This is a genomic window from Pyxidicoccus sp. M6, from assembly GCF_055568925.1.
Map to the genome: position 1 here is coordinate 8,851,029 of NZ_CM145714.1, position 115,343 is coordinate 8,966,371.

At 69.8% G+C, this 115,343-nt stretch carries 89 protein-coding genes, 1 tRNA gene and 1 pseudogene (1 of these 91 only partly in view); 49 read left to right on the top strand and 42 right to left on the bottom strand.

Annotated features, from left to right (window positions below; all coding sequences use genetic code 11):
* Positions 1-315 precede the first annotated feature (315 nt).
* Both ACVTJA_RS34790 and ACVTJA_RS34795 read left to right on the top strand, forming a co-directional pair.
* On the top strand, positions 316-612 hold the full coding sequence (locus ACVTJA_RS34790; RefSeq protein WP_465826109.1) for a hypothetical protein: 297 nt from the start codon (positions 316-318) through the stop codon (positions 610-612).
* 553 nt (positions 613-1,165) lie between these two features.
* Positions 1,166-1,675: a hypothetical protein gene (locus ACVTJA_RS34795; protein ID WP_465826112.1), complete on the top strand. Its 510-nt coding sequence runs from the start codon at positions 1,166-1,168 to the stop codon at positions 1,673-1,675.
* Here ACVTJA_RS34795 and ACVTJA_RS34800 read toward each other — a convergent pair whose 3' ends face one another.
* Positions 1,676-1,897, bottom strand: coding sequence for a hypothetical protein (locus ACVTJA_RS34800; protein WP_465826114.1), 222 nt, complete (start codon positions 1,895-1,897; stop codon positions 1,676-1,678).
* Positions 1,898-2,685: 788 nt separating this feature from the next.
* On the opposite strand from ACVTJA_RS34800, the gene ACVTJA_RS34805 reads away from it, so the two are divergent.
* Positions 2,686-2,949 (top strand): helix-turn-helix domain-containing protein, encoded by a 264-nt coding sequence (locus ACVTJA_RS34805; protein ID WP_465826117.1) that lies wholly within the window; start codon positions 2,686-2,688, stop codon positions 2,947-2,949.
* Between the two features lie 112 nt (positions 2,950-3,061).
* A complete protein-coding gene (locus ACVTJA_RS34810) occupies positions 3,062-3,367 on the top strand; it encodes a helix-turn-helix transcriptional regulator (RefSeq protein ID WP_465826121.1) in 306 nt (101 codons plus the stop codon).
* A 165-nt stretch (positions 3,368-3,532) separates the two neighbouring features.
* Here the strand turns inward: ACVTJA_RS34810 and ACVTJA_RS34815 are convergent, their stop codons facing one another.
* On the bottom strand, positions 3,533-4,087 hold the full coding sequence (locus tag ACVTJA_RS34815) for a hypothetical protein (protein WP_465826124.1): 555 nt from the start codon (positions 4,085-4,087) through the stop codon (positions 3,533-3,535).
* A 197-nt stretch (positions 4,088-4,284) separates the two neighbouring features.
* Between ACVTJA_RS34815 and ACVTJA_RS34820 the strand changes: the two genes are divergently transcribed.
* From ACVTJA_RS34820 to ACVTJA_RS34855, 8 genes and pseudogenes are all read left to right on the top strand, one after another.
* Complete coding sequence (locus tag ACVTJA_RS34820; RefSeq protein ID WP_465826126.1) at positions 4,285-4,563, top strand: hypothetical protein; 279 nt, start codon at positions 4,285-4,287, stop codon at positions 4,561-4,563.
* A 62-nt stretch (positions 4,564-4,625) separates the two neighbouring features.
* Positions 4,626-4,784, top strand: coding sequence for a hypothetical protein (locus ACVTJA_RS34825; RefSeq protein WP_465826128.1), 159 nt, complete (start codon positions 4,626-4,628; stop codon positions 4,782-4,784).
* Positions 4,785-5,087: 303 nt separating this feature from the next.
* Complete coding sequence (locus ACVTJA_RS34830; RefSeq protein ID WP_465826129.1) at positions 5,088-5,630, top strand: hypothetical protein; 543 nt, start codon at positions 5,088-5,090, stop codon at positions 5,628-5,630.
* Positions 5,631-5,784: 154 nt separating this feature from the next.
* Complete coding sequence (locus ACVTJA_RS34835) at positions 5,785-6,015, top strand: helix-turn-helix domain-containing protein (protein ID WP_465840591.1); 231 nt, start codon at positions 5,785-5,787, stop codon at positions 6,013-6,015.
* 404 nt (positions 6,016-6,419) lie between these two features.
* On the top strand, positions 6,420-7,079 hold the full coding sequence (locus ACVTJA_RS34840; RefSeq protein WP_465826131.1) for a toprim domain-containing protein: 660 nt from the start codon (positions 6,420-6,422) through the stop codon (positions 7,077-7,079).
* A complete protein-coding gene (locus ACVTJA_RS34845; protein ID WP_465826133.1) occupies positions 7,076-8,170 on the top strand; it encodes an AAA family ATPase in 1,095 nt (364 codons plus the stop codon). Before ACVTJA_RS34840 ends, ACVTJA_RS34845 begins: the two co-directional genes overlap by 4 nt.
* A 2-nt stretch (positions 8,171-8,172) precedes the next feature.
* On the top strand, positions 8,173-8,400 hold the full coding sequence (locus tag ACVTJA_RS34850; protein ID WP_465826135.1) for a helix-turn-helix domain-containing protein: 228 nt from the start codon (positions 8,173-8,175) through the stop codon (positions 8,398-8,400).
* 231 nt (positions 8,401-8,631) lie between these two features.
* Positions 8,632-9,690, top strand: a pseudogene (locus ACVTJA_RS34855) (tyrosine-type recombinase/integrase); the annotation flags it as partial.
* Between the two features lie 262 nt (positions 9,691-9,952).
* Here ACVTJA_RS34855 and ACVTJA_RS34860 read toward each other — a convergent pair.
* The 3 genes from ACVTJA_RS34860 to ACVTJA_RS34870 all read right to left on the bottom strand — a co-directional run bounded on the left by ACVTJA_RS34860 (position 9,953) and on the right by ACVTJA_RS34870 (position 18,234).
* Positions 9,953-10,026 (bottom strand) — tRNA-Arg (locus tag ACVTJA_RS34860).
* A gap of 120 nt (positions 10,027-10,146) precedes the next feature.
* The gene (gene agmC, locus ACVTJA_RS34865) at positions 10,147-16,380 is read right to left on the bottom strand and encodes an adventurous gliding motility protein AgmC (RefSeq protein WP_465826137.1); all 6,234 of its coding nucleotides are present in this window, start codon (positions 16,378-16,380) and stop codon (positions 10,147-10,149) included.
* Positions 16,381-16,413: 33 nt separating this feature from the next.
* Complete coding sequence (locus ACVTJA_RS34870) at positions 16,414-18,234, bottom strand: OmpA family protein (RefSeq protein WP_465826139.1); 1,821 nt, start codon at positions 18,232-18,234, stop codon at positions 16,414-16,416.
* A 245-nt stretch (positions 18,235-18,479) separates the two neighbouring features.
* On the opposite strand from ACVTJA_RS34870, the gene ACVTJA_RS34875 reads away from it, so the two are divergent.
* The 17 genes from ACVTJA_RS34875 (at position 18,480) to ACVTJA_RS34955 (ending at position 41,156) form a co-directional block, all read left to right on the top strand.
* Positions 18,480-20,744: a type VI secretion system Vgr family protein gene (locus tag ACVTJA_RS34875; RefSeq protein ID WP_465826141.1), complete on the top strand. Its 2,265-nt coding sequence runs from the start codon at positions 18,480-18,482 to the stop codon at positions 20,742-20,744.
* Between the two features lie 180 nt (positions 20,745-20,924).
* The gene (gene tssJ / locus ACVTJA_RS34880; RefSeq protein ID WP_465826144.1) at positions 20,925-21,527 is read left to right on the top strand and encodes a type VI secretion system lipoprotein TssJ; all 603 of its coding nucleotides are present in this window, start codon (positions 20,925-20,927) and stop codon (positions 21,525-21,527) included.
* Positions 21,524-22,891, top strand: a complete 1,368-nt coding sequence (gene tssK / locus ACVTJA_RS34885) for a type VI secretion system baseplate subunit TssK (protein WP_465826145.1) — start codon at positions 21,524-21,526, stop codon at positions 22,889-22,891. The genes tssJ and tssK overlap by 4 nt, the downstream gene beginning before the upstream one ends.
* Before the next feature lie 15 nt (positions 22,892-22,906).
* On the top strand, positions 22,907-23,620 hold the full coding sequence (locus tag ACVTJA_RS34890; protein WP_465826147.1) for a DotU family type IV/VI secretion system protein: 714 nt from the start codon (positions 22,907-22,909) through the stop codon (positions 23,618-23,620).
* Positions 23,617-27,327, top strand: coding sequence for a type VI secretion system membrane subunit TssM (gene tssM, locus ACVTJA_RS34895; RefSeq protein ID WP_465826149.1), 3,711 nt, complete (start codon positions 23,617-23,619; stop codon positions 27,325-27,327). Before ACVTJA_RS34890 ends, tssM begins: the two co-directional genes overlap by 4 nt.
* Position 27,328: 1 nt before the next feature.
* Positions 27,329-28,261, top strand: coding sequence for a type VI secretion system-associated protein TagF (gene tagF / locus ACVTJA_RS34900; RefSeq protein ID WP_465826150.1), 933 nt, complete (start codon positions 27,329-27,331; stop codon positions 28,259-28,261).
* 14 nt (positions 28,262-28,275) lie between these two features.
* Positions 28,276-30,222, top strand: a complete 1,947-nt coding sequence (gene tssA / locus ACVTJA_RS34905) for a type VI secretion system protein TssA (protein WP_465826152.1) — start codon at positions 28,276-28,278, stop codon at positions 30,220-30,222.
* Positions 30,223-30,304: 82 nt separating this feature from the next.
* Positions 30,305-30,799: a type VI secretion system contractile sheath small subunit gene (gene tssB, locus ACVTJA_RS34910; RefSeq protein ID WP_465826154.1), complete on the top strand. Its 495-nt coding sequence runs from the start codon at positions 30,305-30,307 to the stop codon at positions 30,797-30,799.
* Between the two features lie 27 nt (positions 30,800-30,826).
* Positions 30,827-32,311: a type VI secretion system contractile sheath large subunit gene (gene tssC / locus ACVTJA_RS34915; protein ID WP_465826156.1), complete on the top strand. Its 1,485-nt coding sequence runs from the start codon at positions 30,827-30,829 to the stop codon at positions 32,309-32,311.
* 115 nt (positions 32,312-32,426) lie between these two features.
* The gene (tssD, locus tag ACVTJA_RS34920; protein WP_206726382.1) at positions 32,427-32,918 is read left to right on the top strand and encodes a type VI secretion system tube protein TssD; all 492 of its coding nucleotides are present in this window, start codon (positions 32,427-32,429) and stop codon (positions 32,916-32,918) included.
* Positions 32,919-33,005: 87 nt separating this feature from the next.
* Positions 33,006-33,401, top strand: coding sequence for a type VI secretion system baseplate subunit TssE (gene tssE / locus ACVTJA_RS34925; protein WP_465826160.1), 396 nt, complete (start codon positions 33,006-33,008; stop codon positions 33,399-33,401).
* Positions 33,402-33,429: 28 nt separating this feature from the next.
* Positions 33,430-35,184, top strand: coding sequence for a type VI secretion system baseplate subunit TssF (tssF, locus tag ACVTJA_RS34930; protein ID WP_465826162.1), 1,755 nt, complete (start codon positions 33,430-33,432; stop codon positions 35,182-35,184).
* Positions 35,148-36,191 (top strand): type VI secretion system baseplate subunit TssG, encoded by a 1,044-nt coding sequence (gene tssG / locus ACVTJA_RS34935; protein ID WP_465826165.1) that lies wholly within the window; start codon positions 35,148-35,150, stop codon positions 36,189-36,191. The genes tssF and tssG overlap by 37 nt, the downstream gene beginning before the upstream one ends.
* Before the next feature lie 82 nt (positions 36,192-36,273).
* Positions 36,274-38,928 (top strand): type VI secretion system ATPase TssH, encoded by a 2,655-nt coding sequence (tssH, locus tag ACVTJA_RS34940; protein WP_465840592.1) that lies wholly within the window; start codon positions 36,274-36,276, stop codon positions 38,926-38,928.
* Positions 38,929-38,936: 8 nt separating this feature from the next.
* Entirely contained in the window at positions 38,937-40,043 is a 1,107-nt protein-coding gene (locus tag ACVTJA_RS34945; protein WP_465826167.1) for a hypothetical protein, read from the top strand.
* Positions 40,044-40,187: 144 nt separating this feature from the next.
* On the top strand, positions 40,188-40,550 hold the full coding sequence (locus ACVTJA_RS34950) for an HPF/RaiA family ribosome-associated protein (protein ID WP_465826169.1): 363 nt from the start codon (positions 40,188-40,190) through the stop codon (positions 40,548-40,550).
* Between the two features lie 63 nt (positions 40,551-40,613).
* Entirely contained in the window at positions 40,614-41,156 is a 543-nt protein-coding gene (locus tag ACVTJA_RS34955; RefSeq protein ID WP_465826171.1) for a peroxiredoxin family protein, read from the top strand.
* Here the strand turns inward: ACVTJA_RS34955 and ACVTJA_RS34960 are convergent.
* The 7 genes from ACVTJA_RS34960 to ACVTJA_RS34990 form a co-directional block, all read right to left on the bottom strand.
* Positions 41,151-41,942 (bottom strand): DUF2306 domain-containing protein, encoded by a 792-nt coding sequence (locus ACVTJA_RS34960; protein WP_465826173.1) that lies wholly within the window; start codon positions 41,940-41,942, stop codon positions 41,151-41,153. The two genes, ACVTJA_RS34955 and ACVTJA_RS34960, sit on opposite strands and share 6 nt — an antisense overlap.
* 13 nt (positions 41,943-41,955) lie before the next feature.
* Positions 41,956-43,323, bottom strand: a complete 1,368-nt coding sequence (locus tag ACVTJA_RS34965; protein WP_465826175.1) for a glycoside hydrolase family 16 protein — start codon at positions 43,321-43,323, stop codon at positions 41,956-41,958.
* Between the two features lie 124 nt (positions 43,324-43,447).
* Entirely contained in the window at positions 43,448-44,512 is a 1,065-nt protein-coding gene (locus tag ACVTJA_RS34970; RefSeq protein ID WP_465826176.1) for a sulfate/molybdate ABC transporter ATP-binding protein, read from the bottom strand.
* Positions 44,509-45,357 (bottom strand): sulfate ABC transporter permease subunit CysW, encoded by an 849-nt coding sequence (gene cysW, locus ACVTJA_RS34975; RefSeq protein ID WP_465826179.1) that lies wholly within the window; start codon positions 45,355-45,357, stop codon positions 44,509-44,511. The genes ACVTJA_RS34970 and cysW overlap by 4 nt, the downstream gene beginning before the upstream one ends.
* A 6-nt stretch (positions 45,358-45,363) precedes the next feature.
* The gene (cysT, locus tag ACVTJA_RS34980) at positions 45,364-46,203 is read right to left on the bottom strand and encodes a sulfate ABC transporter permease subunit CysT (RefSeq protein WP_465826182.1); all 840 of its coding nucleotides are present in this window, start codon (positions 46,201-46,203) and stop codon (positions 45,364-45,366) included.
* A gap of 17 nt (positions 46,204-46,220) precedes the next feature.
* Positions 46,221-47,282 carry a sulfate ABC transporter substrate-binding protein gene (locus ACVTJA_RS34985; protein ID WP_465826185.1) on the bottom strand — a complete coding sequence of 354 codons (1,062 nt, stop codon included), beginning with the start codon at positions 47,280-47,282 and terminating at the stop codon, positions 46,221-46,223.
* 14 nt (positions 47,283-47,296) lie between these two features.
* Positions 47,297-48,694 carry an OprO/OprP family phosphate-selective porin gene (locus tag ACVTJA_RS34990; protein WP_465826187.1) on the bottom strand — a complete coding sequence of 466 codons (1,398 nt, stop codon included), beginning with the start codon at positions 48,692-48,694 and terminating at the stop codon, positions 47,297-47,299.
* 306 nt (positions 48,695-49,000) lie between these two features.
* Between ACVTJA_RS34990 and ACVTJA_RS34995 the strand changes: the two genes are divergently transcribed.
* A complete protein-coding gene (locus ACVTJA_RS34995; protein WP_465826189.1) occupies positions 49,001-51,580 on the top strand; it encodes a LamG domain-containing protein in 2,580 nt (859 codons plus the stop codon).
* Positions 51,581-51,624: 44 nt separating this feature from the next.
* Here ACVTJA_RS34995 and ACVTJA_RS35000 read toward each other — a convergent pair whose 3' ends face one another.
* Positions 51,625-51,843 (bottom strand): hypothetical protein, encoded by a 219-nt coding sequence (locus ACVTJA_RS35000; RefSeq protein ID WP_465826191.1) that lies wholly within the window; start codon positions 51,841-51,843, stop codon positions 51,625-51,627.
* Positions 51,844-52,058: 215 nt separating this feature from the next.
* Here ACVTJA_RS35000 and ACVTJA_RS35005 point away from each other — a divergent pair, with 215 nt between their 5' ends.
* Complete coding sequence (locus ACVTJA_RS35005; RefSeq protein ID WP_465826193.1) at positions 52,059-52,538, top strand: PaaI family thioesterase; 480 nt, start codon at positions 52,059-52,061, stop codon at positions 52,536-52,538.
* Between the two features lie 45 nt (positions 52,539-52,583).
* Here ACVTJA_RS35005 and ACVTJA_RS35010 read toward each other — a convergent pair whose 3' ends face one another.
* The 6 genes from ACVTJA_RS35010 to ACVTJA_RS35035 all read right to left on the bottom strand — a co-directional run bounded on the left by ACVTJA_RS35010 (position 52,584) and on the right by ACVTJA_RS35035 (position 58,268).
* Positions 52,584-52,934, bottom strand: coding sequence for a DUF2019 domain-containing protein (locus ACVTJA_RS35010; RefSeq protein WP_465840593.1), 351 nt, complete (start codon positions 52,932-52,934; stop codon positions 52,584-52,586).
* 53 nt (positions 52,935-52,987) lie between these two features.
* Positions 52,988-53,716 carry a hypothetical protein gene (locus ACVTJA_RS35015; protein ID WP_465826195.1) on the bottom strand — a complete coding sequence of 243 codons (729 nt, stop codon included), beginning with the start codon at positions 53,714-53,716 and terminating at the stop codon, positions 52,988-52,990.
* A complete protein-coding gene (locus tag ACVTJA_RS35020; protein WP_465826197.1) occupies positions 53,713-55,572 on the bottom strand; it encodes a serine/threonine-protein kinase in 1,860 nt (619 codons plus the stop codon). Before ACVTJA_RS35020 ends, ACVTJA_RS35015 begins: the two co-directional genes overlap by 4 nt.
* Positions 55,573-55,620: 48 nt before the next feature.
* Positions 55,621-56,523 carry a hypothetical protein gene (locus ACVTJA_RS35025; RefSeq protein WP_465826200.1) on the bottom strand — a complete coding sequence of 301 codons (903 nt, stop codon included), beginning with the start codon at positions 56,521-56,523 and terminating at the stop codon, positions 55,621-55,623.
* 105 nt (positions 56,524-56,628) lie between these two features.
* Positions 56,629-57,375, bottom strand: coding sequence for a Dickkopf N-terminal cysteine-rich domain-containing protein (locus tag ACVTJA_RS35030; RefSeq protein WP_465826202.1), 747 nt, complete (start codon positions 57,373-57,375; stop codon positions 56,629-56,631).
* Positions 57,376-57,644: 269 nt separating this feature from the next.
* Entirely contained in the window at positions 57,645-58,268 is a 624-nt protein-coding gene (locus ACVTJA_RS35035) for a LysE family translocator (RefSeq protein ID WP_465826204.1), read from the bottom strand.
* Between the two features lie 108 nt (positions 58,269-58,376).
* Between ACVTJA_RS35035 and ACVTJA_RS35040 the strand changes: the two genes are divergently transcribed.
* Entirely contained in the window at positions 58,377-58,829 is a 453-nt protein-coding gene (locus ACVTJA_RS35040) for an Lrp/AsnC family transcriptional regulator (protein WP_465826205.1), read from the top strand.
* Between the two features lie 26 nt (positions 58,830-58,855).
* Here ACVTJA_RS35040 and ACVTJA_RS35045 read toward each other — a convergent pair whose 3' ends face one another.
* Together ACVTJA_RS35045 and ACVTJA_RS35050 are read right to left on the bottom strand one after the other, a co-directional pair.
* Entirely contained in the window at positions 58,856-60,376 is a 1,521-nt protein-coding gene (locus ACVTJA_RS35045; RefSeq protein ID WP_465826207.1) for a nuclease domain-containing protein, read from the bottom strand.
* Positions 60,377-60,427: 51 nt separating this feature from the next.
* Complete coding sequence (locus tag ACVTJA_RS35050; RefSeq protein WP_465826210.1) at positions 60,428-62,698, bottom strand: McrB family protein; 2,271 nt, start codon at positions 62,696-62,698, stop codon at positions 60,428-60,430.
* A 222-nt stretch (positions 62,699-62,920) separates the two neighbouring features.
* On the opposite strand from ACVTJA_RS35050, the gene ACVTJA_RS35055 reads away from it, so the two are divergent.
* The 4 genes from ACVTJA_RS35055 (at position 62,921) to ACVTJA_RS35070 (ending at position 72,702) form a co-directional block, all read left to right on the top strand.
* The gene (locus tag ACVTJA_RS35055; protein WP_465826213.1) at positions 62,921-63,394 is read left to right on the top strand and encodes an ester cyclase; all 474 of its coding nucleotides are present in this window, start codon (positions 62,921-62,923) and stop codon (positions 63,392-63,394) included.
* Between the two features lie 222 nt (positions 63,395-63,616).
* Positions 63,617-67,009: an AAA family ATPase gene (locus ACVTJA_RS35060; protein WP_465826215.1), complete on the top strand. Its 3,393-nt coding sequence runs from the start codon at positions 63,617-63,619 to the stop codon at positions 67,007-67,009.
* A 4-nt stretch (positions 67,010-67,013) separates the two neighbouring features.
* Entirely contained in the window at positions 67,014-70,406 is a 3,393-nt protein-coding gene (locus ACVTJA_RS35065; protein ID WP_465826217.1) for an AAA family ATPase, read from the top strand.
* 1 nt (position 70,407) lies between these two features.
* Positions 70,408-72,702, top strand: coding sequence for an AAA family ATPase (locus tag ACVTJA_RS35070; RefSeq protein WP_465826219.1), 2,295 nt, complete (start codon positions 70,408-70,410; stop codon positions 72,700-72,702).
* Positions 72,703-72,743: 41 nt separating this feature from the next.
* Here ACVTJA_RS35070 and ACVTJA_RS35075 read toward each other — a convergent pair whose 3' ends face one another.
* Positions 72,744-73,865: a serine hydrolase gene (locus ACVTJA_RS35075; RefSeq protein WP_465826221.1), complete on the bottom strand. Its 1,122-nt coding sequence runs from the start codon at positions 73,863-73,865 to the stop codon at positions 72,744-72,746.
* A gap of 144 nt (positions 73,866-74,009) precedes the next feature.
* Positions 74,010-74,759, bottom strand: coding sequence for a hypothetical protein (locus ACVTJA_RS35080; protein ID WP_465826223.1), 750 nt, complete (start codon positions 74,757-74,759; stop codon positions 74,010-74,012).
* A gap of 30 nt (positions 74,760-74,789) precedes the next feature.
* On the opposite strand from ACVTJA_RS35080, the gene ACVTJA_RS35085 reads away from it, so the two are divergent.
* Positions 74,790-74,981 carry a hypothetical protein gene (locus ACVTJA_RS35085; protein WP_465826225.1) on the top strand — a complete coding sequence of 64 codons (192 nt, stop codon included), beginning with the start codon at positions 74,790-74,792 and terminating at the stop codon, positions 74,979-74,981.
* A 4-nt stretch (positions 74,982-74,985) separates the two neighbouring features.
* Here the strand turns inward: ACVTJA_RS35085 and ACVTJA_RS35090 are convergent, their stop codons facing one another.
* Complete coding sequence (locus tag ACVTJA_RS35090; protein ID WP_465826227.1) at positions 74,986-76,515, bottom strand: M28 family metallopeptidase; 1,530 nt, start codon at positions 76,513-76,515, stop codon at positions 74,986-74,988.
* A 202-nt stretch (positions 76,516-76,717) separates the two neighbouring features.
* Here ACVTJA_RS35090 and ACVTJA_RS35095 point away from each other — a divergent pair, with 202 nt between their 5' ends.
* On the top strand, positions 76,718-77,317 hold the full coding sequence (locus tag ACVTJA_RS35095) for a hypothetical protein (RefSeq protein ID WP_465826229.1): 600 nt from the start codon (positions 76,718-76,720) through the stop codon (positions 77,315-77,317).
* A 259-nt stretch (positions 77,318-77,576) separates the two neighbouring features.
* Positions 77,577-80,783 carry a PAS domain-containing protein gene (locus tag ACVTJA_RS35100; RefSeq protein ID WP_465826230.1) on the top strand — a complete coding sequence of 1,069 codons (3,207 nt, stop codon included), beginning with the start codon at positions 77,577-77,579 and terminating at the stop codon, positions 80,781-80,783.
* Between the two features lie 30 nt (positions 80,784-80,813).
* On the opposite strand, the gene ACVTJA_RS35105 is transcribed toward ACVTJA_RS35100, so the two are convergent.
* The 3 genes from ACVTJA_RS35105 to ACVTJA_RS35115 are packed head-to-tail and all read right to left on the bottom strand — an operon-like array spanning position 80,814 to position 84,233.
* The gene (locus ACVTJA_RS35105; protein ID WP_465826232.1) at positions 80,814-83,111 is read right to left on the bottom strand and encodes a xanthine dehydrogenase family protein molybdopterin-binding subunit; all 2,298 of its coding nucleotides are present in this window, start codon (positions 83,109-83,111) and stop codon (positions 80,814-80,816) included.
* Positions 83,112-83,118: 7 nt separating this feature from the next.
* Positions 83,119-83,583, bottom strand: a complete 465-nt coding sequence (locus ACVTJA_RS35110) for a (2Fe-2S)-binding protein (protein ID WP_465826234.1) — start codon at positions 83,581-83,583, stop codon at positions 83,119-83,121.
* Positions 83,580-84,233 carry an Isoquinoline 1-oxidoreductase subunit gene (locus ACVTJA_RS35115; protein WP_465826236.1) on the bottom strand — a complete coding sequence of 218 codons (654 nt, stop codon included), beginning with the start codon at positions 84,231-84,233 and terminating at the stop codon, positions 83,580-83,582. The genes ACVTJA_RS35110 and ACVTJA_RS35115 overlap by 4 nt, the downstream gene beginning before the upstream one ends.
* A gap of 172 nt (positions 84,234-84,405) precedes the next feature.
* Here ACVTJA_RS35115 and ACVTJA_RS35120 point away from each other — a divergent pair, with 172 nt between their 5' ends.
* Complete coding sequence (locus ACVTJA_RS35120; RefSeq protein ID WP_465826238.1) at positions 84,406-85,059, top strand: cobalamin B12-binding domain-containing protein; 654 nt, start codon at positions 84,406-84,408, stop codon at positions 85,057-85,059.
* Positions 85,060-85,069: 10 nt separating this feature from the next.
* Here ACVTJA_RS35120 and ACVTJA_RS35125 read toward each other — a convergent pair whose 3' ends face one another.
* Positions 85,070-86,881, bottom strand: coding sequence for a sensor histidine kinase (locus ACVTJA_RS35125; RefSeq protein ID WP_465826240.1), 1,812 nt, complete (start codon positions 86,879-86,881; stop codon positions 85,070-85,072).
* Positions 86,882-87,019: 138 nt separating this feature from the next.
* Here ACVTJA_RS35125 and ACVTJA_RS35130 point away from each other — a divergent pair, with 138 nt between their 5' ends.
* Together ACVTJA_RS35130 and ACVTJA_RS35135 are read left to right on the top strand one after the other, a co-directional pair.
* The gene (locus ACVTJA_RS35130; protein ID WP_465826241.1) at positions 87,020-87,670 is read left to right on the top strand and encodes a 2OG-Fe(II) oxygenase; all 651 of its coding nucleotides are present in this window, start codon (positions 87,020-87,022) and stop codon (positions 87,668-87,670) included.
* Positions 87,667-88,326 (top strand): SRPBCC family protein, encoded by a 660-nt coding sequence (locus ACVTJA_RS35135; protein WP_465826243.1) that lies wholly within the window; start codon positions 87,667-87,669, stop codon positions 88,324-88,326. Before ACVTJA_RS35130 ends, ACVTJA_RS35135 begins: the two co-directional genes overlap by 4 nt.
* Before the next feature lie 122 nt (positions 88,327-88,448).
* Here the strand turns inward: ACVTJA_RS35135 and ACVTJA_RS35140 are convergent, their stop codons facing one another.
* Complete coding sequence (locus tag ACVTJA_RS35140; RefSeq protein ID WP_465826245.1) at positions 88,449-90,119, bottom strand: amidase; 1,671 nt, start codon at positions 90,117-90,119, stop codon at positions 88,449-88,451.
* A 188-nt stretch (positions 90,120-90,307) separates the two neighbouring features.
* Between ACVTJA_RS35140 and ACVTJA_RS35145 the strand changes: the two genes are divergently transcribed.
* Both ACVTJA_RS35145 and ACVTJA_RS35150 read left to right on the top strand, forming a co-directional pair.
* Positions 90,308-91,432, top strand: coding sequence for an aldo/keto reductase (locus ACVTJA_RS35145; RefSeq protein WP_465826247.1), 1,125 nt, complete (start codon positions 90,308-90,310; stop codon positions 91,430-91,432).
* A gap of 210 nt (positions 91,433-91,642) precedes the next feature.
* Complete coding sequence (locus ACVTJA_RS35150) at positions 91,643-93,625, top strand: S8 family serine peptidase (RefSeq protein ID WP_465826249.1); 1,983 nt, start codon at positions 91,643-91,645, stop codon at positions 93,623-93,625.
* A gap of 357 nt (positions 93,626-93,982) precedes the next feature.
* On the opposite strand, the gene ACVTJA_RS35155 is transcribed toward ACVTJA_RS35150, so the two are convergent.
* Together ACVTJA_RS35155 and ACVTJA_RS35160 are read right to left on the bottom strand one after the other, a co-directional pair.
* Complete coding sequence (locus ACVTJA_RS35155) at positions 93,983-94,582, bottom strand: imm11 family protein (RefSeq protein ID WP_465826251.1); 600 nt, start codon at positions 94,580-94,582, stop codon at positions 93,983-93,985.
* Between the two features lie 3 nt (positions 94,583-94,585).
* Positions 94,586-95,716: a PAAR-like domain-containing protein gene (locus ACVTJA_RS35160; protein WP_465826254.1), complete on the bottom strand. Its 1,131-nt coding sequence runs from the start codon at positions 95,714-95,716 to the stop codon at positions 94,586-94,588.
* A gap of 349 nt (positions 95,717-96,065) precedes the next feature.
* Here ACVTJA_RS35160 and ACVTJA_RS35165 point away from each other — a divergent pair, with 349 nt between their 5' ends.
* On the top strand, positions 96,066-96,527 hold the full coding sequence (locus ACVTJA_RS35165; RefSeq protein WP_465826256.1) for an SMI1/KNR4 family protein: 462 nt from the start codon (positions 96,066-96,068) through the stop codon (positions 96,525-96,527).
* Positions 96,528-96,700: 173 nt separating this feature from the next.
* Here ACVTJA_RS35165 and ACVTJA_RS35170 read toward each other — a convergent pair whose 3' ends face one another.
* A complete protein-coding gene (locus ACVTJA_RS35170; protein WP_465826260.1) occupies positions 96,701-97,765 on the bottom strand; it encodes an endonuclease/exonuclease/phosphatase family protein in 1,065 nt (354 codons plus the stop codon).
* A 190-nt stretch (positions 97,766-97,955) separates the two neighbouring features.
* Between ACVTJA_RS35170 and ACVTJA_RS35175 the strand changes: the two genes are divergently transcribed.
* Positions 97,956-98,468 carry a short chain dehydrogenase gene (locus tag ACVTJA_RS35175; RefSeq protein ID WP_465826262.1) on the top strand — a complete coding sequence of 171 codons (513 nt, stop codon included), beginning with the start codon at positions 97,956-97,958 and terminating at the stop codon, positions 98,466-98,468.
* Here ACVTJA_RS35175 and ACVTJA_RS35180 read toward each other — a convergent pair.
* From ACVTJA_RS35180 to ACVTJA_RS35195, 4 genes are all read right to left on the bottom strand, one after another.
* Positions 98,458-99,996 (bottom strand): FAD-dependent oxidoreductase, encoded by a 1,539-nt coding sequence (locus ACVTJA_RS35180; RefSeq protein ID WP_465826263.1) that lies wholly within the window; start codon positions 99,994-99,996, stop codon positions 98,458-98,460. The genes ACVTJA_RS35175 and ACVTJA_RS35180 overlap by 11 nt on opposite strands.
* 6 nt (positions 99,997-100,002) lie before the next feature.
* A complete protein-coding gene (locus ACVTJA_RS35185) occupies positions 100,003-101,460 on the bottom strand; it encodes a geranylgeranyl reductase family protein (RefSeq protein ID WP_465826265.1) in 1,458 nt (485 codons plus the stop codon).
* Between the two features lie 5 nt (positions 101,461-101,465).
* A complete protein-coding gene (locus ACVTJA_RS35190) occupies positions 101,466-102,770 on the bottom strand; it encodes an ABC1 kinase family protein (RefSeq protein WP_465826267.1) in 1,305 nt (434 codons plus the stop codon).
* 163 nt (positions 102,771-102,933) lie between these two features.
* Positions 102,934-103,803: a hypothetical protein gene (locus ACVTJA_RS35195; RefSeq protein ID WP_465826269.1), complete on the bottom strand. Its 870-nt coding sequence runs from the start codon at positions 103,801-103,803 to the stop codon at positions 102,934-102,936.
* A gap of 391 nt (positions 103,804-104,194) precedes the next feature.
* On the opposite strand from ACVTJA_RS35195, the gene ACVTJA_RS35200 reads away from it, so the two are divergent.
* A complete protein-coding gene (locus ACVTJA_RS35200; RefSeq protein WP_465840594.1) occupies positions 104,195-106,054 on the top strand; it encodes a polysaccharide biosynthesis protein in 1,860 nt (619 codons plus the stop codon).
* On the opposite strand, the gene ACVTJA_RS35205 is transcribed toward ACVTJA_RS35200, so the two are convergent.
* The gene (locus ACVTJA_RS35205; RefSeq protein ID WP_465826270.1) at positions 106,033-106,983 is read right to left on the bottom strand and encodes a GNAT family N-acetyltransferase; all 951 of its coding nucleotides are present in this window, start codon (positions 106,981-106,983) and stop codon (positions 106,033-106,035) included. The two genes, ACVTJA_RS35200 and ACVTJA_RS35205, sit on opposite strands and share 22 nt — an antisense overlap.
* Before the next feature lie 335 nt (positions 106,984-107,318).
* Between ACVTJA_RS35205 and ACVTJA_RS35210 the strand changes: the two genes are divergently transcribed.
* Positions 107,319-108,533 carry a glycosyltransferase family 4 protein gene (locus ACVTJA_RS35210; RefSeq protein WP_465826272.1) on the top strand — a complete coding sequence of 405 codons (1,215 nt, stop codon included), beginning with the start codon at positions 107,319-107,321 and terminating at the stop codon, positions 108,531-108,533.
* A 125-nt stretch (positions 108,534-108,658) separates the two neighbouring features.
* Entirely contained in the window at positions 108,659-109,792 is a 1,134-nt protein-coding gene (locus ACVTJA_RS35215; RefSeq protein WP_465826273.1) for a DegT/DnrJ/EryC1/StrS family aminotransferase, read from the top strand.
* On the opposite strand, the gene ACVTJA_RS35220 is transcribed toward ACVTJA_RS35215, so the two are convergent.
* The 5 genes from ACVTJA_RS35220 to ACVTJA_RS35240 form a co-directional block, all read right to left on the bottom strand.
* Positions 109,780-110,424: a sugar transferase gene (locus ACVTJA_RS35220; protein ID WP_465826277.1), complete on the bottom strand. Its 645-nt coding sequence runs from the start codon at positions 110,422-110,424 to the stop codon at positions 109,780-109,782. The genes ACVTJA_RS35215 and ACVTJA_RS35220 overlap by 13 nt on opposite strands.
* 129 nt (positions 110,425-110,553) lie before the next feature.
* On the bottom strand, positions 110,554-111,879 hold the full coding sequence (locus ACVTJA_RS35225; protein ID WP_465826279.1) for a lipopolysaccharide biosynthesis protein: 1,326 nt from the start codon (positions 111,877-111,879) through the stop codon (positions 110,554-110,556).
* Positions 111,876-113,093 (bottom strand): glycosyltransferase family 4 protein, encoded by a 1,218-nt coding sequence (locus tag ACVTJA_RS35230; RefSeq protein ID WP_465826281.1) that lies wholly within the window; start codon positions 113,091-113,093, stop codon positions 111,876-111,878. The genes ACVTJA_RS35225 and ACVTJA_RS35230 overlap by 4 nt, the downstream gene beginning before the upstream one ends.
* 10 nt (positions 113,094-113,103) lie before the next feature.
* Entirely contained in the window at positions 113,104-114,348 is a 1,245-nt protein-coding gene (locus ACVTJA_RS35235) for an O-antigen ligase family protein (RefSeq protein WP_465826283.1), read from the bottom strand.
* An 18-nt stretch (positions 114,349-114,366) separates the two neighbouring features.
* On the bottom strand, positions 114,367-115,343 hold the 3' portion of the coding sequence (locus tag ACVTJA_RS35240; RefSeq protein ID WP_465826285.1) for a polysaccharide biosynthesis tyrosine autokinase. Its footprint extends 1,234 nt past the window's final position; only the last 977 of its 2,211 coding nucleotides appear in the window; the start codon falls outside the window, past its right edge — the gene reads right to left on this strand; it ends in the stop codon at positions 114,367-114,369.

Below are 115,343 nucleotides of genomic sequence, written 5' to 3' on the forward strand. Positions count from 1 at the left end.
CCCCCCCCCGAGCCCGAGAGCCAAGCCCGCCGCCCGCCTGCCACGTCGAACGCGGCGGGCGAGCAGGCCCACGATCCCCTTGTCACTTATAATCTGTTCGTTTGGCTTTTGGCTCTCGCCGCCTGTACCGGTAGCGGAGCGTTGCTGGCGGACGCCATCCGGAGCGAGCCTGCGCATAGGATGCCCCCGCTCTTGCTTGGCGGAGGGGCCTTGTGTGTGGGGGGCGTGCTCCGCCTCCTCGTCATCCACGATGAGCGCATTGCATGGCCCACACTCGGCCGCTTCGCGCGAGTGATGTGGGGATGCATCTGTTGGATGCTCGCGATGCTGGTGCCCCACGTGCTCTACCAGCCTTGGATTTCGCGCCCCGGGGCCTACACATGGGGGGAGGCGGCTATTGCCTGGGGCACAGGTGCGGCCACGTTCGTTCTGGCGCACTTGCTGGGCTGGGCGGTGCGCAACTTGGATGCCGCGCTGGGCCCAGCGGCATTTCTCGCCGTCGCGGGCCTTGTGGGATGGGGGCTGTGGGAACTGTACGCGGTGCTCACGGTGAAGATGCTCCTCTTCATCGTCGCTGGGCTGCTGATCGTTCACCTGCTGCGGCGCGGTTAGGAGGCGGAGCCACCTTCGGAGGCACGTAGGGCGCCCCGTCCTAGTAGCCGGGTTGTGGTGTTTCGGCCGGGGTACCTGGCTCTTGTGGCGCAGTCGATGGGTGTTGCTTGCTGCTGTCGGCGTGTACGCGCTCATCGGGCCGGTGGTTCCCGGTTCCCGGCCCTATAGGCGGAACCGGAACCGGTTGAGTCCTCCTCATCCCGGCAGACGTGGGCAGCGTTCAGCGGGCGCCACACCCTTGCGCCCCCCGTTGACCCGGCCCGGCGCGTGTTGGTTGTCGCGTCTCCAGGGCGCTACTGCACTGCCTGCTCGGAGGCGGCGTCGGCGGAGACTCGGCGCGTGGGTGCCGAGACAGGACTTCAGGCACTCTGCTGGTCACGTAGGGCGGGGGCAGGGCGATGCCTCAAGGACGCACTCGCGGGCCGCACGTTGACGGCCTCGCGCGGGTTGCGGGAGGCTGCCGGGCATGCGACCTAGCATTGCAGTGCTCGCACTTGGACTTGCCGCTGGCTGTGACATGCCCCACGCAGTCACGCCACCGCCTCCAGAGGCGATGCAGAATTCAATTGCTGCGTCCCTCTTGGAATCGCGCATCCAACTTCTGGAGAAAGACTCTGCCGAGCTTCGCGCTCGCATTGCAGTACTGGCACTGCGCCACCCGGAGCGCGCAACTTTCACGCCGAGCAGTGCCGGCTATCAGCCTATTTCCACCCAAGCTGGCACGTTCTTGGTCTCACTGGACAAAATCGCTCCCTACGCCAACGGGCAGCAACTGACGTTTCGCATTGGTAACCCACAGTCCGTCACCTATGGGCAACCCATGCTGAAGGTGAAGTGGGGGCGAGCAATGCCTGAGCCCGACCATGAAGCCATCGGCACGTTTCTCAAACAGCAGGAGGCGTGGGAGGCATCGCTCCAGTCCAAGGAGGAGCGCATCATGCGGGACATCCGTCCCGGCGCCTGGAACAAGGTCACCATTGTCGTGGCGCCCGCCAGCCCAGAAGAGGTTGCGTATGTCGAGCTTGGGCTGGAGGTCTCCACGGTTGAGATGGTGACTCGCTGATTATCGTCGCCGAATCGCTTCAGCGCGCGCCTTGGTCATCTCTGCCTCCCGGACATATGCCGGCCGCTGAGCTTCCGGTAGCAGCGCCCGCCCTTCCGCCTCAACCGGGTTGCGGTGCAGATACTGGGCGAGCGCCTCCTCTACCGACGTCAGCGAGCGCTGGGGCGCCGTCTCCCCCAAGAGGAAGCGCTGCACCCTTGGCAGGTTGGCGGCGTAGGACATGGGCGCCGCCACCCGCTGCGCGCTGCCGGCCGCGAGGAGCCGCGCGGCCGGTCGGGGGCATCTCGGGCGGCACGAAGCGCTCCATGGTGCCGCCAGCTATGCCCTCGTGGTCAGCGCGTTACCCGTGATGAGCCCCTCGTTCGCTGGCCGTAGGCGTGGACGGTTCCGGCTCCGTCGGGGGCTCACCTTGGGAGACCTCGGAGGGCTCGGGAGCCACTTCCCGCGACTTCCGGCCCGTCGCCTTGCGCCTCCGTCCCGCGCGCACCTTGGCTTCCTCTTGGGCCTCGACTCCTTGGGCCCCCCACATGACCAGGGGCAGCCGGTGGGAACCCCAGGAGAACAGGACGATATCCCCGGGGAACTCGCCGAGCGTCTCTGGGTCCTCCACCGCGTTGTGAGGAGCCCTCAGGTTGGCTGGGTTCTCCTCGTTGCGCACCACGCGCCGCAGTTGCCCGAGGCGCTCCGTAGCCAGGGCAAGCACGGACACAATGCAGGCAGGGGCGTTACGCTCCATCTCCGCATCCGGGAGATCGCGCCGCGCTTGGAGGTCGGCCAGCATCCGTGCGCCCTGAATCGCAGTGGCCAGAGTGCCTAGCTCTAGGTCCAGGCTCACCACTGGCCCCGGTGGGGGGCTGCTGGGGTCGTTCGCTTCTTCCATCTCGGCCGTCCTTTCGTGGCTCAATGCCGCCCCGAAGGTAAACTATAGTTTGTGGTAAATCAAAGTTTACCCGGGCGAGATTGGGAGCGTGTCCCCAACCGGCAAGTCACGCCCACAAGGCCCTTCCGGCATGCAGGTTCCGGCGAACCTCGCGCCGCTCATCAAGAGGGAACGCAAACGCCTCGGGCTGCGCCTTCGGGAACTGCGCGTAGAGCGGGGACTCACTCAGGAGCAAGCGGCCGAGATGATCGGGATTCATCCCAAGTACATGCCGCGCGTTGAGGCAGGCCGTGCGAACCTCACCGTGGACACCCTCATCGCTGCATCCGTGGCCTACGGCGTGGCACTCAGAGACCTGATTCCCGAAGCTCACGAAGAGGACGCGGCCGAGTGACGCGGCGGCTAGCGCTAGCCGAGGGCTCTCGCCCTCTGGAGCGATGAGTGCACCCTCGCAAGTAAACTATGGTGTGTGGTGCATCAAAGTTTACCCGGGCGAGATGGGGAGCATGTCCCCAACCAGGAAGCCACGCCCGCGCCCTTCTACTGGCATCCCGGTTCCGGAGAACCTCGCGCCCATTATCAAGAGGGAGCGCAAGCACCTAGGGAAGCGCCTTCGGGAACTGCGCGTAGAGCGGGGACTCACTCAGGAGCAAGCGGCCGAGATGATCGGGATCCATCCCAAGTACATGCCGCGCGTCGAGGCAGGCCGGGCGAACCTCACTGTTGATACCCTGATCGCCGCATCTGTGGCGTACGCGGTGGAACTCCGCGACCTGTTCCTCAGGTCCCGCAAGGAAGACGCGACCAAGTAACGCGGAGTGCTCCGCAGCAACGGGCCGCTACGGCAAAGAAGATCGGGTGTCTGACGCGGGCGAATGCTGTACCCAGGGTGCAGCGCAGCATCACGCGTGAGTGCCGCTGCGGTCCTGACACGCCCTCCACTGGCGCTGGGGCAGGGAATGAGGGGGCTCCTATGCCTAATCCTCAGCTACTCCGGGGAGTTCAGCCCGGCAGTCCATCGCTCGCGCGCTGGTCGCACCTTCCAAAGGCACGAACTCGACACTAATCACCTTCTTGAGAACTTCTGACTCCTTGGTGAAGCCGCCGCTGTAGCCGATCACCTTCGGCAGTCCGAGCAGGTTCTTGTTAGAGATCGTGAGGCGCTGAGTGATACGGCCACCTGGAATAGACTGCTCCAGCAACATGGCACCCTCCTTGGGCGTAACGTTGAGAGTCCCTTCGCTCGTAGCCCACCGCTCAACCTTGGGAACAAACACTGCACTCTTACCTTTGCCCATGCACTGGTTGAGCGTCACAACCAGCAACTCGCAGCCTGCTTTGGTACAGGTGAGTTGATTGACGTGGTAGCCCTGAGAGATCTTGCCGTTCTCCTTCTGCTGGATCGTCCAATCAACAGAGAGAACCCAATTGGCGTCCGTGGGTTCCTTCTCTTGCGCGAAGGCTGTCCCAGCAACGACGAGGGCAGCGAACCCACCGACCGCGACGAGTGACCGGGCAACGGAGACGAGCATCGTTCCAACATAGCCGCCCTGGTGCGTTCTCACAGACCGGAAGGACGCTCGAAAGTGTGCCGTGCACGCTCCTCCAGGCCGAGCGGAGCGGTGTCCCATACGGTCGCGAATGCCACGGTGGGGGGCCCAAATGCCCTATCCGGAGGGTAGAATCAGCCCTTCGGTGCAGGGCCTTACAGGAGTAAGTGGCCGTGATCATGCGTGAAAACCTGGAAGAGCCTCGCCCCCCCTCCCCCCGGCAGCGGCGGCGGCGGCTGGCGAGCCTCGGGAACGTGAGGACCGGGCTCGCCGACTGCATCCGCGCGTTGGAGGACGGGACCATGGAGGCCAGCAAGGCACGGGCGCTCATCTACGGGTACTCGGTACTTGCCGGCATCATCCAGGGCACCGAGTTGGAGGAGCGCCTCGCCAAGCTCGAAGCCGCAGCCAGGCACGAGGGCTCCCCCCGCGCGGGAGGGCTGGCGTGCGCGCGGTAAGCCTGCGCTCCCGAATCGAAGCCCTGGAGCGACGCGCAAGCCGGGATGCGCCCGCCCTAACCGTGGTGGACCTGTACGAGGACGACGACATGACGGCGGCGGAGCGTTGGCTCAGCGAGTTCGAGGCCAGCGCCCCCCATGGCGTCGCGGTGGTTATCAGGCTGGCGCTGCCTCGCCCGCCGGGTAAACCCCCGTTCTGGCGTTCAACCCTGGGCAGCTAGTGAAGGTAGGGCGGCGCCGCTGCGAACGGCCCGCCCTTGTGACCAGTCAGCGGATGGAGGCCGCTACCGGTGCCCAAGAAAGTACCAAGGCGTCACCCTGCCACCAAGAAGGCGCCGCGTCCCGTCAAGGGCACCCGAAGAAAACGAGCGCAGCGTGGCGGTGGAAGCGAGCCGAAAGCACGTCCGCTCCGCAGCGCAGCCGCAGCCCAAGGAGCGCGCGAGCTGCGGCCTGCGGTGCCGTCTGCTCTTCCGACAAATCCTTTCTCCCTCGGGGACGGTGGAGCATCGAGCGAAGCGATGCTCATGCAAATGGCCCTGGCTGCGGCGCTGCGTGAGCGGCCGGGTCCTGAGAGCGAGGAACAGCGAAGAGAGCGCGAGGCGCGCCAGCGGGAGCGGTTGGCAGAGTTGAATGCGGACGCGGCCCGTCAGGTCACGGAGTCGCTTGAGAGTATCTTTTCCCAACTCTCTCCAACGTCGCGGAACATGTTCGCGGAACTGTCGCGCCGGCTCTGTTCGGACGACATCCAGCGACTGCGAGTGGCCAGCGCCCTCCTTATCGCAGATGGACGTCCTCGTAATCCGAGCATCGAAGTGCTGGTGGCCCAACTCGCGGACAGCGAGGCGGAGCGTGCCGGTGCACTGCTGCGGCTCGTTGAGGGGTACAACAAGGGAAGGCAGAAAGACGAATTGCTATGGCAACGGGCCAAACGGGCATGGCTCGCTGCGCACAGGCGCAATAGACCGAAGCGAGCGGTTATCGAGGCCATGGAGGCCAGCGGCTTCAAGAAGAGTGTGGTGTATGCGCGCGCACGGGCTGAGAACTGGAATGCCGAGCTGAGCCGCTAGGCGGCTGCATGCATCTCGCCGCTCACGCCGGGGAAGGGCATCGCGGCCATGGTCGCGGGAGCGGCGAGCCAGCAGGCGCCCGAGCCGCGTAACCGATTTTTTCCACGACCGATCGCGGAGCGAGCTGCCGGAGTGCACCTTCGTGCGCATGCTCATGCACATCCGCAAACGCAGTGTCCCTGGACTTGGAGAGCGCCTCGCCGCGCTCCGCAGGCGTCGTGGCTTCTCTCAACAGGTGCTCGCAACGAAGGCGGGCATCTCCATTCCTCGGCTTCGCGATGCCGAGCGCTTTGGTGCGGCCACCACGGAAACGCTCAACCTCCTCGCCCAAGCGCTGGCGACGGACGTGGACACGCTCCTCGGCCGAAAGGAGGGGGCGCGATGAGCGCGCTTCCGGACTGGATGGAGCAGGTGAAGGCGCAGGGCGTTCGGCGCGTGGCCCATACCTTCGGGCTCAAGCCGCTCGGCCGCAATGGACTGTCGCCATGCCCAGCATGTTCAGCGGCCACGCGGCACCCGAGCCGACGCGACAAGCGAGGGGCAGTAGGGGTCAGGCCAGACGACTCCGGCTGGGAGTGCTTCGAGTGCGGCGCGCGGGGCGACGCCGTGACGCTTGCCGCATGGGCCATCGCGCGGACCCCCAGGCCGAGCGACTGGCAGCCAGTGCGCGCCGCGTTGGCAGGTGGCCTCACCGCTCCTCCGGCGCCTCAATCGCGTGTGCTGCCAGCGGCGCCAGCGCTCCCCGTGCGGCCCCCGAAGGCCGAACTTGAGGCGCTCTGGGGCGCGTGCATGCCGCTGGATGCAGTCCCCTCCGGCCTTGACCCATCTTGGACTGGAGAGGTCCGCGTCTACCTCTCGCGGCGCGGTTTCGACGTGGGATGGCTCACCACGCCAGAGACCCGAGGACTTGCCCGCATCCTTCCGCCACCCGAGCGCTTCCCGTACGCGACATGGTGGCCCTACCCGCCGGAGGTGTACCGGCTCGCCCTCCTTGCCTTCGAGTCTGATGGAGACGTGGCCTCGATTCAGGCACGCGCCATCCGGGCGGACCTTCCGGCGAAGGACAAGACGCGGAACCCGCGAGGGTTCTCCTACGCGGGAACGCTCTTTGCCGATGACCGGGGCCGGAAGTTCCTCCGGGCAGTGCGGGGCGCGGAGACGCTGGTTGCACTCGAAGCCGTGGTGGTGACCGAGGGGCTCACGGACACGCTCAAGCTCGCGCAAGTCGCCTGCCGTTACGGGCGGCGCTGGGCCGTGCTCGGCATGGTCGCCGGGAGCGCGAACGCCTTCCGTTCCCTCTCGGCTTGGCCCACGCGAGTTCCCTGTTGGGTCGCAACCGATGGAGACGAAGCAGGAGACCGCTACGCACTCCAGGTTCGCGAGGCCCTCCCGGCAAGAGTCACGGTCGAGCGGGTGGACTTCTCTTCCCGCCAGGAGGGCGCGCGATGAGCGGAGACGACGCCGCCGGCCGCTCGGATGCGGAAGTGCTCGCTGCCGTGACCAATCGCCGCAAGTCGGTTCCGGTTCCGCCTATAGGGGCGGGAACTGGGAACCGGTTCCCGGAACCACCGGGAACCGCCGGAACCGCTCCGCGCCTCTTCGAGTCCCTCGCAGGCTTTTTTGAGCGCACTAAGGACTTGCCGCCCCTCTCCTGGCTCATTGAGGAGGTGGTTCCAGACTCTGGCAACCTCCTCATCGTGGCCGCACCAGGGGTGGGCAAGACGTACCTCGCGCTCGTCATCGCCAAGAAGGCGTCGGAAGCTGGGCGGCACTCCTTTTTGGTGTTCGAGGAGGGCCGGCCGCGCAGCATCCGCGACCGCTTCACAGCCCTTGGCTTCCGCCCGGATGCCCTCGTGCGCATCGCCCACCGTAAGCAGGTGCGACTTGAGAACGCTGCGGTACGCGAGCACATCGCCGAGCATCTGCGCGCCCACGAGGCGCCTGTTCTGGTCCTCGACCCGTTCTCCTCGCTGTTCCTCGGGAATGAGAACGACACCGAAGCCGTGAACCAGGCGAAGGAGCACATCCAGGCCCTCGCCACCATCAACCCGCGTGCGCTCATCGTGCTGGTGCACCACACCTCGAAGGCGGGCGAGCGCGGCGAGGGGCCACCCATCTACGCGGCAAGGGGGAGCACCGTGCTGTCCGGGTGGGCGGATATGCAGGTGAACCTCACGCGAGAGGACACGCCACGTCACTCGGGGCTTCTCTCCTTCGTGGCGCAGGTGGCGAAGGGGCGGGATGGGGAAACGGCGCAGCGCCACCAGTTCACGATCTCCCTTGCCGATGGCACGGTGACAATCGAGGACGTGAGCGAGACAGCCGCGCAGGACAAGGAGCAACAGGTACGGCGGGTGCTCGCCTCCGCGACGCCCCCTCCCAACAAAGCGCAGTTGGCCAAGATGGTGGGTGGGAGACGGCAGGTTGTTCTCCAGGCCATCAACGCGATGGAAGAACGGGGCGAAATCAAGTGGGAAGGGCGCGGGTACATCCTCGCCCCGGGCACCGCCGCTGGGCACGCGCAAGAGGAGGAGGGCTAACGATGAACACCTCACTCCCCTTCGAGAGTCTGTGGGACGCGCAAGAAGTGGCGCGCTTCCTCAAGGTGAGCCGCTCGTGGGTGTACCAGAAGACCGAGGCGGGTACGTTGCCGTGCCTGCGTGTCGGTGGACTCGTGCGCTTCGAGCCGGAGGCGGTGCGCGCATGGGCACGGGGGGAGCGTTCGCCTCCTGCCCGCATCCTGCCGCTTCCCCGGAAACCCACCCCATAATGCTTGCTGCCACTTGTGTTACACTGACCCCATGAAGAGAGATTCGACCTTGAACCTTCGGCTGCCAGCGACGGTGAAAGAAGCCCTCGCACGGGCGGCGGAAGAAGACCTGCGCACCTCCTCCGGCATGGCGGTCCACATCCTGGCCGAGTGGCTGACTGCCCGGGGCTATCTTGCGCGTACGGACGCCACGCCCTCGAAGCCGGCCCGCCGGAAGGGGGGCCGGTAGCCATGGCGAGCGTCTACGAGAAAGCGGGCAAGTGGTATCTGCGCTTCAAGGATGCGGGGGGACGGTGGCGCGACAGGGTGACTCAGGCGCGCACAAAGACCGAGGCCCGGCGCATCGCGGGGGAACTGGAGCGGAAGGCCGAGCGTCAACGGCTGGGGCTGGAGGAGCGACTGCCCGAGGACGGCGGCGGGACGCTGGCGGAGTTGCTGAACTGGTGGCTCGAAACCTACTCGGTCCATTCCCCCTCTCACGCGAGCAATGTCAGCCAGATTACTCGCCACCTGCTCCCGTCCAGCCTCGCAGCCCTCCCCCTTACTGCGGTGACCGCTCCCCGGCTGAGAGCATTCCTCAAGGAAAAGGAGCAGGAACTCTCCCCGCAGACGCTCAACCACCTGCGGGGATTCGTCAGCCGCGCGTTCAACGAGGCGCGGGCCGTCGGCCGCTACAGCGGGCCCAACCCCGTTGCGGACGTGAAGAAGCGCACCGTCCCGCGCCGCGTCGGCGACTTCCTCCGGCTGGAGGAGGTGCCGCGACTCTTCGACGTCCTGGCGGACCGCTGGCGCCCTCTCTTCGCCACCGCGCTCTACACGGGGCTGCGCAAGGGGGAGCTGCTGGCCCTGCGCAAGACGGACGTGGACCTGCAAAGCAGGTTGCTCACCGTCTGCCGCTCATGGGAGCGCGACACCACCAAGGGTGGCCACACCGATGTCATCCCCATTTCCGCCGAGCTGATGCCGTTCCTAGAGGAAGCGCTCTGCCGCTCGCCCTCCGCGCTGGCATTCCCAGCAGACGATGGAACCATGATGCGGCGGGATGTGCCGCTGGAAGACGTGCTGCGCCGGGCCCTGGCGCGCGCGGGCATCGTGACCGGCTATCGCCACGTCTGCCGCCGGAAGGGCTGCGGTCACGCGGAAGTTGCGCCGGACGCTGAACCTCGGAAGTGCCCGGCCTGCGCCATGAGCCTCTGGCCCAAGCCCCAGGTGCGGCCCATCCGGTTCCATGACCTGCGGCACACGACCGCCGCCCTCCTCCTCCGGGCGGGCGTCCCGCTGGCCAGCGTGCAAAAGCTCCTGCGGCACCGAGACCCGCGCCTCACCCTGGAGGTGTACGGCCACCTGACCCCGGACTATCTCCGCCAGGAAGTGGACAGCCTCAACCTGGGGCTGCGCCCCCAGCGCGCGACGGCCCAGGCGGAAGCAGCGCCGGTCCAGAAGGTGGCGCGAAGCGCCCTTGCTGCATCCTTGCTGCAAGCCCCGGCCGGAGAAAGCGAAGGGCCCGGAACCATCGGGGAGTTTCCCCAACAATTCCGGGCCCTTCTACCAGCGCGCGATACAGGATTCGAACCTGTGGCCTTTGGCTCCGGAGGCCAACGCTCTATCCAGCTGAGCTAATCGCGCAGACGGGCTTGACGGCGGGCACAAGTAGCCGAAGTACCTGGCCAACGCAAGCACGCATTCCGACAACGGGCGGCGGGGCGACATCACTCCCGACGGGGAGCCAGGACGCCCCGCCCCGGGCTACCTCCGGCGCCGGCGCGCGCCCAGCAGCACCAGCCCTCCCAATCCGAGCAGCGCCAGCGGAGCCCCGCCCCCATCCGCCGACGCGCAGCTCAGGCCGCCGCCGCGGGTGCGGATGTCGTTGCCCAGGTACACGCGCCAGGAGAAGGTCGCGGGGCTCGGGTCGCGGTTGCCCGCCACGTCGAACGCCCGGACCTCGAGCGAGTGCCCTCCCTCCTCCAGCCCGGTGAACGTGCCGTCCACGGGGCAGGACTCGAAGGCCCCCCGGTCCAGGCTGCACTCGAACCGCGCCCCCTCTTCCGAGGCGAAGGTGAAGGAGGCCGAGACGCTGCGCATGCGCTTCTCCGGCCCGGACGTGATTTCGGTGTCCGGCCCCGTCACGTCCAGGCGGAAATCCACCGGTTCCGACAGCACGCTCTCGTTGCCCGCCCGGTCCCTCGCGACGAGGCGCACCGTGTGGGAGCCTTCCGTGAGCTCCGCCTCCGAGGGCACGTCCCAGCGGCCCAGGGGGTCGCTGACGAAGCGGCTGGCCACCGTCACGCCATCCACCTGCACGAACACGGTGGAGTTTGCCTCGGCCGTTCCCTTGAAGGTCGGCTTGCGCTCGCCCACCGGGCGCGCCCCCGTCGGCTCCTCCAGCGCGGGCGCTGCCGGAGCCTCCGTGTCCACGAACCAGCGGTACTCCGCGGGCTGCAGCGTCGTGTTCCCCGCGAGGTCCCTCGCCTGGACCTGGATGACGTGCTGTCCATCCAACAGGTTGCTCAGTTCCTGGCCCGGCACTGGGCAGCCGTTCTCGCTGAAGGCCGAGCCGTCCACCGAGCACAGGAAGGTCACCGGCGCCTCGGGCGACTCGAACCCGAAGACGGCCTCGCGGCTCCCGGACTGCTCGGCCGGCTTCGTGGTGATGGTGACCGTCGGCGGCGTCCGGTCCATGCGCCACGAGTGGGTGAAGGGCGGGTTATTGGGGTTGCCCGCGAGGTCCGTCGCCGTCACGACGAGCGTGTGCGGCCCCTCGCTCACGGGGAAGGACACCGTCGGGTCGGCGCTGGTCGCGCACGTGGAGAGCACCATGTTGTCGAGCGTGCACACGTAGCCGCTGACCGGCTCGGATGTCGTGAAGCGGAAACTCGCCGTGGGCTGGTTCGTCCCGGGAGGAGGCGCGGACTCTGCCGTCACGATGGGGCGCGTGAAGTCGATGAAGAACGTGCGCGCCGGGGTGGCGGCGCTGGGCGTGCCGGCCTTGTCCGTGATGCTCGCCGTGAACGTGTACTGGTCCTCGATGAGGCCCGTGGTCAGCACGATGGACCACTTGCCCTCGCTGTTGACGAGCTTCTTCCCGAAGGACTCGTTGTTGATGAAGATCTCCACCGTGCCTCCGGGCTCACCCGTGCCGCTGAAGGTCGGTGTCGGCGTGCCGAGCCGCTGGCCCACCCCCGGCACGTCGATGCCGGGGAGCGCTGGCGCCCCCGTGTCCACCGTCCACACGTGCTGGGCGCTCTGCGTGGAGACCTCGCCCGTGTCCGGATTCACGGCCTGGACCACCAGCGTGTGCTGGCCGTCCGCCAGATTGGGGAACGAGATACTGTTGCCACCGCTCGCCACCGTGAAAGGCGTCCCGTCCAGCGTGCCGGTGTAGCCGGCGCGGGGCCGCTCGGACTCGAAGATGAAGTCCGCCGTCGTGATGTTGGTGGGGTCCTTGGGACCGAACTTGATGCTGACGGTCAGCCGGCCCTCGACCACGCGCCAGCTATAGGTGGCGGGCGTCGCGTCCGTGTTGCCCGCGCGGTCTCTCGCGCGAATCAGCACCTGATGGTCCTGCCCGATGTCGAAGTTGCTGAGCGTCACCACGTACGTGCCCGGCCGCGCCGGGTCGGTGTTGGGCGTCACCAACGCGCACGCCGCGAAGGCGCCGCCGTCACGGCTGCAGTCGAAGGCCAGCGTGTTGGCGTCCGTGGTCTGGTCGCTCGTGTTCAGCGCGCGCACCACGAACCGGGCGGTGGTGGACACGTCCACCAGGTCCGGCCCCTCCACGATGCGCGTGTCGGGCGCCGCCGAGTCGACGGTGATGTTGCGAATGGCGGAGATGGAGCCCGCGTTCGTGTTGCCCGCCGCGTCCGCGGCCCGGACCCGGAGGGCGTGGGCGCCATCCGCGAGCGTCACCGGCACCGCCATGCTCCAGGCGCCAGCTCCGTTCGCGGTGACCGAGCCCCGGTCGATGGTGTCCACGATGAGGGTCACCGTGCTGCCCGCCTCCGCCGTGCCCGACACCGTGGGCGACCCGGAGGCCACGAAGTCCCCTTCACCGGGCGCGGAGATGACCGGCGTGCCGGGCGCGGTGAGGTCCACGCGGAACGGCACTCCCGTGGAGGCCTGGCTGGGGTTGCCCGCCGGGTCCACGGCCGTCGCCGTCGCGGTGTGGCTCGCCTCGGTGAGGACGGAGGACTGGGGCAGGCTCCAGTCGCCCGACCCCAGCGCCGTCGCCGTGCCCACCAGGTTGCCATCCACGCGCACCTGCACGGTGGCGCCCGGCTCCGCCCTGCCCCCGAAGGCCGGCTGCGTCGTGGGGAGCGAGGCATTGGCCGCGGGCACCGTCAGCGTGGGAACGGCCGGGGCGGTGGTGTCCACCGTGAAGCCGCGCCCCGCGCTCTGCGGGCCCTCGAAGCCGCCCGCGTCGGTAGCGGAGGCCTGGGCCGTGTGGAGGCCATCCTGGAGGGCGACGGGCAGCGGGAAGCTCCAGTTCCCCGCCCCCGCGCCCGCGGTGGTGGTGCCCACCAGGGCCCCGTCGATGAACACGTTCACCCGGCTGTTGGCCTCGGCCGTGCCGGACACCGTGGGCGTGCCGGTGTTGACGAGCGTTGCCGGCCCCGACAGCGTCGGTGCCACCGGCGCCACCGTGTCCACCACGAACGTGCGCGCCGGATTCGTGGGCGCGCTGGTGCGGTTGGCGGCATCCGTGGCCGTGGCCGTGGCCGAGTGAGAGCCCTGTCCAAGGGCCTGGGCCAGGGTGACAGTCACAGCCCACTCCCCGGCGGCATTGGCTGTCGTGCTCCCCACGCCGATGCCATCGATGGAGACGGCGACGGCGGCGCCCGACTCTGCCGTGCCGCGCAGGGTGGGCGTGGTGATGTAGACGGGCGCGGCCTCCGTGGGCGAGGTGAACTGCGGCGCCGCCGGCCCGGTCTCATCCACGAGGAAGGACCGCCCGGTCGAGAAGGGCCCCACGTTGCCCACGTCATCCGTGGCCGTCGCGGTGAGGATGTGGAACCCCGAGGTCAGGTCCGCCGCCGGTGTCGCGGACCACGCATTGGAGCCATTCGCCGTCGTCACCGCGGGGCTGGTCACCAGCGGCACGCCGTCCACGTACAAGGTGACGGTGCTGTTCGCCTCCGCCGTTCCCGTGAAGGTCGGCCGCAGCGTGGTGACCGGAGGCCCGCCCTGGGAAGGGAACGTCACCGAGGGCGCGCCGGGGGCCGTCGTGTCCACGAACCATGTGAAGGAGGCCGCCGCGCCTTCGTTCCCCGCCACGTCCGTGGCGCGGACCTGGAGCGTGTGCGAGTTCGGGCCCACCGTGATGATGTACGGGCTGGTGCAGGGGGCGAAGCCTGCTGCATCCAGATTGCACCTGTAGCCCGTCACCGGTTCCGTGGGATTCGTGTCGAACCCGAACACCGCGGTCTGCGAGCGGGTGCGTGCGCCGGGGTTGATGGGGAACACGACTGTCGGCCCCACGCGGTCCAGCGTGAAGGGCACGGTGGTGTCGGGCGGGTCATTCGGGAAGCCGGCCGTGTCGGTGACGGAGACGACGAGCCAGTACGCGCCGTCAGCAATGCTGGAGGGCGTGTTGCCATCCATGTCGATGGCCACGCTCCAGAGCCCGGCTGTATCCACGTGCCCCGTGCCGGAGGTGACCTGACTCCCCGTCGCGGTTCCCAGGCGCACGGAGACCGTCACGTCGCTGCCCGCCTCGGCGGAGCCCGTGACGGTGAAGTCAGCGGTCTTCAGCAAGGCGTTGGGCCGGGGGCTGGATACTGTGGGAGCGGCGGGCGGCGTCGTGTCGATGGTGAACGCGCGCACCTGGGAAGGAGGGCTGGGGTTGCCGGCGCTGTCCGTCGCGACGGCCACCACCACGTGCGGCCCCTGCGTCGCCAGCGCGGCGTTGGTGGGACTCCACGTCCAGTTGCCGCCGGTCGCGGTGACGGTGGGGGCCACGGGGCCCGCGCTGTTGTCGAGATAGATGGAGATGGTGGCGCCGGCCTCCGCCGTGCCGGTGAGGGTGAGCGGGAGCGACGACGTCACCTTCACCGGCGGGCCACCCTGAGCGGGCTGGGAAATCACCGGGGCATTGGGCGCGAGTGAGTCCACCGTCCACGCGTAGCTCTCCTCATCCTCCCGCAGGGAGGCGTCCACTGCCTTCACCCGGACCGTGTGGGCGCCCTGCCCCACCGTGATGACCCAGGGGCTGGTGCACGGCTGGTACGCATCGGGTTCCAGCCTGCACTGGAACGTCACCCCCGTTTCCGACGCGCTGAACGTGAAGCTCGCCGTGGTCGACCGGACGGGGGCAGTGGGGGTCAGCGTCAGCACGGGCGGCGTAGCGTCCACCGTGAAGGTCTGCGCGGCGCTCTTGTCGCTAACGGCGCCCAGGTAGACGGCGGCGGCCTGGACCTGGTGCGGGCCCGCCCCCAGCGCCGGCAGGTCGAGCAGCTTGCTGAACTGGCCACTGCCGTTCGCGGTCACCGTCTCCACAGGGCGGCTGTCGACATAGAGCCACACCTCGGAGTTGGGCTGCGCGACACCGGAGAGAGTGGGCCGCGAGTCCTGGGTGGAGGCATTGGCCGCCGGGCTCGTCACCGTTGGCGAAGCGGGCCGCTCGTACTTCTGCGGCAGCACCACGACCGGGCCGGAGTGTTGGCTGAGGTTCGCGGCCGCGGGCGTCGCGCCGAACTGCGTTCCATTGCTCGCGGTACCTCCGAGCCCGCCGAACGCCGTCGGGTTGCAGGTGGAGCTCTCGGCCTGGAAGAACACGCGCCCGCCGCCGCCGCCACCGCCCGGAGCCAGGATTGTGGGGGAGGAGGTGTTGTTTCCTCCCGTGCCACCCGTCGCGGAGAGCGAGCCGCAGGTGGCTGCCCCCCCCAGGCGGATGTGCAGCGTCCCGCCCGCGCCGCCACCACCCGCGCCCACCGTGGTGGTGGCGCCATTCACGCCGGACGCGGAGATGGACGCCGTGGCGGCGTTCAGCGAGGCGGCCCGAATGAAGAGGATGCCGCCGCCCGCTCCGCCCGCGCCACCGTTGACCGTGGCATTGCCATGCCCGCTTCCGCCACCGCCACCCAGCGTCAGGCGGTCCGACAACAGCGCGGTGGTGAGCTTGGCCCCGCCCTTCCCGCCCACTGGCCGCGAGCCATCCGCGACACTGGAAGTCCCACCGAGGCCGCCCACGCCACCGTTGCCGCCGCCGCCACCGCCGGAGTGCTGGCAGACACCGCCTCCCGCGCCGTTGGCGAGATTGTCCAGGCCCTCTCCCACCGCGTTGAAGTACACCCCCTCGCCCTTGGAAGCCGTACTCGCGGATCCCGGAGACGACGAGCTATTGCAGGCCAGCAGGCCGTTGCCGAGCTTTCCTGCACCGCCCCTGAAGCCCATCCCATCCACGTGGATGCGCCCGCTTCCCGAGACGGAAACGCCCTGTTTGGCGAGGAACGCCAGCACGCCGCCAATCCGGTTCGCGGGGTCCCAGGCCATGGCGGTCAGGGCGCCGCCGGTGACGGAGATGGTGTTGTACTGCGGCACCTTGACGACCTGCGTGTACTCCGCGACGTAGGTTCCGGAGAGCTTTCGGTCCAGGGTCAGCGACTTGGGGCTTCCGGTGTTCACCGACACGACCTGGGCCAACTCCCACTGGCCAATACCCGAGCCAGAGGCGCCCAGCGCGATGTCGTCCATGGTCCCCGAGCCCGGGGTGACATCCCCCATCTGGATGACCATCACCACGTTGTTCTGAGCGAACAGGGTGCCGATACCGCCGACCGGATCCACCTCCACGATGGTCGTCCCGGCGTCGCTCTCGTCGAACCCGGTCACCTTCGCGTAGGTGTTGACGGTGGTCGTGCCGGTGGTCACCGTCAAATCGCCGCTGCCGCCATCCCCCAGCCCGAACTCGTCCTGTCCGGCCATGGCCGCCGAGGCCAGCAACACGCCACCGAGCAGCAGCGCCTTCGCAATCGAGGCTCTCATATTCCGTCCTGATCTCCTGGACCGGGGCCCCGGCTACTGCCGGGGGCTCGCGGCCTTCTGCTGCTCGAGGTCCACGATGATGAATTCCACGCGGCGGTTGTTCTCACGGCCGATGGACGTCAGGTTGGTGTCGATGGGGCGCTCCTGGCCGTAGCCCGCCGCCTGCAGCCGCTCGGCGGGCACGCCCAGGCTGATGAGGTACTGGCGCACCGCCTCCGCGCGGGCCTGCGTCAACCGGCGGCTGGCGTCCTGCAGCGCCCGGTTGTCCGTGTGCGCGCCCACCACGACGAGCGGCATCTCCACCGGGTGCTCCTTGATGACGCGCGCCACCCACTCCAGCAGGTCGCGGCAACGGGTCAGGTCGACACGGGTCTGCTCGGGATAGAAGTAGACCTTGCCCACCAGCTCCAGCCTGCCGGGCTTGATCTCCACCAGCGGAGACACGTGTCCGGGGCAGCCATTGCGCTCCACGACACCCGGCTCGGCCGCGCAGACGTCCACGCGGTTGGGCACGCCGTCCTTGTCCGTGTCCGACTCCGGGCAGCCCTTGCGCTCGGCCGGGCCGGCCTCGTTCGGGCACTCGTCGCTGTCGTTCTCGATGCCGTCCTTGTCCGTGTCCGTCACCGGGCAGCCCCGGTTGTCCGCGGGGCCCGGCTTGTCTGGGCAGGCGTCCGTCTCGTCCGGCGTCTCGTCCTTGTCAGCGTCGGCCAGCGGGCAGCCCTGGTTCGCCGCCAGACCCGTCTCGTAGGGGCACGCGTCCAGGAAGTTCTCCAGGCCGTCCTTGTCCGTGTCCTCGGCGGGGCAGCCCCTGCGCGCCACATCGCCCGGCTTATCCGGGCACTTGTCCTCGGCGTTGCGCACGTTGTCGTGGTCCTCGTCCATGTCCGGGCACTCTTCCAGCGTGTGCGGCAATCCCGGCTCACAGTTGACGGAGGACTCACCCGGCCCGCGCCGCGGCGTCGCGTCTCCGAAGGCCCCGCCCACCATCATCCGGAACAGCGGCGTGCCCGGCGCCGAGCCCACCCCCACGCCCGCCAGCGCGAACATCTCCAGGGACGGATTCACGAGGTAGCGGAAGCCCGGCAGCAGCTCCGCCGAGCCCGGCTGGTCCGTCAGCGGAATCATGCCCCGCACGTTCATCTCCCAGCGCAGCCGCCGGCCCGTGGTGGCGATGGCCGCTCCCACCCGGAGCTCGTTGCCAATCTGGTCCTGCGCGACGGCGGCCACCTGGGTGATGCGCTGCCGCAGCCGCCGCATGAAGCCCACCTCCAGGCCCGCGCGGATGAAGCCGAAGTGCCGCCCCACCATCAGCTTGGGCGCCAGCCGCAGCACGCCGTTGTCGCGCGCCAGCACCGACGCGCTGCCCACCGGCAACCCCGCCCCCAGCTCCAGCGCCAGGTCCAGGCCGCCCTTGTCATCCTGGGTGAACAGCCCCACCCGCGCCGCCGCCGTGGGCGTGCCCAGGCCGAACGACGAAGGCGCCACGTACCCCGTGTCCCCCAGGTCCCCCGTGGTCTGGAACACCATGGGCACCTGCAGCATCACCTGCAGCCAGTCCGTGGGCGCGTACGCCACCGCCGCGTGGGTGCTGGCCCGTCCACCGACGATGGTGAAGGCCTCGCCGTCCAGGTCCAGCAGCAGCGGGCTGTGCGCGTAGGCGGCCACCAATGACACACGGTAGTCGCCGGCAGGCAGCAGCTCGCCCATGCCCACCACCAGGGAGCCCTCCGCGCCGGGGTTGAGCTCCAACCGCTCCAGCTCGAAGTTCGGAAGCACCGTCTGCGACACGGCCGCCGTGGACGTCAGCGCCAGGGCAAGCGCGAGCCCGCGATGCAGGAGCTCTCTTCTTCTCATGGTTCTCCCGGGTGGAAGCCGTCTGGGTACCCCGGAGCTACCCACGGTTTCAAGCCGGCCCCCCTTTTCCACTCTACACCGAAACCAGACTTCAGCCGGATGGCCCCCTTCGAATCCGGCCGCCTGCAATTCCGCGCCAATGAAAATTTCGTGTCAGGGCTCCTTGATAGGGCAATTCGTGGCATGCTGCTGCACCACTCACGGCCCCGCCCTTCTCGCGGGGACACGCGCTGGGGGACTCCAAGATGATCGCGAACGCCGCCTTGCTCGCCAATCAGGCCGAGTTCGAGTTCCAGGCAGGCCCCTTCACCGCGGGTGAGCTGGCGGTGCTTGGCTTCGAGGCCGAGGAAACGCTGTCACAGCCGTACTCGGTGGAGGTCTCACTCGCGGCGAAGCCAGACGTGGAGGTGGAGGAGAAGTCCCTGCTGGGCAAGGACGCGCGCCTCACCATCATGCTGGGTGACGGCACCGCTCGCTTCTTCCACGGCGTCGTCTCTCGCATGGCCCGCTGGGACGAGGGCAGCGGCCCCGAGCGCCGCCGCTACCGCGCCACCGTGGTGCCCCGCCTCTGGACGCTCCGCCACCGCCGCAAGAGCCGCATCTTCCAGGAGATGACCGTCCCGCAAATCGTCCACAAGGTCCTGGACGAGGCGAAGGTGGAGCACCGGCTCGCCCTCAACGGCACCTACCCCAAGCGCGACTACTGCGTGCAGTACCGCGAGTCCGACCTGGACTTCGTCTCGCGCCTCCTGGAGGAGGAGGGCATCTTCTACTTCTTCGAGCACGGCGAGGACGCCCACATGATGGTGCTGGGCGACGGCGACTCCGCCAACCCCGCCATGCAGGGGGACTCGAAGCTCCTCTTCCGCGAGCGCACCCACATGGTGGCCTCCGCCGAGTACGTGCACGAGCTGGTGGCGCGCACCGAGGTGCAGCCCGGCGCGGTGGCGATGCGCGACTACAACTTCCTGCGCCCCGCGCAGGACCTCGAGACTTCGTCCGAGGCCGAGGGCGGCGAGACGGCGCTCGAAATCTACGACTACCCCGGCCGCTACGAGGACTCGGGCACCGGCCGCAACCTCGCCAAGGTGCGCCTGGAGGAATTGCGCGCGCGGACGGAGACGGTGACGGGCGCCAGCTACAGCCGCCGCATCTGCGTGGGCCACTCCTTCGAAATCGCCGAGCACCCGGACGAGGCCCTCAACCGCAAGTACCTGCCGGTGTCGGTGCGGCACGTGGGCCACCAGTCGGAGGCGCTCAGCATCGAGCAGGGCTCGCTGCGCAACCGCGAGGGCTACCGCAACGAGTTCCTCTGCCAGCCCGCGGAAGTCCCCTTCCGCCCGCCCCGCGTGACGCCGCGCCCGGTGATTCCCGGCGCGCAGACGGCCATCGTGGTGGGCCCCGCGGGCGAGGAAATCCACACCGACGAGCACGGCCGCATCAAGGTCCAGTTCCACTGGGACCGCGAGGGCAAGCAGAACGACAAGAGCTCCTGCTGGATTCGCGTCAGCCAGGCCTGGGCGGGCCCGGGCTGGGGCGCGCTGTACCTGCCGCGCATCGGTCATGAAGTGGTGGTGGAGTTCCTCGAGGGAGACCCGGACCGGCCCATCGTCACCGGCAGCGTCTACAACGGGCAGAACCCCACGCCCATCGACCTGCCCGGCAGCAAGACGCAGAGCACCCTGCGCTCCAGCTCCAGTCCCGGCGGAGACGGCTCCAACGAGCTGCGCTTCGAGGACGCCGCCGGCTCCGAGCTCGTCTACCTGCACGCGCAGAAGGACTTCAACATCATCGTCGAGAACGACAAGACGCAGGAGGTCCGCGGCAACGAGACGCTGCTCGTGAAGAAGGACCGCAGCCGCGTCATCGAGGGCAACCAGGCCCTCACGGTGAAGAAGAACGACGACAGCACCGTCACCGGCAACCAGACGCTCGCCGTCACCGGCAACCGCGCCACCACCGTGGGCGGCAACCACACCGAGGCCGTGGCGGGAGACCAGTCCATCAGCGTCAGCGGCAACCAATCCCTCACCGTGGCCATGGCCTCCGCGGAGACGGTGGCGCTCGGGAAGATGCTCAACGTGGGCGGCGCGCTCGCCGTCACCGTGGGCGCCGCCTTCAACGAGCTCGTCGGCGGCCTCAAGTCCGAGCAGGTCGGCGGCGCCAAGGTGGAGGTGGTGGGCGCCAAGAAGTCCGAGACGGTGAAGGGCTCGCGCTCGATGCAGGTCGGCGGAGACCTCTCCGAGGAGGTCGGCAAGTCCCGCAGCCTCAAGGTGGAGAAGGACCTGCTCGTCTCCGTCAGTGGCAAGATGAACCACGCCACCAAGGACGCCTATACCCTCTCCGCCAAGGAAATCTCCCTGGTGGCCCAGGAGCAATTCACTCTCAAGGTCGGCTCCGCCACCCTGCAGGTGAAGAAGAACGGCGACGTCGTCATCAAGGGCGCCAAGATTGAGGTCACCGCCAGCGGTGACGTCATCATCAAGGGCTCGAAGATTTCGGAAAATTAAGACCAACCAGGCAGGCGGGGCGGAGGGCGGCTTGAAACCAGTCCATCCTGTCTGGCAGTTTACGCTTTGCACGTAACCGCTCGGCGTTACGGGCGCTCTTTCCAAGGAAACTGGATGTTGGCGCAAAGACACACTGGCGCCGGTACGGGGGGGATGGCCGTCCGGTGTCATCGGTGGGGTGTGGTCGCCGCGCTCGCGCTCGTCCTGGGCGGGAGTGCGGGCTGTGCGAAGCGCATTCCCCAGGCGTGTGAAACGCCGCCTCCCTTCCAAGTCGTGGTGGACGCGTCGGAGCAGCTCAACCCGGACGCGCGCGGCCGCTCGTTGCCCACGGTGGTGCAGATTGTCCAGCTCAAGGACAGCGTCCGGCTGGAGCGCGCGGGCTTCAAGGACCTGTGGGGCAAGCCCGAGGAGCTCCTCAAGGAGGACCTGCTGCAGGTGGCGGAGGTGGTGGTGCCGCCGGGCCGGCAGGTGAAGCGCTGGGTGCAGAGAGACCCGAAGGCGCGCTTCGTGCTGGCCATGGGGCACTTCCGCCAGCCATTGGGCTCCTCGTGGCGCACCGTCGCGGTGCTGCCGCCGGTGGTGGAGTCCCAGTGCGTGGAGCGCCCCGCCGGTGACCAGGGTGAGCCCAAGCCGGAGGACGAGGTGTTCCGCTACCGGCTCCAGGGCTACCAGATTGACCTGATGCTCCGGCCCGTCACCCAGGCGCCCACGTGGGCGCCCACGTGGGCTCCGGAAACCCAACCCCAAGCGGGCGACAGCGCGTCGCCGCGGAGAGGCGTATGAAGTCCGTGCAGCGAGTCGTGTGGTCGGAGGGCATGTTCATGAGCCCCCACCACCTCCAGCAGCAGGACCTCTACCACGAGCAGCTCCTGGACCTGCGCCTGGCGGCGCTGGAGCCGTACCCGTGGGGCGTGGTGTCCATGGAGGTGGACATGGAGGCGCTGCGCGCCGGCACCGTCCAGCTCTCTCGCTTCATGGGCGTGCTCCCGGACGGACTGCCGGTGGCCTTCGAGTCCGGTGACGCCGAGGCCCCGCCCGCGCGCCCCGCGGAGGGCTACTTCCCTCCGGCCCAGCGCACCCTGGACGTGTACCTGGGCGTGCCGCGCGAGCGCAGCGGCGTGGAGAGCTACGGCAGCGGAGAGCGGCTCGGCGGCAGCCCGCGCTACACGCCGTCCGCGCGCCCCATCAGTGATTTGACGGCGTCCACGTCCATCTCCCAGGTGGCCTTCGGCCAGCGCAACGTGCGCCTGTTGTTCGGCACCGAGCCGCGCGACGACTTCGACGCCATCAAGCTGTGCGAGCTGCAGCGCGACCGCTCGGGCAACCTGACGCTGGTGGAGAGCTACATCCCCCCGTGCCTGCGGGTGGACGCGTCGCTGTACATCATGAACGAGCTGCGCACGCTCCTGCGGCTGATGGTGTCCAAGCAGCGGCAGCTCGCCTCGCGCCGCCGCCACCGCGACGCGTCCGCGCTGGAGTTCACCGCGGGCGACGTGACGCTCTTCCTGGAGCTCAACGCGCTCAACGGCACCATCCCCTACCTCCAGCACGCGCTGGACGCGGGCAACCTGCCGCCTCGCGACGTGTACCTCACGCTCCTGCAGACGGCGGGGCAGCTGTGCACCTTCTCCGCGAGCGCGGACCCGTCCACGCTGCCGTCCTTCCAGTTCACCAACCTGCGGGCCACCTTCGAGGAGCTGTTCCGCCGCATCAGCGAGCTGATGCGCTCGGTGGCGCTGGAGCAGTGCCTGACGGTGGACCTGTCGGTGGGCGCGGACGGCATGTTCCGCGGGCGGCTGGAGGACGAGCGGCTGGAGCGCTGCGGCCAGTTCCTCCTCGCGGTGCGCAGCGAGCTGCCGGAGCGCACGGTGGCCGAGCAGCTGCCGCGTCTGTCCAAGGTGGCCGCGTGGGACGACATCCGCGCGCTGCTCCAGGCCGCCGCGCCGGGCGTGCCGCTGTCGGTGACGTACCGCCCGCCGCCGGAAGTGCCGGTGCAGCCGGGCACCGTCTACTTCAGCCTCAGCATGAACGACGGCTACTGGAAGAACGTGATGCGAGACAGGAACCTCGCCCTCTACCTGCCGCAGCCCTTCGATGCGACCCGTACCACCGTGGAGCTGCTCGCGGTGCCCACCGCCAATCGCTGACGCCCTGCCCTGCCCATGGACCGAGTCACTGAAGCCACGAAGGACTGTTTCGACGCCGCCATTCAATTGCGCGGCTCGGATGCGGCGGCCATTCCTCCGCCCGAGACCCTCCACCACCGCCTGCGCGGCGTGGTGGACGAGATGCTGCGGCGCGCCGCGGTGCTGGGCTTCAGCCATCAGGACGCACAGGACATGGCGTACGCGATGGTGGCGCTCATCGACGAGATGGTGCTCGGCCGGCCGGAGGAGTACCGCCAGTTCTGGAGCTCCAACCCGCTGCAGCTCCACTACTTCAACGAGACGGTGGCCGGTGACGGCTTCTTCAACCGCCTCAACAACGTGCGCAAGGACCCGCACCGCGCGGAAGTCCTGCAGGTGTATTACCTGTGCATGCTCTTCGGCTTCCAGGGCCGCTACCGCATCCGCGGCGGCGAGCTGGAGCTGATGACGCTCATCGACACCGTGCAGAAGGATTTGGAGCGCGCGCGTCCCTTCGACTTCGACGTGCTGTCGCCCCACGGCGAGCGCCCCACGGAGTCGCTCCTGTCCAAGCGGAAGAAGGCCTCCATCCTGGGCATCTCCGCCAGCGCGCTGGCGGTGGCGGTGCTCTTCTACGGGGTGCTGCAGTTCTTCCTCAATGACACGGTGGGCGAGCTGAAGAGCCGCATCGAGGTCCACGCAGCCAAGAACACGGCCAGCAACGCCATGGCCTCGGAGGACGCGCCATGATGGCGTACCTGCTGCCACTGTTGGGCATTGGCGCCCCCACCTTCGCCATTCTCAGCATGCTCGGCTTCACGCCGGCGGAGGCGGCCATCATCGGCGCGCTGGCGGGCCTGCTCGCCATGGGCGTGGTGTGGCTGGTGAAGCGCATCCTCGCGCGCCGCGCGGCGAAGAAGCTGGAGGGCGCGCTGGCGACGCAGGCGGAGGAGCAGGCGGCCACGGTGCGGCCGGACCTCCAGCCCGAAATCAAGGCCATGCAGGCCGAGTTCTCCAAGGCGGTGGACGCGCTCAAGATGTCCAAGCTGGCGCGCGGCGGCAAGGACGCGCTGGCCGTGCTGCCCTGGTACCTCATCGTCGGTCCCCCGGGCGCGGGCAAGAGCACGGCGCTGCGCAACTCGGGCCTCAAGTTCCCCTACCTCTCCGCGCGCGGCGGCGTGCGCGGCGTGGGCGGCACGCGCAACTGCGACTGGTGGCTCACCAACGAGGCCGTCATCCTCGACACGGCGGGCCGCTACACCAGCGCGGAAGAAGACAGGCCGGAGTGGCTGGCCTTCCTCGACACGGTGGCCAAGCACCGCCCCAGCCGTCCCATCAACGGCCTCATCGTGGCCATCAGCGTCAGCGAGCTGATGAACGCGGACCCGCAGGCCGTGGGCGAGATGGGGCAGACCATCCGCGAGCGCCTGGATGAAATCACCACCCGGCTGAAGATGCTGGTGCCGGTGTATGTGATGATTACCAAGTGCGACCTGCTGCCCGGGTTCGTGGAGATGTTCTCGGATTTGTCGCGCGTGGAGCGCGGGCAGATCTGGGGCTTCACGGTGCCGGTGGAGCAGCAGCGCGAGGCGAGCACGGACCTGTTCCGCGAGCGCTTCGACGAGATGCTCTCCGTGCTGGAGCAGCGCAGCCTGCGCCGGCTGGGCCAGGAGCGCCGGCTGGAGACGCGCGAGAACATCTACGGCTTCCCGCAGAAGTTCGACGCGCTCCGGAAGAACCTCTCCGAGTTCCTCCAGCCGCTCTTCCTGGAGAACGTCTTCCAGGACACGCCCGTCTTCCGCGGCCTGTACTTCAACAGCGGCACGCAGGACGTGCGCGCGGTGGACAAGGTGGCCCCGTCCGCCGCCGAGCTGTTCGGCTCCACCAACGGCCGGCCGCAGACGGACGGCGCCACGGAAGGGCGCAGCTACTTCCTCTGGGACGTCTTCACCAAGGTGATGTTCCAGGACCAGCAGATGGCGGTGCGCAGCTCGCTTGAAGAAGCGAGGGTGCGCCGCCAGCGCATGGTGCTGGCCAGCATCGCCATGGCGGCCACCGCGCTCCTGCTGTCGCTGCCCACGGTGTCCTTCTTCCAGAACCGGTCCATGGCCCAGGCCGTCACCAAGGCCATCACCGACGTGAGCCTGGACACGCGCGATGGCGCGGACATCCGCCGCGTGGAGGACCTGACTCCGCTGCGCAACCGGCTGCAGGAATTGACCGAGTACGAGGAGGGCGGCGCGCCCCTGTTCATGCGCTTCGGCCTCTACCAGGGTGACAAGCTGCTGCCGCAGGCGCGCCAGTTCTACAACGCCGCCCTGCGCCGGGTGCTGCTGGGCAAGCAGTTCGAGCTCATCCAGCAGCGGCTGGAGACGTTCGGGAAGAACCCGGACCTCATCACCGTCCGCAGCGAAGCCGACTTCAACAAGAACTTCGACGCGTACCGGCAGTATTTCGATGACCTGAAGATGTACCTGCTGGTGACGACGCCCAGGGATCCGCGCGAGCCGGAGCTGGACAAGCTTCAGCAGGAGTGGCTGGTGCAACAGATTGTCAGCCACTGGAAGCGGGTGCGGGGTGGCGCGGTGGACGAGCGGGCGGTGGCCAACCACGCGGCCACGTACCTGCGCATGCTCGCCAACGAGCAGATGCTGCCGGAGGAGCAGAAGCCCGCGCGCGCCGAGCGCATCGCCTTCTCCCGCGAGAATGGCGTCGTGCTCGCGGCGCGGCGCTCGCTGAACAACGTGCCGCTGGTGCGCCTGGAGCTGGCGCAGCTCGTGGCCAACGTGAGCAACGAGTTCCAGGACGTGACGCTGGAGCAACTGGTGGGCGCCGTGCCCCAGATGACCGCCACCCAGCGGGTGCGGGGCGCCTTCACGCGCATCGCGTACGAGCAGGCCGTCCGCGAGCGGATGGAAAAGGCCTTCAACAACCAGGAGTCCTGGGTTCTGGACCGCGATGAGCGGGTGGACGTGGTGGAGTCCCGCCGCGAGCTGCGCACGCTCTACTTCGAGGCCTACATCCAGGAGTGGCGCGACTTCCTCATGTCCATCAGCGTGCAGGCGCCGAAGTCCATCACGGACATGGAGCTCCTGTTGACCAACCTGACGCGCGGCAAGCCCAAGGCCTATGGCCGGCTCTTCCAGTCGCTCGCCCTCAACCTGCAGCTCGAGAGGCGGGAGGCGCCGGCAGCGGAGACCCTGACCAGCAAGCTGCCCAAGCCCATCCAGAAGCTGCTCGGCTCCGAGCCCGAGAAGGCCGTGGAGCCCAGGCGCGAGTACCTGGACCCCCGGTCGCCGACCGGAGCGCAGGAGGTGACGGCGCGGGACGTGTCGCGTGAGTTCGCGTCGCTCATCCGCTTCTACACGGAGAAGTTCAAGACGCCGGACGGCGAGGAGTCTGTGACGGCGCTGGAGTCCTACGAGGAGTACCTCAGCACCGTGCAGACCACGCTCCTGGCGGTGAAGGACAAGCCGGCGGAGGCGGGTGTCCTGACGAACAAGATCAAGGCCACCCGCAGCGAGGTGGAGATGCTGGTGCGCAAGCAGCCGGACAATGTCGCCATCTTCGAGCGGCTGCTGCTGCCTCCCTTCCAGGACCTGATCGATGTGATGGGCGAGGGCTGGGCGGAAAGCAAGAGCCGGCAGTGGTGCGAGCAGGTGATGCAGCCGTACCAGCAGGCGTTCAAGGGCTTCTACCCGTTCGACCGGACGTCCCAGAAGGATGCGCCGCTGCTCGAGGTGGCCGAGTTCCTGCGGCCCGAGGGCGGCGTGGTGCGCAAGTTCGTGAAGGAGCAGCTCCAGGAGGACGTGGTGTCCGTGGGCCGCAAGTGGGAGTTCACCTCGTCGAGCAGCAGCTACTACAAGCCCGAGCTGCTCACCTTCTTGGAGAAGCAGGGCGCGCTGGCCACCACGCTCTTCCCCGGTGGGGACACGGTGGACCCGCTGGTCCGCTTCCAGGTCCGCCTGCGCCCGGGCATCTCCGCGGACGGGATGGCGTCACCCATCTCCTCCATCACCTTCACGCTGGACGGCACGGACGAGGTGTACCGCAACGGTCCGGACACGGTGTGGAAGCCGATGATCTGGCCCGGCCAGGCCGGCAAGCTCGGCGCGCGCATCCTCGTCCAGAGCGCGGACGGCTCCACGGAGACGACGCTGGAGGCCGAGGGCGAGTGGGGGCTGTTCCGGCTCCTGGAGCGCGTCAAGCGCATCGAGCCCAGCGTGGACGGCCGCTACTTCACGGCCACGTGGGAAATCGAGGAGATGAACGGAGCGCTGGTCTCCATCGACTTCCGTCCCGAGCGCACCGCCAACCCGTTCTTCGGGTTGGGCGGTGGCAACACCTCGAAGCTGCTGGCCATCTTCCGGGACCCGGGCCTGCAACCGCCGAACGGCATCGCGCGCAAGAGCGGCGGGTGCACCCCGCAGGCCGTGGCGGCGGACGGAGTCCGGTGACATGACGGTGCAGTCGCAGCGCATCGGCCTGTTGGGCAAGACGCCCCGCCAGGCCGAGTTCATCCGGCTCAACGCCGCCACGCCGCTCGCCCTCCAGCTCTACACCTGGATGGAGGAAGGCGTGGAGCGCGCGCGGAGGGCCCGGGTGGACCTGCCCTCCGAGCCGGTGAACTTCGTCTTCACCGTGCCGGGCCAGAAGCAGGCGCTGGTGGGGCTGATGGCGCCCAGCAAGGACAGCGTCGGGCGGGAGTTCCCGCTGGCCGTCTTCACCGAGGTGGCCTCGGCGGCCACGGCTCCGCGCTACGCGCTGACGCCGGAGGCCTTCCAGCCCTTCCTCCGCGCCGCCGGGGCGCTGGCGGCCGCCGCGCGCGAGCTGGAGGTGCCGCAGCTGCTGGAGCGCGCGGCGGTGCTGCCGCTGCCCGGGCCAGGGGACTTCAACGTGGCGCAGCGGCTGCGCGACGCGACGCTGGCGGAGCACCGCACCCACGACCTGCTGGACCCCGTGGTGGAGGGCGCGCCCGAGGGCGGCCGCTACTACGCGCTGCACACCTTCCTCACCGCGTGCGTCGGCGAGCGCGGCCGCGAGCAGTCCGCGGCGGGCGTGGCGCTGGACTGTCCGCTGTCCACGCGCGTGGGCCCGGTGGCGTGGCTGGAGCTGTCCGCGCGCCTGCTCCGCTGGCCGAACCAGCCCCCGGCCTTCTTCTGGTCCCAGGGCGACAAGCCCCGGCTGCTGCTCAGCCTGGGCGCGGCCACCCCCGCCCTCTTCCTGTCCCTGGCCCAGCCCGGCCGTCCGGGCGCCCAGGTGTGGCCGCTGCGCACGGAGCGGCCCGCCGCCATCGACAACGCGCGCAAGGGCCTCAAGGCCGCCGCGCGCCAGGTCATCGACGCTCCTTCCACCACCCTCGAGCAGCTCCTCCGCGCGCTGGCTCCCTGAACCCGTCTGTCTTTATGCCGCCCACCCTCGAAGAGCTTCGCGAGCGTGCCCGTCCCTATGCCGAGCCCGTGCCCGGCGCAGCCCCCGCCGGGGTGCAGGCGAAGCACGAGCCGGCCTATGAGGCCATCACCGCGGAGGTGGCCAAGCTGGAGTCCCCCGCCGCTGGCGGCGTGCGCTGGGACGAGGTGGTGCGAGGCGCGGGCGAGCTGCTCCAGGGCACCACGAAGGACCTGTGGTTGGCCTCGTACATGGCCTATGGCCTGTATGCCACGCGCGGCCTGGACGGCGCGGCCACCGGGGCGGCCATCCTCGCCGAAGTCACCGAGCGCTTCTGGCCGGACCTCTTCCCCGAGCTGAAGCGGCTGCGCGGCCGCGCCAACGCGGTGGGCTGGTTCGTGGAGCGGCTGGGCCGGATTCTGCCCACCGTGGACCAGGGCTCGGTGAGCGCGGAGCCCCTGGAGGCGCTGGCCGTGGCGCTCAAGCGCCTGTCGCAGTTGTCGCGCGAGCGCTTCGGCGACTCCGCGCCCGCCTTCGGCCCGGTGCAGGACGCTGTCGCCCGGCTGCGCGCGGGGCTGCCCGAGCCCGTGCCGGCCACGCAGGACTCAGCTGCGACGAACGGTGCTTCCGCGAACGGCGCCGCCGCGAGCGAGCCCACCCCCGGGAATACCGCCCAGGGAGGCGCCGAGCCCGCGCACGGAGCCTCGGGCAACACCGCCGCCGCGGCGCACGGAGCCTCGGGCAACACCGCCGCGAATGGCGCCTCGGGCAACACGGCCGCGAATGGCACCCCGAATCACAGCGCCACGAATGCGGGCCAGGGCCACACCGCTGCCGCGAACCGCGCCGCGGGCAACACGGCCTCCGCCAGTGTCGCGGCGAACGGGGCCGCAAAGACAAACACCGCCGCTCCCACCGCGCCGCAGGCCGCGCGCCCCGCCGCGCCCGTGGTGGTGCCTCCCCTTCCCTCGCTGCCGTCCGCGCCGGACCTGTCCAGCGCGGAAGCCGTCACGGATTTCCTGCGCACCGTGGGCAGCTCGCTCCTGAGCGCCGCCGGGGCGCTGCGCCAGGCGAGCGCCACGGACCCGCTGCCCTACCGGCTCGTGCGCATGGGCCTGTGGCTGCACCTGTCCCGGCCGCCCGCCGCGGGCGCCAACGGCCGCACCACGCTGCAGGCCCTTCCGGACGCGCTGCGCACCAAGCTGGAGACGCTGGAGTCCAACCAGCGCTGGGCCGACCTGCTCGACGAGTCCGAGTCCGCGCTGGGCCAGCACCGCTTCGCCCTCACCCTGCACCGCTTCAGCGCCGCCGCCCTCACCGGCCTGGGCGAGTCGCACGCCGCCGCCCGCGCCTCGCTGGTGCAGGAACTGGGCGTCCAATTGCGCCGCATGTCCGGCGTGGAGGAGCTCGTCGCCGCCAACGACAAGCCCCTCACCGACGACGCCACCCGCGCCTGGCTGCGCGCGGAGGTGCTCCCCACGAGCACATCCTCCGCCATCCCTTCCTCCGGCCCGGGCCCCGCGGCCGCGCCGCTGTCCCTGCCTCCGCTGTCCCTGCCATCCGAAGCGTCCACCGCTGGAAGCAGCGCTGCCCTGGAGGAGGAGGCCCGCGCGCTGCTGGCCGAGGGCCGCGTCCACGAAGCTGTAACCCGATTGCAGGGTGTCATCGCCGCCGCCACCACCGGCCGCGCCCGATTCCTCTCACGACTGGCATTGGCGCGCCTGTGTGCCAATGCAGGACAGCTCCCGCTCGCACGTGCCGTCTATGACGCGCTCGACGAGGAGGTGTCTGCCCATTCGCTGGATACGTGGGAACCCGCCCTCGCGGCCGCGTGCCTCGAAGGCTGGCTCTCCACCCGTACCTCTGGGGAAAAGGAGGGGGGGCGGTTGGCAGCGAAGATTCGAAACCGGTATCGTCGTCTAGCGCGGTTGGATTCTTCCGCCGCGTTGCGCGTCGGCGCCTGATGCAACCCTGTTGTACCCGCGGCGAAGCTCCCCCCATGCGACGCCCGCGCTTCAAACGCAGCATTCAAGGAGATAGCCGCAGATGAGCAAAGAGAGTTCTGTCGCCCCTACCGAGCGCGTCAACATCGTCTACAAGCCCGCCACGGGCAACGCGCAGGAGCAGGTCGAGCTGCCGCTGAAGGTTCTCATGATGGGGGACTTCACGGGCCAGGCTGATGACCGTCCGCTGGAGCAGCGCGCGCCCATCAACGTCGACAAGGCCAACTTCAACGAGGTGATGGCCCAGCAGAACCTGAAGGTCACCCTCACCGCCGCGAACAAGCTGGACAGCGACCCCAACGCGACGATGAACGTCACCCTCCAGTTCAAGAACCTCAACGACTTCTCCCCGGAGAGCGTCGTCAACCAGGTTCCCGAGCTGAAGAAGCTGCTCGAGCTGCGCAGCGCGCTCAACGCCCTCAAGGGGCCCCTGGGCAACCTGCCCGCGTTCCGCAAGAAGCTGCAGTCCATGCTCGCCGACGAGGAGGGCCGCAAGGCGCTCATCAAGGAGCTGGGCCTCAAGGAAGAGACCAAGTAGCCCACCTTTCGGGGGATTTGAATCACCATGGCCAACGAGACCCAGACCCAGAAGTCCACGGGCGTCGCCGCTGACGCGTCGCTCTCCCTCCTCGACGAGATTCTCTCCGAGGCGAAGCTCAAGCCGAAGGACGAGGGCTACGACGTCGCCAAGCGCGGCGTGCAGGCCTTCATCACCGAGATGCTGGCGCCGCACCGCTCCGAGGAGCGCGTGGACAAGGCCCTCGTCGACGCGATGATTGCCGAAATCGACAAGCGCCTGTCCTCGCAGGTCAACGAAATCCTCCACGCCAAGGAGTTCCAGAAGCTGGAGTCCTCGTGGCGCTCGCTGAAGTTCCTCGTGGACCGCGTGGACTTCCGCGAGAACACCCGCGTGGAGATGCTCAACGTCTCCAAGGAGGACCTGCACAAGGACTTCGAGGACGCGCCGGAAGTCACCAAGAGCGGCCTCTACAAGCTCGTCTACTCCAACGAGTACGGCGTGTTCGGCGGCAAGCCCTACGGCATCATCAACGCCAACTACGACTTCGACGTGGGCCCGCAGGACATGGACCTGCTGCGCAAGTGCGCGTCCGTCGCCGCCATGGCGCACGCGCCCTTCATCGCCAACGCCGCGCCGGACGTCTTCGGCGAGCAGAGCTTCCTCAAGCTGCCGGACCTCAAGGACCTCAAGTCCCTCTTCGAGGGCCCGCAGTACGCCCGGTGGCACTCGTTCCGCGAGAGCGAGGACGCGCGCTACGTGGGCCTCGCCCTGCCGCGCTTCCTGCTGCGCCTGCCCTACGGTGAGAAGACCGTCCCCGTGAAGGCCTTCAACTTCACCGAGGACGTCATCGGTCACCACGACCGCTACCTCTGGGGCTACGCCTCCGTCGCCATGACGAGCCGCGTGGCGGACTCCTTCGCCAAGTTCCGCTGGAGCCCGAACATCATCGGTCCCCAGTCCGGCGGCGCGGTGGAGAACCTGCCGCTGCACCAGTACGAGGCCATGGGGGAAATCCAGACCAAGATTCCCACCGAGGTCATGCTCACCGAGCGCCGCGAGTACGAGCTCGCCGAGGAGGGCTTCATCGGCCTCGTCTTCCGCAAGGACTCGGACAACGCCGCCTTCTTCAGCGCCAACTCCGCGCAGAAGCCCAAGTTCTTCGGCAACACCCCGGAGGGCAAGGCCGCGGAGACCAACTACCGCCTCGGCACGCAGCTGCCCTACATGTTCATCATGACGCGCCTGGCGCACTACATCAAGGTGCTGCAGCGCGAGCAGATTGGCAGCTGGAAGGAGAAGTCGGACCTGGAGCGCGAGCTCAACCACTGGATGAGCCAGTACATCTCGGACATGGACGACCCGGCGCCCGCGGTGCGCTCGCGCCGTCCGCTCCGTGCCGCGCGCGTGACGGTGGAGGACGTGGACGGCCAGCCCGGCTGGTACCGTTGCAGCCTGCAGGTGCGCCCGCACTTCAAGTACATGGGCGCGTCGTTCACCTTGTCCCTCGTGGGCAAGCTGGACAAGGAGTGAGCCCGCTTCACGCTCTGTCGGTTGAATCAGCTAGTTTGTAGGGGCTCCAAAACCCGGGCTCGCAGTGAGCCCGGGGCCACCGCGCGCGATGCGCGCACAGCGAAGAGGTTGAAGCATGGCTGAGTCAGTACACCTGTACCTGAAGGCGAACGGCACGGACATCAAGGGCGACAGCACCCAGACGAGCCTGGGCCGCGCCGACTCCATCGAGTGCGTCTACTACGACCAGAAGGTCTTCACCGCGCGTGAGGCCGGCTCCGGTCTGGCCACGGGCCGCCGCCAGTACGAGGGCATCACCATCCGCAAGCGCATCGACAAGTCGTCGCCGCTGCTGATGAAGGCCCTCTGCGAGAACCAGGTCATCGAGGCGACCTTCAAGTTCTTCCGTCCGAACCCGACGGGCGACGGCACCACCGAGCAGTTCTACACGACGAGCATCAAGAAGGCGCGCGTCAACAGCATCAAGCAGTACGTCCCGGACTCCTTCGTCCCGGCCAGCACCAACCTTCCTCCCATGGAGGAGATCACCCTGGTGTTCCACACCATCAACTGGACCATCACCAACGGTGGCGTGACGCACGAGGACACCTGGGACACCCAGCGCTAGTCATGCGCTCCTCCCACCGGCCGCCCGTGCAGAAGTCGACGCGGGCGGTCGGAGGTGGGCCTTCCCTGGTAGAGACAGACGAAACACATGGGCTCCCGAGGTCTGCTGTCCCGCATCGCCGAAGGCAACGGCACGCTCGCGCCGCCGGGCGACGTGGTGGAGTCCATCGCCGAGCACCTGCGCGTCCTGCTCAACACGCGCAAGGGTGAGTCCGTGGCGGCTCCGGCGTTCGGCATCCTGGACCTGAACGACATCGTCCACTCGTACCCGTCGGCCATTCCGCGGATGACGCAGTCCATCCGCACGGCCATCCAGGACTATGAGCCGCGGTTGAGGAACGTGGTGGTGCAGTACTCGGCGGACCCGGCGGACCCGACGGCGCTGCGTTTCGACATCAACGCCCAGCTCGTCACGAAGGACCGGCGGGGCATGGTGCGCTTCCACACGCAGGTGCATCCGGGCGGACGCGTGGACCTGTGGTGAGCCACGGGGTGAGTGGCAAAGGGCGAGGATGTTCAGCAAGTACTACCTGAGCGAGCTGTCGTACCTGCGGGAGATGGGCCGCGCCTTCGGGCTGGCCAACCCTTCCGTCGCGGGCCTGTTGGTGGAGCGCGGAGCGGACCCGGACGTGGAGCGCTTGCTGGAGGGCTTCGCCTTCCTCACCGCCCGCATCCGCGAGCGCGTGGACGACGACGTACCGGAGCTGGTGCACGGCCTCACGGAGCTGTTGCTGCCGCACTACCTGCGCCCGCTGCCGGCCTCCACCATCGTCGAATTCTCTCCGCACCTGCGCGCGCTGCGCGGCCGCTCGCGCCTGCCCGCCGGGGCCGAAGTCGCGTCGCATCCCATCGACGGCACCACCTGCGTCTTCCGCACCACCACGGACGTGGACCTGCTGCCCGTGCAGCTCACGGACGCGCTGCTGGACCGCGCGTCCATCACGTCTCCCGTGCTGCGGCTGTTCTTCCAGACGACGGAGCAGGGCCGCGCCGAGGTGTTCCGGCAGCAGGGCCTGCGCCTGTTCATCCACGGCGAGCTATCCGCCGCGTCCGTCGTGCTGCTGTGGCTCCTGCGCTACTGCCGCCAGGTGCGCGTGCGCGGCGCGTCCTCGCCGGAGGGCGAGGGCTTCAAGCTGCCGGCCAATGCCATCCATCCGGTGGGCTTCGACAAGGACTTCAAGCTGCTGCCGTGGCCGCGCGCCAGCGAGGGCTACCGCCAGCTCCAGGAGTACCTGACGCTGCCGGAGAAGTTCCTGTTCTTCGACGTGCGCGGGCTGGACGCCGCGGCGGGCGTGAAGGACGACAAGTTCGAGATTGCCTTCCACCTGGAGCGGCCGCCGCCCCTGGACGCGCGCATCCACCGGGAGATGTTCCGGCTGCACTGCGCGCCGGTGGTGAACCTCTTCAGCGTGCCGGCGGACCCCATCCTCCACCAGGTGCTGGACAAGGAGCACCTGCTGCGCGCGTCGGACCTGCCGGCCAACCACGCCGAGGTGTACTCGGTGGACGCGGTGACGGGCCTGCAGGCGGGCCGCAACGAGCGGCGCGAGTACCGGCCCTTCTTCGAGTTCAGCCACACCGCGGGCGGCGACGCGGAGCAGGCCTTCTACCGGCTGCGCCGGGTGCACTCGCCGCTGGACGACGGCATCGACACGTACATCACCGTGGAGACGCCGAGGAACGTGGCACCGGTGCTGGGCTCGGAGGAGGCGCTCTCCATCGACCTCACCTGCACCAACCGCTCGCTGCCCTCGCGGCTCCAGGTGGGAGATTTGACGGCCTCCACGGCGGCCAGCCCCACGCAGGCGAAGTTCAAGAACATCTCCCCGGTGAGCCGGCCGGCGCGCGCGCCGCTGGGCTCGGAGCTGCACTGGCGGCTCTTGTCACACCTGGCCATCAACCAGCACTCGCTGGCGGACGCGGCGGCGCTGCGGCGGCTGATGGACCTCTACAACTTCCATTCCCTCACGGACAACCTCGCGGCGCGCGCCAGCCGCCTGCGCATCAACGCCATCCGCGCTGTGGAGACGAAGCCGGTGACGCGCTTCCTGGAGGGCGCGCCCCTGCGCGGCCACCGCACCCGCGTGGACCTGGACGAGGCGAACTTCATGGGCGTGGGTGACTCGTTCCTCTTCGGGTGCATCCTCGAGGAGTTGCTCGCGTCCCACGTCACCATCAACTCCTTCAACGAGCTGAGCATCCGGCTCCACCCCTCGCAGACGGAGTACACGTGGCTTCCGAGGAACGGCACGCAGACGCTCTTGTAGAGACGGCGCGTCAGCTCGCGGAGGTGGCACCCCGGGCGGGCTTCTTCCCGCTGGTGGCCTTCCTGGAGCGGCTGACGGCCGAGGCCGTGCGCGTGGGCGGCCCCGGCCCCGTCAACGAGGAGATGATCCGCTTCCGGCATGACCCGTCGCTGGGCTTCCCGTCCGGCGACGTCAACTCGGTGGCGCTCCACCGCGTGCCGGTGCGCGCGGAGGACCCGTACTCGAAGCGGCCGCTGTTCGAGGTGGTGACGAGCTTCCTCGGCCTCACCGGCTCGGTGAGTCCCCTCCCCCACTACATCGCGGAGGAGGTGGCCCAGGAGGACCCGGACCAGCCCGTGCGGCGCGAGTTCCTGGACCTCTTCCACCACCGCCTGCTGTCGCTGCTGTATCGGATTGAGTCCAAGTACCGCGTCACCAGTGAGACGGACACGTCCTTCACGGACCAGTGGTCCAAGCGGCTCCTCGCGCTGGGCGGCTTCGACACGTACGAGAAGCCCCTGGAGAGCAAGCTGCCGACCTGGCGCCTGCTGCGAATCGCGCCACTGCTGGCCGGGCGCTTCCGCACGGCGTCGCAGCTGGAGGTGGCCCTCCAGGACGTGCTGGGTGACGACCTCGAGGGGGCGCGCGTCTCGGTGCGCCAGTTCGTGGGCCGCTGGGTGGACATCGACGCGCGGGTGCAACTGGGCCGCGTCAACAACATCCTCGGGCGCAACATGCTCCTGGGCGGCAAGGCCTTCGACAGGACGGGGAAGATTCAAATCCACATCAACCCGCTGCCGCCGCGCGCATACCGGCGACTGATGCCGGAGGGAGATCTGCTCCCCCTGGTGCGCGAGGTGGTGGCCCTCTTCGTGAAGGACCCGCTCGAATACGACTTGGAGCTGGGGCTCACCGAGGGGGTGCAGCAGCAGTTCCGCCTCTCCCGCAAGGAGCCGAGCAAGCTCGGCCGGGACACGTGGCTGGGCAACAGTCATCAGACGCAGCTCAGCGTCCCCGTGGCGAGATGAAATCCCGAGCGGGCGGGCTTGAGGGCCGGGGATTTACGGCGCTCTGCTCGCCCGGTATACCGTCCACCATCGCTGTCATTTTCTGGGGGCTCCCATTCGCGTCGATCCGAAAGCGCTCGTCCGTCGTCTGACGCCGACCTCTACCCGTCTGCTCGAGGCCGCCGTGGCCCGTGCGAGCGCGGGCCGGTTCTACGAAATCGTGCCCGAACACCTGCTCGTGCAGATGTTGGAGCCCGAGGACTCGGACGTCGCGCGCATCCTCCAGCAGTTCGGCGTGGACCGCCGCCAGCTCCTCTCCAGCATGGAGCGCGCGCTGCAGGGCTTGCGCGCGGGCAACGCGGGCCGGCCCGTCTTCTCCGAGACGCTCTTCCAGTGGTTTGAAGAAGCGTGGCTCTGGGCCTCCGTGGAGCAAGGCACCACGCGGCTGCGCTCGGGCGTGCTGTTCGCCCAGTTCGTCAGCCGCCGCGCGCGCTACACCGCGGAGCTCTTCCCCGAGCTGGACGCCATCAGCCGCGACGAGCTGATGTCCTCGCTCGACGTGGTGCTGCGTCCCTCGCCCGAGAACGTCGAGGTGGCCAGCGCGGAGGCGTCCACTGCCGGTGCGGCGGGCGCGGCCGGTGCACCTGGAGGCCGCGGGGACGAGGCGCTCAAGCGCTTCGCCACGTCCTTCACGGGCCGGGTGCGCGAGGGGAAGATCGACCCCATCTTCGGCCGGCACCGCGAAATCCGGCAGATGGTGGACATCCTCTCCCGCCGCCGGAAGAACAACCCCATCCTCGTGGGCGAGCCCGGCGTGGGCAAGACGGCGCTCGTCGAGGGCCTGGCCTGGGCGATTGTCCGTGGCGAGGTGCCGGACGCGCTGAAGAACGTGGAGCTGCTGGGCCTGGACCTCGGCCTGCTCCAGGCGGGCGCGGGCGTGCGCGGTGAGTTCGAGAACCGGCTCAAGGCGGTCATCGCCGAGGTGAAGGCGTCGCCCACGCCCATCATCCTGTTCATCGACGAGGCGCACACCATCATCGGCGCGGGCGGCTCGCAGGGCGGCACGGACGCGTCCAACCTGCTCAAGCCGGCGCTGGCGCGCGGCGAGCTGCGCACCCTCGCGGCCACCACGTGGGCCGAGTACAAGAAGTACTTCGAAAAGGACGCGGCGCTGGAGCGGCGCTTCCAGCCGGTGAAGGTGGACGAGCCGAGCGTGGAGGAAGCGGAGCTGATGCTGCGCGGCCTGCGCCCCACCTACGAGGCGGCCCACGGCGTCACCATCCGCGACGAGGCCGTCGCGGCCGCGGTGCGCCTGTCCAGCCGCTACATCTCCGGCCGGCAGCTGCCGGACAAGGCGGTGGACCTGCTCGACACCTCCGCGGCCCGCGTGAAGATTGAATTGTCCACGCGCCCCGAGGAGCTGGTGGCGATGGACCAGGAGATTTCGGCGCTGGAGCGCGAGCGCGACGCGCGCAAGCGCGACCTGGCCGAGGGCACGGCGGCGAAGGAAGAGCAGGACGCGCTGACCGCGGCCGAGGAGAAGCTGCGCGCCACGGTGGACGCGCGGGCCACGCTGCACGCGCGCTGGGAGACGGAGCGCACGGCCGTCGCGGCGCTGATGGAGGCGCGCAAGGCGCTGCGCGAGGCGAAGCCCGAGGCGGACACGGCCGCGCTGAAGACGGCGGTGAACGAGGCCACGAAGAAGCTGGCCGAGGTGCGCGGCGAGGTGCCGCTGGTGCACGCGGACGTGGACGCGGACATCGTCGCGCGCGTGGTGGCGGGCTGGACGGGCGTGCCCGTGGGGAAGATGCGCAGTGACTTGCTCGCCTCCGTGCTGACGCTGGAGGACAAGCTGCGCGGGCGCGTGCGCGGCCAGGAGGCCGGCATCAAGAAGGTGGCGGAAATCATCCGCATCTCCCAGGCCGGCATCCGCAACCCGGACACACCCATTGGCGTCATGCTCTTCGTGGGCCCCAGCGGAGTGGGCAAGACGGAGACGGCGCTGGCGCTCGCGGACACGCTCTACGGCGGCGAGCGCTTCATGACGACGCTCAACATGAGCGAGTTCCAGGAGAAGCACACGGTGAGCCGGCTCATCGGCTCGCCGCCGGGCTACGTGGGCTACGGCGAGGGCGGCCTGTTGACGGAGGCCGTGCGCCAGCGCCCCTACTCCGTGGTGCTGCTGGACGAGTGCGAGAAGGCCGACCTGGAGGTGATGAACCTCTTCTACCAGGTCTTCGACAAGGGCTCGCTGACGGACGGCGAGGGCCGGCAGGTGGACTTCAAGAACACCGTCATCATCCTCACGAGCAACCTGGGCTCGGACGTGTTGATGCGGCTGTACGAGGACTTCGCGGAGCCCACCACCGAGCAGGTCGTGGCGGCCATCCGTCCCGTCCTCAGCAAGCACTTCAAGCCGGCGCTGCTGGCGCGCATGACGATTGTGCCCTTCGGCCCGGTGCAGCGCGACATCATGCGCCAGATTGCCGAGATGAAGCTGGCGAAGCTCGTGGGCCGGTTGAAGGCCGCCCACAACGTGGACACGACGCTGGCGCCGGGCCTGCTGGACGAGCTGGCGCGCCGGTGCACGGAGTCCGAGATGGGAGCGCGCAACATGGAGCAGATCCTCCAGGGCTCGCTGATGCCCGTGCTCTCCCGCGAGCTGTTGCAGCACCTGGTGGGCGGCGCGGTGCCCCCGAAGCTGCATGTGGCCCTGACCGCGGAAGGCGACTGGGACCTCCAGTTCGCCAATGCCTGAGAGAACCCATGAAACGAACGCTCCAGGTCTCCGCCGTGGCGCTGTCCCTGCTGGCTGGCTGCGCCACCGTGCAGAAACCGTCGTCATTGTGCTTCGCCGAGGCGGGGCCCAACGCGCGCTCCTTCCCCGCGCCGGACACGTTCTTCAGCCTGCTGCTGCACGGCTATGACAAGGACACCAGCGCGGCCCCGCGGCCCGCGGTGGACTGCACGGGCGCGCCCGTCTGGTCTCAAGACCCGGCGGCCGACGAGTGCGTGGAGGCCGGCCCGGACGCCCTGCCCCTTCCTCCGCCGGAGAAGCTGACGGAGGACGACCTGGTGCTGGAGACGCTCCAGGCCGGGCAGCGGCTGGTGTGGGTGATTACGCGGCGCTTCACCAACGGCGAGGCCCTGGGGCCGGTGGCGCTGGTGGAGACGACGGAGCAGGGCTTCCGCGTGGACGCGCTGGGCTCGCTGCGCGCCATGCCGAAGAACGCCAAGCTGCGGCTGGAGACGGTGCAGGGCACGCGCATCCTCGTCGCGGAGGGCGACGCGTGCACCAAGGAGGGCGAGGAGGTGTGCCGCCGGCACGCGCGCATCATGCCGCTGCGGCAGAACCGCTTCTTCACCGAGTCCGTGTCCGACAAGGCCCGCGCGTGCCTGGGCGCCGCGTGGTTCCCGCTGTCGCGCGAGATGAGCTTCGAGCTGCCCAACGGGCTGCGCCGCAAGTTCGAGCTGACCTCCACGCTGACCTACGAAGAGAAGGGCATCAGCGTGCAGGAGCAGGTGCAGGTGAGCGACTCGGACCCGAACCAGCCGGACGTGGCGCCGCGCCTGTACCGCCGCGCGCAGGACGTGCGCACGCTGGTGCTGGCGGACAACGCGCTGGTGGCCCCCAAGGCGTCGCTCTGGGTTCGCATGGTGGAGCAGCAGGAGCGCATCGGCGCCCGGCTCATTCCGGAGAAGCCCATCTTCGCGCTGCCGGAGAAGAAGAAGCCGGCCCCCACCGAGGCCGACACGGCCACCGCCGCGGCCCCCAAGGACGCACCGCCCGTGAAGCCGGCGCCCGCGCCTGCTCCCTCGCAGGGGAAGACGTCGCAGAAGCCCGCCGCGACTGCCACCACGACGCCTCCGTAGTCTCCAGGCCCCCATTGGCCTACCCGGCCCCCGTGAGCCTTCGGCTTTTCCGAAGAGTCACGGGGGCTTTTCCTATTTGCGACAAACGCGGCGCGTGGACAGAAAAGGAGTAGGCCCAATGGGGGGCCAGAAGGAGCGTCCTGGATGCGTATCGAAATCCGAGCCCGTCACATCGCCCTCACCGAAACCCTGCGCAGCCACTGCGAGCGCCGCGTGCGCTTCGCGTTGGACCGGCTGTCGGACCGCGTGAAGGAAGTGGTGCTGCGCTTGGAGGACACCAACGGCCCGCGCGGCGGCGTGGACAAGGCATGCAAGGTGACGCTGCGGTTGGAGCACGGGAAGGAGCTGACGCTGGAGTCCAAGGACACCACGCTCGTGGCGGCGGTGGACCGCGCCCTGGACAGGGCGGGTAACGCGGTGAGCAAGGCGGTGGGCCGCGCGCAGCGGACCGCGGGCGAGAGCCTGAAGAACCTCGCGTGGCAGCCCGAGGACGCGCCCGCGCTGTAGTGCCGTAGAGTCGGGACGGCCGTCCCACATGGGCGGCCGTTCCCGCCGTCGAGGAGAGGTTGAATGCAGGGCACGCTGGGACGGATGCGAACCGCGTGGGAGTCTGCGCGGCGGCGCTGGTGGGTGCGCTGGGGCGTGGACCTGGCGCTGCTGGTGCTCATCGTCGCGGCGGTGACGGCGTGGCAGACGCGGCGCCTCCCCGGCGGTGGCGCGCCCGCTCCGGACTTCACCCTGCGCACGCTGTCCGGTGAGTCGGTGCAACTGGCGTCACTGCGCGGCAAGCCCGTGGTGCTGGCCTTCTGGGCGCCATGGTGCGGCGTCTGCAAGATGGAGTCGTCGAATCTCTCGCAGCTCCGGAGCCTCGCGGGTGACTCCGCGCACGTGGTGTCCGTGGCGGTGGCCTACGACGACGTGGAGGACGTGCGGCGCTTCGTGAAGGAGCACGACGTGGACTACCCGGTGCTGCTCGGGGACGACGGCGTGCAGCGCGACTGGCGCGTGGACAGCTTCCCCACCGTGTTCTTCGTGTCCGCCGAGGGCCGCGTGGAGCGGGCAGTGGTCGGCTACACCACGCTCGCCGGGCTGTCGTGGCGGTGGCTGCTATAGCCGCTCCGGCTGCGGCTGTCTGCGCGTCATGAGATACGCGACGGCCAGGTTGGGAACCCAGCACAGCCAGGCGACAATCCTGTAGGCCGCGACGAACTCGCCCATGATGGCTGTCAGAAGCGGCAACCAGATTCTCAGGGTGACCCCTGCGAAGCAGGCGGCATAGCTGTAGGTCATCATGACCCGATGCGCTTCGAGCTGCCTGTTCTTGATGAGCCGATAGGCAGACATCGTCGTGTAGAACCAGATGATGCCCAGGCTGACGAAGCCCACCGAGGGGATGACACCACCCGTGGCGAAGAAGCCGATGTAAATGCCCGCGAGCGCGCTCAGCAGGACGGACCCGACGTAGAGCTTGCCGAGGAGTCGATGCGCGCCAGGGCTGCTGTTCCGCAGTCTCGAAACAAACTGCGTCCATCCGATGGCGAGTGCAATGCCTCCCAACGAGATGTGCGTATAGAAAGCCGCGTTCCAGGCGGTATCCGCCAGGAGCTCGCGGGTCTTCGTCGCGAGCAGCCCGAAGCTCCGGTCCACGAAGAGATAGATGCCGGGATAGAGGCCCACGCCCAGACACAGCAAGGCGAAGAGGGGCCAGAGCGGCTTTCTCGCCATCGTCGAGACCCGCTGCGCGAACCGGGCTGGAGTTGAGGCGCTCATGACATGGTCGTGCGTCATACCTGAGGGAGCTTGCGGCCCGGGCACCAGGTCGTCAACGACAGCGGCCACTGGATACAGCTCGAGCGCCCAGCGGAGGTCAACCGGGCGCTCGATGCCTTCCTGACGCACTGCGAGTCATCGCTCAGAGGCGGATGAGCTCCACGTCATCCATGTGGATGGAGTTGGCCGCGTTGCCCACCGAGGCGCGCGAGTGGAACCCCAGCTCCAGGTATCCGCCGGTGACGGAGATGGCAGGCGTCTCCACCAGCGTCCACGCGCCATAGCTCCCGAGCTCCGTGTACACGGGCGCGCACGAGCCGCACGTCTTCGCCTGAATCCGCGCCAAATCAAACGTGCCGCCCTTCCGCACCCACGCGCGGACCTTGTAGTTGCCCGAGGCCAGCCCGGACACCGTCTGGTACGTCCACACCTCGAACGGCGAGCCGTTGTTCCAGTGCGTCAGGTGGTAGCTGCCCGAGTGGCCGCCGTTGTACGTCTCGCTGAAGTCCGCGGCCTCGGTGCCGTTGGGGCTCCACGTCGCCCAGCCCGTCATGCCGGACTCGTAGCCGGGATTGGTGAGCGGCACCGTCGACGAGCCGCCGCCCGCGTCGTACCAGCGCACCCACTCCACCTCCATCGTCTTCCGCTCGCCCGACGCGAGCGCGATGGAGCTGGCCGCCGGGTTCCCGTACCAGTTCCCACCCAGCGCCAGGTTCAGGAGGATGTAGTGGTTCTGCTGGAACGCGGGCTGGTTGTGGAAGAAGTCCGCGGTGGCCCGCACCTGGTTGTCGAGCCGGAAGATCATCTGGCTCGCCGTCCACTCCACCTCGTAGACGTGGAAGCCATCCGCGACGCTGTAGCCGCGGTTGGCGCCCGTGCCCCAGTGCTGGGCCGCGCCGTTGGCGAAGTAGTGCACCGCCGACTTCATCCACGTCGGCTCATTGGAGTTCCACTCGAGGATGTCGATTTCACCCGAGCTCGGCCAGCCCACGGTGGAGATGTTGCCGCCCAGCGTCCAGAACGCGGGCCACATGCCGTAGCCCGACGGAACCTTGATGCTCGCGACGAGCTTCCCGTACCGCCGCTCCACCTTGCCCTTGGTGTGGATGCGGCCGGAGTAGAACGAGCGCGGCCCGTAGCCCGTGCAGCGCGAGTCCATGGGCCCGTCCGACGTCCGCTCCGCGGTGATGACCAGCTTGCCGCCGGACACGGTGACGTTCTGTGCCCGGGGGAACTCCAGCTCGCCCGTGCCGAAGTTGCAGTTGTTGGTGACGGGGTCGTAGTTGCTCGTCAGGACGTTCCAGTACGCGCCGTTCAGCGCCGTCCCGGTGAAGTCGTCCTGCCAGCCGAGGACCCAGCCCGCTCCCGGGGAATAACCCAGCTCGCCCTGCTCCTGACTCACGAGCGGTAATTGCTCGGGCGCGGAGGGCGTCTCCGCTCCACATCCACCGAGCAGCGCACTCAAGCCAACGGCCACCAGCGTCGAACGCCAAACCTGTCGTCTGTGCATGTCACCCTCCGGGAAGGATGGCCCGGGGCCCTGCCCTGGACCTTCCATCCCGGGACTGCACACTCAAACAGTTTCTCCAGTCAATGGAGAAAGCCTGGAACTCCAGGCCTTCCCTACAGTGGAGTCAAATGGCGTAGTCTCCAAGGAAGACCGTCGCCGACCGGACATCCGCGCGCACCGAGTCGCCCTCGGTGACTCCCAGCGCGTCGAACTCCGAGCGCGGCACCTCCACGGTGACTTCGTCCCCGGTGGGCAGGCGCAGCAGCACCTTCACGTAGCCGCCCACGGGCTTGAGCCGCTCCACCCGCCCCGTCGCGTGCCCATTCACGTGCGTCCCGTTCGGCTTCGCCAGCTTGATGTCGTGGGGACGCACGAAGGCCTGGACGGACTCGCCCTCGCGGGCCGCCGCCGGGACGTCCACGGAGAGCGAGCCCATGGCCACCCGCCCCGCCCGCACCTCGCCACGCAGCACGCTCGCGCCGCCGATGAAGGACGCGACGAAGGGCGTCGCGGGCCGGTTGTAGATGGCCTCCGGAGAGCCCGCCTGCGCCACCCGGCCCTCGCTCATCACCACCACGTGCTGCGAAATCTCCAGCGCCTCCTGCTGGTCATGCGTCACCAGCAGCGTCGTCAGGCCCGTACGCTCGTGGAGGTCGTGCAGCCACTCGCGCAGCTCCTCGCGCACCCGCGTGTCGAGCGCGCCGAAGGGCTCATCCAGGAGCAACACACGGGGACGGATGGCCAGCGCACGCGCGAAGGCCACGCGCTGCCGCTGCCCTCCGGAGAGCTGTCCGGGGAAGCGGTGGCCCAGGTCCTCCAGTTGCACGAGGCGCAGCATCTCGTCCACCCGCGCGGCCGTCTCCGCTTTCGAGGCGCGCCGCACCTCCAGCCCGAAGGCGATGTTCTCCCGCACCGTCATGTGACGGAAGAGCGCGTAGCTCTGGAACACGACGCCCACGCCGCGCTGCTGCACGGGCATGTGCGTACAGTCCACGCCGTCAATGAGGATGCGACCTGTGTCTGGCACCTCCAGCCCGGCCACGAGCCGCAGCAGCGTGGACTTGCCGGCGCCCGAGGGCCCCAGCAGCGAGGTGATGGCCCCCGCGGGCGCCTGGAAGGAGACCGCCGAGACGGCCGGAGTCCCCTTCTCGGTGAAGCGTCGGGTGACCTGCTCGACGATGATGCTCATGACGCCACGCTCCTCCACTCCACGTACTTCTTGACCACCAATGTCACGAGCGCGAGCAGCGTCAGCAGCGAGGCCACCGCGAAGGCGCCGACGAAGTCGTACTCGTTGTAGAGAATCTCCGCGTGCAGCGGCAGCGTCGTGGTGACGCCGCGCACGTGCCCGGACACCACGGACACCGCGCCGAACTCACCCATCGCCCGCGCGTTGCAGAGGATGACGCCGTAGATGACGCCCCACTTCACCTTGGGCAGCGTCACCTTCCAGAACGTCCGCCACCCGCTCGCGCCCAGCGTCAGCGCCGCCTCCTCCTCGTCGCTGCCCTGGGACTGCATCACCGGCAGCACCTCGCGCACGACGAAGGGGAACGTCACGAAGAGGGTGGCGAGGACGATGCCCGGCACCGCGAAGATGATGTGCAAGTCGTGCTCGGCCAGCCACGGCCCGAGCCAGCCCTGCCGCCCGAACATCAGCACGAAGATGAGGCCCGCGATGACGGGCGACACGCTGAAGGGCAAATCGATGAAGGTGATGAGCAGCGAGCGCCCGGGGAAGCGGAAGCGCGCGATGAGCCACGCGGCCGCCAGCCCGAAGACGAGGTTGAGCGGCACCGCGAAGACGGCCGCCGTCAGCGTCAGGCGCATGGCGGACAGCGCCTCCGGATTGCTCACGGCGGCGACATAGGCCTGCCACCCCTTCTGGAAGGCGAAGGTGAAGACGGCCACCAGCGGGACGACGAGGAAGACGCCGAGGAACAGCAGCGCCAGCCCGATGAGCGCCCAGCGGATGACGGCCGGCCCACTGAGGCTCCGGGTGCGCCGCCTGAGGACGAGAGTCGAGGGATGCATGGCGCCTCAGTGTCCGGGCCGGGCTTCCAGCCGGCGGTGGGTCCACTTGTGGAGCAGGTTGACGGCGAGCAGCAGCAGGAACGACGCCGTCAGCATGACGATGGCGATGGCCGTCGCGCCCGCGTAGTCGTACTGCTCCAGCTTGGTGATGATGAGCAGCGGGACGATTTCAGTCCTCAGCGGCATGTTGCCGGAGATGAAGACCACCGAGCCGTACTCGCCCAGCGCACGGGCGAACGCGAGCGTGAAGCCGCTGAGCAGCGCGGGGAGGATGCTCGGGAAGAGGACGCGGGTGAAGGTCTGCCACGGCGTCGCGCCCAGCGTCGCCGCGGCCTCCTCCACATCCACGTCGATGTCCTCCAGCACGGGCTGCACCGTGCGCACGACGAAGGGCAGCCCGATGAAGGTGAGCGCCACGGCCACGCCGAGCGACGTGTACGCCACCTTGAGGCCCAGCGCCTCCAGGTGGCGGCCGTACCAGCCATTGGCGGAGAACAGCGTCGTCAGCGTCAGCCCCGCCACCGCGGTGGGCAGCGCGAAGGGCAGGTCCACCAGCGCTTCCACCAGGTCCCTCCCCGGGAAGCGGTAGCGCACCAACACCCAGGCCACGAGCAGTCCGAAGACGACGTTGACCAGGGCCGCGGCGAACGAGGCCCCGAAGGTGAGCTGGTACGCCGCGAGCGCCCTCGCGGACGTCACCGTCTCCCAGAACTGCGTCCAGGTGAGGGTGAACGTCCGGAGGAACAGTCCGGACAGCGGAACGAGGACGATGAGCCCCAGGTAGAACCAGGTGAAGCCAAGGGACAACCTGAAGCCCGGAAGCACGCGGCGGGACGAGACGGCCATGGCGCGAGGTGTCCCTTTCAGCGGGCCTGGGGGACGTAGATGCGGTCGAACACGCCGCCGTCATCGAAGTGCGCGGCCTGCGCCTTCTTCCAGCCGCCGAAGACCTCGGCGATGGTGAAGAGGTTCAGCTTGGGGAAGAGCGCGGCGTGCTTCGCGGCCACGGCCTGAGAGCGCGGACGGTAGTAGTGCTTCGCGGCCAGCGCCTGCCCCTCGTCGGAATAGAGATACTGGAGGTACGCCTCGGCCACGGCGCGGGTGCCACGCTTGTCCACGTTCTTGTCCACCACCGTGACGGGCGGCTCGGCGAGGATGCTCACCGACGGGACGACGATTTCGAACTTGTCCTTGCCTACCTCCTGCGTGAGCAGGAAGGCCTCGTTCTCCCAGGCGATGAGCACGTCACCCAGGCCGCGCTCGGCGAACGTCGTGGTGGAGCCGCGCGCACCCGAGTCCAGCACGGGCACGTTCTTGAAGAGCTTCTCCACGAAGGCCTGGGCGGTGGCCTCGCTGCCGCCCGGCTTGCGCAGCGCATGGCCCCACGCGGCCAGGTAGTTCCAACGCGCGCCGCCGGACGTCTTCGGGTTGGGGGTGATGACGGAGACGCCCTCCTTCACCAGGTCCTCCCAGTCCTTGATGCCCTTGGGGTTGCCCTTGCGCACCACGAAGACGATGGTGGACGTGTACGGCGAGCTGTTCTCCGGCAGCCGCGTCTGCCAGTTCTCCGGGATGAGCTGGCCCTTGTCGTGGAGCATGTCCACGTCGTACGCGAGCGCCAGCGTCACGACGTCCGCGTCGAGCCCGTCGATGACGGCACGCGCCTGCTTGCCGGAGCCGCCGTGCGACTGCTTGATGGTGACCTTCTGCCCGTTCTTCGCCTCCCAGTGTTTGGCGAAGGCGGTGTTGAAGTCCGCGTACAGCTCGCGCGTCGGGTCATACGAGACGTTGAGCAGGGTGACTTCCGCGGGGCTGCCGGATGGCGACGCGCCCTCGGGCTTGGAGGCGGACGCGTCGCCGCCCGACTTGGAGCAGGCGGCCACGGCCAGCGCGACGAGGAGCGGAGCGAGGATTCGGGTACGCATGGGACGGGGGCCTTTCACCAGCTCACCTGGAAGCGGGAAATGAAGATGTCCTCCGCGACGCGGTCGCCCTCGGCGGCGCCGCCCTCGAAGGAGGTGTGGTCGAAGTTGGCGCCCACGCGGATGTTGGAGTTGAGGTACCAGTTCGCGCCCAGGCCCCAGTCCGCGGCGTCATGCGCGGAGCGGGCCGGGTCCGCATAGATGGGGAAGGCATCCGGGTCCACGTGCAGCTCGGAGTAGCGGCCAGCGACCTCCACCGCGCCCCACCCTTCACCCGAGGACTTGAAGGGCGTGCGAGGCTTCACGCCGTCGTAGGACGCGTCACCGCCGAAGAGGACGAAGGACGCGGTGGCCTGCCACGAGGTGTGGCGGAGGCGGGTGTGGTCCGCGCCACGGGACACCTCCTGCGCGGAGCTGACGTACTCCGCCAGCACGCCGAGCGGCCCCGCGTAGAAGTAGCCCTGCGGCGTGAAGCGGAAGTGGTTGCCATGGGCCACGACGGTCTCCGCCGCGGTGGCCCCCGTCCGGTAGCTGAAGAAGGTCTGCTGGCCCGTGGTGCGCAACACCGCCAGGCCCGTGGAGGTGGCCGAGCCGAAGGCCTGACCATTCGTCGCGGCGACGCCCACGCCCAGGCCCGACAGTGGCTTCGGCCCGCCGGCCTTGAACGGCTGGGCGAACACGCGCGCGGCGAGGTCGAAGCTGTCCTCCAGGTTGGTGTCGGTGCTCGCGCCGTCGGGCGTGCCGTTGTAGGCGCCCAGGGCGTAGCTCAACGCTCCACCTGCCAAATCCCCCTGGAGCTGGAGCCCGATGTCGCGGTTGGGGACCAGGTTCGTGGGCAGCGCGCGCTCGAGGAAGATGATGCTGTTCGCTGCCTGGAGCCGCTCGAGGCCCACGAAGGGCTTGGCCTTGCCCACGCGCAGCCGCAGCTCCTTGCTCGGCCGGAACTCCAGGTACGCGTCCCACAGCGTGGGCGCGCCCGCCGCGAAGTCCGTCAGCAGGCGGAAGTCGAAGACGCCATAGAGCGTGCCCTCGACGAGCGGGCGGGCGCGGCGCACGAGGAAGGTGCTGGAGCCGGGACGGTCCGCGTCGCTCGCGAACAGGCGCGTGTCCGCATGGATGTAGCCGCGCAGCTTGATGAGGAACGCCTTGTCTGGCGACGAGAGGGAGAAGCCCTCCGATGAGGCCTTGATGATGACCTCTGACTTCGGGGCCTCGGCGGACTTCGGAGCCTCGGCGGGGGGCTTGGCGGGCTCCGCGGGTGCGGCCGGAGGCGCGGCCACGGTGGGCTCAGCGGGAGCAGCGGGTTGGGCGGCGGGCGCTTCGGGCGCTTCGGGCGCGGGAGACTGCGCGCTCGCGAGCGGGGCAATGAGGAGCCCCAGACTCAGGATGACGGAACGAGTTGCTGCACCTTCCATTGCGTGACCTCGGAGGGGGTGAAACGAGGGACCGCGATGGTGATGATGGGCCAGGTCCGGGTCCTGAAACTCAAAAGCCCACTCCCTCGCGGGCAGTGGGCTTTCCGGACCGGCTCGACCAGGGCCCTTCAGGCCGCTGGCGGACAGGCGCCCACCGCTGGTGCGTCACAGCAGCAACAAGCGGTGGCGGGCGCGAGGGTCATGAGCGAACGGCACGATGCCCGCCGGGGACTGCGTTGTCAACGGAGGTGCTCCACGCGAACCACTTAAATCCAGTTTACAATGAAACTCATGAAAGGAGCCACCATGGCCCGACGAGCCCCTCCCCCGCGCGCGCTGCTGTCCACGGCGCTGCTCGCGTTGTGCCTCCTGTCGCTGGAGTCCACCGCCGCCGGACGTCCCTCGCTGGTGAACACGCGCATCCGCACACCCTTCGGCGCCAATGGCCACTCGTCCACGCTGGATGGGCGCGTCTTCGTCGGCAACATCGGCGAGGACCACGCAACCACCACGACGACGTGGATTGCGCGCGTCTTCCGTCCCGAGGCGGTGACGTACGACGCGCAGGGGCGTCCCAGCTTCGCGAGCGCCTTCTCCGCCGGGCGCACCGTCAGCGTGAGGAACGGAGAGAACGCGCTGGCCTTCTGCTTCACCAACCCGGCCCAGCCGTACACGCTCTCCAGCGGGCTCGCGGTGTACACGCCGTACCTGTTCGACTCGCGGATGTTCAACGGCGACAACGTGTTCCGCCGTCGGCCCGTGGACATCCGCGTGTCGCAGCCCTTCACTGCGCAGGCGGACATCTCGTCGTTCACCACCGGAAACCTGGAGGAGCTCACCACCACCAGCGGCGCGAGGATTCGCGGCATCGAACCGACGATGACGTCCGACGGCCGGCTCCTCATCTACCAGGGCGGGCCGAACAACGACGGCACCATCGACCACCTGATGTACTCGTACAACGCCACGCCCTGCGCGGCGTCCGGCTGGAGCACACCGCGTCCGCTGTCGGCGATGTACAGCGACACCAACGCGGGCGTGAAGCGCTACCCGCTCGCGTGGCAGCCGCTGAAGGCCGCCACGGGTGAGGCCTACGGCGCGGGCGCGTACGTGCGCGGCGCCTATGCCTGGGTGGACCACGAGGGGCGCAATGTCCTCTACGCCGCCGTCATCTACACGGACGGCGCGCGCCGCGAGGCGATGAGCCTCATCGGCGCGGACACGGGCTGGACGGCGTACCACATCGACGGGAGCATCAACACGGACCGCAGCGACATCGCGCACCTCTTCTACTCGGGGCCGATGTGGAACCTCGAGCAGGAGCGCAGCCCCGCGCAGAACTTCCCCGCGGGCTCCAGCAACGAGACGCGCTACCTGCCCGTCACCAAGACGCACGACGTGCTCGCGCTCTTCGGCAGCAACACGGCGGACTACAACGAGGTGGACCTCGGCGATTTGAGCGACCCTTTCCACCTGCTCTACCTGCCGATGAACGAGCTCGTCACCCGCGCGGGCGCGTACGATTTGGCGCGCACGCCGGACCTGTCCGGCCGCTTCAACACGGGCACGCTCATCGGCACGGCGCAGATTTCGCCGAGCAACGCGCTGACGCAGCCCGCGTCGGGCTCCGTCTGGGAGCCGCAGGGCAAGGGCAAGGCGCTGGTGGTTCCGGGCGGCGGCGCCGTCACGGTGAACCTCACGGACCCGAACAGCACGGTGCCTGGCATCGGCGCGTACGTGCGCGGCTTCACGGTGCAGCTCGCCATCCGCCCGGACGCCAACATCAACCAGGGCTGCACGGGGAATCCGTACCGCTACCTCCTGGCGAAGGCGGGCGGGCTGGACCTCATCTACGAGGCGGACAACACGGTGCAGATGTCCTTCCAGCTCAACGGCCAGCGCGTGCGCCTGGGCCGCAGCCCCGCGCTGCCGGTGGGCGTGTGGAGCCAGCTCGCCTATACGTGGGACGGCGTCACCGGGCAGTTCAACGAGTACATCAACGGCGTGTCCACGGGCCGCGCGCTGCCCGTCGTCACCGGCTCGTTCCGGCTGGGCACGGGCTCGCTGTCCATCGGCGCGGGCAATGCCATGGACACGCAGGTGTGTCCCGCCAATGGCGAGGGCTCGTTCCGCGGCGCCATCGACGAGGTGCGCTTCTTCACGCATGCGCGAAGCAACCGCAGCGTGTGCCTGACGACGTACGGCTCGGACTGCAAGGATGAGGCGATTCAGGTGTCGCCCTCCGGCGGCCAGTTCGGAATGAGCCAGCAGCAGCCGGCCTGCAATGCGTACTCGGCCCTGGGCACGCAGGCGTGCGCATCCGCCATGCACCGCGTCTGCGCGCAGCGCGGGGCGAATGACGCGCTGGCCAACAGCACCAACGTGTACGAGACGATTCAGCAGCTCATCGGCAACCGCCCGCCCATCTCGCTGCTGGGCGTGCCGGCCGCGGCCACGACGACGGATGTCACCGTGGCGTGCGCGCCGATTCAGCACCAGAGCCTCGCCGTCACCTTCGAGGAGCTGGCGCGCAAACACGCGGGCTGCACGGACGAGCGCGTGGCACAGAGCTTCGACTGCTTCGCCGCCGTGCACCGCTGGTGCAGCGGGCTGGGCTGGACGACGGGGCAGATTTTCGAGACGACGACACGGCCGTGGGTGGGCTGCTTCAACTCGGGCCTCATCCAGGACGTGCCCAAGGACCAGCTCGGCCCCGCGTCCAACGCGGGGAACTTCACGTCCACGGACTCGAAGCTGGAGGTGAGCCGGTGGTGCCAGGCGCGCGGCTACGGCGCGGGCGTCGTGCAGGAGTTGGGCGCGGGCACCATCGCCCATGTGCACTGCTTCCAGCCCGCGGTGACGGTGCCCTGGAAGTTCAATCCGTGAGCTGATGCGGCGGTGGGAGGCCGGCACCTGCCTCCCGCCGCCTGTCAGGGTTCGAGTGCCAGCAGGTCATCGTCGAAGTACTGCTTGGACACGGCGCGAGTCGGCACGGTCTTCCCGGGTACCCGGAGGAAGTACAGGTAGCGGTTGAGCTTGTAGTGCCACACCACCCGGTCGACCGTTCCCTCACGAGGCGTCCGGTTCCGCTCGTTCAGGATGACTCGGACCTTCTGCCCCACGTGGAAGCGTGGCTCCGGGAGGTTCATGGATGATTCATACCAATGCCCTCCGGGTGGAAGTCGTCTTGCGTGAGCTGATGCGGCGCGTCGGCGTGGACCCGCTTGTTCCCCTCGCGGCAACTCCCTACGGTTGCCGCGCGCAGTACTGGCGACACGGAGCTGAACCACTTCTGTCAGCAGTTCCGCACGCGGCCCTCCGTGCGCGACACCGCGTTCCGCTTCGACACCTGAGGAGCACTTCGATGAGCACTGCCAGGCCGCCCTTCGGACCGCAGGTCTTCACTCCCGCAGACGCCGCGTTCGAGCAGCGCGTTCGTGACAGCTTCGCGCGCCAGCGCGTCATGAGCACCATCGGCGCAGTGCTGACCTCCGTATCGCCAGGCGAGGTCGTCATCGAGCTGCCCTTCCGAGAGGACCTCACGCAGCAGCACGGGTATCTGCACGCGGCCATCGTCACAGCCATCGCCGACAGCGCATGCGGCTACGCCGCGTACTCGCTGATGCCCGTGGACGCCGCCGTCCTGACGGTGGAGTACAAGGTGAACTTTCTCGCGCCTGCCGCCGGCCGCAGATTCGTCGCGCATGGGCGGGTGACGAAGCCTGGCCGTACGCTCACGGTCACCACGGGTGACGTGTTCGCGGAGACCGGGTCGGGCTCGAAACCCGTCGCAACCATGCTCGCGACGATGATGACGGTGAGCGGTCGGGACGTCGCGGGCTGAGGCGTCTCGACGTCAGCGCTGCGCCAGACGCTCCACGACATGGCGCTACTCCGGATCGAGGGCCCAGGTCCCGTCGGCCCAGTGCTTGAGGGTGTATTGGCACTCGAAGGCAATCATCCCTTCGCCGCGCGCCGCCTCCTCGAGCACAGCCTTGGCCTCCGTGGTCCGGTAACGAAGCAGGTACGCAGCGGCCATCGTCCTCACGTCTACGCTCGGATGTTTGAGGAGCACAGCCAGGGCTTCTCGTCCCTCATCCCCATGAGCACGCAGCTTTCGAAAAGCTGCCATGTAGCGGTCTGCATGCTTGTTGCCTGTCTTGGCATCCCCTCGGATGATGGCCTCGGTCTGCGCGTTCACATTCGCTGCGAATTCCCGCACGAAGGACTCGATCGTCATCGCCATATCCCCTTCCTGAGGGTCGACCGGCACCTGAGACTCGTGTCCGGAGACTACGGCACGCGCTCCTGGCGCACCGCGGCCGGGGCCGGGGCGGGCGTCAGGACCAGGCCGTCGAGCACGCCGAAGGAATAGGCCGCCGCGAAGGCATAGATGCCCACGAGGTACGTCACGTTGAGCGTCCTTGCCAGCCCGGCGTCCTGTGCGCTGTAGCGCCCGTCCGACCCGCGCAGCGCGAGCGCCGTTCCCAGCGAGGCCGACGAGAGCGCGAAGCTCAGTCCCTGCGTCACCGCGAGCACGGTGCCCATACGTGGCCGCCCATGCTTGAAGTGTCCCGTTCCGAAGGGCGCCAGGTACCACGCTCGCGACAAGGCAGGGGGGAGTGCCTGCTCTGAAGGGATGCGCGTGGGCGGAGGCTCCAGCCGGGGGCGGCGCTCCGCGGCGAGCTCCGCGATGCGTGCCCGGTGCGCGGTGCGCGCCCTCTCCACGAAGGCGATGAAGTCCGGCGGGTACAGCAGCGGGTCCGCCGCCGCGTCTTCGCGCACGGCCAGCCCGCGCACGACCTCGTCCTCCGCGCGCGCCAGTTCCTCCTGCGCATGGTAGGTCGCCGCGAGCAGCAGGTGGGCCTCTGCCTCCAGCGCATCACCGTCCAGCCGCAGTGGGTAGAGCAGGGACTCCAGCTCGGCCCGGGCCCGGGGCAGCTCGCCGGCCTGATAGGCCTCGCGAACGGAGTCCAGTGGAGACGCGGTAAGCGCCAGCGCGAGCAGCACCCCGCCCATCATGGCGTTGCCTCCAGCGTCACCTCGGCCCGACGGCCAGCAACCACGTCCACCTCCTGCTGCAGGGGTCGCGCACCGGCCTGGCGCGCCGTCACGGTGTGCCGTCCATGCTCGACGGCCACCGGCCCGACGAGCGGCGCGATGCCCAGTTCCCGGCCGTCGACGAAGACGCGAGTGCCCTCGGGGGCGCGGATGAGCAGCTCCGCCTTGCGCACCACCAGGGCCACGTCGCGCGATACCGTCTCGCCCGGAGCGAGCGTTACTTCCTGCTCCAGCGCGTCGCAGAGCGGGTTGGCGAAGCGCAGCCGGTAGGTCCCGGCTGGGAGTGACAGCTCGCGCACGCGCGGCGTGTATCCCCGGCTCTCCCCGTTCACGAAGACCTCCGCCCACGGTCGTGCCGTCACGCGTAGCGTGGCGGGATGCGCGGGATTCACGGAGGGGATGGCTGGCACCTGCGCGGGCTCGGATGGCCGGGCAGCGGGGCGCGCTTCAACCGGAGGGCGCTCGGAGCGGGGCTTCTTTCCACTCCCGGAGCCCGGAACCTGCTCATGCGTGGGCGCGGTCGCGCCCACGGAGCTTTCACTCCCCTCGCCCGGAGCCCGCTCATGCGTCGGCGTGGTCGCGCCCACGGAGCCTTCACTCCCCTCGCCCGGAGCCCGCTCATGCGTGGGCGTGGTCGCGCCCATGGGGGTTCCCGCCACTTCCACTCCCCCGGTCCCCGGCGTGTCCGTTACGTCCCGGCGAGGCGCTGCTTCCCACAGCCCCCACGCCACGGCCCCTGCGGCCACGAGCCCCGCTCCCAGGGCGATGGCCTTCCAGCTCCGGCGTCGAGGCCGCTCGCGCAGCATTGCCACGACCTCGGGGGAGCCGGGCTCCAGCGTCAGCGCCGCGTTGAGCACCCGGGCTGCCCGGGCCCCCTCGCCTCGTGCAAGCAGCGCGCGCCCCTCCACCAACAGCCGGTCGAAGCGCGCCCGCCGCCAGCGGGTGACACAGTCCTCGGGCGCGCGGAAGAACTCCCGCACCACCTCGGCCGGCGGCCCCACCAGGCGGGTGAGCAGCTCCGCCAGCTCCGCGTCCAGCGCGGCGCCGTTCTCCGGCCGGTCCCTGGGCTCTCTCGCCAGGCAGCGCGCGACCAGTGCCGCCAGCGGCTCGGGCACGCCCGGCACCCGCTCCAGCAGCGAGGGCGCGTCCTGCGTCATCACCGCCGACACCAGGTGCGCGGCCCCTCGGCCCGCGTGCGGCGTCGTGCCCGTGAGCAGCTCGAACAGGATGATGCCCACCGCGTACACGTCCGAGGCCGGGGAGAAGGCGCCGGTGTCGAGGCGCTCGGGCGCCATGTACGGCAGCGAGCCCGTCACCGCGCCGGTGCTGGTGAGCCGCTCCTGGTCCTCCAGCGCGGCGAGCCCGAAGTCCGCCAGCTTCAACGGCCCACCCGCCGCCACCAGCACGTTGTCCGGCTTCACGTCGCGGTGGACGATGCCTTGCGCGTGCGCCGCCGCGAGCGCCCGGGCCAGCTCCCAGGCCAGCACCATCGCGGCTTCGGGAGGCACCGGCGCCAGCCGTCCCGCCAGGGTGCGCAGGTCCTCGCCCCGCACCCACTCGCAGACCAGGAAGGGCCCGTGCGTTCCGTCCTCTCCGTAGTCGTGGACCTCCAGCACGTTGGGGTGCCGGAGCGACGCGGCCAGCTCGGCCTCCCGGCGGAAGCGCTCCGCGCGGCCCGCGCTGCCTCCCGGGTGCATCCGCTTCAGCGCTACCGGGCGGGACAGCCGCTCGTCCGTGGCCAGGAAGACCGTGGCCATTCCTCCCCGCCCCAACTCCCGCTCGAGTCGGTAGCGGCCCGCAAGCACTTCACCCGTCATCACCGGGTCATTCTCGGGGAGCGGCCCCCGGCGAGCAACCCGGGCCTGCTACAGCTTGCAGGCCCTCGTGTTCCCCACCACCTCGCAGGCCCCCTCGGCTCCGCCCGGGCAGTCCCTGTCGAGCCGGCACGGCTGGCGGCAGCGGAGCGCGTCGCCCGACGACAAGCACACGCCGCAGCGGCTGCAGTCCAGCGAGTTCTCGCAGGTCAGCCCCAGCGTCTCGGGCACGCCGGTGCAGTCCTCCACGCACTGGCCGTCCGGAGCACACCTGTAGCCCGGCTCACAGATGTCACCCGCCTGCAGGTTGCACGTCTCCTCGCACCGCCGGCGCTCCTTGGAGCAGAAGGCGAAGATGGGGCACTCGAAGGTATCGAGGCACGGCTCGCCCAGCTTCAGTCCCTGGACGCAGCGCGCATCGTCGCACCGCGTCCCGGCGGGGCACTCGAAGTCCGTCTCGCACGTCAGCGCGTGCGTCCCGCCATCGCTTCCCGCGTCCGTCCCGCCATCGCTTCCCGCGTCCGTCCCGCCGTCCACGCCTCCGTCGGCCCCCAGGATTTCCGGGACGCACGCGCGCAGCGGGCCCGCCTGGTTGGGGACCGCGCCACACACATACCCGGAGCGAGTACAGGCCTCGCCACAGGCCAGCAGACAGCGGCGCAGGTCCGGCGCGCACACGCTCCCTTCCGGACAGCCCTGTCCCCCCGAGCACTCCAGCAGGCAGTACCCGCCCGGGAAGCCCGCGCCGCAAGTGAGCCCCGACCCGCACTCCGAATCCGAGCCACAGGCCGCTCCCACCCGCGTCGCGTCCACGCGCACGCAGCCTCCCTGCACACAGGCCTCGCCAGTGGCACAGGAGGTGGACTCGTCACAGCGGACGCGGATGTCGAGCGGGCAGGCCGCGACGCCGAAGAGGGCGAGCGCGGGCAGCAGCAGTAGGAGGAGTCGGCGCATCACGAAGGCTCGGGTCACTCTACGCGGACGGGGGCGGAAGGACAGCCCCCGCCGGGAGGTCCTCCCTGGCCCCGCTCCGGAGCAAGGGAGGACGAGCTCCATCGGCTACATGCACATGCCCATCATGCCCGGGGCGCCGGTCATGCACTGCCCGCTGACGCACTGGGCGTTCTCGGTGCACGGGAAGCCCATGGCCCCCGGGCTGCAGAAGCCGAGCACCGCGTTGGAGAAGGGCTTCACGCAGCTCCACTGCGACGGGCAGTTCGAGTTGTCCTTGCAGGCGCCCTGCATGCAGAAGCGGCCCTTGTTGGGGATGTAGCCATCGTTGCACACGGCGCCGCCCTGACCGACAGGGCACACCCCGTCCTGCGGGCACGACGGGAAGCTGGCGCAGTAGGGCTGCTGGGCGCCCGAGTCATCCGGATCCAGGCACAGCGCGTACTTGTCGCAGCCGTCGTTGAAGTCGGAGGTGTTCGCGTTGCAGGAGGGCGGGTTCGCGGGCGGCCTCAGGCTGCACAGGCCCTCCACGCAGCGCTGGTTGCTCGCGCACTGGCTGTCCGAGGAGCACGTGCTCACCGACTTCTTCTTGCAGAAGGCCACCGGAGTGCCCATGTCCTCCAGGTCGCAGTACTGGTCCGCCGCGCAGTTGGAGTCCGACTGGCAGCCGATGGCGCACAGGCCGTTGAAGCAGAACTGGCCCGAAGGACAGGCGTTGCTCGCGCTACACAGGCCCCCTCCCTGCGAGTTGGGGTCCTGCGGGCCGGGACCGTCGTCATCCCCGCCGCCTTCATTGGAGTTGCCGCAGCCCGCCACCGCCAGCGCCAGGAAGAGGCTCATCACCAGGTGCTTCATGTCGTTGTCTCTCTTTGTGAGGTTCGGTTCCATCGCGGCGGCCTTCCGCCGTCGCGCGACATCCGACCCCATCGCAACGCGCGTGCCGGGACGCGCGTCGCTCGCGATTCCCTTCGATTCCATGGGGTTGCGTGGTCTCCAGGCACTCGCCACGGGACCGCCGCCGGGGAAACGTGCCAGAACTGGCACGGTCGCGAGCGCTCCCGAGGAGGCGGCGTGTCAGTCCCCTTCGCCGAGGTACTGGCGCCCCTTCTGCGCCAGCATCAAGGTCAGCGCTGCGCCAGGCGCTCCACGAGCATGAGCGCGCCGATGACGGTCATGGCCACCCCCGAAGTCCGGGTGACGGCGCGAGCAGCAACAGGCCGAGCCTTCAGGACGGCGCGCGCGGCAACACCCACGCAGAGGTAGACCGCTCCGCAGCTGAGCGTGTGCACCAATCCCAGCACGGCCATCTGGCGTGAGAGGGACCAGCTCCCGCCTGCGTCCGTGAACTGCGGAAGCAGCGCAAGGAACAGGAGGAGCACCTTGGGATTGGTGCCACTGACGCCGGCCCCCTTGAGCAATCGAGCCCACCAGGGCGCACTCGACGGAGCATCCTCGGACGCCTCGGGGATGCTCGGGCTCTTCAGGGCCGCGAGCCCCAAACGCACGAGGTACGCGGCACCGCCCACCGTCAGGATGGTGAGGACGACGGGATACTCCGACACGAGCGTCCCCACGCCCGCGGCCACGACGAGTGTCATTCCGAAGTGGCCGAGCATGAGCCCCCCTACCGCGGGCGTGACCGAGCGGTCGCGCAGACCGGCGGCGATGGCAAAGGCCCAGTCCGCGCCCGGGGTGATGATGAGCAGGAGCGACACGCCCCAGAACGCGACAATCGAACTCGCGGGCAACGCTGCATCTCCTTGAAGGTGTTCCTTGAAGAAGAATGCGCTGGAGGGACCCGAAGATTCTCTCAAAGTTGACCCGTCATGGGCCAGGGCAGAGGTAGATTTCACCCTATGGACGACATGGACCGGAAGATTCTTGCTCAGCTCCAGAAGGACGGTCGCTTGAGCATCACGGAGCTGGCCGCTCGAGTGCATCTGAGTCTCTCCCCGTGCCATCGCCGGGTGCGGGCGCTGGAGCGGAGCGGCGCCATCCGCGGCTACCTCGCCCTGGTCGACCCCGCCGTAGTGGGCCTGTCGTTCGAGGCGCTCGTCTTCGTGACCATGCAACGGAGTGACGCCGAGACGGTGGCGCGCTTCGAGCGGGCCGTCGCGAACATTCCCAACGTGCTTCAGGCCGAGCGGCTCTTCGGCGACCCCGACTACCTCCTGCGCATCGTGACGGCTGATCTGCCCGCATTCCAGAAGCTGTACGACGAGCGCCTTGGCTCCCTACCCGGCGTCCAACGCATGCGCTCCACCCTGGTGATGAAGCACGTCGCCCGCGACCGTCAGGTGCCACTCTGACCGGGACGACGTTCGTGAGGGAGAACTCATCGCGAAAACAAGCCCACGCTCGCCAACCATTCCTGCACGGCTTCGGGAAGGGTTGAGCCGAGGCATACGGCGCCAACACGTTCGTCGCGTTGGAATTGAGACCTGAACAGCCACTCCGCCTCGGCTTGTGCAGGGGTCAGCAGCAGGGCGTACTCAGGGCGGGCCTGGTGCCATCGGAGCGCGTCTCGGTAGAGATGGGCCGAGCTCATCGCATCGAGGATGTTCTCGCGAGTCTGGCGATATTTGGCGTCGAGGACGACGAAGCTCCGACCGGCACTCGACTCGACCGTGAGCACGAAGTCCGGAACGCGCTGACCACTGACGGAGCGAAAGCCGTACCGAGGAGCCTGGTCACCGCTGGGAAACTCGACCTGGAACAAGAGCTCGACAGTCATGCCATCCGCCCTGCCCGACCAGGCAGCAATGGCCCGGGTCGGATGCTGGCGGCCACGAAGACGCTCCCATTTGAGCAAGGGTAATGCCGCACGAAGAAGCTTCGCGAGGCGAACGAAACACCAGCGCTCGAACAGCTCCCATGTCGGGCTCATCCACAGCAGATGCTGCGAGGAGAGACCACCCAACTCTTTCCGGAGTGCCTTCCACCCGAGCTGGAAGGTCCGAGCGTAGAGCGGGTCCGCCGAGACGGCATTCAGGCCGGTCGCCGTCACCTCTCGGCGCAGGTCTCGCCACGGTGACATGCGGCTCGCGGCCACGAGCGCATGCTCGAGTACCGACAGTTGCCTGAGTCGCTCGGGTGCCCGTGCGGCAAGGCCAGTCCGCGTCTCGGTCTCCCGTGCTTCGAGGTACGTCGCGAGGGTGGAGCGGACAGAGCGAACGCGGAGGAGCAGCAATTGGATGACAGCGGCGATGCACCGGTTCGCGGCCGAGTCCAGGTTGGCGACCGTCAGGGGTACATCCAGGTCCCAGCTCCGTGCTTCGCGAGCCCCTTGCCCTTCTACCGCGAGTGCCTGCAGAAGCCCGGAGTTGCTGGCGCGGCGCAGAGAGACCGTATCCAGGCGGCGAACCTGGTGCAGGGGACGGAGGCCCCGAGCTGGGCGGAGCGACGAGCGCGGGTGCCGGGACAGGTGACGAAGCGCCTCCAGGAATGCCGGAACGTACTGCCGGAGACGCTCGAAGCTCAGGGCGGGGAGTTCTTCGTGCTCGAGCGGCGCGTCGGCGCCAGTGAGCCAGGAAGCTGGCTCGTCGCCGAGCACCAGTGCGGGGTCCTCGGCTGAAAGTTCCGAGAGCATTTCCCGAAACCGTTCCTGCCCGAGCTTTCTATCATCCGGGGCGACGTCGAGCAGGTATTGGACACACGTGCCGGAGCCGAGCTCGCGCAAGTCCGCGCGGACGGTTCCCGCATAGAAGCCAGGCCGCCAGCGCCAGGCGCCCTCGATGAGCTGCAACGGCTCGTCGTCGACGAAGAGCTGCCAGCGTCCATCGGACGGGGGAAGGAGCTTGATGTGCTGCAGCTCCCGGAAGCCCTCGTTGAGCGCGGGAACGGGAGCAAGGAACACGGTCGCTCCATCCGGAGCGTCTATCTGCGCGCGGAGCTGCATCGTGGCCCGTCAGCGCCAGAAGCGGGCGCTGCCGCTCTCCTTCAGGTCCCTTTCGAGCTCTTCGACCTTCGCCGATGACTTCGAAAGCTCGTGCCGCTTCAACACCTCGCGTGCCGATGCGAATGCCTGCCGGAACGCAGGTGTGTCATGGCCGCGCAGCTTGGGAACGACCTTGGCATAGATGACCCAATCGAGCGCGGCCGACGGCGTGAGATGGCCCCCGGCCGCTGCGCGCTCGACGAAGTCGAGGACCTCGTCGATGACCCGCCAGCCGAAGTGAAGCCGGATGGGGGAAAGCACCGCGATCAGCTCCTTGAGGACCGCGCGCACCGCCTCCTTCTGGAGGGCTGGGAGGGTCCGCTTTCCCCAGCGAGGGTATGCGTCGACATCGATGTCCCAGAACTCGAGGGTCACGGCGCGATCGAGGACCTTGTCCGACAGTCCATGGGTGGTCTCGTCCATGTTGACGGTACCGATGAGGACGAGGTTCGCCGGGTAGTGGTCCAGGCGACCCGGAACGTCATCGATGGGCTCGTCGTCCATGTGAAAGATGACCGGGCCGCCGGTCTCCATCGCAGACAGGAGGGGCGCCAGGTACTGCTCCGGATGAGAGAGATTCATCTCATCGAGGATGGCGATGAACACTTCGCCGGGGTTCTCGGCGCAGGCGATGAGCAGGTCCGTGAGCGGCGTCTTCACGTACTCGTCGGAGCGGAGCGGGTGGATGAAGCCAAGGACCGCCGAGGGGTCGGACCACCCGGGTTGCACCGCGACGTTGACGATGTGGGCTGCTGCCTCGGATGGCTCACCGACGAGCGCACGTGCATAGGCGTTCGCAAGCGACGTCTTCCCGGAGCCGGAGAGCCCCGTGAAGATGGCGAAGTGCCGTCGCGGGTGGCTCCACAGACCGGCATGGAGAGCGGCGAGTTGGTCCACGGGAAATACGAGGTCCTTCGAGATCCGCGCAAGGATGTCGTTCAGTCCCGGTGGCTCGTATCGCTCCATGGAGGAGCCATCCCCCGAGCCTCCGGCTCCTGCCGGTTCGAGCGTTCCCGCCGTCCCCGAGGTGATGTCAGGTTCCGCGGAGAGGTTTTCGGGCGTCCAGGTAACGCGGGCAGCCCAGGCCCGTCCTCGTGGCGTCAGTGCCAACCTTCCTCCGGACTCCTCGATGGCATCGAGGGAACGGAGCCAGGTGATGATGGCGCTCGGTGCGTAGTTGGAGGTCCAGCCCGGGTTTGCCGTGCGCAGGCGCACGAGGAGATCCTTGAGGCGCGTCGGGCCCGCATCACGGAGCTGCACCAACATGTGGTCCACACCGAGAATCCGGGTGAGCAGGTGCGGCATCAGCTCGTCGGGATTCTCGCTCGCGCGGAAGCTCTGCCCCAACTGGGAAGGAACCAGCCGGTCGCCATCTGACTCGAGGAGTCCGAGCTCGCTCCTCAGGACGCCCAGTGTCGTTGAGAGAGAGGACTGCTTCTTGAGCGCCGGGTTCTCCTGACGGAGGAACGCGAGCACGTCATCCCTGGGGGCTCCCTCCCGGACGAACTCGAGCACGGCGAGCGCGGTCTGCAGGCTGCCCTTGATGGCCGTCATTCCCTTGCGACGCAGCGCAGCCGGGAGCGGAGTCAATGGCTCGGGAGCAGTTCCGGTTTCGTGGTTGAGATGCTCCCACAAGAACCACGGAAGCATCATCCGCCGGGGCCACTGGGTGAGCTCGGCAGGAGCAGGTCCGATGACCTCGTCGAGTCGCTTCAGCACCCGAGCATGTGGGTCGACCTCGCCCCGGCGGCCCTCCCCGAACATGCGCATGTGCAGCCGGTCGAGCCGAGCGATGTCCGCCACCGTGGTGAAGTCATGAGGGAAGAGCGCTGCGAGCGTCCGAAGAACCTTGAGGTGTGGCGTGCGCGACACGAATGGGCGGATGCGCTTGCACGTCTCCTCGTAGAGGCCCTGCAGCACGTTGACCCGCTCCGCGGGCGTACTCGGGAGCGGCCTGGTGGTCGCCTCCGTGAACCAGTCGCGGAAGGCCTCATCCTCCAAGGCCTTTGCGACGGGAATGTTTCCCTGCTTCGTGTCCGCAACCGCGTCGCTGTCCCAGAGCTTCCGCTGGAAGTCGATGGTCCGCCGCTGGTCGGGCGGCATGGCGGCAACCCACTGGAGGAACTCGCCGAGGTTCTTCCCCCACCGTTGGTACGGCTGGTCGGGGTCGCTGAGCGCCTTTTCATAGCGTCGGACCAACTGTTGGAGAACCTCGGGAGAGCTCAGGTCCAGGGGGGGCATGGAGGGCCGCATCCTGACAATCCAAGCGAGCCCCTAGCAAGGCAGGTGCGGCTGGTGCCGGAAGGACGCGTGGTCGGTGGCGGCTCAGCTCAAGTTTCGCAGGTTCGGGGGCCTGCATTGGCGCCGAACCGTCGAGCCAGCCGCTCTTACGGTGCCACCAGTCGCCCCCTGGGCACCCACCGCCCCATCTTAGATTGGATTCGCAGCAGAGGAGGGGCCTGCATGGCTGCCGATATCACCCAAGACGTTCGCAAGATCTACGAGCAGTTCTGGAACCGCGGCGACATGAGCGCTGTCGACCAGCTCTTCGGGCCGGACTACCTCGCCCACGTCTCTCTCACGGGGGACCTGGACCAGGATGGGCTCAAGCAGATGGTGCGCACCTTCCGGTCGGCAATCCCCGACATCCGCTTCCGCATCGACGAACTTCTCACCTCCGGCGACACCATCGTCGTGCGCTGGACGTCGAGCGGTACCCAGACGGGCGAACTGATGGGCATCCCGCCTAGCAACCGCTCCGGCTCCACGACAGGCATCGATATCCTCCACTTCGAGGGGGGCAAGGTGCTCGAGCAGTGGAGCGTCTGGGACGCACTGAAGATGCTGCAGAATATGGGCGTCGTGCCGGCGATGGGCGCCCCCGTCGCCGCGCAGCCGCTCGAGCAGCCGCTTCCGGCCCCCGGGGTACGCCACTGAGGCGAGGCGCCGGACTTAGGGCCCGGCGCCGCCCTCCGCATCTCACGCAGGCCAAGCCGTCCAGCGCGAATGAAGTTGCCTCGCTCCACACCGCAGTTCACCACGCGGGCCTCCGGGCGCGACACGGCGTTCCGCTTCGACACCTGAGGGCAGGCAGGGGCCGTCAGCTCCCCGGAGCTCGCGTCGTCGCTGGGGCGCACCGTGTTAGCGTGAGCCCTCCCCATGAACTTCCGTTTTCAATGCTGGGTGCAGCGACATGCCAGCGGCCGGGTCACGCTCACACCGCTGGCCCTTCCGCACCTCGCGGTGCACGCGGACTCGCTGGAGAAGGCCACCGAGGAGCTGACGCTCGCGCTGGATGACCAGCTCACCCGCGTCCACCCGCGCCGTGTGCCGCAGTTCATCGCCGCGTCGGACGGAGTCCTCCACACGCTCGAAGTATGGGGCATCCCCGTCTGGGGCGCGGAGGGGAACACCCTCGCGCCGCTGCGCTTCTCCGCCGTCGTCGCTCCCGCGCACCAGGCCTTCACCGGGCTGCACGCCCCACGCCTCGAAACGCACCTGTGGTTCCAGGGCAAGACGCTCCCCAAGGACGCGGCGGAGCGGCTGGGTGAGCAGCTCGAGGACCTCTCCGACGCGCGCCGCCTCGCGCTGCGCCAGGATGGACCCGAGTCACTGGTGGAGCTGGAGGTGCGGGCCAGGCCCACTCCGCTCTCCGCCTTCACGCCGCGCCAGCTCCACCTGGACATCCTTCCGCCGCCGCGTCCGCGGGATGAGTCGGACGCCAACCCGGACGATGACGACGAGGACGCGCTGGAACAGGACTCCTGGGAGCCGCGCCGCCGCCGCGCCCGTCCCAAGGACGCGAAGCCGGACAAGCCTCCGCCCACGCCCACGCTGGACCGCATCGCGGTGCCCTGGCACAAGCTGGCGCAGGACGAGCAGCTCGACCCGGCCTATGAACAGGACGCGCTGGTGACGCTGCTGCGCGCCCGGCTCGCCGCGAAGGACGCCGAGTCCGTGGTGCTGGTGGGCCCCTCGGGCGTGGGCAAGACGGCGGTGCTGCACGCGCTCGCCCAGGCGCTGCGCGGCCCTTCCGCCACCGCCTCCGAGAAGGTCCGCCCCTTCTTCTACGTCGACGGCAGCCGCCTCATCGCCGGCGAGGGCATGTGGGGTGACTGGCAGCAGCAGGTGCTGCGCTGCTTCCGCGAGGCCGCCGAGTCGCACGCACTGCTGTGCCTGGGCCACGCGGTGGACCTGCTGGACGCGGGCAAGAGCGCTCACAGCGACCAGAACGTGGCCCAGCTCCTCCTGCCGCTGCTCGCCTCGCGCGAGGTGTCCGTGGTGGCCGAGGCCACGCCGGAGACGTGGGCCCAGGTGGAGCGCCGCAACGCCAGCTTCGCGCGCCTCTTCTCCGTGGTGCGCGTGGACGAGCCCGCGCCGGACGCGCTGGCCCGCATCCTCGCGCACGTGGCCGAGGACGACGCGGGACCCAAGCCGATGCAGGTGCTCCCCGAGGCGCTCGACGAGGCGCGCTTCCTCTGCCGCCGCTTCCTGCCCTATGGGGCGCAGGTGGGCAACGCGGTGGCCTTCCTGCGCCGGTTGCTGGCCACGTGCTCGCACGCCGCGCAGACGCGCGTCACCCGCCTGGACGCCATCCGCCAGTTCGCCTCCGAGTCCGGCATCCCCGAGTCGCTGCTGCGCGACGACATGCCGCTGGAGGCGGGCCAGGTGCGTGCCTTCCTCTCCACGCGCGTGCTGGGCCAGGAGGCCGCGGTGGAGCGCGCGGCCTCCGTCGTGTCCGTGCTCAAGGCGGGCCTGGCGGACACGCGGCGCCCGCTGGGCGTGCTGCTCTTCGTGGGCCCCACCGGCGTGGGCAAGACGGAGCTGTCCAAGGCGCTGGCGGAGCTGCTCTTCGGCGCGAAGGAGCGCATGGTGCGCCTGGACATGGGCGAGTACGCCGGTCCGGACGCGCTGGTGCGCCTGCTGGGCGATGGCCAGACGGCGGGGTTCCTCTCCGCCGCCGTGCGCCGCCAGCCCTTCTGCGTGGTGCTGCTGGACGAGGTGGAGAAGGCCCACCCCGCCGTGCACGACGCGCTGCTCGGCGTGCTGGGCGAGGGGCGCCTCACCGATGCGTCCGGCCGCTTCACCGACTTCCGCAACGCGGTGCTCGTCCTCACCAGCAACCTGGGCGCGGACACGTGGCGCGCCCGCGTGGGCTTCGACTCGTCCGGCGGCATGCCCGACAGCGCGGCCCTGCGCGCGCACTACCTCGCCGAGGTGCAGCGCTTCTTCCGCCCGGAGCTGTTCAACCGGCTGGATGACGTCGTCGTCTTCTCGCCGCTGTCCGCGGACCTGCTGCGCCGGCTGGTGGTGCGCGAGGTGGAGGCCGTGTGCCGCCGCCCCGGCCTGTCCCTCCATGACGCGGCGCTGGACGTCTCGCCCGCCGCGCTGGACTGGCTGGCCGCGCGCGGCTTCGACCCGCGCTACGGCGCACGTCCCCTCAAGCGCGCGCTGGAGCGGGAATTGGTGGTGCCGGTGGCGGCGTGGCTCGCGGCGCACCCGCAGGGCGGCGCGGTGAAGCTGTCCGTGGACGCGGGCGACGCGGGGCTCTCCCTGCGCGCGGAGGCGGTGGGCGGCGCCGCCGAGGGCGTGGGGCGACAGGCCATCGAGAAGGTGCTGGAGGAGGCGGCCAGCCTGCGCGCGGAGGTGCAGCGCTGGAGCCGCTCCGAGCCCATGCTCGCCCTGCGCCGCGAGCTGACCGTCTTCGACAAGGCGTCCCGTCAGCCGGCGTACTGGGAGGAACGAGCCCTGGCCGAGGAGTCCTCGCGCAAGTCGTCCGAGGCGCGCGAGCTGGAGAAGGCCTTCCGCGACTGCGCGCAGCAGGCGGAGGCCGCGGAGGACCTCCTCTTCGAGGCGCACCTCACGCGCGCCGTGAAGCAGGCGGAGTCGATGTCCCGCGAGGTGGCCGGGCTGCGGCGCGCCTTCCTGCCGCTGCGCGAGCGGCTCTACGCCAGCCTCTTTCCCACGTCGCGCGGGGCCACCCTCTTCCTGGTGCCCGGACGGGGCGCATGGCTGCACCTGTGCACGCTGGCGAAGGCGTATGAGCGCTGGGCGGAAACGCACGGCATCGCCTTCCAGCGTGCCCTGCTGCGGCCCGAGGAGCCGAAGCCGGGTGAGAAGGCGAAGAAGCCCACGCGCAAGGACACTCCGCTCTTCTGGGCCTGGGAGAAGAAGGTGACGCTCGAAGAGGTGAAGCCGCCCCCGTCCGCGTATGCGCTGCAGCTCACCGGCGGCACGCTGCCGCTGCTGCTCGCGGGCGAGCACGGCGTGCATCGCTTCGTCGAGGGCAGTCAGGCCTCGCTGGTGCGCGCCCGCTTCGAGTCGCAGCCGCTGTCCCTGCATGCGCTGCCGGAACTGGAGGCGCTGGAGAAGTCGCTGACGAAGCAGGAGGTGCGCCGGCTGCGGCCCGCCTCCGTCGAGATGTCGGGCGGCTCGCTGGAGGACCTGCGCACCGGAGTGAAGCAGCGCTTCGGTCCGGAAGGCCCGCACGTCGAGGCGCTGGTGGAAGCGTGGTTGCAGTGGCGCGTCTTCGGCGCGCGAGAGGAGGGCTGACGCCATGGACCTGAAACTGCCCCTGGTGGTGACGCCCCTCGGAGGCCGGCTGGTGCAGGCCTGGGTGCCCGCCTTCTGGCCCCGGCTGAGCGGCACCGGCCCCAGCCTCTCCATGCTGCGGGATGAATTGGCGCTCGCCGTGATGGAGCGCTTCGAGAAGGAGCCGGCTGCCAACGTCGCGGCCTATCAGTACCCGCCGCACCTGGGCCTGCGCCACGTGAAGGTGGACACGGAGGCGAAGGACCCGAAGAAGGGCAAGCGCGTCGTCCTCCAGGGCCGCATGGCCGTGCTGGTGGAGAAGTGGCCGCGCGATGACTTCTGGGTGGTGACGCCCGTCCGGCTGCCCGAGGCCCGCTTCGCGCTCTTCAACCCGGACGCCCTGCCCCAGGCGCTCGCGCGCCGGCTGAGCGCGTGGTGCCTGGAGCGGGACTTGGAGAACCTGGAGGAAGCCTGGTGCACCGGCCGCGAGCGGCTCGACATCCTGGAGGTGGACGCCTACGCGCCCACCATCCTCCCTCGCACGCCGCCGAAGCCCCCTGCCCCGCTGCGCCGCCGCAAGCCCAAGTCCAAGGAGGAGAAGAAGGACGCGCCCGCCCCGGAGACGCCCGAGCAGCGCGAGGCGCGCCGCAACCGCCGCCGCCTGTCACTGGTGGAGTTGCGCGCGGTGGCCCGCAACCTGAGCCACGGCGCGCGCGACGACGCGCTGGAGCGGTGCTACGGCCGCGAGTCACTGGTGCGCGAGGTGGTGGACGCGCTGGAGGGACGCGAGGGCGCGGCCATCGTCCTGGTGGGGCCTCCGGGCTCCGGCAAGACGGCGCTGGTGCACGAGGTGGTCAGCCGCCTCACGGCGAAGCAGGACGCCGCCGGCACTCGCCGCGACGTGTGGCGCGTGGACGGCAACCAGTTCATCGCGGGGATGATGTACGTGGGCCAGTGGGAGGCCCGCGCGCGCGGTGTGGTGCAGGAGCTGGTGGAGGTGGGCGACCTGCTCTACGTGGATGACCTGGCGTCGCTCGTCTACGCGGGGCGCACGGCGAACGAGCGCACCAACGTGGCACAGTTCATCGAGCCACACCTGGCGCGCGGCGAGCTGACGGTGCTGGCCGAGACCACGCCCGAGCGCTTCGAGCGCGTGCGCGAGGAGGCTCCGACGTTCGCCTCGCTCTTCCGCGTGGTGCATGTGCCCGCGCTGGACGCGCGCGCCACCCTGCCCGCGCTGCTGGGCACGCTGCGCGAGTTGGAGGCCGAGAGCCGCACCGGCGCGGTGCGGCTGTCCCCGCTGGCGCTGGAGACGCTGCTCGACTTGCAGCAGCGCTTCGTCGCGCACGAGGCCTTCCCGGGCAAGGCCGTGCGCCTGTTGCGCCGAGTGGTGTCGCGACCCGGCACCGCGGAGAACGGCCTGCGCCGCTTCACGGAGGAGGACGTCACCTCCGCCATGCGCGAGCAGACGGGCCTGCCGGACTTCGTGCTGGGCAGCGCGCCGCCGAAGACGCGCGAGACACTGGAGCGCGAACTGGGCGCGCAGGTGGCGGGCCAGCCGGAGGCGGTGTCAGCGGTGGTGGATGCCATCCTCACGCTGCAGCGCTCGTTGCAGCCTCCGGACAAGCCGCTGGCCACGTACCTCTTCGTGGGCCCCACCGGCGTCGGCAAGACGGAGACGGCCAAGGCACTGGCGCGCACTCTCTTCGGCAGCGAGGGCCGGCTGGTGCGCTTCGACATGTCCGAGTTCGTGTCCGCCTCCAGCATCACCCGGCTACTCGGCATGCCGGGCGCGCCGGACGGGGAGCTGACCACCGCGCTGCGCACGCAGCCCTTCTGCGTGGTGCTCTTCGACGAGGTGGAGAAGGCGCACCCGCGCATCTTCGACGCCCTGCTCCAGTTCCTCGGCGAGGGGCGACTGACGGACGGCGCTGGCCGCACGGTGGACGCGCGACAGGCGGTGGTGGTGCTGACGTCCAACCTGGGCGTGCGCGAGGCCGCGGCCCGCACCGGCTTCGCCCGCACCGCGGAGACCGCGGAAGCGCACTACCTCTCCTCGGTGCGCACCTTCTTCCGTCCGGAGTTCTTCAACCGGCTGGACCGCGTGGTGCCCTTCCGTCCGCTGACGCCCGCCGCGCTGCGCGTGGTGGTGGAGCACGCGCTGGAGTCGCTGCTGTCGCGCCGGGGCATCCGCCGCGGCAACGTGCTGGTGGAGGTGGAGCCCGCGCTATTGGACCTGCTGGTGGAGCAGGCCTATGACCCGCGCTACGGCGCGCGGCCCCTGAAGCGCGCACTGGAGCGGCGCCTCACGGTGCCCCTGGCCCATCACCTCGTGCGGCGCGGTGGCGAGGACCTCGCCCGGGTGGAGTTGTTCCGCCGGGGCGACGACATGGGCCTGTCGGTGGAGTTGCTGGTGCGCGAGCCCGCGTGGGCGCCGGTGCCAGACCCGGCGGGATGGACGCTGGGCGAGGTGTCCCGCGTGCTGGAGGAGACGGCGGCGCGACTGGAGGTGCTGTCCGCCCGCGAGGCCGCGAGGTCCAGCACCCAGGCGGTGCACCCCGAGGCGGTGGAGTTGGTGGAGCGGCTGGAGCGCCTCGCCGCGGAGGCGGTGGACATCCGGGAGAACGAGCTGGCGGAGCGGGACTTCCTGGAGACGGAGCAGCCCTTGTCCAAGGAGGCCGTGAAAGACTACGACTCGGATTGGCAGCGCAACCCCGGACGCGGCGGTCTGCGTCCCCGGCCGTCCTACGCCTCCGTGCCGCTGCCGGTGTCTCCCGAGGAGCGGCTGCGCCGCTGCCGCCCCCGCGTCCTGGCCCTGCGGGACGAGGTGGACTGGCTGGAGCACCAGCTCGCGTGCCGGGAGCGTGGCCCGGATGTACGGACGGTCCTCCTCGAAGGACTCGGCGATGCGCCGGTGTCCGCGCTGGAGGCGATGGCGCGTGCGTTGCCGCAGTCCCTGGGCCGCGTGTCGGTGTTCGAGGAGCGCGTGGAGCCGGATGGCCGCATCGGCTGGGGCGCGCCCGGCTCGCAGCGTCCCGCGGGCGTGCGGGTGCGGCGCATCGCCGTGAGCCTGTCCGCCTTCGGGCTCGCGGAGGTGCTGGCGCCGCTGGAGGGCTATGCGCTGGTGGAGACACTTCGCGGCGATGTGGTGCGTCCGGCGCCCGTGCGCGTGGAGTTGCTGGAGGGCGACGTGGGGCTGCTGGACGACGTCGCGAAGGCGGTGGCCGCGCGGGACGCCGTGCGCACGGCGGAGCGCGAGGCGCGGCGCGCGGGAGCGGCGCGGGAGCAGGCCCCGAGCCGCGTGGTGGTGGAGGGCAACGAGAGCGGGCTGGTGCACCTCGCGAGCCGGCGCAATCCGTCCGAGGCGCTCGCCTGGGCGGGACGCGTGCTGCGCAGGCCCGCGCGCGAGGAGGGCTGACATGGACAAGAACTTCCACATCTTCGTCCGCCGCTACCCGGGAGTCGGCGTCGCGGCCCATGTGCTGACACACCCGCACCTGGCCTCGTTCGCGGCGGACCTGAATGCCGCGCGACTCGACCTGGCGGAGGTGGTGGGCCGCCTGCTGCGCCGCGGCCTGCTATGGGAGGAGACGACGCACTGGGAGGACCTGCGCCAGCGCCGCATGTCCCTCACCGTGCGCGCCATGCAGCACGGGCGGCTGCTCTCCGTCCCCCTGAAGCTGACGGTGGTGACGCATGGCGGGCGCACCGGCTCGCGCGCCGCGCGCAAGACGGATGCGGCGAAGGGGCCGCTGCACGTCTGGGTGCCACGCGTGGGCGTGCAGGGCACGCTGCAGGACGCGGCGGACCTGGAGCCGTACGTCGAGGAGCTGGTCCGCTACGAGCTGCACCTCGCTCCGCTGGAGCGCCTGCACGGGCTGGCGTACCTGGGCGAGGAGTCGGTGGAGACGCTGGCGGTGCCGGCGCGCGTGAAGCAGTCGCCGAAGGCCCGCGCCTCGGAGGAGGACTCGAAGCAGCTCAGGCGCAAGTCCCCGCCCCCGGGGCTCGCGGAGGCCAGCCGCTGCCTCAACGAGGAAGCCCGCGCGGGCTTGCTGGAGCGGGCGTGGGAGCGCGACGCGGAGGTGGCCCGGCTCGCCGAGGCCGTGACTTCTGGCACGCGCGCCAGCGTGCTGCTGGTGGGCCCGCCGTCGGTGGGCAAGACGGCGCTGCTGCATGAACTGGTGCTGCGCGCGGAGGCCGCGGAGGCCGGAAACCCGCTGCACGGGCTGGAGGTGTACAGCACGTCGGGCGGCCGCATCATGGCGGGCATGCGCTACCTGGGGCAGTGGCAGGAGCGCGTGCAGCGCATGGTGGAGGCGCTGCGCGTGCGCCGCGCGGTGCTGCACCTGGACAGCCTGTCGGAGTTGCTCTCGCTGGGCGGCGGCGACACGGGCCTGGACGTGGCGCGGCACCTGCTGCCCGCACTGGAGAGTGGTGAGGTGGCGCTGGTGCTGGAGGCGACGCCGGAGGACGTGGCCCGCGCGGAGCGGACGCACGGGGCCTTCCTGCAGGCGCTGCGGCACTTCTCGGTGGCGCCGCTCGGGGCCGTGGCCGCGCGCACGGCGCTCCAGCAGGCATCGCAGCGGGTGGCCCGCGCGCGCAAGGTGCGCTTCACGCCGGACGCGCTGGACCGCGCCGCCGAGCTCACGGAGCGCTTCGGAGACGGCCCGCCGCCGGGTGGCGCGGTGGCCCTGCTGCGCTCGGCGAGCACCCAGCCCTCGGCCGCGGGGGAAGTGGACGCGGCCGCGGTGACGCGGGCCTTCTGCACGCGCACGGGCTACCCACGCGAGCTGGTGGACACGTCCGTGCAACTGGACCCGGAGGCGCTGCTGCGGCGCTTCCGCGAGCGCATCGTCGGTCAGGACGAGGCGACGCTGCTCCTGCGGAACCTCATCGTCACGCTGAAGACGGGGCTGGCGGACCCGTCCCGCCCGCTGGGAGCCTTCCTGCTGCTGGGCCCCACGGGCGTGGGCAAGACGGAGTCGGCGCTGGCGCTGGCCGAGTACCTCTTCGGCGACACGGCACGGCTCGCGCGCTTCGACATGGCGGAGTACGCGGTGCCGGGCAGCGCCGCGCGGCTGGTGGGCGAGGTGGGCGGACAGCAGGGAGGTCTCGCGCGGCGCGTGCGCGAGCAGCCCTTCGGCGTGGTGCTGCTGGACGAGGTGGAGAAGGCGGACGGCGGCGTACACGACCTGCTGTTGCAGGTGCTGGGAGAGGGACGCCTCACGGACGGCACGGGCCGCACCGTCAGCTTCCGCAACACGGTGGTGTTGCTCACGAGCAACCTGGGCGCGGACAGTGCGGGGCGCTCGCTTGGCTTCGGCGGCGGCAGCGTGCGGGACATGGAGCAGCACTATCTGGGTGCGGCGACGGCGTTCTTCCGGCCGGAGTTGCTGAACCGGCTGGACCAGGTGGTGCCCTACCGGCCCCTCACACCGGAGGTCATCCGCGCGCTGGCCCGCCGCACGCTGGAGACGGCGCTGGCGCGCGAGGGCCTTACGCGCCGGAACGTGAAGGTGTCCTTTGGCGACGACGTGGTGGAGTACCTGGCGCGCACCGGCTTCGACGCGCGCTACGGCGCACGGCCACTGAAGCGCGCGGTGGAGCAGCACGTGGTGGCGCCACTGGCACAGTGGCTCGCCGCGCACGCGAGCGCCCTTCCTCCGCAGGTGACGCTGCGGGTGGGCGCGGAGGGGCGGGTGGCGCTCGACTGAACGAGCGCACACGAATCATGGATGGCCGGTAGTGCCGAGACTCACTCCTCTGCATCCGGCTGGATGCCGCCGTCCGGGTCCTCGAACGACGCAAGCGACGCGCTCTCGATGCCCACGGCCGCGAGCAGGATGTCCCGGCCCGTGGCGGGCAGCGACTTCGGCGCGCTGCCCGCGTCCGCCGCCTTCGCGGTCGAGGGGTGCCCGTTGGTGAGCAACACCACCGCGGCCTGGAATTGGGGCATGAAGCCAATCCACGCGACGAAGCCCGCGTTGCCGCCGGCCTTGCTCACCACGCGCGCGCCCTGCCCCACCTCGTGGCTGTACCAGGCCATGCCAATGGAAGTCCCCGGTGAAATCTGGAAGCGCGGCTGGTGCGCGAGGCTCATCGCCCGGTACGTCAGCAGCGGCATGCTCTGCACCCGGAAGAGGTTGCCTTCCAGGAAGCTCAGCATGTCGCTCGCGGTGGAGTTGAAGCCCACGCCCCGGAAGGCCACCTTCTTGCCTGCCGCCGTGTAGCCCTGAGCGATGCGCTCCGGCGAAATGCCGCTCACGTCCACCACCGTGTCGCGCATCCCGAGCGGCCCGCGGATGTCCTGCTCGAACAGGTCCATGTACTTCGCACCCGCGGCCCCCACCGTGGTGAAGCCCTGCGTCACCTCACTCACATTCGAGTAGAGGTAGCTCGTGCCGATGTGCCGCTCGGGGTTGAACTTCGTCCAGAAGTCCAGGAGCTGCGGCGTGGGCGGCTGGCCCGTGTAGAGCGCGTGCGCGGGCCGGCCCGGCACGTTGGGCGCGGGCATGGCGGCCGTCATCGTGCCCAGGTTCGCGGGCGTCACCTGCCGGATGACGCTCCCCTCCTTCCCCACTCCCTCCGGGAGGAAGCGCGTCACCTGGTCCTCCAGCGACATCTTTCCCTCGACGATGCGCGCGGCGGCCAGCGTGTTGGTGAAGGTCTTCTGCACGGAGCCGATGATGAACAGCGTGTCGTCGCGCACCGGATTCTTCGTCTCGCGGTCCGCCAGCCCCGACGTCAGGAAGGCGCGCGCACCGCCAACAGCAAGGGCCGCCGACACGCCAATCTGCGTGTCCGTTCCCAGGTAGGAGCGGATGCCCTGCTCGAGGAGCTGCTTCAGCCGCGTGGGGTCCTTCGCCTCGTTCGCCATGGTGCCTCCAGTGGGTGGGGATGCCCGCCCCTGGAGCAAGCCGCATGCCTTACGGCGGAGACGCGGTTCCCCTCGGAGACACCCCATGAAGACACCGCGCCGACGTGTCGAGCACGGCCCCCGACACGTCGCCCCGACAGGGCTTCACTTCTCCCCGCCACCGCTCCAGGTGAGCAGCGCGCTGACACCGAGGCTGCTCTCACCACCGCTCTGCAACCGCCATGGCACGGAGACGCCCACCTCCAGGGCTTCCGAGGGGCGCACATAGAGGCCTGGCGCGAGGATGCCGGTGTTGGTTCCCTGCTCGTTGCGGAAGGCCGCTTCAGCCTTGGGCCGCAGCAGGCCGTCCCCCAGCACCGCGGCCACGCCCAGGTCCGGGTGCACGGTGCCGTCGCGGCCACCGCTCGAGGGCAGCAGGTCCACCGCGGCGCTCGCGTTGAGGCCCACCGGTCCCAGGTCCTTGTACGCGAGCACGAAGGGCGCCACGCCCGGACGCATCGACGCCTCCGGCGAGTCGCGCAGCGCCATCACCTCCGCGCCCGCGGATACCACCAGCCCGCGCTCTCCGTCGTTCAGCAGGGCCACGCGCGCGCCCACGCTGCCTTCTTGGAGCGTGGGCTCCTCGCTCTCGGGAGACAGGCCCACTTCGCCTTCAATCTGCAGCGCGTCCGTCACGCCGTACTCGATGTGCAGCGGCAGCTCGAAGCTGGCTTCGCCGTCGTCCTCCTCCCAGTCGAGCCCACTTCCCGCCTCCAATTCGTGCTGCTGGTTGGGAGGCGCTTCTTCTCCGAGGAAGAGCTCCTCGACGCGGCCTTCCACGCCTTCCTGTCCGCTCCCCTCGGCCGCCAGCGCGGGCGCGGCGAGCACGAGCAGCAGGGCCAACGACTGCTTCAACGGTGGGCTCTTCATGCCTGAAGGATGAGAATGAGCGAGCAGCCGGCGCATGCCCCTCCGGCCGGGCATGGCCGGGGCCCGCTGGCCCGGCTGCCCTCCAGGCGGCAACACCCGGCGCGGGTGGCGCCAGACTTGCTCGGCGCGGGCGACTGGAAGGGCGCGGAGGCCGCCGTGAAGTTGGTGGAGCCGTGGCTCGCCGAGCACGGACACGGCAAGCGCTGAGACGTCAGCGCGTGGCGGGCGCGGCCTTCGGCTCGAGGGCGCGGCCGCGGGTGCCGGCGGCCCACTCGTCCCAGACGTCGAAGGACTTCATCTGCTGGCCCAGGTCCGTGGAGTTGATGAGGGCCTCCACCTCGGCGCGGCTCTGGCGGGGCAGCCGTTCCTCCATGTTGGCGAAGCCCCAGGTGAGCGCTCCCACCACGGCCGCGTTGGTGCGCAGCGTCCGCGCGTCGCACTGCTCGAGCTCGTCCGAGCGCGCGTGGTAGTTGGGCCCGTAGGTGGCCGACTCCTGGTTGGCGATGAGGTTGGCCACGCCGTGCAGCATGAAGTCGAAGTTGTCGGTGCCCACCACCGGCACGTCCACCTGCGTGAAGGGCCCCAGCCCCGCCACCGGCGTCAGCACCTTGTCCACCAGCGGCACCAGCGGCGGCCGCCCATTCGTGAAGAAGCCGGTGATGCGGCCGCAGCCGATGTCCACCGACAGCGCCATGGCATGCGTGTCGAGCTCCGCCGCGTGCGTGCGCACGTAGCCCGCGGAGCCCTGCATCCCCTGCTCCTCGCCGTTCCACAGCGCGAAGCGGATGGTCCGCGCGGGCTTGAGCCCCAGCCTCTGCATCTGCCGCGCGAGGTCGATGAGCATCGCCACGTTGGCGCCGTTGTCCAGCGCGCCGCCGCCCAGGTCCCAGCTGTCCAGGTGCGCGCCCACGATGACGACCTCGTCCGGACGCGTGGTGCCGCGAATCTCGCCGATGACGTTGCGCGACTCGTAGGGGCCGCCCGTCTGGAGGTCCAGCACGGTGGTGAGCGTGAGCGGCGTGCCCGCGCGCAGCAGGCGCAGCGCGCGCTTCGCGCCGTCGCGCTCCATCACCATCATGGGACGGGTGTTCTTCGGGCCCACGGAGACGTTGTGGCGGTAGAGCTGGTTGCCGGGCCGGCTGCCCATGTAGACGACGCCGGCCGCGCCCGCGGCGAACGCGCGGGACTCGATGTCCGTCGCCTCGTTGTACTCGCGGAAGAGGCCGTCCACGTCGCGCAGCTCCTCCGTCTCCACGAGGAGGAACGCTCCGCGCGCCTTCGCCCCCACCTGCTTGAAGTCCGCCTCCGTGCCACGCCGCAGGTCCACCAGCGGCGCCTTGAAGCCGCCCTTCGTCGTCGGGGCGGAGAACGGCATCGCGGCCACGCGCGGGGCGAAGCTCACACCCCGGCCCTGCACGGTGGCGGAGGCGCCGCGCTCCAGCCAGAGCGCGCGCATGCGGAAGGGCTCGGCGCGTGCCGTCACGCCGGCGGCCTTGAAGCGCTCCAGCGCCCACTCCACGGAGCGGCGGTTGGCGTCCGAGCCGGTGGCGCGGCCACCCACCTCGTCCACCAGCGAGCGCAGGTCCTCCAGCATCGGCGTCCCACCGAGCATCGTGCCGACGAGCAGCGAGGCCTCGCGCTCGCGTGTGGGTGGAGCGGTCTCCTCGGCCCCGGCGAGCATCGGCGTAGCCAATGCAAGGGACAGCACGGCGAGGCTGCGCGACAGGCGGAAGCGGGACATGTGGGGGACACCTCGAAGGTAGGAAGAGGGCGCAAGCATTCCCAACGTGCCGTCCCGGCTTCAAGGCCTCACGCCCATCCGCCGCGCCGCGCCATGGCCTCGCCGTGAAAAGGGCGCGAGGAAGATTCGCGGAGGGGCTCGTTGTGCGGGGTGGAGGCAGCGACGAAGCGCCTCCCCCACCCGCCGCAACCGGAGGTCCCCCATGTTCCGCCGCTCCCTGTTCGCCGTGCTGCCCTTCGCGCTCATCGCCTGTGGTCCCGTGGACGAAATGGAGACCGTTGACGAGTCCACCGGCACGCAGGCTCAGGCCGTGTGTCCCGGCGTCACCACCGTCACGTTCGGCACCATCGACAACTTCGGCGGCGGGCCGGACCCGCTTCCATACGCGCCCACCGCGCTGCCGGAGTTCGTGGGCTACCTCAACGCGCAGGGCATCCCGACGGCGTCCCTCAAGACGTTGGATGACGGCACGCCCAACAAGCACACGGTGGCCACGCTGCGCCACGGCCTGCGGAGCTGCTTCGGCTCCACCTGCACGCTGAAGCTGTGCTTCCGCGCCCGCGCGCACGCGGACGTGCCGCAGGATGACCGCGTCACCGTCTACAACACCGACTTCGGCGTCTACAGCTTCCCGCAGGTCACCAGCCAGCCGGTGGTGCCCAACCTGCGCGCCACCTGGAACCCGGGCGAGGTCGCCACCATGTGCATGCCGCTCAACATGGCCCTCGTCGGCGACATGCTCCAGTTCCAGATGCAGGACGACTCCTCCGTCGACTACATCCAGATGATCCTCAGTTGCTGAGCGCGGCACGCCCGCCCTCCTGCTGGCGGCGGCCGGCACGGTGGCACCCGAGAGCCTGGCCGCTGGCTGGTTCCGTCCGGGCCCTGATGCCCGCCGGGGAGGCAAGGCCCGGGCCCGCCGGGTGTGGACCCAAGGCGCCACCTCCCGGCCCGCTTCTCCCGGCGGGCGTCCGAGATGCGCAACCTCCAGGGAAAGGTGCCCGGTAGGCAGGCCGGGTCATCCCTTGGAGGCAACGTCAGTGTTGGGACATGGCGCGGGCTTGACGGACAGGGAAGCCATCGAAGGCATCTCCGCGGAACAGTCCCGTCTGTTCCTCGAGACGATGGTGGCGAGTGCGCCCATCGGCCTGGCCTTCGTGGACCTGGACCTGCGCTTCATCCACATCAACCAGGCGCTGGCCGACCTCAACGGACTGCCCCGCCAGGCCCACCTGGGCCGCAAGGTGCGCGACGTCATCCCCGAACTGTGGCCCGCCATCGAGCCCCACTACCGGCAGGTCCTGGAGACCGGACGTCCGGCCCTCAATCTGGAGATTTGCGGCCCCACGCACAAAGACGGTGGCGTCGCTGACCGCTACTACCTGGTGAACTACTACCCCGTGCGCGACGCGAACGGCGCCATGCACGGCATCGGCATCACCGTGTTGGAGACGACGGAGTCGAAGCTCGCGGAGCGGGCGCTGCGCACGAGCGAGCAGCGCTACCGCTCGCTGGTGGAGTCCGTGGCTCAGACGGTGTGGACCACCAACGGCCGCGGTGAGGTGGTGGAGCCGGCCCCCCGATGGCTCGCCTTCACGGGGCAGAGCCTGGGGGGCCACCTGGGCCTGGGCTGGCTCGACGCCATCCACCCGAGCGACCGGACGCGCTTCGTCTCGGAGTGGGCCACGGCGCTGGAGACGCGAGACGCGTACCAGGGCGAGGTGCGGCTGCGGCGTCACGACGGCGCGTACCGCGACACCATCATCCGCGGCGTCCCCGTCTTCGATGACCAGGGCCTCGTCCGTGAGTGGATTTCCACCGCCGAGGACATCACCGAGCGCAAGCAGGCCGAGGCCTCGCTGCGGCGCACCACCCAGGCGCTCCAGGAGAGCGACGAGCGCTACCGCACCTTCGTGGCCCAGAGCACCGAGGGCATCTGGCGGCTGGAAGTCGTGCCGCCCATCGACACCCGCCTGCCCGAGGACGAGCAGTTGCAGGCGCTCATGGAGCGGACCCGCGTCGCCGAGGCGAACGAGATGATGGCGCGCATGACGGGCTTCGCCACCGCGTCGCGGATGGTGGGCATCCGGCTGCCGGAGATGCTGTCCCGGCTCACGCGGGACCCGGCACACGTCGACAGGGCCATCCGTCCCTTCATCCGCGATGGCTATCGGAGCGAGAACGTGGAGACGCGCATCGTGGACGGCTCCGGCGAGGAGCGCGTGCGGATGGCGAACGTCCTCGGGGTGGTGGAGCGCGGCATGCTGGTCCGCATCTGGGGCACCCAGCGCGACGTGACGGAGCAGGTGCACGCGAAGGAGGCCCTGGAGCAGAGCCGCGAAGTCGTACGCATCCGGGAACACCAGCTCCGCGCCATCACCGACGCCCTCCCCGCCCTGGTGGCCTACATCGACCGTGACGAGCGCTACGTCTTCTGCAACCGGGCCTTCGAGACGTGGTTTGGCCTCAAGCCCGAGGAGCTGATTGGCCAGCCCGTGCGCGTCCTGGCCGGAGAGATGGGCTACGCCCACCTGAAGGACTGGATGCGCAGGGCGCTTGCGGGAGAGACGGTCAGCTACGAGAGCGCACTCACGCTCCGGGACGGGCGGATGCTGCACGTCCAGTCCACCTATGTTCCCACGCAGTCGCCCCAGGGCGCGGTGAAGGGCTTCGTCGCCCTCGTACACGACATCACCGACCGCAAGCGGGCGGAGGCCGAGGTGGAGGTCCAGCGCGCGCGACTCTACGACACGCTGATGAACGTCCCGGCCTCCATCGCCATCCTGAGCGGTCCCGACCAGATCTTCACCCTCGTCAACCCCATCTACCGGACCTTCTCCGACGGCGTGGACCTCACCGGCCAGTCGCTCAGGGAGATGAGCAGGAGCAGCCGCGCGGGTGTGGAGTACTCCCAGCGGCTCAAGGAGGTCTACGACAAGGGCCGGCCCGTCTTCATGACAGAGGCCCTCGTGCGAGTCGGCTCCCGGGGCAGCAGTGTGCTGGAGGACCGCTTCTTCAACATCGCCTACGTGCCGCTGCGCGACGCCGACGGGCGCGTGGACTCCGTCATGTCCTACTCCATCGATGTGACGGAGCAGGTACGAGCCCGGCAGAAGGCGGAGGAGCTGGCCGCGCACCTGACCAACCAGCAGCAGTGGCTGGAGTCCGTCCTCAACCTCATTCCCATCGCCTTCCTGCTGCTCGAGCCGGGCACCGGGCGCGTCCTCTTCGCCAACCAGGCCGCCCACCGGATGGCGGGGGGCCGATTCCCCCTCGGCGTTCCCTCGGAGGAGTACGCGGACGTGTACCACCTCACCGACGAGCAGGACCGTCCCCTGCCGGTGGACCAGAGCCCTGGAAGCCGGGCCGCGCGCGGCGAGCGCTTCCTCCGGGCCCCCGTGGTGTGGCACACGGCGACGGGGCGGCACTCGCTCCTCACGGACTCGGAGATGCTACCCGCGATGCACGGCCACCCGGCCACCGCGCTGCTCTCCCTCCATGACGTGACGCGGCTCAAGCAGACCGAGGCCCAGCTCCAGGAGTCGGTGCGGCTGCGCGACGAGTTCCTCACCGTGGCCTCGCACGAGCTGAAGACGCCGCTCACCCCGCTGCAGATAAAGCTCCAGGGGCTGGCGCGCGAGGCCCGCCCGGACGCGCCCTGCGAGCGGCTCCGCGAGCGCGTGCGCTCCACGGCGGAGAGCGCCTCCTGGCAGGTGCGCAAGCTCACCGCGCTCATCAATGACTTGCTGGACGTCACGCAGCTCACCGGCGAGACGCCGTCGCTCCAGCGCGACCTCACGGACCTGTCCGCCGTCGTGCGCGAGGTGGCGGAGCAGTTCCGCACGCAGAGCGCCCAGGCCGGGTGCGACGTCATCGTGGAGGCGCCCGCGCCGGTGGTGGGCTGGTGGGACCGGCACCGGCTGGCGCAGGTGGCGCGCGGCCTGCTCTCCAACGCCATCAAATACGGACCCGGCCGGCCCGTGGTGCTGCGGGCGGAGCAGCGGGGCGACAAGGCCCGCTTCACCGTGCGCGACGAGGGTATCGGCATCGCCCCGGAGAACCTGTCGCGCATCTTCGAGAAGTTCGGTCGCGCCGTCTCCACGCGCAACTACGGCGGCCTGGGCCTGGGCCTCTTCATCAGCCGCCGCATCGTGGAGGCGCACCAGGGCACCATCCTCGCGGAGAGCCGGCAGGGCGAGGGCACCACCTTCACCGTGGAGCTGCCGCTCTCCCTGGAGCAACGCCCCCAGGGCGCGACGGTGCACTGAAGGCGCACCGTGCGCCCCGAACGTCAGACGTCAGACGACAGGGAGCGTGCGCGACAGGGGCAGCTCTCGCACGCGCGTGCCGGTGAGCGCGAAGACGGCGTTGGCGATGGCCGGCGCCACGGGAGGCAGGCCCGGCTCGCCAATGCCACCCGGCGGGCCGTCGCTCTCCACGATTTCGACGTGAATCTTCCGGGGCGCCTCGTTGATGCGCACCAGCTTGAGGTCGCGGAAGTTGGACTGCTCCACCGCGCCGCCCTTCATGCTGATTTCGCCGTGCAGGGCAATGCTCATCCCGAAGATGACCGAGCCCTCCATCTGCGAGCGGACGCGGTCCGGGTTGATGACGGTGCCGGCATCCACCACCACCCACGCCTCGTCGACGCGGATGCGTCCGGCCTCGTCCTTCACCACCGACGCGACGACGGCCACGTAGGACAGGAAGCTCTTGTGCGCGGCGAGCCCCAGCGCGCGGCCGTCCTTCTTGCGCTCGTCCCAACGCGACAGCGCCGTCACCCGCTCCACCACGCGCCGCATGCGCCCCGTGTCGATGGGGTGCTGCTCGAAGGACTGGCCGTAGTTGTCCAGCTCGCGCACGCCCAGCTCCGCCAGCGTCACCACGCGCGGCGGCCCCAGCAGCTCCAGGCGCATGTCGCGCGAGTCCACGCCGCGCGCGTGGGCCAGCTCGTCCATGAACGAGTTGACCGAGAACGCGTGGAAGATGTTGTACACGGAGCGCAGCCAGCCGATGCGCACATGGGCGGGGGCCTCGCACGTCTCCGCGCGGACGTTGGGCACGGTGAGCGCCAGGTCCGTCACGCCCTGCTTCAAGTCGCGCGCGCTGGGCCGGCTCGCGGGCGAGAAGGTGGAGGCGATGGGCGGGAAGGCCGTGCGGTGGCGCCACGCCACCACCTTGCCGTCCGCGTCCAGGCCCGCGCTCAGCCGCTGCATGCTGACGGAATGGTAGTAGTCGTGGCGCATGTCATCCTCGCGCGTCCACTGCACGCGCACCGGAGCGCCCGCCTCGCGCGCCAGCCACACCACCTCGGCGATGAAGTCCGCCTTCGACTTCCGGCCGAAGGCGCCGCCGAGGAAGGTGACGTGCACCTTCACCTTCTCGGGAGGAATCTTCAGGATGCCGCCGGCCACCTCCTGCGCGTCCTGGGGGTTCTGCGTGGGCGCCCACACCTCGCAGGTGTCGCCGTCCACGCGGGCCATCGCGACGAGCGGCTCCATGGCCGCGTGCGGCAGGTGGGGGACGTAGTACTCGGCCTCCACGACGCGCGCGGCGCCAGCCAGCGCCTTGTCCACGTCACCCACATTGCGGGCCACGGTGCCCGGCGCGCGCACCGAGGCGGCCAATGCCTCGCGGTACTGCTTCGAGTCGTACGACGCGTTCTCCCCGTGCTCCCAGGTGATGTCCAGCGCCGCGCGGCCCTTCATCGCCGCCCAGGTGTTCTCCGCCAGCACCGCCACCCCGCCCCACTGCTGGTAGATGTAGGGCTTCTGCGGCGCGGGCAGCTCGACGACGCGCTTCACGCCGGGGACGGCGAGCGCCTTCGCCGCGTCGTACTTCACCACCTTGCCGCCCACGACGGGGGGACGCGCAATCATCGCCACGAGCATGCCCGGCAGCTTCACGTCGGCGCCGAAGGCGGCGGTGCCGTTGACGTACGCGGGCGCGTCCAGGAGCGGCAGCGGCCGGCCCACGCGCTTCAGCTCGGCCCTGGGCCGCAGCTTGACGGACTTCTCGTCGGGGACGGCCAGCCCCGCCGCTTCGCTCGCCAGCTCGCCGAAGCCGAGCGTGCGCTTGCCGTCGCGGTGGAAGACGGCGTGGTCCTTCGCCACGCAGTCCTCGGGCTTCACCTTCCAGCGCTTCGCGGCGGCGGCCACCAGCATGGTGCGCGCCGTGGCGCCGGCGCGGCGCATGTCCTCGTAGATGCCGCGCACGCTGCTGGAGCCGTCGGTGTTCTGGTCGCCGTAGGCCTTGTCGCCGTCCGCCTGGACGATGCGCACCCGCGCCATGTCCGCGCCCAGTTCGTCGGCGATGAGCACCGGCAGCGAGCTGCGGATACCCTGCCCCATCTCCGAGCGGTGGCAGACGATGGTGACGAGCCCGTCCGGGGCCACGTGTACGAAGGCGTTGGGAGTCAGGCCCGGGGTGCCGTCCTCGATGGCCGGGGAGCTCGACTTCGGCTTCTTGCCGGAGCGCCCGGAGGGCTCGGCCGCGAGCGTGTCCGCGGAGAAGAGGCCGAGGGCGAGCCCGCCCACCGCCAGGTTGAGCCCCTCGAGGAAGGAGCGCCGCGAAATCAACTGGAGTCGCTGCGTCATGCCACCCTCACCCTTCCTCGGGAATGCCCGCGGCCTTCTTCACGGCCGCGCGGATGCGCGTGTACGTGCCGCACCGGCACAGGTTGCCGGCGAGCGACTGGTCGATGTCGGCGTCGGTGGGCTTCGGCTTCTTCGCCAGCAGCGCCGCCGCGCTCATGATTTGACCGGACTGGCAGAAGCCGCACTGCGGGACGCCCAGCTCGCACCAGGCCTTCTGCAGCGGGTGGTTGCCGTCGGGCGACAGGCCCTCAATCGTCGTCACCGACTTCCCCTCCGCGCGGCGCACCGGCGTCACGCACGCGCGCACCGTCTGGCCGTCCAGGTGGACGGTGCACGCGCCGCACAGCGCCTGGCCGCAGCCGTACTTCGTGCCCGTCAGGCCGAGCACGTCGCGCAGCGCCCAGAGCAGCGGCATCTCCGGGTCGACATCGAGTTCCTTCTCCACACCGTTGACGCGGACGTGAATCGTCATGGCCGTGCCTCCTCGTTCGGGCACTCCGCGCCCGTCTCCACCCACGCGGCGATGATGGCGCCGAACTGCTCCTGCGTTCCGGGCGCGGGCTCGCGGTCCGCTCCGGGGTTCCATCCCCAGCCCACCAGCTCATCGTGGGCGTTGTGCTCGACAATCTGCGCCAGCGTCTTGCCGCCGTTGCGCTTCGGGTCCTTCATCTGCTCGCAGATGTGGCGCGGGCTCTTGCCCACCCACGCCATCTCCTTCGGCGCCAGGTGCCAGTTCGGCGCGCCGGGCACGCGCGCGTGCGCCAGGTTCCGGTCCTGGTGGCAGCTCGTGCACTCCTGGGCGACGGCGCCCTTGTCGTCCGGCCCGCGCACCACCGGCGGGTAATGCGGCTGCCCATCCATGCCCTGGAGGGGCGTGTCCCCGCTGGGGTGGCAGTTGGCGCAGCGCGGGTGCAGGAGCACGCGGCTCGCCTCGAGGAAGAGCGCCTTCGAGCGCTCCGCCGGGGATTCGATGCTCGCGAAGTCCTGAAGACCGCGCAGCGCGTTGGGAGCAACCTCGGGAAGGGCGGCCTTCTGGACAGCGCCCGCATCGGGCTCCCGCTTGCATCCTCCCACCGTCAGGAGGACGACCAGCGGAGCCATGACTCGGAGAGTTGGCTGCATGGCCCAAGGCTCCAGCAACTCCCCCTCCACCACAAGCCGAATATTCGCCCCTCCGGAAGCCGTACCTGGCGTGCTGGCGCGCATCCGCCGTCATGCTCTTCGGGAGCCGCCTTGCGCCGCCGCGCGCCGGCCCCACGTTTGACTCGTGGGCCCTGGGCCCCTGGAGGGGGTCGTGTCGTCTCCTACACAATTGCCTTCGCTCGACGTCGTCGCGGACGCGCTCCTCGTCGGGAACAGCGGGACGGTGCTCGAAGCGGTGCACCACTACATGGACGAGGGTGGGCCCGCGTTCCTCGTGGACATGCTGGCGAAGCCCGTCATGCAGGCCGTGGGCGAGCGCTGGTGCCGCGGCATCATCTCGGTGGCGGAGGAGCACGCCGCCACGGAGTTGATGCGCGAATTGCTGACGCAGTTGTTGCCCGGGCTCGGGTGGCACCAGGGCGGGCCCCGCGCCGTCATCACCTGCGCGCCTGGCGAGCGGCACCTCCTCGGGGCGCGGCTCGTCGCCCAGGTGCTGGCAATCGACGGCTGGCATGTGCGCTTCCTCGGCGCGGACACCCCGGCGAAGGACCTGGCCGTCTTCGTCGCCCGCGAGCAGCCCGTCTTCGTCGGGCTCTCCTGCGCCATGCCGGAGCACGTGCCGGACGCGCGGCTCACGCTGGAGCTGATGCACCGCACGACGCCGCAAATCCCGCTCGTGGCGGGTGGCCGCGCGGCCGACGGCCTGACGCCTGAAGTGGAGGGCTCCTGGTCCGTGCTGCACTCCACCGAGGAGCTGTTGAACCTGACGCGCGGTGGCGTGGACAGGCTCCTCCCATCCCGCTGAGCTCGCGGCCTCAGGCGCTCGAAGCGGCGGACTCCTTCTGTTCCCCGGCAACCTGCCGGGGCGGCGTTTGCGTGGGGAGGATGACGGTGAAGGTGGACCCCAGCCCCGGCTGGCTCCGCACCAGGATGGTGCCGCCGTGGGCCTCGATGATCTGCTTCGCCACGTACAGCCCCAACCCCATGCCGCTGTAGTGCCGCGCGGAGACCGCGCGCTCGAAGCGGTCGAAGATTCGGGCCGTGTCCTCGCGCTTGAGCCCGATGCCCCGGTCCTGCACACACAGGCGCGCCATCTCCCCATGGCCCTCCACGGACACGTCGATGGGGCCGCTGGCGCCGTACTTGATGGCGTTGGAGATGAGGCTGGACAACACCTGCTCCAGCCGGAGCTGGTCCCACACGCCGCGCACCGGGCCGGGGGTGTGGACCTCCAGCCTGCTGCCCGCGGCCTCGGCCTCCTCGCGGAAACGGTCCGTCACCTCGGCGGCGAGCACGGACAGGTCCAACTCCTCCAGCAGCAGCCCCAGCCGTCCGGTGGCCACGCGCGACACGTCCAGCAGCCGCTCCACGAGCTGCGCCAGGCGCTGCACCTGGGCCGACGAGCGCTCCAGGTGACGCGTCACCCGCTCGTCGGAAACGCCCGCGGCGGCCACGCTGCGGCGGAGCGTGTCGAGCTGCAGTTTGAGGGGCGTCAGCGGCGTGCGCAGCTCGTGCGCGGCGATGGAGAGGAACTCGTCCCGCGCGCGGACGCCCTCGCGCACCTGTTGCAGCAGCCGGGCGTTCTCCACCGCCACGGCGATGCGCCCCGCGAGCGCCTGCGCCACCTCCACCTCCTCGTCCCGGTAGGGGCGCGCTTCCGGAGCGCTCCGCCCCAGCGTGAGCAGCCCCTCCAGCCCATGCGTCGTGAGCACCGGGACGCGCAGCAACTGGTGCACCCCCAGGCGTGGCAGCAGTGACGCGAGCCCTCCCCGGGAGGAAGACGCTTCTCCCGAGGAGAGCCTCGATAGCCGGGGCTCGTCGCCGGCCCGCCAGGTCTCCCGCGTCTCCGGGGCCTCCACCACGGCGCGCAGCCGGTACACGCCCGTGGGCTCCACGTGGGCCATGCGGAGACCGGGGGCGAAGGGGCCACTTCCGAGCAACTCCACGACGCACAGGTCGCCGAGGTCGGGGACGGCTCGCTCGGCCAGCCGCTGGAGCGCGGCCTCGCTCCGAGCCACGTCCGACAGCAGCTCGCCCGCGTCCGCCAGCAGCGCGATGCGCCGGCGCGACTCGTCCGCCGCCTCGCGGCGCGCGTGCTCCAGCCTCGCGGCCAGCTCCAGCTCGCGCGTCGCCCGCAGGTCCACCTCCGTCATCACCGAGGCCGCGAGGTCCTCGAGGACGTGGACGTCGTCCTCCGTCCACTGGCGCGGGACGGTGTCGAGGACGCAGAAGGTGCCCAGTGCCTCGCCGGAGCTGACCAGCGGCACGCCCGCGTAGGCCACCACGCCCAGCTCCGCCACGCCCAGGCAGTCGCGCAGCAGCGGGTGCGCGCGCGCGTCCTCGACGATGAGGGCCTCACCGGAGGCCAGGGTGTACTTGCAGAGCGAGTGCGCCAGCGGAAGCTCGCGCCGGCTCTGCCACGGCTCCGGCAGGCCGATGCAGCTCTTGCAGAAGTGCCGCTCCCCATCCAGCAGGCTCACCATGCCGATGGGAGCACGGAGGACGCGGCAGGCCAGGCGGGTGAGGCGGTCGAAGGCCTCCTCGGCCTGGGTGTCCATGAGAGCGGTCCTGCGCAGCGCGGCCAGTCGCTCGGGGGAGCGCAAGATGCTCTGGACGTTGCCCGACATGAGTCATCGTCACCCTTCCCAAGGAGATGGGCAGGCCGCACCGCGCAGGCCAGTAGCAGGCAGCCGCGGGTTCCTCCGGCACGCCGGCCCCACCGGTGCGGCTGCCTGCCCGCCGTCACTCCAGGCTAGAGTGACCCCATGCACTTCCAGCCACCGTGGGGTGGAGCCTTCCGGCTCCAGACCTTCGTCCACCGCACGCCCGAAGCGCTTCCGCCCGCGACTGTCGAGGCCATCCGACAGGCCATCCTCGGCACGCCCCTGCTCGGCGACTCCAACCTGTCGGGCCAGTTCTCCGGGACGTATGGCTTCTCCATCACCTTCCGGCGCGAGGCCCTGCCGGAGGTGACGGCGCTGTTCCCCGACTTCAAGCCGTACCTGGACACCGCGCTGCTGGCGGACTGCAACGCCTTCCTGCTCAACCCGCTGCTGGTGCGCGAGGGGCGCGGCGTGGGCGCGCACATCGACCGGAGCCTGGAGTTCTACGGCACCGGCATCGGCTGTCCGGTGGCGGTGAGCGTGCTCTACGTCCAGGTGCCGGAGGCGCTGTCGGGCGGCGAGCTGCGGCTGTACCACCGGGGCAACCGCGTGGCCGCGCTGAAGCCCTCGCCGCGCTCGCTGGTGATGTTCCGGGGAGACCTCACGCACGAGGTGGCGCCCATCGACGCGGGGGCTCCGGCGCTCTCGGAAGCGCGCATCAGCCTCGTGGTGGAGCAGTACCGCGTGCCCGAGTCGCTGCTGCCCGGCGTCCCCCGCTTCGAGGTGCGCACCCGCGCGGGGATGGCGGCATGAGCGAGCTGGCGATGGACGTGTGGGTGGCCCAGGAGCCGGACGCGGTGTTCCAGGCCTTCGCGGACCCCTTCCGGCTGCGGCGCTGGTACGGCGCGCCACCGGGAGGACATCGCACCGGCGCCACGGGAGACGTGGCCTCGGGCGAGCCCTTCCGCGTGAATCTCATCGACGCGAGCGGCGAGCCCTTCGCGCAGCGCGGACAGATTCTCGCGGTGGCTCCGGGCGAGGGGCTCGAATTGGAGATGGCGTGGGAAGGCGGAGGCCTGGGCGCGGACGCGACGCGCGCGTCGATTGCGCTGCGTCCCGCGGATGGAGGCACGCGAGTGGAGGTGCGGCAGGGCCCCTTCTCCAGCACCGAGTCGCTGGAGGCCCACCGCCGCTGGTGGGGCGCGTGCCTGGGGCGGCTGGTGCGCGTCACCACCGGAGACGCGGTGCCCTGCTTCGAGGAGTTCTGGGAGGAGTCGCGCGGCTTCGTCGGGCCGCTCGGTGCAGCGGCCTACACGGTGCTCGCCGGCATCCGCGAGGCCGGCGCTCCGGCGGAGACGGTGGCCCAGGTGGAGGAGCTGCTCTACACGCACCTCGCCCGCCTCCCGCCGGAGACGGCCGAGGTACTGGGCGCGGTGCTCCGCGCTCGCGTGAAGGAGCCGGCCCCCTGAGGAGCCGGAGCCCCTGCAGTCCCCGTTCGAGCGTGGCCGGGGACGCCCGGCCCGCGCGAGCCAGCCGTCCTGGCGACGCAGGCCCCCGAGAGCGGGGCTGAGCGCCGGGCGGCGCGCCGGAGTCAGCGCAGGGCCGTCACGTGGATGGGAGGCGTGCGCACCTCGGCGGCCCGCTCCACCACGCGGCCCAGGCGCAGGAGCAGGTGCTCCTCGTACGGGCGCCCGGTGAGCTGCACACCCACGGGCAGGCCCTCGCGGTCGAAGCCGGCCGGCAGGGACAGCGAGGGGAAGCCGGTCAGGTTGGCCGGCCGCACGAAGCGCATCAGCGCGTCCACCACCGGCAGGTTCGACTCCCCATGTGGCAGCGTCGCCTCGGGAATCACCGGGGCCGTGGTCGCCGTCGTCGGCGTGACGAGCACGTCCACCTCCTTCATGAGCGCCAGCATCTCGCGGGTCAGCTTGTGCCGGTGCCGCAGCGCGTGGACCAGGTCCGTGGCGCGGAAGTGCCGGCCGATGGCGAGGTTGGTGCGCGAGTCGAGGCCGAAGTCCGCCGAGCGCGTCTTCACGTGCGAGCGCATCGCCTCCGCCATCTCGCTCAGGATGATGCAGCTGTGTGTCCAGAGGATGGTGTTGAGGTCGGGCGCGGGAATCTCCACCACCCGAGCGCCCGCGTCGGTGAGCGCGCGCACCGCCTCCTTGCAGCGAGCCACCACGTCCGCGTCGGCATCCTCGAAGTACGGCCAGCAGATGCCGAGCCGCACGCCGGACAGACTCCCGTCCTCGTAGCCCGACAGGTGGTGCGGCGGCTGCGTCTGCGCGACGACGTCATGTCCGTCCGGCCCGGCCACGAGCGCGTACGCCGCGGCGACGTCATCCACGGTGAGCCCCAGGGGCCCCACGTGGGCCACGTTCCAGCACAGCGGCGGCACACCCGTCTCGGGGATGCGGCCCCACGTGGCCTTGAGTCCGACGACACCGCACAGGGCGGCGGGGATGCGAATGGAGCCGCCGCCATCCGCGCCGATGCTCAGCGGGCACAGGCCCGCGGCCACGACAGCGCCCGAGCCGCTGGAGCTGCCGCCGGTGATGCGGCCCCGGTTCCACGGGTTGCGCGCGGCGCCGTGGTGCGGATTCAGGCCGATGGGGTTGATGCCAATCTCGTTCATGTTGGCCTTGCCGAGGATGAGCGCCCCGGCGGCCTTGAGTCGCGCGGCCACCGTCGAGTCCGCGCTGGCCGGCTCATTGCGGAACTTCGTCCCCAGCGTGGTGGGGAAGCCGGCGAGGTCCACCTCGTCCTTCAGCACCACGGGCACGCCGTCGAGGATGCTCAGCGGACGGCCCGCGCGCAGCCGCGCAGCCGAAGCCTCGGCGGCGCGAAGCACCTCCTCCGGCTTGCGCGCGACGAAGAGGCCGAGCCGGTCCTTCCCACTGTCGAGCCTGTCGATGGCCTCATGAATCCGCCGCACCACGGCGACAGGGTCCGCGCCCTCACGGTAGGCGCGCGCATAGGCGGAGACCGTCTCACGCTCCTTCGGCGCGGGGGACGCGGCGATTGCGCGCGCGGCCTGCTCCTGCGGCGACTGGGGCTCGGCGCCGGGCGCGCCATGGGGCAGTGGAAGCTGGATGGGCGGCGCGTCATCCGCGGGCATCTCACGCCACTGCTCGATGCCGCTGTCGCGGACCAGCTTCTCCAGCACCACGGAGCCCACCGAGCTCTCCAGCGTGTTGACGAAGGCCTTGAGCGCCATGCCGGACACGCGGGGCGCCTTCACCGGGTTGCGTTGATAGGTCATGGCGAAACACTACCGCTGATGGATGCATCGCGCTGCGCCTCGGCCCGGGATGCGTGCATCAGGACACCCTGGCGGGCACTCCCCTGCAATCAGGCGCAAGAACCGGGCTGCCTCCGAACACGCCCTTCCCTATTCCTAGCCGTGCGACGGGCGCTGGGTGCCCGTCATCACGGATGGAGTGGGTTGGCATGACAACGCGATTGATTGACTCCCTGGCGAAGTACCACCTGCTCGGCCAGACGGGCCTGCGAGTGAGCCCCCTGGCGCTGGGCACCATGAACTTCGGCACGGACTGGGGCTGGGGGATGAATGAGGAGGACTCGCACCGCATCCTCGCGCGCTACCTGGAGGCGGGAGGCAACCTCATCGACACCGCGGATGCGTACACCTCCGGCTCCAGCGAGCGCATCATCGGCGACTACTTCGCGAAGCACGGAGGCCGGGAGCGGGCCGTCATCACCACCAAGTTCTCGGCGAACCTCTCGCCGGGAGACCCGAACGCGGGAGGCAACAGCCGCAAGCACATCCTGAGCGCGCTCGAAGGCTCGCTGCGGCGGCTCAAGACGGACTACGTGGATGTGTACTGGCTGCACGTCTGGGATGGCCTGACGCCCGTGGAAGAGGTGATGCAGACGCTCACCGGCCTCGTGCGCGAGGGCAAGGTCCGGTACCTCGGCTTCTCCGACGTGCCCGCGTGGTACTTCGCCCGCGCGCAGACGCTGGCGGAGCGGCATGGCTGGGAGAAGGTGGCCGCGCTCCAACTGGAGTACTCGCTCGCCGAGCGCAACATCGAGCGCGAGCACCTGCCCGCCGCGCTCGCGATGGGCGCCGCCATCACCCCGTGGAGCCCGCTGGCCGGAGGGCTCCTCACGGGTAGGTACACGCGCGAGGGCGCGAAGCCGAAGGGTGACGGGCGCGCCCATGCCCTGCTGGCCAGCGGCAACCCGGTGGTCGACAAGTTCCTACAGGAGCGTCCGTGGGCCATCGTGAAGGAGCTCGTCGCGGTGGCGAAGGAGGTGGAGCGCACGCCCGCGCAGGTGGCGCTCAACTGGGTGGCGAACCGTCCGGGAGTGGCCTCCACCATCATCGGCGCGAGCCGGCTGGCGCAGCTCGACGACAACCTGCACGCGCTCGACTTCACGCTGCCGCCCGCGCTGGCCGCGAGGCTGGAGGCCGCGAGCCGTCCCGACTCCTTCGCGCCATACGTGTTCTTCGAGAACCCGTTCTTCACGAAGGGAATGCTCGCGGGCGGCACCACCATCCGCGCGGAGCCGAGCGGCTTCCGGGGTGCTCTCCAGGCCCAGGAGCGCTGACACCTCGAAGGGAGAGGCTGTGCATGTGCCTCCGGCAGCCTCTCCCTCCCGAACGAAGTGGGTGGCGTCTTGATGCCGCCGATGAGGAGAGCCGAGGGGCGTGAGCCCGGGGTACGCACTTTCTTCATTCCTCCGCGACCGTGAGAAATCGCTCGCGGGTCTTCGAGGCGAGGCTGGAGGCGACGCCCCGGCTCGCACCTCGGAGATTGAATGCGGAAGTACCTTCTGAAGTTCCTGTGCGCCACCCTGTCGGGGCTGGCGCTGGGAGGCTGTGCCGAAACCGCGAAGCCCGCTGAGGCACGCAGGGTCCCCGGCCGATACATCGTCACGTTGAAGCCGGGCTCGCGCGTCCAGGCCGCGAGCGTGCGGCAGCAGGTCCTCGACATTGCTCGCAAGCACGACGCGCGGGTGGCCCGCACCTATGACCACGTCCTGCACGGCTTCGTGGCCGACCTGGACGACGCGCACGTGGAGGCGCTGCGTGCGGACCCGTCCGTGGCGCTCGTCGAACAGGATGCCTATGTCCATCTGAGCTCGGTCCAGGCGACTGCGCCCTGGAGCCTGGACCGCATCGACCAGGAGGACCTGCCCCTGGATGGCGTCTATCGCTCCGCGCTCACGGGCGCGGGCGTGCATGCATACGTCATCGACACCGGCATCCGCCGCACCCACGCGGAATTCCATGGGCGTGTCGGCGAGGGCTTCGACGCGGTGGACCCGGACGGCACGGCGGAGGACTGCGACGGCCACGGCACGCACGTGGCGGGCACGCTCGGCGGCAGCACCTGGGGCGTGGCCCGGGGCGTGACGCTGCACCCCGTGCGCGTCATCAACTGTGATGGCGAGGGCACCGTGTCCGAAGTCATCGCGGGCCTGGACTGGGTGGCCGCCCACCACGTCGCGCCCGCCGTCGCCAACCTGAGCCTGGGCTTCGAGCCCTCCGAGGCGCTGGACCAGGCCGTCCGTGACGTCATCGCCTCGGGTGTCTCCACCGTGGTCGCCGCCGGTAACGAGAACGTCGATGCCTGCAACGAGTCCCCGGCACGCACCGCCGAGGCCATCACCGTGGGCGCCACCCGTGACACGGATGCGCGGGCCGGCTTCTCCAACTACGGCCGCTGCGTGGACCTCTTCGCGCCGGGACAGGACATCACCTCGGCGTGGAACTCCGACGACACCGCCACCGAGGTCCTCGAAGGCACGTCCATGGCCTCGCCCCACGTGGCCGGTGCGGCGGCGCTCTACCTGGAGACGCATCCGTCCGCATCACCGGAGCAGGTGGCCGCGGCGCTCATTGGCGCTGCCACGCCGGGCCGCCTGTCCTTCACGGGACGGGGCTCACCCAACCTGCTGCTGTATACCGGCGCTCTACCCGTCTCCGGTGACACGCGGCCGCCGTGGGTGAAGCTCATCGTCGTGGGCGACAAGGCGAGGCTGCGCGGCACCGTGCACCTGTTCGCCGCCGTCTTCGACGACACCGCCATCCACCGCGTGGACTTCTGGGTGAATGGCGAGCTGCGCGCGAGCGACCCGTCCGCGCCCTTCGAGCTCGCCTGGGACACCACGCGCGAGCTGAACGGCCGCACCGTGCTGGAGGTCCGCGCGTACGACGCCGCGTACAACGTCCGCCGCGACGGCCCCATCTCCGTCGTCGTGCGCAACCCCGGTGTCGCTGACCCGGACCCGGTGCTCCTCGCACCACGTTGCAACACCGTGGGGCCTTCCTGTGACACCGGCGTGCTGGTTCAGGGCTCCGGCGCCGTGGGCCCCGAGCTGCACGCGCCCAACACGATTGGCGCGAGCTGCCCGGACGGCGACAACGGCTCCTATCTGATGTCTGCCTCGCTGGAGGGGGTGCGCATCGCCACCACGGATGGACGCCCTCTCGCGCCCGGACGGCAGGTCACCGTCACCGCGAGCGTGTGGTCCGCCCTCCCCTTCTGGGAGGAGTTGGACCTCTTCCACGCACCGGATGCGAACCACCCTGTGTGGACGCACCTCGCGAGGCTGACGCCCGCCGAGTACGGGGCACAGGAACTCTCCACCACCTTCACCCTTCCGGAAGGCGGAGTGCAGGCCATTCGGGGCGTCTACGGCTCCCGCCGCGACGTGGCGGACTGTGCACCCGACGGATTCACCGACCACGATGACCTGATGTTCACCGTGGGCCGGAGGAACAGCAGTCCACGATGACCTGATGTCCAGCGTTGCCCACCCTGCCAGGAGCGCGCTGGGGGAGAACCGCCCCTTGCCACACCTTCCCGGAGCTCTTGCTGGCGCTTCTATCCATGGCGGCATGGGCGGCGGACGCGGAAACAACCCCCGCCCCTCCCCTCAATTTCGCCGCGTGCCCTCACAGCGAAAACCGAGGTGGTGCGCGTCACACCGGGTATTCCACCGCGCGAGCATCATCAGCATTGAGGGTGAGAGCTACCGTCGGCGAGTGGCCGAGGAGTCCAAGCCATCCGGGGTAAGTCCTTGCCTATCCTGCGAACGAGGATCAGGGCTTCATCGTGCCGCCGCCCTGACGGAACTGACGACCAAGGAGACCTACGGTGCGGCGTCCGCCTGGAACCCAGCGGAGTCGTTCCACTTGTCCACACGGATGAAGCGCAGCCCCTCCGGCGGTGGCGTCAATGCGAGCACCCGCTCCACCAGGGAGCGATGGAACACGAAGGTACTCGTGGACTCCGCCAGCACGAATAGCAGCCTCCGCTCCAGCGGGATTTCCTGGAGCACGCGCTCGTCCAGCACCAGCTTGTCAACGCTCAGCGCGACCTCGTGGCCAGGGAAGAACTCATAGATGGACCGCTGACGGTCGAGGCACTGGAACTCGTTGAAGACGTGCAGCACCCAATAGCGCCGCACGTCACCCAGCTTCACCGTCACATCGGCCGGAACGAACTGAACGCCAAAGAGTCCGAGCGGCTCCAGCACCTCCACGATTCGAGTAGAGAACACCGGCTGTGGCAGGCTGTGGTGGTCCACCATCTCTGGCTTTCGCGGTACTGGAGCGCCCAATCGCAACTGCACCGGCTCCGAAATGGCAACGGGCTCCGGTTTCCCAAAGCCCACCTCGTCGTCGTCGATTGCAAGGAGCGGATGGTTGTTGTTCGGCGCGGACTCGATGACAAAGTAGTCGGCCTGCATGGTTCACTCTCCAATGCGAAGGGACCGCCCCGCCAGGGGGCCGCCTGCCACGCCGTGCTTCTGGCGGTGTCTCCTCTCCTGGGGGCATGCCGCAAAGCTCGGCTTCTCCCGGATACTCCTGAGTCCCGAGCAGCCCCTCCCGCCCGGCGCGTAGTCGAGTCCGTCCCGCGTGAGGGTCCAGGTGAAGCTCGCGACCCTTTTCAGAATCTTCGCGCTGACAGCATCCAGCATCCGAACGAACTCGGTGGGGTCCGAGCAGAACGCGCCCCGCTTCAGGAGGTCCTCAATCTTCTTCTGCTCCTGCATCACCGCTTTGGGGTACGGCAGATGGACGTCGAACGCATAGCCCTCCGCGTGGTTCCCGCGATGCACGGCGACGTGCAGCTCACAGGCGATAGCCATCTTCATCGGCAGGAAGACGCCATTCTGCTTGCTGTCTGGGTGGTAGCCGAAGCGCACGCAGTACAGAGCCCACCTGCCATTCTCCAGTGCCTCCAAACAGATGAGGTGGTGCGCCGCAAGGGAGAAGAGGCCCGCGTACCAGGGATGCGTCGCCAGCTCCCGGCCCTCCAGCATGTTCCGCCCGAGCACCGCGGAGCTGCCGAGGTTTCCGCCGACGCGGCCCTTCGTGTCGAACGCGTGCTTCTCCTTCTTGCAGAACGGGCACCGCTCCACGGGCTGGGCCAGCTCGCGCCCCTCGATGCGTTGAGCAACGGGGCGCGAAGTCTGCGACTGCATGATGGGCGCCGGTCCCGCGTTCCGGTCGTTCAGCGTGAAGAGGTCAGTGTTCCTCACCACGGGCCTCCCCTCAATCTTCACGTCAAAGGAGAAGTTCAACGGGTGCGCCGGTCCCTTCGTCTTCCCCGAGGCAACGCCGCCGCCGGCGGTGCCCGCCTCGTTCCCGGTGGACGTGCCGAGGTGCGAGTTGGAGAGGCACACGGGCGCCCCGTTGATGAACACCGTCTTCGAGCCATTCTTCAGCGAGTCGCTCTTGGCGACGTTGGTGTACGGCACTGGCATCGGGCCGTTGGGCCCCGGCGTCAGGCACACGTCCGGAAACCCCACCACGGTGCCTTCGCTCTTGCTCGTCACCGGGCTCAGCCCGTTGATGAGCTTCGTGTTCTCTTTGGACACGTCAGTCCCCCGGGAATGCACGGAAGCCTGACGGGGACTGTGCGGCATGCCTATCACCCTGGGGAGGGGTTGACGCCTGCCGAACGTTGCGGGGCACGGCCGCCTCTTCTCCCTCGTGGAAGTGCCCACGTGTGGCGAGCCCGTCCCTCAGCACAGCCCTCTCTGCCAATGTGAGTGAGACAGTCCGTACCCAGCAGTTTAGTGTGCAGGGCGACCCGACTGCTCCACGCAACGTGCTTCCGGTTCCCCCCGAAGTGCACAAGGTCATCAACGACGCCTACCCCGCGTGCTACGCGGGGGGCACCCAGTGGTCGACCGTCGGCTTCGACAGGCCCTACGTGGAATGAGCATGAGGATGGAGAGCCTGCTCGCTGAAATCTCGCGGTCTCACTTCCCCAATGCGCCCGCGACGCCCGCGCAGGTGGCCGCCTTCGAAGCACGAGTGGGTTGGCGGCTCGACCCCGACCTCCGCGCGTTCTACCTGCATTGCGATGGGGCCGCGCTGTTCCGCCCGCGGCCGGATGCGGACTACCGCATCCTGTCGCTCGCCGAAATCCAACGCGCCCGCATCGAGCTGCGAGGCCAGGACGACGACTCAAAGGGCTCTGCATCCTGGTACACGCTGCTCTACCTCCAGGACTCGGACTACGTGCTCGTTGACGTGTCGAGGCAGAAGGACGGGCGGTACCCACTGTTGGACGCCTTCCATGAGACGTATCCGCTCGAAGTCCGGCAGATTGCGGCATCCTTCGGCGAGTTCCTGGAGCGGGCGCTCAGCAGCGGAAACCAGTTCTTCTGGCTGAAGGAGTAGAGCACCAGCGCGGAGACGGCGCCCTGGCGCTTCCCCTCCAGCGGCCGGAGTGGAGATCGCCACATGGGTCTGGCACAGGCCATCCAAGGCGCCGCGTTGGTGGCTCCCGAGCAGTTCGACCGGCTTCAGATGAGCAGACATCCGTGACGCCCCCAACCCACGGTAAGCGCGGCTCACCACTCGACAGGGATGAGGAAGTCCTTCACCACGCCCATGTGCTCCATGTTGGTGACGCCGCTGTCCCCCGACAGCACCGGGTAGATATCTCCCAGCGGCGCGTAGACGCGGCTGTCGAGCACGAGCCCGTTCGGGAAGGTGTTCCGACCAATGACGGTGGCCTGCTGGTACTCGCGCAGGTCCGGGTCCACGAGGACATGGTCCTGCGGCTTCTTCCTGTCCTGGGCGGTGTTGGGGTTCCCACGGTCATCCACCGGGTAGAGGCCATTGGTGTGGGTGTTCCCATTGGCATCCGCCGGGTAGGGGCCGGTGGTGATGACCAACTGCCGGAGGACGTCGAAGCAGGGCTCATCCCGGGTGTCCATGTTGAGTGACCCGCCAATGACGAGGTAGTCGCCCATCGGCACGTCGAAGTTCATCCGTCCGATGAGGGCGATGGCCTCGTCCTTGCGGATGTCCTTGTTCGTGGTGCGCAGATTCACGCTCACCGCCCAGAGGTCCTTCGGTCCGGGGATGTCGATGCGGGCCCAGACGAAGTCTCGCTCATTCGTCAGCGGGTCATCCCACTCGCCGGACGCGATGATGGGCCAGCGGCTGATGATGCCGTTGGGCGCCGAGGCGCCGCTCTCCCGCGCGAAGGAGTAGTCATCTCCCAGCCGGTCCACCATCGACTGGAGGTCCTCCTGGGTGTTGCGCCCGTAGTTGAACCGCTGGATGAGCACGACGTCGGGCTGCACGCCCTGCATCAGTCGGATGCCATTGCCCGGGTCGTAGTTCTCGGTCGCGCTGCTGGTGAGATTGGCCGTCATGATGCGGAGGTTGGCGAACGCGATGGGCCCCGCATCCGGCTCCGAGCCCGCGTCGCTCCCCGCGTCCTCCGAGCCCGCGTCGCGCCCGGCATCCTCCGTACCCGCGTCGAGCGGGTCCTCTCCTGCGTCCACTGTTCCCGCGTCCGTCACCTGGGGACGGTCGCCGGGGTCTCGTTCACGCCCATCACAGGCCAGGCCGAGCACGGAGAAGGAGGCAGCGATACACAGCAGGGAAACGACAGTCTTTTTCACGAAGGGCCCCTGGGTTGTTTTGCAGCCGCAGGGTCCCTTCAACCGGATGGCAGGAGCATCACGGATTCATCATTGCTCCATCATCAGAAAGGCAGACACACTCCGTGCACCTTCTGACGTCGCGCCCGCATTTCCCGAGCAGCGTCCCGCGCCGGGAGGCATGGTGGTGGCCACTCCCAAGGAGGAAGCCATGAAAGTGGTGGTCGTCGGAGGCACGGGGACGATTGGCCGAGCCGTGGTGCAGGCGCTGTCCGGGCGGCACGAGGTCATCGAGGTGGGCAAGAGCCGGGGCGCCCATCAGGTGGACATCACCTCGAAGGACTCCGTCCAGCGGCTCTTCAAATCGCTGGCCCCGTTCGATGCCCTCATCTCGGTGACAGGCGCCGGGGCCGTCAAGGGCCTGACGGAGCTCACGGACGAGGACTTCCAGTTCAGCCTCTCCAACAAGCTGATGGGACAGGTCAACCTCGCCCGTCTGGCCCTGTCCCATCTGCGCGAGAAGGGTTCCATCACCCTCACCAGCGGCATGCTCGCCCAGGAGCCGATGAAGGGCTCCGCGGCCATCAGCCTCGTCAACGCGGGGCTGGAAGGGTTCGGCCGCGCCGCCGCGCTGGAGGCTCCGCGAGGCATCCGCGTCAACGTGGAGAGCGTCGAAGGCAACCGCACCGGTGAGGTCATCGACGCGCGGAAGTTCAAGAGCTGAGCACCCCCGCCAGCAACCCGCGCCGGGGCACGGACCACAATTCCTGCCCCTGCACCTCCCAGCCCGCGAGCAGGTGGTTGGCGGCCATGAAGCCCGACGTGGCCGCGCGCTCCATCAGCGCGGTGGGGATGGGCAGCTTCACGAAGTCCCCCGCGAGCACCACCTCGGGGAACGGCGTCTCCACCGTGGGCCGCGGCCGGTACGAACCCGGCGCGAAGGACGGGCAGTCGCGGCGCAGCAGGAACCGCTCCGCCACCACACGCGCCCCGCGCAGCTCCGGGTACAGCCGGTGCAACCCGTCCAACAGCTCGCGCCGCACCACTGCCTCGTCCACATCCTCCGGCAGTCCGTAGCCGTGCAACTCCACCACCGAGCCGCCCGTGCGCGCGGCCCAGCGGCGGCTCTCACCCTCGAACAGGTGATACAGCGAGATGTTGTCCAACATCCCCATCCCCGTCGTGCCGACGAAGGGATGCCGGCCTCGCGCCGAGGACCGGTCCACCCAAAGCCGCCACACCGCGAAGGGTGACGTGAGCGCCAGCGACGCCACCTTCTCGCCCCAATCCCTGTCACCCAGCGACGGCGAGGCGGAGACGAGCCGCTTCAGCGGCTCCACCGACGTGGCGAGCACCACGGCATCCACATCCACGGGAGCCCCCTGCCCGCTCACCACCCGGACACCGCCCTCGCGCCGCTCCACCGCCGTCACCTCCTCGCCCAGCCGGAAGCGGACGCCCAGCCCCTCCAGGTGGCGCCGCAAAGGCAGCCATACGGCCGTGGAGAACGGGTCATCGAGCACGTCAAAGACGAGCCCCTCCGGGTTCCCCATGAAATAGAAGTGGAACATCATCAACAGCTCGGCCGTCGACAGCGCCTCCTCCGGGTTGAAGAAGGAGTGCGAGAAGACGTCGAACAGCATGCGCCGCGCATGCGGAGGGAAGCGCAGCGAGTCCAGGTACTCACGCGCATTGCCCGCGTCGTACTTCGCATACGTGCGCTCCTGGTCGAACGTGAGCATCGCCAGCGCGGAGCGCACATCCATGCGCACCACGTCCATCAGCTTCAGCGTCGACGTGCGCCGCACCAACCCCAGCACGTTGAAGGGCGGCAGCGCGGGCAGGCGCGAGAAGGACTCCATCTCTCCGCCCGGCCCGAGGATGGGGTAGTCCTCCAGCTTCCGCAGTCGCTCCAGCCCCGGGTCTACCCGTCGCAGCAGCGCGCGCAGGTTGTAGTACTGCCGGAAGAAGGCGTGGAAGCCGCGCTCCATCTCGATGGACTCACCGCCCTCCAGCCGCTCCATCCACGAGCCCACCCGTCCCCCAAGAAACAACTCGCGCTCCAGCACGGTGACGGAGGCGCCCCGCTCCGCGAGCACCGTCGCCGCCGCGAGGCCCGCCAACCCTCCGCCCACCACCGCCACGCTCCGCGAATGAGGCAGCCGAGGCAGCCGCGCGCGAGCTGACGCCGGGAGCTTCTCCGGGCTGAAGCGCCCGAGGGACAGCGCGGGCAGTTCAAGGGGAAGGCGCATGGCGTTTCACGACGCGGCGCGAAGCTGGAGCACCGCGCGGGAGAGCCCTTCCAACCACCGCGCGGTGGCCAGCGGGCCGTGACGCGCCAGCGAAATGGCCTCCCGGTACACCTGGGGCCTGCGCCGTGCGACGAGGTAGAGGAACCGGACGAAGTCCGTCCCCGTCATCTGGTCCTTGATGAGCGCCGCGTAGGGCCCGTTGCCCAGCGCATGCAGCGAGGCGAAGGCCGCGTCGAGCAACCCGTTCAATTCGTCCTTCCGCGCCGGCTCACGCGAGGGGCTGGCCATGAACGTCGCCAGCGCGCCCGTCACCGCGTGCAGCGGTGTGTCGTGGACCACCGTCCCAGGGAGTACGCCGCCCTCGTGGAGCGCCGAGGCGATGGCCCGCGCCCCGGGGAGGACCGAGCGCATCGTCGCGCCGAAGCCGCAGTACGTGAGCGGTGACTGCCGCGCCGCCGCGTCTCCCACCAGCACCACGCGCCTGCCCGGAGCCCGCGGCGGCGGCACCAGGCGCGACCAGCCCGGGATGTACCCGAACGTCGGCCGCAGCAGGCGCGGCTCGCCCCGCTTGTAGCGTCCGAGCCGCTCGAAGAAGCGCCCGTAGAGCCGCAGCAGCGCGTGCTCGCCCCGGACCTCTCGCGAGGGCGCGTAATAGAAGAGGTAGACGGTCACCTCGCCCGGCCGCCCCGGGAAGCCCTCCCAGATGTGCTGGCGCCCCTCCTCCACGCCCTCCGTCGTCACCAGGATGTCGCCCACCTTCGGGTCGACCTCGTCCGGCGTGGTGCCCTCGCGCAGCCCCGTCAGTACGCCGCCCACCGTGGGACACAGCAGGTCCGCCGTCGCGAAGGGACTGGAGATGCCGCGCGCATCGAGCACCAGCCGCGCGGTGACGTCAACCCGCGCGCCGCCGGCCCGCTCGAAGTGGAGGCGGACCGCGTCGGGCCCCTCCCCCATTCCCACCAGCGTGTGCCCCTCGTGGAAGCGGACGGCCCGGGCCTCCGCGCGCGCGCGCACCTCCGCGAGCAGCCGCCCCGCGTCCACGGCATGGTCCAGCGCGCCCCACACGGGGTACTCGCCTCCGCCGTGCCAGCGGCAGACGCCGTGCTGATAGCGGGCGACGATGAGCGCCTCCACCTCCTCTGGAGTGAAGAGGCCGCTCTCCGTCAGGGGCCGGAGCTCCGGGTGGCTGATGTTCCACTCGCGATGCACCACCGCGGCCCGGCCGCGCTCGAAGACGCCCACCTTCAAGCCCAGCCCCGCGAGCACGGGCGCGTACAGCAGCGACAGGCCACCTCCCGCGAGCACCACGTCGAAGTCCACGCGGGTGCCTCGCTCCGGTGCACGGACGGACGGCGCATCCACCGGAGGCCGGGCCCGCTCCGCGTCGAGCCACTCCAGCCGCTCGAGAATCTCGGGCCCGCCGGCCTCGCGTACCCGGGACTTCAGCGACGCGACACCCTCCATGGGCCCTACCCCTCCGGTCTCCGGCGCTGGAGCATCTTCATGTAGACGGCGCGCACCTCGCCCCGCGCGCCGAGCGCCCGCAGGTTCTGCGCGCAGCCGCTCACCGCGCGCCCGAGCATCACCGCCTCCGGTGGCGGACGCACCCGCAGGAAGTCCTTCGTGCGGCGCAGGCCGAGCGCCCGCATGTCCGACACCGTCGTGTCTTGCGTGTAGTCATAGACGTCCGCGCGCAGGGGCCGGGCGGCGATGGCCAGGATGTCCGCGAGCAGGCTGCGTGCCGTGGCCTCGTCGGTGTCCACCACGAAGCCCACCGCGCGAACGCCGGCCAGCACGTCGAACGGCCCGCCGCGCAGCTCGGTGAGGAGGAATTCCTGGATGGTGGCGACGAGCTCCTCGCGGAAGGACTTCACGCAGCCGAAGTCGAGCAGCCCCAGCTTCCCGTCCGGAGTGACGAGGAAGTTGCCCGGGTTCGGGTCCGCGTGGATGCGCGCCGCCGAGTAGAACGGGCCGTGCACGGCGCGGATGAGCTGCTCGCTCACACGCCACCGCGCGGCCGCGTCCGGGTTCGAGTCGATGAACTGCTGCAGCGTCTGGCCGCGCACGCGCGTGAGGCAGAGGACGCGCGACGACGAGCGCTCAGGAATCGGCTCGGGCACGACCAGGTCCGGCTCGGACGCGAACAGCGCGCGGAAGGCGCGGGCCCGCTCCGCCTCCAGCACGTAGTCCGTCTCCAGGTGGATTTCCCGGCGCAGCTCCTCCACGTAGGCGGTGCCGTCGAGCAGCTTCGACGTCATCCCCGCCGCGCGCACCATCAGCGCCATGTTGGCGAAGTCCGCGTCCACCGCCTCGGCGATGCCAGGGTACTGGACCTTGAGCACCACCTCGCGCCCGTCGTGCAGGCGGGCCGCGTGGACCTGGCCCAGCGACGCGGCGGCCAGGGGCTCGGGGTCGAACTCCGCGAACAGCTTGTCCGGTGGCGCACCGAGCTCGTCGTCGATGATGGCGACGATTTCCTCCGCGTCGAGCGGCGGCGCGCTGCTCTGCAGGCGGGCGGCGATGTTGCGCAATTCGGCCGGCAGCGCGTCCACATCCATGGAGAGCGCCTGGCCCAGCTTCATCGCCGCGCCCTTCATCTCACCCAGGGCCTGCACCACATGACCGATGGTGGAGCGGTCGGTCTCCGCCAAGTCCGCGCCCGCCACCTTGCGCAGGGCTCGCATGGCCAGCCCCGCGGAGCCCCGGGCGGAGAGCGCGGCCACCCGGCCGAGCCTGGCGAGCCGGCCGACCGGCGGGTTCTTCGATTTCGACATGCCTCGCAGCATAGGAAGCGGGGTGTCGCGACGCACTGGAGAAACACGGGGCTGTTGCCAGCCAGAACGGCAGGCAGGCGCGCCCCGGGTCCCCATGGCCCCCAGAGCCCGTGCACCGTGCCCGCGCCAGCGAATCCTGGCTCCCGGCGCTGTCTCCCCAGGCTCAGGCCTGGCCCGTCAGCCGGTAGTACGCGTCGGCCCGGCATTGGCGGATGACCGTCCGGGCCAGCGGGTGGATGCTCCACTTGATGGGCACGCGCTCCACCACGAAGCCCATGTCGTCCTTGAACTGGTTCAGGCTCGGCACCTCGCGGGCGTGGAGCCCGTTGACGAGCGTCCGGATGCCTCCGCTGCGGCGGCACGCCTGCGCGAACTCGAAGACGAGCCCCGTCGAGATGTTCGTGGAGAGCGCCCACGTCGCGTAATAGGCATTCACGCCATAGGCGATGCCGTCCACCACGTACCCGTCGAGGTAGCCGCCCAGCCGGCCATCAATCAGCCCCGCGAGCACGCACCAGTGGCCCCCCCGGAAGTACTTCCCCACGTCGGCGGCGTACGTCGCCCGGGACGGCACTTTCTTGTGCTCCGTGCGGGACAGCGCGTCCACCACGGTGTCGTAACCCTGTTCCAACAGCAGCGAGGGCCCGGTGAGCTGGACGATGCGCACGAGCCGCTGGCACTTGCGCAGCTTGTTCCTCCGGTTCGCCGACAGGCTGTCCATGTCGTACGCGTCGAGCTCGGGTGAGCGGACGATGGGCACGAAGCCATTCGCCGCGTCCGACGTCTCCGGCGTCAGCGCGGCCCGGTAGCCCCAACACCAGGGCGTGGGCCGCGTCACCTCCTCCGGCCTCAGCCCCGCCAGCAGATGGATGGGCTGGAAGAAACCGGGAGCGCCCACCTGCTCCCAGAAATGGCCGCCGTGTTCAATCACGCGCACGCCTTCCTCGCGCCGGCGCTCCGCGAGCTCGCGTTCCGTGAGCACCGGGAAGCGAGCCGCCGACGCGTCCCTCACCTCTACCTCCGCCATCACCATGCGCCGCCCCCTCGGCAGGGACAGATAAGTCCTGCGCTCCAGAAAGCATCAACGCCCGCGGGGCTGCCCACTGTCGACTGTCGCGCGGCGGAGAGCATCACACAGGGAGCCGAGGGCAGGCAGGCGATGACCCTCCTTCAGGGCCACGCGCTTCAGGGTGGCTTGGAGCCCTCGCGCACGAGATCCACTCTCAGCACGCGAGACTTGTCGCGTGGGCGGCTGGACGTTGCCGAGCCAACGACGCGGGGGACCTTCACGGCCCTCGCGCCGAACAGGGAGAAGCTAACGGATGGCGCGATACATGGATGGTGGCACTCTCTCCTCGATTGGGCGTCTTGAAGAAAGGTGGTCCGCCAGCTTCGCCTGCTCGCCACGGCTGCGCTCCTTGCTGGTGCTGTTCCTGGACGCGCTGATGATTACGGCCGCGCTCTGCGCGGCGATGCTGCTGCGCTTCGAGGGCATTCCCCCGGAGCAGTGGCAGGCGGCATTCCTCAACAGCCTGCCGCTGCTGTTCCTGGTGCGCCTGGGGACGCTCGTCTGGTTCGGCCTGCACCGCTGGTCCTTCCGCAGGGCCGGGCTCAGTGAGGCCGGACGCCTGGTGGCGGCGAACCTCGTCGCCACCATCGCCTTCGAGGCGCTCCGCTCGTTCTTCTTCTTCGACCGGCTGCCCCGCGCGGTGGTGGCCATCGAGTTCTTCTTCACCACGGCGTTGATGGGCGCGCACCGCTTCGCCCCGAGGATGGCGCGGCAGTGGTACCTGGACCGTCAACGCTCGCGCGCGTGGGGCACGCAGTGGGCACTCATCGTCGGCGCGGGCAGCGCGGGAGACCTGCTGCTGAGAGACTTGCTGCGCACCCGCAACGGCCCGTGGCACGTGGTGGGCTTCGTGGATGATGACCGGGCGAAGCACGGCACCCATCTCAATGGCAAGCCGGTGCTCGGCCCCATCGACGCGCTGCCGGAGCTGGTGCGCAAGCACCGCGTGACGCAGGTGCTCATCGCCATCCCCCACCTGCGGCCCGAGCGCATCCGGAGCATCCTGGACCTGTGCCGGAACGAGGGCGTGCGCTTCAAGTTCATCCCCGCATCCTTCGTGTATCTGGACCGGCGCATCACCGCCGCGATGCTGCACGACCTCAGCCCGGAGCACCTGCTGCCGCGCGAGGCCATCACCTTCGACCGCGAGGAGGCGCGCCGGCTCGTCACCGGCCGCCGCATCCTCGTCACCGGCGGCGCGGGCTCCATCGGCAGCGAAATCGCGAGGCAGGTGGCCGGGTACGCGCCCGCGTCCCTGGTGCTGCTCGACATCAACGAGAACGAGCTCTACCTCCTGGTGCGTCAGCTCCAGGAGCGCCACCCGGAGCTGCCGGTGAGCGCGCTCGTGGGAGACATCCGGGATTACGACCGGATGATGCGCGTGGGCCGCGAGCACGCGCCGCACTACGTGTTCCACGCGGCGGCGCACAAGCACGTGCCGCTGATGGAGGACGCGCCCGAGGAGGCCATCAAGAACAACGTCTTCGGCACGCTCAACGTCGCCCTCATGGCGGAGGCCTGCGGCGTGGAGCGCTTCGTGCTCATCTCCACCGACAAGGCCGTGCACCCCACCTCCGTCATGGGCGCCTCCAAGCGCCTGGCGGAGATGGTGATTCGAGACGTCGCGACCCGCTCGCGCACCGCCTTCACCGCGGTCCGCTTCGGCAACGTGCTCGGCTCGGCGGGCAGCGTGGTGCCCATCTTCAAACAGCAGATTTCGCGCGGCGGCCCCGTCACCGTGACGCACCCGGACTGCACCCGCTACTTCATGACGATTCCGGAGGCCGTGGGCCTCGTGGTGCTGGCCGGGCTGGGCGGCTACGGCGAGCTGTGCATCCTCGACATGGGCGCCCCGGTGCGCATCGCCGAGCTGGCGGAGAACACCATCAGCCTCGCGGGGCTCGTGCCGGGCCGCGACATCCCCATCGTCTACACGGGCCTGCGTCCGGGCGAGAAGCTGGAGGAGACGCTCTTCAGTGAAGAGGAGGAGCGCACCCAGCAGGTGCGCAACCGCATCAAGGTGGCCCGTGGCATCAAACCGCCACCGGACTTCCAGGCGCGGCTCGGGCAGCTCGAGCGCGCGGCGCGCACCGGCAACGTGGACGGCGTCATCCGCGTGCTGCGCGGCCTCATCCCCACGTACACGCCGGCGCGGCAGGCCTCGCCCGCGGCGGCCTCCGGGGACGAGGACACTCAGCCCCTCGACGCGCGGTAGGCGGGGAAGTAGTCCCCGCCGCCGCTCCCCTCCGACAGCCGCGCGTACACCTCCGGCTTGCAGATGATTTCGTGCGTGTAGAGCCGGGAGCGGGTGTTGGAGATGCCGCGCTTGAAGGCCTCGAGCCCGTCGCCCGGCTGCATGCCGCCCCCCAGGTGGAGGGGGACGGCGAGCGTCTCGCAGAGCTCGGCCATGGCGGCGAAGAGGTTCTTGGACGGCGAGCGTGCGAGATACGCGTCCGCCGTGCCGCCCAGGTAGTAATGGAGCACGCCATCGCTGTGGACGCCGAGCGCGGCCGAGGCCATGCCGCCATCCGGGGCGCGCGTCGTCGCCAGCCAGGCGAGCGGAGACGAGAACAGCTCCTCGAAGTAGGCGTCCGAGAAGTAGTAGCGGGAGGCCGCCCTGTCTCGGGCCATGGTCTGCCGGTAGACTTCCTTGAAGCCCTCCCGCTCCTCGCGTGAAGCCTCACACGTCGGTTGGCATGAGCTCACGAAGCCCAGGCGGGCATTGCGCCGCACGTGCCGGCGGTGCATCTCCCGGAACTCGAGGGGCAGGCGAGGGTCGATGAAGAACACCTCGTTGCGCGCCGTCCCCCCGGCGAAGCACTGCGGGCCCGACACGCGGTCCCTCACGAAGATGCTGACGAGCTCCGTGGAGCGCCAATCCACCGCTTCCTTCAGCACCTCGCTCAGTCCCTCCACGCGCCCGCCTGGATACCCATACGGAGAGACCGCGTCGCGGTGGGGCGTCCCGTCGATGGGCCGCACGATGAGCGGAAGCCGCAGTGAGCCGCGCGCGCCTCCGTCGATGACGAGGCTGTGCGTGACACCCTCGGCGCGCAGGTGGTGCGGAGAGCGGAAGTAGTCCTCGGAGTGCGCGGACGCTCCCTGGTCGCGAAGCAGGACGGCCCGCAACGACGTCGTCGTCATCGGCTCGCACCACCTCCGAGCGGCCTGCCCCTGCCTGGAGGGGCAGGCCTTCGTCGGAATTTGATTGGTCTGCACACGCTCGAATCGCCACGGAACGCACTCGGGCGTCCCCATTGCAAGGTAGCCATCCGCGCGAGCGGCGGCCTACTCCCCCAAAGACGCAGCGGGTGTTGGACTTCCGTCGTCGAGGCACCCGCGGGCCTTGCCTTCTCCTCCGTCGTCGCGAACTGGCCTGCACCCGACCCGCGCCTGCCCCGTGGGGCGCTTGCTGGCCCTCCGAAGTCACTGTGGAGTCCGGGTGCCATTCGGACACCCGCAGCGTGAGGGCTTCCCACATGCAATCGAATCGCCTGCTCATCTTCAGCCCGGCGGCGTTCCAGCCAGGGGGGCACCAGCAGTCCTATCTCGCCGGCCTGGGCGACGCGCTCGCGCGGCTCGGGATGGAGGTCCACGTCTTCGGAATGAGCGGCAGCGTGCGCTACCCCGAGTACATCGTCCCGCACATGGTCGGCAGGGACGCGGCCCTCGAATCACGCTCGGTCTACCGTGAGCGCCTGGGCCCCCTGGGAGATATCGCCTGGGGAACCGGCCGCCTCACGCGCCAGGTGAACATGCTCGGTGAGCTGCAGCGGGTGCACCACCACCTGGGCGGACCGCCGCTGCTGTTCGAGACCTTCGAGTACGTCTCGCTGGCGGCGTACCTCGCGCGAGCCCCCCGCCCCCACCGGCAGATGTGCATCTTCCACGACACCAACTTCAACCTGAAGCAGACGTCGCCCATCGCCGCCACCTACAAGCTCCTCGCGCGTCCGTTCGCACGGCACATCCTCCGCAACGTGGACCGGGCCTTCGTCCACGCCCCCGGAATGCGGGAGAACCTCATCGACAACGTCGACCCCGGGCGGCGCTACACCCACAAGGTCGAGGTGATTCCGTATGGCGCCCCTCATCCCGAGCGCGTACCGCGCCTGGACCGGGCGGCGGCCCGCGCGGAGCTGGGCATCGACACGCGGCGCAAGGTGGCACTCGCCTTCGGCACGCTCCGGTCCGACAAATGCTACCGCCTCATCCTCGAGAGCCTCGCGCGAAGCCCGGAGTGGGAGCTCGTCGTCGCCGGCCCGGAGGGGGACGTGTCGTACCGGCAGCTCCTTGCGCTCTGCGAGCAGCGCGGCGTCCAGCCGCGCGTGCGGATGTTCCCGGGCTTCATCCCCATTGGGGAACACCGCCGGTACTTCGGAGCCGCGGACGCGGTGCTCAACATCTACGAGGAGCACATCCGCCACGAGAGCGGCACCGCGCAGCTCGCCCGCTCCTTCCTCCGTCCCGTCATCGCCGGAGGCCCTCCGGACCTGCACGACTACGTGCGCGAGACGGGCTCCGGCTGGTCGGTGATGCCATTGAACGTGGGCAGGCTCACCGAGGTGCTGTACGAGGCCGCGCACCTCAGCGAAGCAAAACGCGCCGAGATGCAGAAGCGCATCCACGCCGCGGCGGTGGCCCGCTCGTGGGACGCGGTGGCCTCCCGGGTGCTCCACACGCTGAGTGCTTGAGCGGCATCTCGAAAAGCGGACAGATGCCTCGCCTCCCCGGCCCAGGGCGCGCGAGGGGCACGGTGAGCAGGCTCCCGGACACGCCGGAGCCGACGTGACAGCCGGCCTCTTTCCGGAGGGAAACCATGTCCCAGCGCATCCACCTGTCCTCGCCGCACCTGGGAGGGCTCGAGCGCGGCTATGTGGACGAGGCCTTCGCCAGCAACTGGATTGCCCCGCTGGGCCCGCACGTGGATGCCTTCCAGGCGGAGTTCGCCCGCTGCGTCGGCGCGCCGCATGCGCTCGCGCTGAGCTCCGGCACGGCCGCGCTCCACCTCGCCCTACAGCTCGTGGGCGTGGGCCCGGGGGACGACGTGCTGGTGAGCACCCTCACCTTCTCCGCCTCGGTGAATCCCATCCGGTACCTGGGCGCGTCCCCCGTGTTCATCGACAGTGAGCGGGCATCCTGGAACATGGACCCGGCGCTGCTGGAGGCGGAGCTGGAGGCGCGAGCCCGCGCCGGAAGGCCGCCGCGCGCGGTGGTGGTGGTGCACCTCTACGGGCAGAGCGCGGACCTGGACCCCATCCTCGCGGCGTGTGAGCGCCACGGCGTGCCCGTCATCGAGGACGCGGCCGAGGCCCTGGGGAGCACGTACAAGGGACGCGCCCCGGGCACGCTGGGGAAGGCCGGCATCTACTCCTTCAACGGGAACAAGATCATCACCACCTCGGGCGGAGGGATGCTGGTGTCCCCCGACGAGGCGCTCATCCGTCGCGCGCTCAAGCTGGCCACGCAGGCGCGCGACGCGGCGCCGCACTACCAGCACTCCGAGATTGGCTACAACTACCGGCTCAGCAACGTGCTGGCGGCCATCGGCCGCGCGCAGCTCCGCGTGCTGGACGAGCGTGTCGCCGCGAGGCGCGCCAACCATGCGTACTACGTGCGCGAGCTCTGCGACCTGCCCGGGCTCACCTTCATGCCCGAGGCGCCCTGGGGACGGCACACGCGCTGGCTGACGACCGTGACGCTCGACCCGGCGCGCTTCGGCGTGGACCGCGAGACGGTGCGGCTCGCGCTGGAGCGGGAGGACATCGAGGCCCGGCCCGTGTGGAAGCCCATGCACCTGCAGCCGGTGTTCTCCGGCTTCGCGCGGCGGGGTGGCCACGTGGCGGAGGAGTTGTTCCAGACCGGACTCTGCCTGCCTTCCGGCTCCAACCTCACGCCGGACGACCTGGCCCGGGTGGTGGAGGTGGTGCGGGCCGCGCATCAGGGCCGCTGAGCCGCGGCCTCCACGCCGTTGCCCATGAACGCGTACATCGTCGAGCGGCCCTCGGGGGTGATGCCCTGGCGCTGCAGGACGCGCAGGAAGGTCAGCCCGAGAATCTTCGCGTCGAGCGCCAGACTCCAGTGGTCGACGTACCAGACGTCGAGCTCGAAGCGCGCCGGCCAGTCCAGCGCGTTGCGCCCGTTCACCTGGGCCCAGCCGGTGATGCCCGGCAGCACGTCATGACGCCGCGCCTGCGTGGGGGAGTAGCGCGGCAGGTACTCGACGAGGAGCGGGCGCGGGCCCACGAGGCTCATGTCGCCGCGCAGCACGTTCCAGAGCTGCGGCAGCTCGTCCAGGCTCGTCGAGCGCAGGAAACGCCCCATCCGCGTGAGGCGCTCCGCGTCCGGGAGCAGGCGGCCATCCGCGGCCCGCGCGTTCCGCATGGTGCGGAACTTCACGAGCTGGAACGTCCTCCCTCCGCGTCCCGGGCGTGTCTGGCGGAAGAGCACCGGCCGGCCCATGGACACGCGGACGGCCACCGCCACCGCGGTCATCACCGGAGCGAGACATACGAGTCCCACGCCCGCGGCCACCCGGTCCACGCAGGCCTTGATGAAGAGCGCCGCCCCAACCTGTGCCGGCATCTGTCTGCCCTCCGTCTCGAATGGTCCTGCCGTGCTCGAACGTGGACACCACGATGATTCCCGGCCACCCGCCCGCGAGCCGGTGCCCGGTGTCGCGCCCCGGGCACCAGGGCCTTCCCGCCGGAGGACTCAGACGGCCGAGTCCGCGTCGGCCGTCACCTGCGTTCCCCGGACGCCCGGTACCAGGCTCGCTTCCTTACGCCCCAGCCGCCGCCATGCGCGCAGGGCCAACCAGCCGCTACAGCTCAGCTCCGCGAGCCACCCCAGTGCCAGGGCCCGCGCTGCTCCCATGGACCCCTTGGAGGGCACCCACCACAGGCTCCCCAGGACCACCACCCCGACGGAGAAGACGAGCATCACCACCTGCCCCTTCAGCTCGCGCGCCGCGGTGAGCGCGGCCTGGAGGCTCAAGCCGACATACTCCAGCGCGGCGGCAATCATGAGCCAGACGAACAAGCCGAGGTTGCTCGCGTAGGGCGCTCCGTAGAAGAGCGTCAACACCTGACGCCCGAGCAGCGTCGCTCCGACGATGGCGCAGCACCCCACCAGCGCCGCCCCTCCCACGAAGCCCAGGAGCGCGCGGCCATAGCGGCGCTGGTCTCCCGCCGAATGATAGCGCCCCAGCCGTGGGGTCAGCACCTGCCCGAGCGCCAGGACGACCCGGCCGCCCAGCGCCGAGAAGTACGCGAGCGCGGCATACACTCCCAGCTCGGCCTGGCCCGCGTGCGCCTCCAGCAGGTAGCGCGGGACATTGGGGCGCAGTGAGCCCAGCAGCGCGGTGATGCCGAGCGCATACGCGAGCCCCAGCAGGCTCCACAGGCGTGGCCCCTGCTCGCACCAGGAGGTCTGCCACAACCGTCGCCAGGGCCGCGTGCCTCCGAACTCACGACGGTAGGTGGGCACGTCGAACAGGAAGAGCACCACCGCCCACGAGAGCCCCAGCGCGGCCGCCGCCACCGCCGAGCTGCCGGTGAGCCAGAGCGCGAGCGCCACGAGCACCAGGGAGAGCACGCTCTTGGCGATGATGGAGCGGGCGATGAGCACCAACCGCTCGGCCCGCTGGAGAGCCCCGTAGAACACGTCGCTGAGCGCCTCGAAGCCCTTGGCCACGGCGAGCAGGATGATGACCAGGCCGACATCCGCTGAGTACCCCGCCACCAGCGCGATGACTCCGCACAGCAGCACGCCTCCGAGCACGTTGAGCCCCATCAGCCCCAGGTAGTGCTCGAAGCCGTACGTCTCTCGCGCATCCGTGGCCTGGAGCGCGCGCAGCTGCATGCGCGCCATCAGCATCACCGGGGCGGTGATGGCCAGGCCCAGCGCGAACTCGCCGACACGCTCCACGGTGCCGAGCCGGGCGAAGAGGACCAGCATGCCCCACTGGGCGAATGCGTACACGAGCCCCGCGGACAGCGTCCACGCGAAGTTCCTCCCCGCCGACCGGCGCCGCGTCATGCCTGGCCCACCGTGCGCTGGAGGACGTCGGCGAGCCGGAGGGCCGCGGCATCGGCGGAGAAGCGCTCGCGGCCGAGCCGCCCCGCCCGCGCGCCCGTCTCCGCGAGCCACCGCGGGTCCCGAATCCGGTTCACGAGCATGGCCGCCGAGGTGGGAAGGTCCTTGGGCGGCAGGTACACGCCGAAGCGCTCCTGCTCCAGGAGCTCCGCCTGCCAGCCCCGGTAGTTGAGCGCGAGCGGCCGGCTGGAGGCGAGCGCGTCGAACACCTTGTTGGCGGAGTTGTCCTCCATGCCCGGCACGTCGGTGAAGAGCGACGTGGCGATGGTGGCGGCGGAGAGCACCGCGGGCACGTCGGCCTTCACCACGGGCGGCAGGAAGAAGAGGTTGCGGTCCTTCACCCCGAGCTGCTCCGCGAGCGTGTGCAGTGCACGCTCCTCGCTGCCCTGCCCCACGACGACGAAGCGCACCTCCGCGTCGAGCTTCAGCACCTCCGCGGCGAGCCGGACGAGGAAGTCCACGCCATTCACGCGGCCGAACGAGCCCGCGTACACCACCATGGGCCTGTCTCCCAGCCATCGGTACTTGCGCCGGAAGGCCTCGCCCTCCGAGGCGGGCACGTGGAAGCGCTCCGGGTCGCAGAGGTTGGGAATCACGGTGATTTTGTCCGGAGACACACCGGCCGCCTCCACGCCGGCCTTCATCCCCGGCGAGAGCGCGACGATGTGCGCGGCGCCCGCGTACGCCGCCTTCTCCAGCGCCTGCGCGGCGAGGATGGCCGGGCGGCTCTTGAGCGCTCCCACCGCGATGGGAATGGCGGGCCACAAATCCCTCACCTCGAACACCATGGGCCGCCGGTTCCACTTCGAGGCGACGATGCCGGGCACCGCGATGGTCAGCGGCGTGCTCGTGGCGAAGACGACGTCACCGCCGAGCTGCGCGGCCCGCTGCGACGCACCGACGGCGAAGCTGCCGAAGGCGCGTATCCGGTCCTGGTAGCTCATCTTCTGGGAGTAGGGCACCGGCAGCCAGTGCACGTGGATGCCGCTCTCGTCCGTCTCGCGCCAGCCCCGCGCCTCGTTGGTGGGCTGGCGGTCCGAGGTCACCATGTGCACCTCGTGGCCCATGCGGACCAGGCGGCGGCCCAGCTCGTAGGAGCGGGTCGAGCCGCGCATCTCCGGCGTGTTGAAGTACTGGTGGAGGTAGATGATCTTCATTTCAGGTTCCTCATTCGTAGGTGACACAGGGGTTCGACTCGAATCGCGCCGGCACCGCCTCCGCGGACGCGGAGCACGAGGACAGCACCATCAACAGGAAGAGGGCGCGGGCGTCGTAGAAGTCGCCGCTGGACTGGCTGCCCACCAACACCAGCGCCACCGCGCCCACCGTCGCAGCGTCCACGGTGCGGCGGGCGCGGAACACGACGCGGAGGTACGCGAGCAGCACCGCGACGAAGAGCAGGAGGCCCAGCGTGCCGCCCTCGCAGAAGACCTCGAGGATGAAGTTGTGGGGATAGACGCCCAGCCCGAGCGCGGGGAAGGCCGCGAGCCCGCCGCCCATCAACGGCCGGTCCTTCCCGAGCGCAATCGCCCGGGCGTAGTAGACCTCGCGCCCCGACAGGTACACGCCGCCCTCGGCCGAAGCCCCGCCCTGCTTGACCGTCAACTTGACGAAGCGCTCCTCCATGGAGTGGCTCAGCGCCTTGCCCAATGGGGTGAAGGCGATGACCACCAAGGTGGCGAGCGTGGCGAGCACGGACAGGAGCACGAGCCGTTGCAGGGGGATGCGGCCCAGCGCGAGGAAGGTGAGCACCGCCGCGATGATGGAGAGCGCGCCGCCACGCGAGCCGGTGAGGACGGCGAAGAGCACGCCGGTGGCCGCCGCCGGAACCCAGAACCACGTCGCCCCGCCGCGCCGCCAGAAGTACAGCGCTCCGACCGCGAGCATCCCCATGAGCCGGGCAAACACGTTGGGCCCGCCGCCCATCACCGCCAGCCGGGCGGCGCCACCTCCGCCGAGGAACGTGCGCAGCCCCACGAGCGCCAGCAGTCCCGTGACGGCGACGATGACCAGCCAGAAGGACTCCAGCACGCGCTCCGCCGGCTGCCGCAGCGCCGCGATGCCGAAGCCCAGACACATGACGCCGGACAGGATGACTTCGTAGAGCTTCCACCCCACGAGCCACGAGTCCGGGGCCCACGACGCGCTGGACGCCATGTACACGAAGAACGCCAGCACCGCCGCTCCGAGCCCCGCATCCAGGCGGGCGTCGCCCGGCTCCGGCCGGCGCCAGGCGGCGTGGGCCAGGCCCATCGTGGCGAGCAGGAAGCCTCCCATGGCCAGCCACATCCGCAGCTCCAGGAAGGGAGACGCGTCGCCGCTCCCCGCTGACAGCCGGGAGAAGCCCCAGCGGCCCGCGAGCACGTAGAGCGCGGCGATGAAGCCCAGTGCTGTGCATCGGAACCCGCTCAAGAGTGCCCCCGCCTGTGCTCAGCTCGCCGCCGGATACTCGTACTGGTAGATGCCGCTCGCCATGCGGCCTCTCGGTGAGCGCGACACGCCGTTGAAGATGAGGCCCCGCGGGTGGACGCCGTTGAGCTCGAGCCGCTTCACGGCCGCGGCCACCTCGCGCATCGGGTGCGTGCCCGCGCGCACCACCACCATGCTCACCCCCGCGTGCCGGCCCACGAGCGCCGCGTCCGTCACGGCGAGGATGGGCGGCGTGTCGATGAGCACGAAGTCGTACTCGGCGGACATCCACGCCACGAGCGACGAGAACCTGTCGCTCAAGAGCAGCTCGGCGGGATTGGACGGCAGCTCTCCCGTGGACAGGAAGGACAGGTGCCTGCCGGTGATGGGGCGGACCACGGCGTCCGGCTCCGCGGTGCCGAGGATGAGCTCGGAGAGCCCCTCCCCGCGCTCCAGGCCGAAGCCGCGGTGGAGCCATCCCCCGCGCAGGTTGGCGTCCACCAGCAGGACGCGGCGGCCGGAGTCCGCCAGCAGCCAGGCGAGATTGACGGCGATGAAGGACTTGCCGACCCCCGGGCTGGGCCCGGTGATGGCGACGACGTTGTTGGGGGCGTCCTTCATCGCGAACTGGAGGCTGGTGCGCAGGCCGCGAAGGCTCTCCACCGCCACGTCCCGAGGGTGCGTGCGGGCCAGCAGGGTGCGCCCGTCGCGGGCACGGAGTGCCGCGCTCCTCCCGAGCGGAATGGAGGCGAAGACGGGAAGGCCGAGCCGTGCCTCCAGCGCCGCGGGCGCCGACACCCCTCCCCGGAGGGCATGCCGGATGAAGGCGAGCCCGACGCCCAGCGTCAGCCCCATCACGAAGCTGACCACGAGCACTCCCGGCCGCGAGGGGCTCACCGGCTCGCGCGACACCTCGGGCGCGTCGAGGATGCGCGCGTTGCCGACGGTGCTCGACTTGAGGACCCGGTACTCCTGGGCCTTGTTGTTGAGCTGGAGGT

What these genes read in the sequence shown, in the direction of transcription:
- ACVTJA_RS35220 (WP_465826277.1), bottom strand. Translation starts at nt 110,424, where the DNA reads ATGCCGGCACAGGTTGGGGCGGCGCTCTTCATCAAGGCCTGCGTGGAC.
- ACVTJA_RS34870 (WP_465826139.1), bottom strand. Translation starts at nt 18,234, where the DNA reads ATGAGAAGAAGAGAGCTCCTGCATCGCGGGCTCGCGCTTGCCCTGGCG.
- tssD (WP_206726382.1), top strand. Translation starts at nt 32,427, where the DNA reads ATGGCTGAGTCAGTACACCTGTACCTGAAGGCGAACGGCACGGACATC.
- ACVTJA_RS35070 (WP_465826219.1), top strand. Translation starts at nt 70,408, where the DNA reads ATGGACAAGAACTTCCACATCTTCGTCCGCCGCTACCCGGGAGTCGGC.
- ACVTJA_RS35180 (WP_465826263.1), bottom strand. Translation starts at nt 99,996, where the DNA reads ATGCGCCTTCCCCTTGAACTGCCCGCGCTGTCCCTCGGGCGCTTCAGC.
- ACVTJA_RS34840 (WP_465826131.1), top strand. Translation starts at nt 6,420, where the DNA reads ATGCCGCTGGATGCAGTCCCCTCCGGCCTTGACCCATCTTGGACTGGA.
- ACVTJA_RS35210 (WP_465826272.1), top strand. Translation starts at nt 107,319, where the DNA reads ATGCAATCGAATCGCCTGCTCATCTTCAGCCCGGCGGCGTTCCAGCCA.
- ACVTJA_RS35185 (WP_465826265.1), bottom strand. Translation starts at nt 101,460, where the DNA reads ATGGAGGGTGTCGCGTCGCTGAAGTCCCGGGTACGCGAGGCCGGCGGG.
- ACVTJA_RS35155 (WP_465826251.1), bottom strand. Translation starts at nt 94,582, where the DNA reads ATGCAGGCCGACTACTTTGTCATCGAGTCCGCGCCGAACAACAACCAT.
- ACVTJA_RS34965 (WP_465826175.1), bottom strand. Translation starts at nt 43,323, where the DNA reads ATGCACAGACGACAGGTTTGGCGTTCGACGCTGGTGGCCGTTGGCTTG.
- tagF (WP_465826150.1), top strand. Translation starts at nt 27,329, where the DNA reads ATGACGGTGCAGTCGCAGCGCATCGGCCTGTTGGGCAAGACGCCCCGC.
- ACVTJA_RS34950 (WP_465826169.1), top strand. Translation starts at nt 40,188, where the DNA reads ATGCGTATCGAAATCCGAGCCCGTCACATCGCCCTCACCGAAACCCTG.
- ACVTJA_RS34990 (WP_465826187.1), bottom strand. Translation starts at nt 48,694, where the DNA reads ATGGAAGGTGCAGCAACTCGTTCCGTCATCCTGAGTCTGGGGCTCCTC.
- tssB (WP_465826154.1), top strand. Translation starts at nt 30,305, where the DNA reads ATGAGCAAAGAGAGTTCTGTCGCCCCTACCGAGCGCGTCAACATCGTC.
- cysT (WP_465826182.1), bottom strand. Translation starts at nt 46,203, where the DNA reads ATGGCCGTCTCGTCCCGCCGCGTGCTTCCGGGCTTCAGGTTGTCCCTT.
- ACVTJA_RS35055 (WP_465826213.1), top strand. Translation starts at nt 62,921, where the DNA reads ATGGCTGCCGATATCACCCAAGACGTTCGCAAGATCTACGAGCAGTTC.
- tssF (WP_465826162.1), top strand. Translation starts at nt 33,430, where the DNA reads ATGTTCAGCAAGTACTACCTGAGCGAGCTGTCGTACCTGCGGGAGATG.
- ACVTJA_RS34800 (WP_465826114.1), bottom strand. Translation starts at nt 1,897, where the DNA reads ATGTCCTACGCCGCCAACCTGCCAAGGGTGCAGCGCTTCCTCTTGGGG.
- tssK (WP_465826145.1), top strand. Translation starts at nt 21,524, where the DNA reads ATGAAGTCCGTGCAGCGAGTCGTGTGGTCGGAGGGCATGTTCATGAGC.
- ACVTJA_RS34845 (WP_465826133.1), top strand. Translation starts at nt 7,076, where the DNA reads ATGAGCGGAGACGACGCCGCCGGCCGCTCGGATGCGGAAGTGCTCGCT.
- ACVTJA_RS35150 (WP_465826249.1), top strand. Translation starts at nt 91,643, where the DNA reads ATGCGGAAGTACCTTCTGAAGTTCCTGTGCGCCACCCTGTCGGGGCTG.
- ACVTJA_RS35110 (WP_465826234.1), bottom strand. Translation starts at nt 83,583, where the DNA reads ATGACGATTCACGTCCGCGTCAACGGTGTGGAGAAGGAACTCGATGTC.
- ACVTJA_RS35230 (WP_465826281.1), bottom strand. Translation starts at nt 113,093, where the DNA reads ATGAAGATCATCTACCTCCACCAGTACTTCAACACGCCGGAGATGCGC.
- ACVTJA_RS35145 (WP_465826247.1), top strand. Translation starts at nt 90,308, where the DNA reads ATGACAACGCGATTGATTGACTCCCTGGCGAAGTACCACCTGCTCGGC.
- agmC (WP_465826137.1), bottom strand. Translation starts at nt 16,380, where the DNA reads ATGAGAGCCTCGATTGCGAAGGCGCTGCTGCTCGGTGGCGTGTTGCTG.
- ACVTJA_RS35095 (WP_465826229.1), top strand. Translation starts at nt 76,718, where the DNA reads ATGTTCCGCCGCTCCCTGTTCGCCGTGCTGCCCTTCGCGCTCATCGCC.
- ACVTJA_RS35205 (WP_465826270.1), bottom strand. Translation starts at nt 106,983, where the DNA reads ATGACGACGACGTCGTTGCGGGCCGTCCTGCTTCGCGACCAGGGAGCG.
- ACVTJA_RS35190 (WP_465826267.1), bottom strand. Translation starts at nt 102,770, where the DNA reads ATGTCGAAATCGAAGAACCCGCCGGTCGGCCGGCTCGCCAGGCTCGGC.
- ACVTJA_RS35130 (WP_465826241.1), top strand. Translation starts at nt 87,020, where the DNA reads ATGCACTTCCAGCCACCGTGGGGTGGAGCCTTCCGGCTCCAGACCTTC.
- ACVTJA_RS35075 (WP_465826221.1), bottom strand. Translation starts at nt 73,865, where the DNA reads ATGGCGAACGAGGCGAAGGACCCCACGCGGCTGAAGCAGCTCCTCGAG.
- ACVTJA_RS34810 (WP_465826121.1), top strand. Translation starts at nt 3,062, where the DNA reads ATGTCCCCAACCAGGAAGCCACGCCCGCGCCCTTCTACTGGCATCCCG.
- ACVTJA_RS35065 (WP_465826217.1), top strand. Translation starts at nt 67,014, where the DNA reads ATGGACCTGAAACTGCCCCTGGTGGTGACGCCCCTCGGAGGCCGGCTG.
- cysW (WP_465826179.1), bottom strand. Translation starts at nt 45,357, where the DNA reads ATGCATCCCTCGACTCTCGTCCTCAGGCGGCGCACCCGGAGCCTCAGT.
- ACVTJA_RS35140 (WP_465826245.1), bottom strand. Translation starts at nt 90,119, where the DNA reads ATGACCTATCAACGCAACCCGGTGAAGGCGCCCCGCGTGTCCGGCATG.
- ACVTJA_RS35165 (WP_465826256.1), top strand. Translation starts at nt 96,066, where the DNA reads ATGAGGATGGAGAGCCTGCTCGCTGAAATCTCGCGGTCTCACTTCCCC.
- ACVTJA_RS34970 (WP_465826176.1), bottom strand. Translation starts at nt 44,512, where the DNA reads ATGAGCATCATCGTCGAGCAGGTCACCCGACGCTTCACCGAGAAGGGG.
- ACVTJA_RS35105 (WP_465826232.1), bottom strand. Translation starts at nt 83,111, where the DNA reads ATGACGCAGCGACTCCAGTTGATTTCGCGGCGCTCCTTCCTCGAGGGG.
- ACVTJA_RS34805 (WP_465826117.1), top strand. Translation starts at nt 2,686, where the DNA reads ATGCAGGTTCCGGCGAACCTCGCGCCGCTCATCAAGAGGGAACGCAAA.
- ACVTJA_RS35010 (WP_465840593.1), bottom strand. Translation starts at nt 52,934, where the DNA reads ATGACGATCGAGTCCTTCGTGCGGGAATTCGCAGCGAATGTGAACGCG.
- ACVTJA_RS34890 (WP_465826147.1), top strand. Translation starts at nt 22,907, where the DNA reads ATGGACCGAGTCACTGAAGCCACGAAGGACTGTTTCGACGCCGCCATT.
- tssA (WP_465826152.1), top strand. Translation starts at nt 28,276, where the DNA reads ATGCCGCCCACCCTCGAAGAGCTTCGCGAGCGTGCCCGTCCCTATGCC.
- ACVTJA_RS35135 (WP_465826243.1), top strand. Translation starts at nt 87,667, where the DNA reads ATGAGCGAGCTGGCGATGGACGTGTGGGTGGCCCAGGAGCCGGACGCG.
- ACVTJA_RS35115 (WP_465826236.1), bottom strand. Translation starts at nt 84,233, where the DNA reads ATGCAGCCAACTCTCCGAGTCATGGCTCCGCTGGTCGTCCTCCTGACG.
- ACVTJA_RS35020 (WP_465826197.1), bottom strand. Translation starts at nt 55,572, where the DNA reads ATGACGGGTGAAGTGCTTGCGGGCCGCTACCGACTCGAGCGGGAGTTG.
- ACVTJA_RS35215 (WP_465826273.1), top strand. Translation starts at nt 108,659, where the DNA reads ATGTCCCAGCGCATCCACCTGTCCTCGCCGCACCTGGGAGGGCTCGAG.
- ACVTJA_RS35125 (WP_465826240.1), bottom strand. Translation starts at nt 86,881, where the DNA reads ATGTCGGGCAACGTCCAGAGCATCTTGCGCTCCCCCGAGCGACTGGCC.
- ACVTJA_RS35015 (WP_465826195.1), bottom strand. Translation starts at nt 53,716, where the DNA reads ATGATGGGCGGGGTGCTGCTCGCGCTGGCGCTTACCGCGTCTCCACTG.
- ACVTJA_RS35060 (WP_465826215.1), top strand. Translation starts at nt 63,617, where the DNA reads ATGAACTTCCGTTTTCAATGCTGGGTGCAGCGACATGCCAGCGGCCGG.
- ACVTJA_RS35000 (WP_465826191.1), bottom strand. Translation starts at nt 51,843, where the DNA reads ATGAACCTCCCGGAGCCACGCTTCCACGTGGGGCAGAAGGTCCGAGTC.
- tssM (WP_465826149.1), top strand. Translation starts at nt 23,617, where the DNA reads ATGATGGCGTACCTGCTGCCACTGTTGGGCATTGGCGCCCCCACCTTC.
- ACVTJA_RS35195 (WP_465826269.1), bottom strand. Translation starts at nt 103,803, where the DNA reads ATGGTGATGGCGGAGGTAGAGGTGAGGGACGCGTCGGCGGCTCGCTTC.
- ACVTJA_RS35175 (WP_465826262.1), top strand. Translation starts at nt 97,956, where the DNA reads ATGAAAGTGGTGGTCGTCGGAGGCACGGGGACGATTGGCCGAGCCGTG.
- tssC (WP_465826156.1), top strand. Translation starts at nt 30,827, where the DNA reads ATGGCCAACGAGACCCAGACCCAGAAGTCCACGGGCGTCGCCGCTGAC.
- ACVTJA_RS34875 (WP_465826141.1), top strand. Translation starts at nt 18,480, where the DNA reads ATGATCGCGAACGCCGCCTTGCTCGCCAATCAGGCCGAGTTCGAGTTC.
- ACVTJA_RS35090 (WP_465826227.1), bottom strand. Translation starts at nt 76,515, where the DNA reads ATGTCCCGCTTCCGCCTGTCGCGCAGCCTCGCCGTGCTGTCCCTTGCA.
- ACVTJA_RS34820 (WP_465826126.1), top strand. Translation starts at nt 4,285, where the DNA reads ATGCGTGAAAACCTGGAAGAGCCTCGCCCCCCCTCCCCCCGGCAGCGG.
- ACVTJA_RS34830 (WP_465826129.1), top strand. Translation starts at nt 5,088, where the DNA reads ATGCAAATGGCCCTGGCTGCGGCGCTGCGTGAGCGGCCGGGTCCTGAG.
- ACVTJA_RS35225 (WP_465826279.1), bottom strand. Translation starts at nt 111,879, where the DNA reads ATGACGCGGCGCCGGTCGGCGGGGAGGAACTTCGCGTGGACGCTGTCC.
- ACVTJA_RS35040 (WP_465826205.1), top strand. Translation starts at nt 58,377, where the DNA reads ATGGACGACATGGACCGGAAGATTCTTGCTCAGCTCCAGAAGGACGGT.
- ACVTJA_RS35005 (WP_465826193.1), top strand. Translation starts at nt 52,059, where the DNA reads ATGAGCACTGCCAGGCCGCCCTTCGGACCGCAGGTCTTCACTCCCGCA.
- ACVTJA_RS35025 (WP_465826200.1), bottom strand. Translation starts at nt 56,523, where the DNA reads ATGCGCCGACTCCTCCTACTGCTGCTGCCCGCGCTCGCCCTCTTCGGC.
- tssE (WP_465826160.1), top strand. Translation starts at nt 33,006, where the DNA reads ATGGGCTCCCGAGGTCTGCTGTCCCGCATCGCCGAAGGCAACGGCACG.
- ACVTJA_RS34835 (WP_465840591.1), top strand. Translation starts at nt 5,785, where the DNA reads ATGCACATCCGCAAACGCAGTGTCCCTGGACTTGGAGAGCGCCTCGCC.
- ACVTJA_RS35030 (WP_465826202.1), bottom strand. Translation starts at nt 57,375, where the DNA reads ATGAAGCACCTGGTGATGAGCCTCTTCCTGGCGCTGGCGGTGGCGGGC.
- ACVTJA_RS34995 (WP_465826189.1), top strand. Translation starts at nt 49,001, where the DNA reads ATGGCCCGACGAGCCCCTCCCCCGCGCGCGCTGCTGTCCACGGCGCTG.
- ACVTJA_RS34955 (WP_465826171.1), top strand. Translation starts at nt 40,614, where the DNA reads ATGCAGGGCACGCTGGGACGGATGCGAACCGCGTGGGAGTCTGCGCGG.
- ACVTJA_RS34945 (WP_465826167.1), top strand. Translation starts at nt 38,937, where the DNA reads ATGAAACGAACGCTCCAGGTCTCCGCCGTGGCGCTGTCCCTGCTGGCT.
- ACVTJA_RS35050 (WP_465826210.1), bottom strand. Translation starts at nt 62,698, where the DNA reads ATGCCCCCCCTGGACCTGAGCTCTCCCGAGGTTCTCCAACAGTTGGTC.
- ACVTJA_RS35085 (WP_465826225.1), top strand. Translation starts at nt 74,790, where the DNA reads ATGAGCGAGCAGCCGGCGCATGCCCCTCCGGCCGGGCATGGCCGGGGC.
- ACVTJA_RS34985 (WP_465826185.1), bottom strand. Translation starts at nt 47,282, where the DNA reads ATGCGTACCCGAATCCTCGCTCCGCTCCTCGTCGCGCTGGCCGTGGCC.
- ACVTJA_RS34815 (WP_465826124.1), bottom strand. Translation starts at nt 4,087, where the DNA reads ATGCTCGTCTCCGTTGCCCGGTCACTCGTCGCGGTCGGTGGGTTCGCT.
- ACVTJA_RS34795 (WP_465826112.1), top strand. Translation starts at nt 1,166, where the DNA reads ATGCAGAATTCAATTGCTGCGTCCCTCTTGGAATCGCGCATCCAACTT.
- ACVTJA_RS34850 (WP_465826135.1), top strand. Translation starts at nt 8,173, where the DNA reads ATGAACACCTCACTCCCCTTCGAGAGTCTGTGGGACGCGCAAGAAGTG.
- ACVTJA_RS34790 (WP_465826109.1), top strand. Translation starts at nt 316, where the DNA reads ATGCTCGCGATGCTGGTGCCCCACGTGCTCTACCAGCCTTGGATTTCG.